This is a genomic window from Gilliamella sp. B2828 (genome assembly GCF_026537125.1).
Lineage (GTDB): Bacteria > Pseudomonadota > Gammaproteobacteria > Enterobacterales > Orbaceae > Gilliamella.
Genome location: NZ_JAFNMU010000005.1, coordinates 57672 through 173014 on the forward strand (window position 1 = coordinate 57672; position 115343 = coordinate 173014).

The window sequence follows — 115343 nt, forward strand, 5'->3', positions numbered from 1 at the left end:
TACCCGTGCTGCATTATATACGCCGATTGATACCTCAACACTACTCAATAGCCAATATCGTGAAATGTTCATAAATGGTAATCGCTTAACGGGTCGCGTTGGTTATTCGGCTAATTATGCAGCATATGTTCATGATCCGAATCGCTCAATGAAATTTAAGCGATCAACTGTTAAAAAAGAATTCTTGTATAAAGGGTTTGAGGATGAAAAGGCAACTATCGACCAAGCTGTCCGCAGGGAGATGAAATTGTGAAAATGTACAAGCGAGTAGCTGAATATCTCAAAAATGCCGGATTATTAGGTGGCTTTGAGGTTCAGTATCTAAAATGGCGTGATACGAAAAATAAAAGCAGCAAGTTCATTGTATTTCGACCCAATGGCGGTTCAATACTTAAAACCGATTTAGGTAATGAGTATTACACGTTAATAGATTTAATCGGCGCAGTAAATGACATTGAAACAATAGATAATGACACATCGATAATAGCTGATTACATCAAAAACAATCCTTACACCAATAGCACAGGGCTTATTCAGATAGTAGGAGCAATCCCCTCACCGGTGGCAACTGAAGAGGACAGGCTTGTTTATCGATTAATGGTTTCATGCAGATTTGGTTAGTAATTTAGAAAACAATTTATATCCCGCCTTGAGCGGGATTTTTTATTTTATAGGAGTTAAAAAATGGCAGAATGTTCAGAACAAAACAGCCAATAAATAACATACTATTAACGAAAAATTAAGGAGATAGTATGAAAAAGTTAGTTATTTTTATTTTATTTATTTTGATATTAATATCAGCATTTTTAATTTATGTGGCTGCCACTATTAGTGATAATGATGTTTTTTTGTATGACCTGAAACAGCGTTGCTCATTTGCAACAAAACAAAGAATGGTATCGCCGTCTTCTTATAAAATTTTAGATTCGTCTTTATCCAGTAGAAATTATTGGAGCAACGACAGGATTGAACAATATTTTTCAGGAAGTGAAGCGATAAGAGCTTTGAAAGATGATTACAATGATCCTCAGAATTTTTATGATATAACAGCTATAGTTAAATTTTCCTCCAAAAATAAAATGGGGGTTGATTTAGTAGGATATTCTTCTTGTGAATATTTTATTGCTAATACCTACAAGCCAATCATTGTTGATGTAGGAGGTATAGATATAGATGGGCACGTTTTTAGTAAAGACAGTTTGGATTATATGTTTGCTGAGTCAACCTTAAAAAAATATACGCCTGAATATTCATTAATGGATAAAATAAAAATGCTAATGAATATGGAATTTAATTATTGACTATCAACGCAATTTAATCAAACCACCTTCGGGTGGTTTTTTTATACTTGGAGAAAATTATGGAGACATTCCATTGGAGACCTCAAAACGGCTCTACTGTGTCGGTAGCACCTAAAGTAAGAGATATTCGGTTCGGTGACAGCTATGCGCAACGTTTTCCGGATGGTATTAACAATGACTTGCGGTCATATAGTGTTTTGTTTGTTGGTTTAACTGAAGATATCGATTTAATCGAAGATTTTTTAACAAGGCATAATGCAGTTAAATCGTTTTTGTGGACAGAGCCTAATACTCACAAAACCATCAAGGTGGTTTGTAGAACTTGGACGCCAACCCCTAATGGTACGGTTAAAACAATTTCTGCAACGTTTGAAGAGGTGGTCGCATGATCCCAAAAAATATGCTATGCGATATTACAAAACTTGAAGCTGGCGCAATTATCGAATTATTCGATATCGACTTAAGTGAAATCGTTGGACATAAAGCAGTTTTGCGAGTTCATAACGGATTAAATGAACTAAGACGGGCTATTATATGGCAGGGCAAAGAGTACGAGCCATACCCAATTAAAGCGCAAGGTTTTGAACGTAGCGGACAAGGAACAAGTAACCGCCCAACGCTTACAGCCAGTAATGCTTATGGCATTTTAAATGGTCTAATTGAGAGTTATGAAGGCATGATTGGTGCCGTGGTAACAAGACATGAGGTATTAGTTTAATATTTAGATGCTATCAATTTTGCAAATGGTAATAAACATGCGGACCCGCATTGTGAAATTGTCTCTAATTATATATTGGAGCAAGTCAAACAACAAACATCACGGGTAGTTGTATTTGAACTAGCGCTGCCTTGTGAATCTGACGGCGCCATGTTGCCTAAACGCATCATTATTGCCAATACATGCGGTTGGATTTATCGCAGTACTGAATGCGGATATACAGGGGGCGCAGTTGCTGATGAGTTTGATCAACCAACGGATGATATCACACGGGACAAATGCAGTAGATGTGTGGCTGGGTGCAAACTAAGGTTTGGCCAAAACGGTATTCTTCCCTTTGGGGGATTTCCAACAGCAGCCAAATTATCCTAATCCCCTCTTTCCAGTTTTACAAACCACTCCAAAATTAGATAAACAATGAAAACAGAAATACTTAATCACGCAAATTCTTGCGGTGAGGCAGAGTGCTGTGGTCTTGTTATTGGTAATAAAACCTACATGCCATGCAATAACATCTCAGCCACACCAACAGAAACATTCGAAATATCACCGGACGACTGGATAAGAGCTGAAGAAAAAGGCGAGATCACAGCGGTTGTACATTCTCACCTTAACGGAGTTCCGATTCTCAGTGAAGCGGACCAAATTTCCCAAATCCGTACGGCTGTTGATTGGTGGCTGGTATGTGATAACCAAATTCATAAGTTTAGGTACATAAAACCGTTATTAGGTCGCGAGTTTCAACATGGTAAAACCATCAATAATTAGAGATGCCTACATGCTGACTGGCATTGATTTACCTAATTATGAACGTAAGGATGATTGGTGGCATACAGGTCAAAATCTCTATTTAGATTTACTACCTAAAAATAATTTTGAGCGCGTTGAGTTAGAAAGGCTTCAGGCGGGAGATGTTATTCTCGTTTGCCTTGGCTCAGAAATTCCCAATCATGCAGCTCTCTACATTGGCGATCAACAAATTTTACATCATTGTCCTAACCGAATGTCCAAACGGGATTTATATGACGGTTTTTGGTTCAGTTATACACACTCAGTATGGAGACACAAAAAATGGCAAAAATATGCCTTTACGGCGATCTTAAACAATATGGCAATAGATTCCATATGAATGTTGACACAGCAGCAGAGGGATTGAATGGACTTTACTCTCAAATTAATGGGTTAAGGAAACGAATTATGGAGGGTTGGTTTCATGTTCGTATCAATGGCGTTAATTTGACGCATGACACTTTACAGATTGGGTTACATAGTCGTTTACCTAAAAAAGCCGTTATTCATATAGTCCCACATGTAGTTGGAGCAAAAACCGGAGGTTTATTTGGATTTATTGCAGGTACAGCGTTAGTTGTTGCAGGTATAGTAGTAGGAATTTCAACGGGAGTGGGTTTCGCGATGGTTGCCGCCGGAGCAGGTTTAGGGATCGGCGGTTTTTCACAAATGTTAACACGACTTCCGAAAACAGAGAAAACTTCAAGTGACAGCAATAAAAATACGTATTTCTCAAACCTTGATAATACGATGGCTCAGGGAACAGCGGTGCCAGTGATATTTGGTAGAGTAAAAACTGGTTCAAAGACCATTTCGCGAGGACTGGAAACTAAGGATGAGGTAAAAGAAAACATTGGCGATAAGCCTATACTTCGCCCAATAAAGGAGCGTTCAAATGGGTAAAAGTTCGGGGAAAAGCAAATCCCCGTATGAAGCTCCGGACAATCTTCAATCAAATCAGGAGCTGCGCATTATTGATATGTTGGGCGAGGGACAGATTCGAGGCATAGTAGGTGGGCTAAAGGGTGTTTTTTTAAACGATACACCAGTTCAAACGCCTGAAGGTAATTTTAATTTTAAGGGTGTTGAAATTGATTGGGTAAACGGAACACAATCACCTTTGAAAGGTTTTTCTTATACCGAAAACGAAATTCCAGTTAATCTCCAGATCAAAACCACCGCCCCAATTACAAGGACAATCACAGATCCGAATATTGATCGGGTTAGGGTTACCGTTGGCGTGTCGGCGCTAAAATCCATCGATAATAAAGGGAATACGAACAGAACAGACGTATCAATGTCGGTGCAAATTGGTAAGGGTGATGCATGGAAAACGATTAAAAATGTTAACTTAATTAATAAAAAAACAAACTCTCAATATTTAACATCCGTCATTTTGGATGAATTACCCTCAACACCGTTTAATATTCGTGTTATACGAAATACACCTGATAGTAAATCTCAAACACTGGTAAATGATACGCTATGGAGTTCATACACTGAAATCTACGATGCTAAATTTTCATACCCTAATACTGCGTTAATCGGTTTAAAATTTAATTCTGAGCAGTTTAGTGGTACACCGAGGCGCAATTATCTCCTTGACGGTCTAATTATCAGGGTGCCAGATAATTACGATCCAGAAACACGAGAGTATAAAGGTTTTTGGTCGGGAGATTTTAAGCTTGCTTGGACAGATAACCCCGCATGGATACTTTATGAATTGTTGACAAATAAGCGTTACGGTATGGGTGATCGATTAAGTTCATTTGGAGTAGATAAATTTACTTTGTACTCTATTGCGCAATATTGTGATCAGTTAGTCGATGATGGCTTTGGTGGTAAAGAGCCGCGTTTCACCTGTAATTGTTATATTACAGAGCAACGACATGCTTTAAATGTTATTAATGAATTATGTTCAGCATTTCGCGGCATGCCTATATGGAACGGTACACAATACTCAGCGGTAATTGACAGACCAAATGATGTTGTTGCGATATATTCCAACGCGAATGTTGTTAACGGACAATTTACATATACTTCAGCAGCATTAAAGGAAAGGCATACGGCCGTACATGTGCGCTACATTGATCCTGATAACAATTGGGAAACAGCAATAGAATACGTTGCAGATGATGACCTAATTAAGCGATTCGGGTTAAATGTGGCGCAGGTTGACGCGTTTGGCTGCACATCCAGAGGTCAGGCTCATCGGGTTGGTAAATGGTTAATCCAGACTGAGAAATTAGAATCTCAAACCGTAACATTTTCTGTTGGTCGTGAGGGTATTCGACATTTGCCAGGTGACATTATTGGCATTGCTGACAATGACTATACTGGTACGACAATTGGCGGGAGAGTCAAGTCGGTAGATGGCGTCACTATTACATTAGATAGAGATATTGATATTAAAAAAATCAATGATGCATATTTCAGTGTTACGGATATCAACAGTGATTTACGCAAAATTAAAATACAAGCACAAACTAAACCTAATCAAATCGTGTTAACAGAATTGGTTGATGTTGACCAGTATTCTGTTTGGAGTTTATACGACGGAAAAATAAAACCACGATTATTCAAAGCTATTACTATTACTGAAAATGATGATGGTACATATTCAATTACAGCTTTACAGCATGATCCTAATAAAGAAGCAATTGTTGACAAAGGCACGGTGTTTGAAAAAGAAAGCAATACAATATTCAACTGGGCAATCCCTCCTGTTGAACAATTACAGGTAGAAGTTACGCCAGAGTCTGATTTATATCAGGCTCGTTTATTGTGGTCAACACCTCGCACAATTCAGAATCTGAAATTTGAGGTAAAAATTTATCGTGATGAAAAATTGGTTAGTCGTGAGGTTGTTGCTGAAAATGAGTATTATATATCCGAGTTGCAGCAGGGTAAATTTAGTGCCATTGTTCGTGGTGTTGGTGAAAATGGGCGATTAGGTGATGAAAGTACGGTAGCATTTTCAATATTACCACCTGCAGCACCGTCGGGATTAGTCCTGACACCTAGTGCATTTAATATTGCAATTCGCCCCGTAATGACTGCCGTGTCCAGTTTAGGTACTCAATTTGAGTTTTACAAAGGCACAACAGAGGCGGAAGTCGAGGCTAAAACCCATTATATGGGACGCGCGATGTCACTTACTGACGTTGATTGTACTCCAGATACAAAATATTGGTACGGTGTCTGCGCAGTTAACGTTGTAGGTCGTTCTGAAATGTACATATCCAGCACCAAGACATTAATTGCTGAAAATGGCGCAGGGGGGTTATTCAGAATCCAAACCGACGACGGTAAATTTCCTGACAATGATACTGCTACATTAATGTTTTATCAACAATTTGGGTTTTATCCTGCCCGTGATACGACGTTGATGTTCTATTCACTAGATTCAAATGGAAAAGTTTATCATACAGAGGCTATGATATACGATGGCGCACACTGGATTATGCCGGCAATGTTTTTGGATGGACATTTAATTGCAACAGGAACTATTCGGGGCGACAGGATCATTGCGGGTACTGAAATGACAGCACCGTTAATTCGGGGCGGGAGCGTAGTAGCTGGCAGTGTTATTAGTGCCGGCACACCTCCGGCATTTGAGTTGCAACCTGATGGCACATTAACCGCAAGAAAAGCTAATATTTCAGGAAGTATCTACGCAAATTATGGGCAGTTAGATAACGTAGTTATCAACGAAAACTGCAAAATACAAGGAAAACTTACTGCGATGCAAATTGTAGGAGACCTTGTAAAAATGCACATCTGTCATAAAGGTAGATCAATCACGATTAATCCAGAGCCATTCGATCGAGATATGGTTATTTTGCCACTAACATTAAATGCGATTGGGAGAAAAGGTTCGGGTGGTGACAAAGGGGAACAATTTTATTGGAGATATGGATGGCTGAGAATTATCATTAAAAATAATGCAAATTCGGAATTTATTGAAAGAAATCTTATGACATCAACAGAAAATCTTACAGTAAGCACAACCCTTTCAGTTACTGTACCGTCTAATGTGACGTTTTTCGTTACCACGGAATTGCCGAGTAAGAGTCGCGTTGATGGTATACCCGATTTTATAACAATCATGACAGTAAAAAAATAATAACCACCTTAATGGTGGTTTTTTATATCTAAAATTGGAGAGAAAATGACAATTATTTCAGGAGTTTTACAAAATGGGCTAGGCGAGCCGATTAATGGTTTGCTGTTGCTGCGAGCAATGCGCACTACCTCTAATGTTATAGAAAATACATATATTCAGACCAATATAACAAACGGACAATATCACCTAAATTTACAACCATGTGAATATGATACATGGTTGGTAATAGAGGGATATAATAAAAATACTTTGGGCACAATTCAGATATTAGCCGATACTCCAGATGGTTCATTAAATGATTTACTGATCAATCCGACTAATGCAGAGATTATAACGCCAGAAATCTTACAACAGGTTATCGAATTGCGAGATCAAACTAAAAAATACGCTGATACAATTGATCTATCCAAATTTATTAATAAATCGGGAGATGCAATGTACGGGCAACTTATTGCCGATACGTCAGGGATAAAATTCCCTATTGATAATAAAGCGTCCGTTGTAATTAGTGCTAATGATGATGGATTTTTGTTTCAGTATCATGATGTCGAAACAGGGCAAAAACATACATTGCTGCAATTCAAATGCAAACAAAACCAGTGGGATTTTGAAAATACTGACAATGTTACCATCAATAATAAGACCGTTCTAAAAATGGGGGATTTTGGTCTTGGGGCATTAATGGGTGCAGTTGCTACTAATTTTAACGACCATTTGGTAGGAGGATTTTATCAGGGGCGTAGTACATCATTTCCAGAATTATCGGGGGAATAACACATTGACGCTGATTGTATATCCTAGTAACAGTTCTGCATATCGCGTAGAGCAAATAGCGGTAGTTAATGGTGAAAAACCAAATATTTATTACCGCTGTAAAACAGCCAAAGGGGCACAGCCATTGTATGAAGTCATTACAACAGCTAACTCAACGGTTGATAGTAACGGAACCTTAAAAAAAGCATCGCCAATAGTGCAGTTGTTTGCCAATGATGATATTGATGCTGTTGATGGTTTTACTCAGTCAGGGTGTGGTTTAGTTAATAGTATGGCTCATGGTGTCAAAGCTATACGCATTGATGTGGGGCATTATGAGATTCATGGTAGTTTAGGATTTGCAAAGAATGGTTGGTACATCACACTACCTGAAGATGCAAACGGTAATAAAAAAATATTTGCCGAATATTCAGTTAACGATAATGTAATTATGGTCAAAACCTATACTAGAAAATTTAGCACTAAATTGTGTAAGATTGTGGCAGGGGAGCCTATTGATATTCCTGATGGGCGTTGGATTGATTTGCGTCTTGACATGCCAGAAAGAACTGAACAGGATGAATTAATCCCGTCTGTGTTAAATCCGATTGTCACTAATGATAATAACGGTTAAATAATTAACCGCTATTATTTAATTCAGATAGTTGAACTATGGCGGTATCTATATCATTAAATTTAACCTCCCTCAATGCTTCAACTGGGAGGTTCCACCATTCCAATTTACTAAGTTTTTCTATTATATCTTGGCTAAATCGGTATCTAATTATTTTAGCAGGATTGCCGGCAACAATAGCATAATCAGGAACATCTTTTGTTACCATGGCACATGATCCTATGATTGCTCCATTCCCTATTGTTATTCCACGCTTAATTACAGCTTTAGCGCCAATCCAAACATCATTTTTTATTATTGTATAGTTGTTGGATGCAATGAAATGTTCCCCAGTTACACCAATCGAATTAGCCCATTGAGGATCGCATTGGAAGGGATGTGTTGATAGCCAGTTTAGAGGGTGAGGATCTGGAGCAATTATCACATCACAAGCTATTGAACAAAATTTACCAATAGTTACATGACTATTAACAAGCGCATTACTATTGAGATATGTGTATTGACCAATAACTGATGATTCATGCACAATAGCACCAAAATTAACATAACTATCAAGATTCAATTGGTTATTTTCTGTAGCTGCTGTTACTTCTGTGATTTCCGAGTTTTCTTCGTTATTTTTATCACTAGGTTGCTCGTTACTTTCTTTATTTTTAGGTGTGCTATCTAAGATAATTTTATTATGGACTTCTTCATTAACGTGTATACCACCATCTAATTTTGCCGATATTTTATTTAAATTTCTTTTTAATTTAATTCCAGTTTTTTGATAAAACCAAGTCCTAAAGCCCATAATAGTTAAAAATTCCTTTTAAAAAATTGCATTATATTATGATCTAAATCTATAAATCAATCTTTAACTTACAATGTTCAACGGCAGATTGATACGATTTAAAAATACCAACTTTATTTAATCCATTGTTTCGATAAAAACACCACCATTCTTTATTGACATCAAGTGACGGAAAAATCAGGTACGAATCATTTTTGCAATTGTAAATTGAATCGTTATCTAGGTCGGTTAGTATGTAAATCGTTTTTGTGTAGTTTATTGTGATCTAGTTATGAAAGGTTAGTTAGTTTTATTCATCATAAACTAATATTTTTTTGGAGTGTGAATTGAAGTGAAAAGTTGGAAAGTGGATCGCAAAAATTTGCTAAAAATGGTACGAGTTTTACCCCAGTTTTACCCCTTTATTAAAATTGTGATGAAGATTAATTCTTTTGAAGCCTTTTCGCATAAGGCTTTAGGATGGTACGCCCGGGTGGACTCGAACCACTGACCCCCACCATGTCAAGGTGATGCTCTAACCAACTGAGCTACGGGCGTATATCGGAAACACGCAAATATTAACGGGCAATTCGATTTGTATCAAGTAAAAAATTTAAAAATAGCTGTTTTTTTAATCTGTCGAAGCGTAAAGATTATAAAGTATCCAATAATTGGTGTTTAATTGTTGAGTTAAAGAGGATGAAAGTGAGATTATTTTACATTATTATCATTCATGAAAAAATTATGCCTTCCGATATAGCAAATAAATATGAGTATGAGGTGGTTTGTTGAAATTATTTTAGCTATACTCCCCCGAATTGTTTAATGAGTTATTTGTTTTGGTTAATATGTCGATAAAAGATCAGATTGAAGATGTTCTACACAATGTGTTTGGATATAAATCATTTAGAAATCAGCAGAAAGAAATTATTGAATCAATTATCGATGGTCGAGATACATTAACAATTATACCAACTGGTGGGGGAAAATCGCTATGTTATCAAATTCCGGCAGTATTACTACCTAGTACTGCATTAATCATTTCCCCATTAATCTCATTAATGAAAGATCAGGTTGATCAACTGCTTGCTAACGGTATTCCAGCTGCTCTTCTCAATGCTACGCAGTCCTTGGCAGAACAGCAAGAGGTAATAGATAAATATTTAAAACACTCGATAAAGTTATTATACATATCGCCTGAGAGACTTGCTGTAGGTTCATTTATTTCAATGATTCAAAGTCATCCTCCATCACTTATTGCTATTGATGAAGCCCACTGTATATCACAATGGGGGCATGATTTCAGGCCTGATTATCGACAACTTGGACAATTGTCCACTCGGTTTCCTAACGTTCCAATTGTAGCGTTAACCGCAACAGCCGATAAGATGACACAAGCGGATATTATTCATCAATTACAGTTAGTCGATCCTTTGGTTGTTGTTCGTAGTTTTGATCGACCTAATATTCGATATACAGTTGTTGAAAAATTTAACTTAACAGAACAGGTAGTTTGTTTTATTGAAACTCAAAAAGGGAATAGCGGTATAATTTATTGTTCGAGCCGTTCTAAAGTCGAAGATATGACGACTCGACTTGCAACTCGGGGATTTTCTGTTATTGCTTACCATGCTGGTCTTTCTTATAGTGAGCGTCAAAATGCTCAGGAAGCTTTTTTGAAAGATAATGTGCAAATCATTGTTGCTACTGTAGCATTTGGAATGGGTATTAATAAACCTAATGTTAGATTTGTTGTTCATGCTGATTGTCCTAGAACTATCGAAGCCTATTATCAAGAAACGGGCAGAGCGGGGCGAGATGGAGTACCAGCAGAAGCTATTTTATTGTATAAAAAAAATGATTTGAATTGGTATTATCAACAAATCTCTGAAAAAACGGATGGGGTACATAAAGAAATTGAACAACATAAAATCGATGCTATGGAATCTTTTGCACAAAGTTTAACTTGTAGACGAATGGTTTTACTAAACTATTTTGGCGAAATAAGAAATGAGCCTTGCAATAATTGTGATATTTGTCTTTATCCTCCAGAACAGTATGATGGTTTAATTGATGCACAAAAAGTTTTATCTTGTATTTACCGAGTAGAACAACGTTATGGTGCACAATACATTGTTAATGTCTTACGAGGTTCTGCTCGATCTCAAATTAAAGAAAATGGTCATGATAAGCTGTCTGTTTATGGTATTGGTAAAAGTCAATCGAGTAATTATTGGTTAAGTGTGATTCGACAATTAATTCACTTAGGTTATTTGGTTCAAAATATTTTAACTTCTTCAACTTTACCAACTTTACAACTGACTCAAGAAGCAAGAAAGTTACTTAGGGGTGAAATTCCATTATCCTTAGCCAAACCTCGTCTTGAAATTGTTAAAAAAAGCCGCTTAAATCGTTATGCTCGATCAATAAATATGACGGCAATGTTATCTTTTGAAGAACGTATTTTATTTAATAATCTTAAAAGATTACGTAAAGATATTGCTGATACTGAAGATGTTCCACCTTATATTATTTTTAGTGATGCAACATTATTAGAAATGGTACAAACAACGCCAGAAAGTAAAAAAGAACTGATTAATGTTACTGGAGTGGGAAAAATCAAATTGGAAAAATATGGAAATTTATTTTTAGAGGAAATTAAAGAATTTATAATAAAAAATATATAACTTGATGAATTCTTGACTATAATAACGATTAACGAAAAAATATAGTATTTCTAAAAAGTAAATCAAAAAATAGTAAAAATGGAGTTTTTATGTCACCTATGAATGACATGCCACAAATGTTGGCATTAGTACTGTTACTGGCTATTCTTTATCTTGGAGATATCGTTTCAATCCGCACCAAAGCATGGGTTCCTTCTGTATTTATTTGTGCAGTACTTTTTTTATTAGGGTACTGGACATTCTTTCCCGCCGATATTGTAGCACGAGCAGGTATACCAACAGTGGTTGCTGTTATGTTTATGTATTTACTCATTGTCAACATGGGTACTCTTTTATCGGTTAGGGAATTATTATTACAATGGAAAACCATCTTAATTACTCTTGCTGGAATTTTTGGCATTATCATTGTGTCTATTATAATTGGTTATCTATTTTTTGATTTTAATACAGTAGTTGTTGCTATTCCTCCTTTAGTGGGTGGTATTGTTTCAGCAATTATTATGGCAAATGGTGCAACCCAAGCTGGATTGCCAGATTTGGCCGTCTTTGCCATTATTATTTATGTGATGCAAGGATTTATCGGTTATCCCCTTACTTCCATTATGCTTAAGCGAGAAGGACGAAAAATTTTAAAACAATATCATGCAGGCACTTGGCAGATAAGTAATGATTCAAAATCATCCATTGATAAACAACAAGCGATATCGTCGGATGAAAATCCAATGCCAAGTTTATTTGCAAAAATTCCTGCTAGCTACAATTCATCGTATTTTATTTTTTTACGTATTGCGGTCATCGGTTTATTGGCTTACTTAGTTTCTGAAGTTTTTAAACCAATTATGAGTGTCAGCCCTTTTGTATTATGTTTGTTATTTGGTGTGATTGCTGCAACTTTTGGTTTTTTAGAACGCCATCCATTAAAAAAAGCAGGTGGGTTTGGAATTACTGTGATGGGGTTGATGTTGTTTATTTTCGATACTTTAAGCCGAGCCACACCTGAAATGCTTGTACGTTTGCTAACTCCCTTAATTATCTTCATTTTATCTGCAGTTGTCGGGATGTTCATTTGTTCGGTTGTTGTGGGTAAGATATTAAAAGTGAGTAAAGAATTAGCTTTTTCAATTGCACTTACAGCATTGTATGGTTTTCCTGCTGATTACATCATTACTAATGAAGTTATTAATAATTTAACTAGAGATCCAAAAGAAAAAGAAGTGCTAACCAGTCATATGTTACCACCAATGTTGATTGGAGGATTTATATCCGTAACCATCGTTTCAGTCGTATTAGCAGGTATTATGGTGAATATGATAGTAGGACCTGCAACGATAATAAATTGAATATAATAGAAAAACAGTATTTGTAATGTAATAAATCATTATAAAATCTAACAAATCTAAATAAATACGTTAATTAAAAATGACTTGTAGCGTAAAAAAGATTAATAATATTTATTTGATGACAGCAAGAAAATATCTAATTTAATCAAAAAGATAATTAATAGAAATATTGAAGGCAGTGAAATGACGAATAAAAACATAAAAAAATTAATACAACAAAATCTTGATGAGATGGTCGCTTTTCGTCGCGATCTTCATCGTCATCCAGAATTACCATGGGAAGAGTTTAGAACCACAGATAGAATAGCTCAAGAATTAGATAAAATAGGAATTGCCTATCGTCGTACTGAGCCTACAGGTATTATTGCTGAAATTGAAGGAGGCAAGCCAGGTAAAAGAATCTTACTCAGAGCAGATATTGATGCTTTACCTGTACAAGAGCTTAGTGAAAACATTGATTATAAATCAATGTTTGATGGTAAAATGCACGCTTGCGGTCACGATACTCATGCATCAATGTTACTGGCAGCTGCAAGAGTGCTTTATAAAATTCGTGAGCAATTAAAAGGTAATGTAAGGCTTGTTTTTCAACCTGCTGAAGAAATAGCTCAAGGTGCCAAAAGCATGGTTAAACAAGGTGTGCTTGATGGTATAGATAGTGCATTTGGTATGCATATTTGGTCACAGATGCCTGTTGGTAAAATATCTTGTGTAGTCGGTTCGAGTTTTGCTTCTGCTGATTTGTTGACTGTGCGTTTTAAAGGAAGAGGGGGGCATGGCTCTATGCCACATGACACTGTTGATGCGGTAATGGTCGCTTCTGCATTTGTTATGAATGTTCAATCTATTGTTTCGCGCGAAATATCACCGCTTGATCCTGCTGTTGTTACAATCGGTCGTATGGATGTAGGTACCCGTTTTAATGTAATTGCTGAAAATGCGGTATTAGAAGGAACGGTACGTTGCTTTAATATTACTGTACGTGACAAAATTGAATCGGCAATTCGACGTTATGCTAATCAAATTGCCGCAATGTACCGAGCAACAGCAGAAGTAGAATATATCTATGGCACCCTACCTGTTATTAATGATAAAGAAAGCGCATTACTAGCACAAAAAGTAATTGTCGAATCATTTGGTGAACAGGCACTTTATTTTGAGGCACCAACTACAGGGGGGGAGGATTTTAGTTACTATACGGAAAATATACCAGGTGCTTTTGCTTTAGTTGGTTCGGGTAATCCTGATAAAGATACACAGTGGCCACATCATCATGGATGTTTTAACGTGGATGAAGATGGTATGGCATTAGGTGCTGAACTCTATGCTCAGTATGCTTGGTCTTATTTAAATCAAAATTAAATTTGTAAAAAAGTTTTAGGCTAGCTATACCTTTAAGTTAAAAATACTACTTTTAGTATAGCTTGCCTTGTGTTAGTCAGAATGATAAAGATTTATTTTTTTGAATTATAACTACATTAGTAATTTTAATATGGCACGAATATATAAACTCAATGAGTTATACTATTTGTGGTACTCATTTTAGAGTATCTTTGCTTCATTGCGAACATTATACTATTGAAAATTCGTTTCCATATTTTATCCAGATCTGAGATCACAAATCATTGTTACTAATTTACTTTCTTCAAAAAATGTTATGAATAATTTATTATGTATTAATTAAATAGAGATTCATCAATACTTGGAAAGAAAGGTTTTATTATGTTATATAAGTGATCGGCTTGTTTGGTATTGCCCGCATATTTGGCTGCGAGTCTTGCGTAACACCCACATGGCCAGTTCTTTCTTTTACTTTTTTCAAAGCAATCATATAATGTCTCATACACTTCAACGAGTGTGATGTCTGTGTTACTAATTTTTATAGTATCAATATTTGGTTGCGTAAAATGCTTAAGTAAAATAGCTCGGGCTAAATAATAAATAATATAATAATCCGATTCTGAGATCTTCTGTCTTTTACTCCAAAGTGATATACCAATGGAAATTACTTCATCATGTTTAAATTGCATAGCAAGTGAACAGAATTTACTGAGGGAAAAATCAGGATGAATCAGGGCTGGAAGCGTTTCGGTAATGTTGCGCGTCCATACTATTCCTGTTTTTATTATTTTGGCCGGAGAGCCAGCAATCATTGAAAAATCAATAAATGATCCATTAACAAGAGTTCCAGCTCCAACAACGCAGCCTTTATTGATTCTTGCACCTTTTAATATAATCGTATCGCGTGCTAACCAAACTTTATCTTCAATGACAACATCTTTAGAACGATTTATTCTTTTGCCAGTTTGCCTATCAAAAATACCATGCATGTCTGAATTGTAGATCCTACAATTAGCAAATAAACAGTCGTCACCGATAGAAATTGCACCATTTTCTGCTACATGTATGAAAATCATATCATTACAAATCAACCCATTACCTATAGTTAATTTGCAGTTTGATTCAATGATAATTCGACCTCTTAATTCACACAGATCGCCAATTTCTAACTCTCCACCGTTCCGAATTGTTATCGATGCTGAATTAAACTTAGTTCCATAACCTATTTTTATTTTTGGTTTGGACTCTGAATATTCAATATAGGATGAATACATCTCAATCCCGTTTGAAATTTCAAACGGAATGTCAGAATTATTTTTTAGTGTTGTTAAAATATTCAAAATTTTTTAATATCAAAGTGAAAATATTCCTAAAATATCATATCATATGTAAACTGTACATATCTCGGTTACGAGATCTTAACTGTTAGTTAATAGTGATTGGCTTATTTTTTATTAAATAAGGATTTTTTAGTGATCAGAATTTATCATTTACAATTTTATTCAGCCTGAGAGTGAAGTAATCAATTAATTTCTATTTTGTAAAAAGTTTCAGAATAAGCTTACATTTATGTAAAAACCAGTTGTCCAATATTAAGTCGGTTATTGGCTTGTTGCAGACTAATTTAGGACTTTATGCTATGATAAAAACCAATTTCATTCATAAAAAGTAATGGTGATTATGAGTTATCAAGTTCTAGCACGTAAATGGCGACCAAAATCATTTTCAGAAGTGGTAGGTCAGCAGCATGTTTTAAAAATTTTATCTAATGCGCTATCTCTAGAACGAGTTCATCATGCTTATCTATTTTCAGGTACTCGAGGCGTTGGAAAAACATCTATTGCTCGTTTATTAGCAAAAGGTTTAAACTGCGAAACGGGCATAACAGCCACACCTTGTAGTGTATGTGATAATTGCCGTGATATTGAGTTAGGACGCTTTGTTGATCTACTTGAAATCGATGCTGCTTCTAGGACTAAAGTAGAAGATACTAGAGAGATCTTGGATAATATTCAATATCTCCCTACTAAAGGTCGATTTAAAATTTATCTCATTGATGAAGTGCATATGTTATCACGCAGTAGCTTTAATGCACTACTTAAAACATTAGAAGAACCACCAGAACATGTCAAATTTTTGTTAGCCACAACTGATCCCCAAAAATTACCAATAACTATATTGTCGCGCTGCTTGCATTTACATTTAAATGTACTTGATACTTCGCTAATTGCTGGGCAACTTTCTCATATTTTAAAATTGGAGCAGATTAAAAGCGATCCTAAAGCTATTTCGTTATTGGCTAAAGCCGCGAATGGCAGTATGCGTGATGCATTAAGCTTAACGGACCAAGCCATTGCACTTGGTAATGGTGAAGTTGATGCTGCATCAGTTAAGATGATGTTAGGTACTCTTGATAAATCTATCCCTTTTTCACTGATTGAAGCACTTTACCATAATGAAGGTAATACCTTAATGCAGCATATTGATATGGCAGCTACGCAAGGTGCAAATTGGGATTGTTTGTTAGCAGAAAGTATTGCACTTTTACATCAAATAGCTCTGTTGCAAGTTGTACCAACGGCATTAGGTGATTACATAGACCAAGAAGAGCGTATTCGTTTTTTAGCAAAGCATATGGCGCCAAACGATGTACAGTTATATTACCAAATCCTATTAATGGGTAGAAAGGATTTGGCATTTGCTCCTGATAAAAAAATTGGCACTGAAATGAGCTTTTTACGTGCTTTAGCTTTCATGCCTAAAAATATTAATAAAACTACAGAACCTAAATCCAATATTAAGCCACAGGTTGAGTTACGAGATGTACCTGAACCAAAGTCTCAGTTACAATCCACTCAATTTTTATCAAAAAAAAAGAGCAATGCAGAGTCTAAATCTCACTTAATTTCAGATCAAAATAACAATATATTGATTGACTCTCAGCCTATGCCTGTTGAACATTCAAGTGTTCAAGATGTATCGATTCCCGATGATGCATCATCTGTTACAAAAAATATATTAGAAATGCGAATGCAATTATTGAAAGGGGAACAAAAAACAAAAAAGTTTAAATCCAAAGTTGAGTCATTAGATCCAAAAACCGAGATAATCCATTCACCAATATCTTATGCTAAAAACATTTCTCAACTTACTGATAATACACAAGTAGAGTTAAAAACTATTGATAAAGATGAAAGTGACAACGAAACCCAAGAAGTCATTACTGCTGAAAATTATCAGTGGCAAGCTTGCGGTTATGTTGAGACTAAAGATGATTTAATTATTGACACTAAAACGTTCCGGGAATCGCTCAATGGAGATAAAACTCCTGCAATAACGAAAAAATTAATTGAGGAAACGGCACAAAAAGATGCATGGTGTGCTGAAATAGAACGGCTAGATTTATCGCCGTTAATCAGACAAATTGTTAGTAATTCATTTATTGAACAAATTGATGAAAATAATATTATTTTACATATGCGCTCAGCGTTAAAACATCTGATTAACTCATCTTGTAATGTGACTAAAATAGAAAAAATTTTAGCTAATCATCGTCAACGAGCATTAAAAGTAAAGATTATTCTAGATGATAATAAGAATAATAAAACGCCTTTAGAAATGCGTGAAGATCTGTATCAACAAAAGCTTACACAAGCTAAAGTGACCATAAATGAAGATCCAAAAGTGTCGATGATCTGTCAATATTTTGAAGCGAAGATTGATGAGGCGAGTATTCGTCCTGTATAATTATGGGCTAAATTTTTTTTAATGAGGAATAAATATGTTTTCAGGCGGAAAAGGTGGTTTAGGTAATTTAATGAAGCAAGCTCAACAAATGCAAGCAAAAATGCAACAAGCACAGGAAGAAATTGCTAAATTAGAGGTGACGGGTGAATCAGGTGCAGGATTGGTTAAAGTTACTATAAATGGTGCACATAACTGTAAACGTGTTGAAATTGATCCTTCTTTAGTTACTGAAGATGACAAAGAAATGCTGGAGGATCTGATTGCCGCAGCATACAATGATGCAACCCGTCGTTTAGATGATGCTCAAAAAGAACGCATGGCTCAAGTGACTGGTGGTATGCAATTACCTCCCGGTTTTAAAATGCCATTTTAAACAATCTTTATTTGCTATAATAAATATTTTGAATTTGAATTGATTTAATTTCAGAATTCAAATAGGCAGAAAGAACAATACTAATTTCTTTCTGCTTAATTTGATAGAATTATTTACCAATAAAAATAAAATCATTAACTAATTTTTCATTATCATAAGTCATATCGCTTAACCTTTTTTTAAAAATTTCACACAAATCGTGTATCGAAATTTCCTTGACTTTGACATTATCATAATCATTTATTTCTTTGCTTTCACCTTTGGTTACAATCCAGACTTGTTTATTTTTACCTGTAAGTACCATTGTTTTTGGTGTAATACCACCATCAATTTTTTTTATGTTGAATGTCAGTTGTGATTTTTGGTTAAGCTTATTAATATAATTTTCTATTTGTTCTTCTTTATAAGATTCAAAATCGCTTTTCAATGTACAGTCATACATTACGGCTAAATTATCAATAATAAAAAAACCATCAGCTTTACCTGCTTGGCAGTCGCGATCGAATTGAAATATTTTATTTAAACCAATTAATTTTAATAAATCAAATACTGAATCTTCAAATGCAATAGGATCTGTTATGGATTTGATTTGTAGCACAGAATCAATTAAACGAGTTTTATAAGATTTAGCATCAATATTATTCTCCAATGAATTATCATCAGACAAATTCTGCTCATTATTTTTTGTTTCTTGATTATTTAAAAGTTTAATGTTCGTGGCGAATCTTATTCCTGAGTCTTTTTCATTAGCTGTAAAAGTAACTCGAGAGCCTATTTTCAATTCATCAATGTTTAAATTACTTAAATCTTTTTTTGTAAAATAATAATCATTTTTTTCATCTAATGCTCTTATAAATCCATAATAGCTGTCTTCATTATTTTTATCCGGATACAGGTTTTTGATTTGACTAATCACGTATAAGGCTCCTTAATAGCTTGAGGTGTTCTAAAAAAATAAATAACTCAACTGCTTAATTGATAGTCAATACTATAAATACATTTGGCGATATTTACCAGTATTATGTATATAAATATCTAATATAAATCATCTATTTCAATGTTAATTAAAGGATTTAAAAACCATTTGCCTGTCTATTTATACAGTTTTTCTTTATTAATTTTTTTCAATCAGGTAAACTAACTGATAAAGAATTCAAATTTTTGCTACCATTGCTTTGCAAATTGAACCTAATTTTCAAACAATAAAAATTATCAAATATTGTGTTTTTTAGCTATAACTTGTGTAACTAACATCGGATTATTAAGGATAAATTGTGATAGGTCGTCTACGTGGAACCATTATTGAAAAGCAACCTCCTAAAGTGTTAATTGAAGTTCGTGGAGTCGGTTACGAGGTTTTTATGCCAATGACCTGTTTTTATGAATTACCGGAAAATGGTCAAGAGGTTATTGTATTAACCCATTTTGCCGTACGTGAAGATGCTCAAGTATTGTATGGTTTTAATCAAGAACAAGAGCGAGAACTATTTCGTGAGTTAATTAAAGTTAATGGTGTTGGTCCAAAATTGGCATTAGCGATTTTATCTGGTATGTCAGCTCAACAATTTATCAATGCGGTGGAGCAGGGAGAAATTAAGACTTTAGTGAAGTTGCCTGGGGTCGGGAACAAAACAGCTGAACGTTTGATTGTCGAAATGAAAGATCGTCTTAAACGTTTTTCTAAAGAACTGTCACCAATGAGCACTATGATTGAAACGAATAGTGTTAATAAATCATCCAATCAAATTGAAAGCGAAGCAGTGTCAGCACTTATTGCATTAGGTTATAAACCACAAGAAGCCAGTCGTATTATCAATAAAGTTATAGAGCCTAATATGGACTGTGAAACACTCATTCGCGAAGCTTTGAAAGCAGCATTATAAATAGGGATTCAGTATGATTGAAGCGGATCGTTTGATTGCCCCACAAGCGCAAAAGGAAGAAGAATCACTTGATCGTGCTATTCGTCCTAAATGTTTGGACGAATACATTGGTCAACCGCAAGTTTGTGAACAGATGAAAATTTTTATTCAAGCTGCTAAGCAGCGTAGTGATGCGCTTGATCATGTATTGATTTTTGGTCCTCCCGGCCTTGGTAAAACTACTTTAGCAAATATTGTTGCTAATGAAATGGACGTTAATTTGCGTACTACTTCTGGTCCTGTTTTAGAAAAAGCAGGTGATTTAGCGGCAATGCTAACCAATTTAGAACCTAACGATGTACTATTTATTGATGAAATCCATCGTCTTTCACCTGTAGTAGAAGAGATTTTATATCCAGCGATGGAAGATTATCAGTTGGATATTATGATTGGCGAGGGACCAGCAGCACGTTCAATTAAGATCGATCTTCCACCTTTTACATTAATTGGGGCTACAACACGAGCTGGGTCACTCACATCGCCGCTACGTGATCGTTTTGGTATTGTACAGCGCCTGGAATTTTATCGGGTTGAAGATTTGGAATATATTGTCGGTCGAAGTGCCAAATTTTTAGGGATGGATTTATCTGACGAAGGGGCACATTTAATTGCTAAACGTTCACGTGGTACACCAAGAATTGCTAATCGCTTATTGCGCCGCGTGCGTGATTATGCTGATGTAAAATCAAAAGGTATTATCGATCAAAAAATTGCTGCTCAGGCACTTGATATGTTGGATGTAGATAATCAAGGTTTTGATTATATGGACCGAAAGTTATTGCTCACTATTATTGAAAAATTTCTGGGTGGGCCGGTAGGTCTTGATAATATTGCTGCAGCTATAGGTGAAGAGCGTGAAACGATTGAAGATGTACTCGAACCGTTTTTGATTCAACAAGGTTATATTCAAAGGACACCAAGAGGGAGAATTGCGACACCACATGCTTATCGGCATTTTGGTATCATTCAAAATGAATAATTATTTTTCCACTTAATAAGAAGGTTTAAAAAAGCACGATTTAAATTAGGTCGTGCTTTTTGTTAGAAGATTTGGCTTAACCGAGTTCTTTTTCAGTAAAAATACCACTAAATAAATCGGTACTCAGGTAGCGTTCACCTGAAGAGGGTAAGATTACTACAATGGTTTTATTCGCATATTCAGGTAATTTTGCTAAACGATCAGCCGCGTAAACAGCAGCACCAGATGATATACCTGCTAATATACCTTCTTTTTCCATTAATTCACGAGCTGTTTCAATGGCTTGTTCGGTAGTGACTTTTTCAACCAAATCAACCAGACTTAAATCTAAGTTTTCTGGAATAAATCCTGCACCGATACCCTGAATGTTGTGTGGTCCTGGTTTAATTGGTTCGCCCGCTAGCGCTTGGCTAATAACTGGAGAGGTAGTTGGTTCAACAGCAACAGCTATTATGTTTTTGCCTTGGTTTTTTTTGATATAACGAACCGTACCAGTAAAAGTACCACCAGTACCGACACCAGCAATAAAAATATCTACTTGACCATCTGTATCATTCCAAATTTCAGGTCCTGTGGTTTTTTCATGAATTTCTGAATTAGCAGGATTGCTAAATTGTTGTAACATAATATTTTTCTTAGGATTGCTTGCTACAATCTCTTCGGCTTTTTCAATCGCACCTTTCATACCTTTTACCGCTTCGGTCAATATTAAATTAGCGCCTAAAGCTTTAAGTAGTTTACGACGTTCTATACTCATGCTTTCTGGCATGGTTAGAGTCAATTTATAGCCTCGTGCAGCAGCAACAGTTGCAAGAGCGATACCTGTATTACCACTAGTTGGCTCGATTAATTCGACGTCCGATGTTAATAATCCGCGTTTTTCTGCATCCCAAATCATATTCGATGCAATACGACATTTAACGCTAAAACTGGGATTGCGCGATTCTACTTTGGCTAAAATATTTCCATTACCAAAATGCTTTAAACGAACTAGAGGCGTGTGACCGATAGTTTGGGAATTATCATCAAATATTTTACTCATTAAATAGTCCTTATACAAAATTTAAAGGGAATAGCGCCTTAATAATCGCTGACGATAATGACATTATAAAGATAACTTAAAAAGATGATAATAAATAATAATTGTAACAATATTCTTTTTTGATATAAGAATCGTATTATGTCATTAAAAATGAAATGCCTTTAAACATATTGATTAACAGACATCATCCAATTAAAGGAGTTTAATAGACATATAATAATATATCTCTATGATTGATATTGAAGAAAGCATAAATAAAGTATCCAGATATTCATCAAAACAAATATTCAATAGTGAGATATAAAAGAAGAATGTAAACAATAATTAGGCAGATTGAGCTACACATTAATATTAGACTGTGAGGAAAACTTTTCCAACTAATGGAGTAAATCCATACGGAAAACCGCACATTAACAATTTAACAAACTCTGAAATATCTGTCTGATTATATATAAAAACTGAACAGCTAGGTGAGAAAATTAATAATAATTAAAACCTTTATTATTAAATCAATATCAAATGGTAAATTGATAATTGGGATTTTGAAATTTATATTGCTATGTTTTTGTATTATGAAAGATAAGGTTATTTAGCATCAATGCGTTTAACATCCATGATTTAAAAATATTCATTCTTAAAATAAATAATATAAGATTTTAATTCTGTTGTAAGCAAATACTATAATTCAATCTAGGCTATCGTTTTCTATTTCTAATTCAATTTTTTTTATTGCTTGTTCACAGCGATAGATTCGATTATCCAATGTTGCAACTTTAATATGATTAATTGATTCTGATGATAGTTCAAATTCATATTTCATATCTTGTAATCGTCTTAGATAATCCAAATGTCTTGAGTGTTTTTCTGCAAGTGTTTCTTGAATAATACAATTTGTTCGCTGTTGACGTAGATATCCTGTAGCAAGTTCACGGGTAAGGGCACTGATTTGATCAATAAGTTTTTCCGACAAAAACTCAATTTGCGAGAATTTCTGGGAGAGTGCCGCATCACAAATAGCTTGATATGTGAGTTTAATTTTATCAAGATAGAATTGGTTATTGGATTCAATTTTGCTTGTATTAAACAAATGCTGATCAAAATAACGTTCTTGAAAAGGCTGTTGATCAGATAAATTTATCTCCTGTTGTAGTGCATTGATTTGACTTTTTAATTTTCCCAAAAATTTTTGCATGAATAAATCTTCTTTAATCGTTAGATGTATCATCATCTTGCCCAAAATAATTACCTAAGTGAATTTTTGATAAGTTGATAAGTTGCATGAATGCCTCAAAAGTTAATTTTTCATTTTTGTTTGTATTTACATCTAATGCTTGTTTCTCGATGAGTTGTAACTTGATTCGATTATAGCAATCAACTAAATTAAGAGGTAAAGGTGATTGTGAACGTCGACCTAACCAAAATATACCTTGTAAAGGTAAGCTCAAGACAAATAAAATTGTTAAAATTGTTACTGCAAGCTGCGCAGGCGTATAATATTGCCAAACAATTAGACCGACAATGATAGGTGGCAGATATTTTGTTAGGGTTTTTATGTGGTTAATGATTTTTAATTCAGGAAATGAATGCATCAATTGTTGATCTGTAGGACAAAGCTTCATATACCTTTGTCCAGCCTTAAATGTATTAACTAAATTCATCTTGTTGGGATTCCTCGACATTCACTTCTTATTGTCTTAAAATAATGCCATTCAAATTGGGGACTCTCTCTATTTTATCTCAAAAAGCAAGATATCAGAAGTCACCTTAACGTAATCACATCGATATTTAAAATCATGTGTTGAGTTACCAATTTTGATTGGTATATATCTTTTTATTCAATTTATAGGAATTACTATGTCATCAAGTAATAACGCTCTTGTTCTTAATTGCGGAAGTTCTTCATTAAAATTTGCCATTATTAACCCTGAAAATGGTGATGAATTTTTATCTGGGTTAGCTGAATGTTTTAATCTTCCTGATGCACGTATTAAGTGGAAACTTGATGGTGTTAAGAACGAAGCTTCTTTAGGTGCTGGAGCCGCTCATAGTGAAGCAATTAGATTTATTGTTAATAGCATCTTCCCTCAAAAACCAGAATTATTAGATAGTATTAAATCTATTGGACACCGTATTGTTCACGGTGGTGAAAAATATACTCAATCTGTCGTAATCGATGATTCAGTATTAAAAGGCATTGAAGAAGCAGCAGCATTTGCACCTTTACATAATCCTGCACATTTAATCGGTATTCGCGAAGCTTTTGCTGAATTTCCTCATTTAAAAAATAAGAATGTGGCTGTTTTTGATACTGCATTCCATACAACTATGCCAAAAGAAGCTTATTTGTATGCTATTCCTAACGAACTTTATACTAAACATGGTATTCGTCGTTATGGTGCACATGGTACGAGCCATTATTACGTTAGCCGTGAAGCTGCAAAATTATTAAATAAACCAGTAGAAGAAACAAATGTAATTACTTGTCATTTAGGTAATGGTGCATCAATTACTGCTGTTAAAAACGGTAAATGTGTTGATACTTCAATGGGCTTAACTCCACTTGAAGGTTTAGTAATGGGTACACGTAGTGGTGATATCGATCCTGCTATCATGTTCTTCTTACACGATAACTTAAATATGTCCGTTGCTGATATAAATAATCTTTTAAATAAAAAATCTGGTTTACTAGGATTAACTGGTGTAAGTAGTGATTGTCGTTATGTAACTGATAACTATGATAGTGATGAAAATGCAAAAAATGCTTTAGATGTCTTTGTTCACCGTTTAGTTAAATACATTGGTGGTTATGCAATGCTTTTAGACGGTCGTTTAGATGCAATCGTATTTACTGGTGGTATTGGTGAAAATTCTGAAGAAGTTCGTCGTATGGCATTACAAAAATTAAGTCTTCTTGGTTTTGAACTGGATCAAGAACGTAATCTTGCTGCACGTTTTGGTCATGGCGGTACAATTACTAAAGACGGCTCTGCCGTTGCAATGGTGATTCCAACCAATGAAGAACTTGTTATTGCTCAGGATGCTGCGCGTCTAACTGCTTAATAAACGTTTAGAACCGCCGAAATGGCGGTTTGTTTTTACATAATAAAGAATTTAAGAGGAAATCAATTATGTCTCGTACTATTATGCTAATCCCAACCGGAACCAATGTAGGGTTAACAGGTGTGAGTCTTGGTGTTATTCGAGCTATGGAGCGTCAAGGTATTAACTTAAACGTTTTTAAACCAGTTGCCCAGCCAAGAGCGGGCGGTGATGCCCCTGATAATACCACCACATTGGTTAGTAATAACACATCAATTCCAGTTTTAAAACCACTTAAAATGAGCCATGTTGAAAACTTATTAGGTTTAAATCAACAAGATGTGCTAATGGAAGAAATCGTTGCCCTATATGCTGAAAATACCAAAGGTGCTGACGTTGTATTAGTTGAAGGTATTGTGCCAACTTCTGATTATCCTTTTGCCAATGAATTAAATAATAACATCGCTAAAACTCTTGGTGCTGAAATTATATTTGTTGTCAATATGGGTAAAGACACACCTGAACAATTAAAAGAACGTATTGAAATTGCACGCTCTAATTTTGGTGGTATTAAAAATGAAAAAATTGTTGGCGTAATTGTCAATAAAGTTAATGCGCCAGTTGAAGAGCAATCGCTCGCTCGCCCAGATGTTGCAGAAATTTATCATACTCCAAAATTTGACGATAAAAAAATCACGATTAAAGATTTAAACGAATTTAGTCCACTTCCTGTACTTGGTTGTATTCCTTGGAATATGGATCTAAGTGCTTGTCGTGCTATTGATATTGCCAAACATTTTGATGCCAAAATTATCAATGAAGGCGGTATTAAAAATCGTCGTATTAAACACATTTCTTTCTGTTCTAGAAGTGTACCTAATATTATTAGTCATCTACAACCTAATGCGTTATTAGTGACTTCTGCTGACCGCTCAGATGTACTTGTAACTATTGGTTTAGCTGCGATGAATGGCGTATCAATCGGTGGGGTGTTATTAACGGGTGGTTATGAAATAGATGAAAAAGTCTATAAATTATGTCAACCAGCATTTGATACTGGTTTACCAGTGTTTACCGTTCAAACTAATACATTCCAAACTTCAATCAACTTGCAACAATTTAATTTAGAAATTCCGGTTGATGATAAGGAACGTATGGAAAACACACAAAACTTTGTGGCTGATCATATTGATTCTAACTGGGTTAAATCATTAAATGAAGTAGTGAATTCAGCTCGTCGACTATCACCACCAGCATTCAGATATCAATTAACAGAACTTGCACGTAATGCAAAAAAAGTGGTGGTTTTACCAGAGGGTGATGAGCCAAGAACAATTAAAGCTGCTGCAATTTGTGCAGAGCGAAATATTGCAAAATGTGTACTTATTGGTAATCCTGATGAAGTTCGTAAAGTGGCAGCATCTCAAGGTGTTACATTAGATGCTGGGGTTGAAATCGTTGATCCAGATACAATTCGTGAAAAATATGTACCACGTTTAGTTGAATTGCGTAAAAATAAAGGTATGACCGAAGTTATTGCGCGTGAACAATTAGCCGACAATGTCGTACTTGGTACAATGATGCTTGAAGCGAACGAAGTAGATGGTCTTGTATCAGGTGCAGTTCATACGACAGCTAATACTATTCGCCCACCATTACAATTAATTAAGACTGCGCCAGGTAGTTCACTTGTATCATCTGTTTTCTTTATGTTAATGCCAGACCAAGTTTATATCTATGGTGACTGTGCAATAAATCCAGATCCTAATGCACAAGAACTTGCTGAAATTGCTATTCAATCAGCAGATACAGCAATTGCTTTTGGTATCGAACCACGTGTAGCGATGATTTCGTATTCAACAGGTAGTTCAGGTCAAGGAGCTGATGTTGAGAAAGTGAAGGAAGCAACTCGTATTGCTCAAGAAAAACGCCCAGATCTTATGATTGACGGTCCATTACAGTATGATGCGGCAGTAATGCCAGATGTGGCTAAATCTAAAGCTCCAAATTCACAAGTAGCGGGTAAAGCAACTGTATTTATCTTCCCTGATTTAAATACGGGGAATACTACATACAAAGCAGTACAGCGTTCTGCTGATCTTGTATCTATTGGTCCAATGTTACAAGGTATGCGCAAACCTGTTAATGACTTGTCTCGTGGTGCGTTAGTTGACGATATCGTGTATACTATTGCATTAACAGCTATTCAATCAGCACAAGAACAGAACGCTGGTAAATAGTTTATATTAATGTTTCAATTTGTGAGAGGTTAGTTAATAACCTCTCATTTCTAATTATTTATAACACCTTTTCATTTATAAGAAACAAAATAATTAAAAGAGTGTTTATTGTATATTATTTGTAGATTTTGTTCACTCCAACTTCTTTAATTATTTAAGAATAATTAATTTAGATTAATTTATTTTTAGTTATCAGCGTATTCTATTTCATTCATTCATTCATTTATTAATTAGTTTCATATTTTGGTTGCTCATTTAATTCATTTCAATGATTCAACAAGCACGGTTTATGTTAGTAATTTTAATTTCCTGCTTGAAAATGATGCTTACTTTTGTTGAATAAATTGATTTTAAATTAATATTATCAGAGTTAAAGATTATGTACACTTCTAATCAAAACTTAATCATAATTATTGATCCAATCTTTTATCTTGAACTTTTATGATATGAAGTAAAAGTATTAAACGCTGTCATAGGATTTGAAAATACAAAGCTTTAATATCGAAATTTTATTGAAAGTGCAGTTTTAGAAACATCAGCTCCTATTATCCTTTTATAAATTTTATACTACTGCTAAAAAATAATAATTCAACGCGATATTTAATTTATTGCTTTATTTCCTAGCCATGTTAAGTATCTTTTTACAAATATTTATTACGTAAAAAAATGCCGACATGCTATTTAAGGTTAATGATTAGATGGTACAATACCAACCAATTTTTATATTGGCTTATATTTTAGGAATTAAAATTGATGAATAAAGACATCCACCAACAGCGTATATTGATTTTAGATTTTGGTTCACAAGTAACGCAATTAATTGCTCGAAGAGTGCGTGAAATTGGTGTGTATTGTGAACTTTGGCCGTGGGATGTTTCGGAAGAAAAAATCAAACAATTTAATCCTAAAGGCATCATTCTATCTGGTGGTCCTGAAAGTACTACCGATCAAAATAGCCCTAGAGCTCCAGAATATGTGTTTAACGCAGGCGTTCCCGTGTTAGGTATCTGCTATGGTATGCAAACTATGGCAATTCAAGTAGGTAAGGGCGGACAAGTTACTGCATCTAATCAACGAGAATTTGGTTATGCTAAAGTTGATATTCTTGCAAAATCAAAATTAACAGAAGGTATTTTAGATAGCACCAATGATGCTGGTATTGAGCAACTGGATGTCTGGATGAGTCATGGTGATAAAGTTACTTCATTACCTGACACATTCACCCTAATTGGGCAAACAGAAACTTGTCCATTCGCTATTATGGCCAACGATGAAAAACAGTTTTATGGTGTACAGTTCCATCCTGAGGTAACGCATACGGTTAAAGGATTAGAGTTATTAACGCGTTTTGTTATTGATATTTGTCAGTGTGAAAGACTATGGACACCATCTTCTATTATTACTGATGCAATTACCCGTATAAAAGAAAAAGTTGGTAAAGATAAAGTATTACTAGGTTTATCTGGTGGTGTTGATTCTTCGGTTACTGCATTATTATTACATCAAGCAATTGGTGACCAGCTAACTTGCGTCTTTGTTGATCATGGGTTATTACGTTTAAATGAAGCAAAGCAAGTCATGGACATGTTTGGTGATAAATTTGGTTTAAATATTATTGCAATTAATGCCGAAGATCGATTTATGGCCGCATTAAAAGGAGAGGTTGATCCTGAAGCTAAACGTAAAATCATTGGTCGTGAATTTGTCGCTGTTTTTGATGAAGAGGCGGCAAAATTAAAAGATGTCAAATGGCTTGCTCAAGGCACCATCTATCCAGATGTCATTGAATCAGCTGCTGCTGATACAGGTAAAGCCCACGTGATTAAATCTCATCATAATGTTGGTGGTTTACCTGAAGATATGAAAATGGGGCTAGTTGAACCATTAAGAGAATTATTCAAAGATGAAGTACGTAAAGTTGGTTTAGAACTCGGTTTGCCTTACGATATGCTTTACCGTCATCCATTCCCTGGACCAGGTTTAGGGGTGCGTGTTCTTGGTGAAGTGAAAAAAGAGTATTGTGATTTACTACGACAAGCCGATGCTATTTTTATCGAAGAACTTTATAAAGCTGACCTATACCACAAAGTTAGTCAAGCATTTACCGTATTTTTACCAGTACGCTCGGTAGGAGTAATGGGAGATGGGCGAAAATATGATTGGGTTGTCTCATTACGTGCAGTTGAAACTATCGACTTCATGACCGCTCACTGGGCTCATCTTCCTTATGACTTTTTAGGTAGAGTATCAAACCGTATTATTAATGAAGTCAATGGAATATCACGAGTTGTATATGATATAAGTGGAAAACCGCCTGCAACCATTGAATGGGAGTAAAAAATACTTCTATTAGGTGTAATATTAAAAAATCCAGTTATCCATAACGATGTAACTGGATTTCTGTTTTTAAATATCTATTCTCTTGTCGTGAATCTTTATATTTTTTTGTAAAAAATGACAGTAAAATTATTAATATATAGTAAATGTAATGTTTCTACCATCTAAAATTTAATTAGTATTTAAAGGTGGGGCTTCATTAAAAGAAATCAAATTAAAGGCATTAAAATCACAGTATAAGGTCTTTAAGATTATCGATTGTGTTGTTTAGTATGTGAGTTTTGCTACAACTGGTTTAGTCAAATTTTGATTCAATTATAAGATTAATGTTCTTCTAGAGACATTGATAATTGGTAAGTGTCCAATTATTTCTTTAACTATACCTGATAAAAAATGCTTATAAACTCAGACTGATTAAGTTGTATTTTGATAACGATTAGGAATCAATTTCCTCTAAAATAATTATTAATACATCGAAAACAGCTTTTCAATCAGTGTTAACAAATATCCAAACTGAAAGGCATTCCTAAACTGACAACATATCATATCGCTGTATGGCAGCGTATATAAACGCTCAGAAAATGATAAATCTTGAAATAATGAAATAATTCTTAATGATTTAAGATTGATAGGATTATATTTAGATAATAAGTTTGGTTGATTATTAGGGAAATTTATATATAGGTAAGATAAAAACCGAAAGATATTAGAGTCGTATTTATACTGATGATGAGTTTTAATAATTTTGAATTTATAGGTATTAGAATATAAATTGTAGTCAAATTAAGAAAAAGATGTGGTATGTATGTCCTGATAACAATTTGATGTAAATAATATTGAAAATAAAGAACATGAAATAATTCACTTATTGAAAAAGACACATAGAAATTTTAACAATAGATTCATGCTAACAGTGTCATTAAACATCAATTGCTGAACACTGTTGTACATATAGGTTATACAATACGGTTATTTAAAGAGATTCATAAAAAATAAAATTATTAGAAAGATGCATGTTTATTAACCTATTTAAAGATTGTGTGATAGTTAAATAACCAAATAGAAGGATAATTCTTTTTAATTTAGAACTTTAAAGTAAATTTAATTAAAATTTATATCCATCTTTGATATCATAAAAAATTAATATTTAATTAATTATAAAGGCAATTTTATGTTTAATTTGAAAAAGTATTTTTTAATTATATTGGCATTGTTTAGTACTTCTTGTTTTTCGCTTGATCGGGTGGTTATGTTTGTTTGTACAGGAAACACTGGTCGTAGCCCAATGGCAGAAGCATTAGCTAAAGATTATGTAAAAAAACATCATTTAAATATCATAGTTGAATCACGTGGTGTAAATGTTGATCCTAATGAGATCACCCCTGAAGAAGGCAGTGTCAAAGTATTAAAAAATAGAAACATTGATATTTCCTCTCATAAAGCGGCTCAACTAGTCAAAGAAGATATTGATTCATCAGATTATTTATTAACAATGACACAAAACCATAAAGATAAAATTTTAGATAAATTTCCAGAATCTGAAGGCAAAGTCTTTACATTATCTGAATTTGCTACAGGTAAAAATGAAGATCTATCTGATCCTTATAAAATGCCAATGGCTGCTTATATTAAAGTTGAAAATCAATTAGATAAATTTTTACCATTAGCACTTGATAAGATTGCGAAAGAGGAATAATCCCTAAATTCAAATTAGATTAGCAAGTTTATAAACGCCTAGATATTTTTTTATTTAATTATTAAGTAATTAAATCTTCTAGGTGTTTTTTTAGCAAATTAATAAAATCAGTTTACATTATTTTTAAGATTAAAAACTGTATAATCTTGACGATAAAAATTTCGTATTGCTATAATTTTACTGAATGTTAAGAAAAATTAACAATTAAATACCAAACATTAATTTATAGGGTAATCCTTAAATTTGATTCCCCCTCTCTATGTAATTTGACCAAAAACTAACCAAAGTCACCGTAATTTAACTACTAAAAAAATTTTGTAAAAAAAATTAAAGTTTTGTTAACGTTTATAATTTTTTTTAACATATTGATTATAAATAAAAAAAAATATTTCTGCTTAAAAACCCTCATTTTTATGACCTGCCGGAAAACTTACTTTGTATACAATTTAACCGTTAAAATGTTAAAAAAAACAAAAAGTTAATGCAGTTTTTATTTAAACAGTTTACATGAACAGATAATCTATATAATATTGTCGTTTGTAAAGAACGAATCAATTAATGACGTTAATTACTAAGTTTTCATAAAGGATTTGAAAGCTTTTTTGTAGTACAAAATGGAGCAGTACAAAAATGATTATAAATTTATAAAATTAATTCTATTTTTTATAGGCAAAAAAGATGAAAAAAATAAAACTTACGCCCTATCAATCAATTTTTTATTACGAATGGCTAGCAAACCCATCAAGGAGCGATTACAACATCGTTTCTGATAATATAATCTCTGGAGAACTTAATCTTAGAAAATTTTCCGAAAGTTTTAAAAAAATTATTAATGAGCATTTTGTTTTTAAGAGTTACGTTGTAAATCAGGACGATGGTATTTTTTGGCAAAAAAGAGAATCAATTACAGAAGAAAATTTAAAGACAGTAATCGTTTATCACGATAAACCTTTAAGTAATGAAGATATCAGTAAAATTGTTGCTGAGCCCTTTGATTTAGAGAAGGATATTCCTGCCAGACTTCATATAATTCAAGTTGGTCATCAACAATATCGAATTATTTTAGTCTTTCATCATATTTTAGTTGATGGTGTAAGTACTCAAGAGTTTTGGGACAAACTTGGTCAATACTATAACGATATACCTTATGAGCTACCGTCATATGAGGTTCAAGCTCAAATGCATCAAAAATTAAACGATTCTTATCATGAAATTTTAAACGCACAAAGACAGCAGATGGAAGATTTCTGGAAAGAAGAGTTACAAGATGTAAAAAATATCGACTTAACTTTCTTAAAGTTATCAACCGAAAAACCAAAGCAATCAAATTCGTTTAAGCCTTATATAAGTGAATTTACTTTTAGCTATGATGAAAATATTTATAATCAAATTAAAGCAATACGACGTAAACATAAAATAACACCATATTTATTCGGTCAATTGGTAATGGCTTTGTTGTTAAATAAAATGACATCTCAAAGTGCAATTCCTCTTGTTTACCCAATAGCGTTTAATGAAGGTAAAGAATTAATATATGGCGCTCACATTAATACATTACCTGTTGTTTACCATTTTGAAGAGGATTCAACTTTAGAATCTGTTATACAAAATATTTTGGTTCATTATAAAAAGGTGAAACAGACAGGCGCAAAATACTTACCTATTTACGATATTATGCAGTTTGCTGAAAATGCTAATGTTCTTGATGTGGCATTTGTGCAAACATTCCTTCGTGACCATAAAATGAATCTTAATGGAATGATTGATGGAGCCGTTAATCATGAATTTCAGATAGATTTATCAAATAAATTAGTATTTGAACAAGAAGAATATAATAACCAGATTAATTATCGCGTTAAATTTAGTGAACAACAATTAGATAAACAACTGGTAGAACAACTTGTGAAATTCTATCAAAGACTGTTTATAAAGTTACTTGACTATTTAAGCAATGATCAAGCCGATATTTCAATAAATGACATTGAGTTTCTTAATGAAGATGACTTAAAAGTTTTAATTCATGATATAAATCAGACTCAACAACCGTATCAAAGTGATAAAATCATTGCTCAATTATTTGAAGAACAATGTCAAAAAACACCAAACAATGCTGCTGTGCTTTTTGAAAACATTGAAATGTCTTACGCTGAATTAAATTCCAAAGCAAATCAATTTGCTCATTATCTTCAAGAGCATTTTTCGATCAAACCGAATGATTTAGTTGGACTTTACTTAGATCGTACAGAACAAATTATTGTTGCTATTTTAGCTGTGCTTAAATCAGGAGCAGCTTATGTTCCAATAGATCCAACAGCACCTTCAGAGCGCAACAAATATATTTTAGAAGATGCAAATATTCGTGCAGTGATAACACATTCTCATTACGTTGATAAATTGAATGTATTAATGCCAACGGTGGAAAGTGTTCCGGTTGATGATTCTTCTTTTATTACAACCTTACAAAATTATTCAACAGATAATACTATTATTGAAACTAAACCAAATGATTTAGCTTATGTCATTTATACCAGTGGAACAACCGGTAATCCGAAAGGAACTTTAATTGAGCAACATAACGTTAATCGCTTAATTATTGGAGCTAATTATGTTGAAGTTGACGAGACAGATCGCATAGTATGTATTGCAGGATATCATTTTGATGCATCAATTTATGAAATATTCAGTGCTTTACTGAATGGCGCTGGAGTAGTTATTACTGCTAAAGAAAATCTCTTAGATTTAGATAAATTTAATCAATTAATTGAGCAACATCACATTACCAATTTCCTTGCTATATCTACATTTTTCAATACGTTAGTTGATGCTCAATTACCTAATTTAGCAAAATTGCGTTATATTCTAGCTGGAGGAGAAGCCTTATCAGCTGTTCACGTCAATAAATTTCTTAAATTGTATCCAAATGTAAAACTCGTGAATGCCTATGGTCCAACAGAAACGACTACGCTTGCTACAACTTATTTAACGAACCAAAGTCAAACATCATTCACTAACAATGTACCTATCGGCGTACCATTACCAAATACATCGGTATATGTTTTAAATCCACAACGTCGCCCAGTTCCTATTGGCTGTATTGGAGAACTTTATATTGGTGGCGCAGGTGTTGGTCGTGGTTATCTGAACAATGTTGAAATGACAAATAAAGTGTTCATTAAGAATCCATTTCAAACCGAAGATGAAAGAAAGCAAAATTACAATGACCGTATCTATAAAACAGGTGATTTAGTCCGTTTCTTACCAGATGGCAACATTGAATATATTGGTCGTAATGACTTTCAAGTAAAAATTCGTGGTTTCCGTATAGAGCTTGGTGAGATCGAAACTCATTTAATGATGCATCCACAGATTAAACAAGCGACAGTGTTAGCTTTAAATAATCAAAGCGGTTATAAATATTTAGCTGCATATTATGTCGCTGATAATGAACTTGACTCAGCAGAATTGGCAGCGTATTTATTGAATGTGATACCTGAATATATGGTACCTTCAACATTTATACATCTACTGGTTATGCCTGTAACTATCAATGGTAAAATTGATCAAAGAGCATTACCAAAACCAGTGTTACTAACCCAAAGTAGCTATGTTGCACCTAGTTCAACCATTGAGCATTCGATTGTAGAGTCTATCGCCAGTTTATTAGGATTTGAAGCGAGTGCTATCAGTGTTACTGATGATTTTTTCCGTTTGGGCGGCAATAGTATTTTGGCTATTAAATTGTCAAGTAAGTTAACTCGAGAATTTGACCGCTCTATTCGTGTTGCTGATATTTTCACTTTCCGTACTGCGCAAAAAATAGCTCAATTTATTGATAAAAATCAAGAAAGAAGACAATCAATAAGTGTGATGCCAGTTGAGCATATTGAGCAACAATTATTATCCTTTGCTCAAGAACGTCTGTGGTTTATTGATTCTTATGAAGGTGGCAGTAATGCTTATAATGTTCCATTGGTATTCAAGCTTAAAAGCAACACAGATATTAATATACTTGAAAAAGCAATACATGCAATTATTGATCGACATGAAGTTTTACGTTCACTAATTAAAACCAATGCTCAGGGAATTGGATATCAACAAGTAATTGATTTACAACAGTTCTCTTGGAAGATCAATAAACAAAATTGTTCAAACAAAGCTGAGCTTGAAGCTGCAATTTATGATGATCTACATAAAACCTTTATTTTATCCGAAGAATTACCAATTTCTGTTTGTTGTTATCAATTTGCCGGTGATAATTATTTAAGTATTGTCATTCATCATATTGCATTTGATGGTTGGTCAACTGATATCTTTTTAGATGAATTAGTCAATCTTTATCATTACGTTACAGCCTTATCTCAAGGAGATAGTCAGTACGCAGAAACATTACGTTTACCAGCCGTTGAAGTGCAATATAAAGACTTTGCTTTATGGCAACGTAATCTATTACAAGGTGATTTTTTAAATAATCAATTGAATTTCTGGAAAGGGCAATTAGAAGATTTTGAACAACTTAATTTGCCTACCGATTATTCGCGTCCAAGGGAGATTGATTACAGTGGTCATGATGTTACTTTTGAACTGAACGAGCAATTAAGTCAACAAATCCGTTCACTTGCCAATGAGCTTAATGTGAGTGTTTATTCGGTATTATTGAGTGGCTTTTATTTATTATTAGGCACCTTTAGTAATCAAAAAGATGTGGTTGTTGGTTCACCGATTGCTGGTAGAAATTATTCAGGCATTGAAAATACCATCGGCTTTTTTGTTAATACTTTAGCATTACGCAAATGTATTGAGCCTAAAGATAGTTTAAAATCATTTATATTACAGACAAGTGAGCTAGTAACCCAAGCTCAACAATATCAAGATTTGCCATTTGAACGATTAGTTGATGCATTAGCGATTGAAAAAGATTCTTCTCGTCATCCAATATTCCAAGTAATGTTTGGCGTACAGTCATTCGGGGCAGCGATACGAAATGGTAAAACAGAAGAATTATTATCTTTATACCAAAGTGAAATTGTTAATTATCAATCAGCTAAGTTTGATATGACAGTAATGCTTGATGACTCTAAATCAGTTATCACAGGCTTATTTAATTATGCTTGCAAACTGTATCGTAAAGAAACAATTGAGCATTACATCACCATTTATCAAACTATTTTAGAGCAGTTTTCTCAAATGTGTGAGTCAGAAAAACCATTGACAGAAATGCGTTTAGTGGATGCGGCTACTTTCAATCAATTGGTTTTTGAAAAAAATAAACCGTTTCAACCTTATGCAAGAAATAAATCTGTTGCGGAATTATTTGAGGAAAAAGTTAATCAAGTACCTAATAATATTGCAGTAATTTTCCAAGATACTGAATTATCTTATCAACAAATAAATGAGCAAGCTAATCAGTTGGCACGTTATCTGCAAGAACACTTTGATATAAAACCTAATGATTTGATTGGTCTTTACCTTGATCGTTCTCAATATATCCTGATCTGCTTCTTAGCCATTTTGAAAGCAGGTGGGGCTTATGTTCCATTGGATCCAAATGCTCCAGATCCACGTAATCAGTTCATTATGCAAGATGCAAAAGTCAAAGCCGTTCTTACGACTAAAAATCATTGTGATAAATTAACTGGTTTAGCGCCTAATTTATCAATATTGGCTGTTGATCAAGCTGATTTTCATGATAATTTACAAAATTATGCAAAAGATAATCTTTTAATTAAAGCGAATCCACATGATTTAGCTTATGTTATCTATACAAGTGGAACAACAGGGAATCCAAAAGGAACGCTTATAGAGCATCAGAATCTTAACAACTTTATTGTTAATGCTAATTATGTCAAAATTAATCCGAACGATCGTTTATTAAGTATCTCAGGTTATCAATTTGACGGTTCTGTTTACGATTTCTATACTCCGATACTTAATGGTATACCACTGGTTATTGCTGAAAAAGAGACATTTTTAGATTTAGATCAGTTTAATGCGTTAATTGCTGATAAAAAAATTACAAATTTCTGTTGTACAACAACTTTTTTCAATGCATTAGTCGATAATGAAGTTGCTAATTTAAATTTATTAAATTACATTTTTGTGGGTGGTGAAGCTTTATCAGCGCATCATATTAATAAGTGTCATCAACTTTATCCACATGTGAATGTTGTTAATGCTTATGGTCCAACTGAAACCACTGTCTTTGCCGTTACAAATTTGACTAATTTAACGCAAGAACCATTCACTTACAGTGTTCCAATCGGTAAAGCATTGACAAATACTTCACTCTATATTCTAGATGAACAACGTCGTCCTGTACCTATGGGGGCAATTGGTGAACTTTATGTTGGTGGTGAAGGTGTTGGTCGAGGTTATTTAAATAAACCTGAACTGACAGATAAAGTGTTTATTCAAAATCCATTCCAGACTGTCGTTGAAAAAGCTCAAAATTATAATGGGAGAATCTATAAAACTGGCGATTTAGTGCGTTATTTAGCGGATGGCAATATTGATTATATTGGTCGTAATGACTTCCAAGTTAAAATTCGTGGATTTAGAATTGAACTTGCAGAAATTGAAACGTGTTTAGTCAGCCACGCTGAGATTCATCAAGCTGCCGTACTAGCTTTAAAAAATAGTGCTGGTGCTAAATATATTGCAGCTTATTATGTTTCTAAACAACCATTGAGCCAAGAACAACTCGTTGTTTATTTACAACAATCACTTCCTGAATATATGATCCCAGCTGCCTTTATTCATCTTGATGCTATGCCAATGAATATGAATGGTAAATTGGATCGTAAAGCGTTACCGACACCACAGCTCATTGATGAGAAAAACTATGTCGGTCCAACAAATGAAACCGAAGCTATTTTCTGTCAAACCTTTGCAAATATTCTTGGTTTACAAGCGAATGAAATCAGTATTCATGATGACTTTTTCAAACTCGGTGGGGATAGTATTAGTAGTATTCAACTTACCAACCGAATTAAACAAGCTCTTAATTATTATCTTTCAATTAAAGATATCTTCAATTTAAGAACAGTACAAGCTTTAAGTCATCATGTGATAAATAATCGACATGATTCAAAAATCAGTGTTGAAACTGAGCAAGGGATCTTATCAGGAAGTCTTGAGCTTTCTCCTATTCAACAGTGGTTCTTTAAAGAAGTTGAAGTCGGAAGATTCCCAGATCATCATCATTGGAACCAAGCATTTTTACTTAAGGTTCCAATGCTTAACATTGAGTTACTCAAACTAAGTGTACAAAAATTGCTTGAATATCATGATATGTTACGGGTTAATTATCGTCATACAGTTGCAACTTATCAATCACTACCTGATATGTTGCCATTTTCTACCCAGAATGTAACAGGTTGGTCACAAAATGACATTCATCAATTATTAACTGATTGGCAAAGTAATTTTACTTTTGATCAAGGAATATTATGTCATATTGGTTATTTAACTGGTTTTGATGATAATTCTGCACGTATTCACATCGCTGCTCATCATTTAAATATTGATGCCGTGAGTTGGCGTATCATTAAAGATGATCTAGAAGCTATTTACCAATATATAAGCCAACAATCATCTGTTGATGCCAATATCAATGTGACAAATATTTTAGGTGATAAAGGGAGTAGTTATCGTCAATGGGTAAATAAACAACAACAATACCCAACACTAATTGCGAGTGAGCAAGAACCGACGTATTGGCAAAGCATATTAGCTGATATTAATCAGTATCATAATCACCTTGATCAACACCGTGTTGATACGCTATATCAAGCTAAAATGCAGCTGTCTAAGACACAAACCTCTCGTTTACTTAGTCAAATTAATAAGGTATATGGTACAGAAATTAACGATATTTTATTAACAGCACTAGCACAAGCGTTAAAACTGGTATTCAGTGGTAATGATCACTATATATTATTAGAAGGTCATGGGCGAGAAGCGCTCTTTGATGAAATTGATATAAATAATACTGTTGGCTGGTTTACCAGTATGTATCCAGTTAAGCTAATTGTGAATAACGATAATGTTGCTAATAATGTTGCCATGATTAAAGATTCATTAAGAGAAATACCTAATCATGGTGTGGGTTATGGTTGTTTAGTTGGTTATATCAAACAAGCTTTACCAGCGATAAGTTTTAACTATTTAGGTCAATTTGATAGTACTGAAAAAGTAAATAAATGGCGATTTAGTGATGAAGATAGTGGTGTATCAATGTCTTCTAATAATCGCATGACAGACTTTTTATCCGTTAATGGTGGTATTTTAGATGATCAATTACAATTTGCTATTACAGGATATGTTAATAACGAACACGGTGAAGCTCTAGTTACTGCCTTTACCCAACAACTTAATGAATTAATTGATCAATTAGCATTAATTGAACGAAGTTATTTAACACAATCTGATATTAATGGTGTCATCTCTTCAACATTGCTTAATTCATTACAAAGTGACAGAGAAATAGAGGCAATTTATCCTGCAAATAGTTTACAGCAAGGCTTTATATATCATGCTGTTTCTCAAGGTGATTCAGATAATGCCTATCGAATTCAAATGATATGGGATTATTACAATTCACTTGATATTAATTTGCTTGAACAAGCATGGCACCTTACACAGCAAAAATTCCCTTCATTGCGTTTACGTTTCTCATGGGTGGAAGAGCTGGTACAGATTATTGATAAACAATCCGATTTTGCTTGGGAATTTATTGATCTTAGTGATCAAACTCAAGAGCAACAACAACTCAGTATGAGTGAATTGATCAAACAAGATGAACAAGTCGGTTATGATTTAACTAAAGGTCAACTGTTTAGGGTTTCCTTAATTAAATGTTCCAATGAATATTATCGATGTTTATTTAATAATCATCATGCTATTTTAGATGGTTGGAGTTTACCAGTCTTACTTAATGATGTGCATCAAAATTATTTAACTTTATTACACCAAAAAGAGGTAATTATCCATGAAGATAGTAGCTATTTAGCTGCCCAATCTTATTTACAAAGTAAAACCGATGAGACAGCATCATTCTGGAAACAATACCTTAATGTTGAGCTTGAACCTGAGAATTTAGAAAGCTTACTTAAAGCGGATCTAAATCACGTTAACCTAGGTGAACATAAATATATTGAAAATCCACAAGAGATTTCAATTGAACTTAATTCACAACAGTGTGAACAATTAAAAACACTGTGTAAAAACAGTGAGTTTACATTAAATGCTTTGGTTCAATATTGTTGGCATCAACAGTTAAGCATTTTTGGTAATACCAAAACAACCGTTGTGGGTATGACAGTATCTGGTCGTAACTTACCTATTGATGGTATAGAAAATTCTATCGGGCTTTATATTAATACATTACCTGTAATTTTAGAGCATACTGATGGTAGCGTTATTGAGACCATCAAAATGTTACAAACACACATTAATAATGTGAATAATAACAGTAATATTAATCTGATTGAATTACAAAAATCAGGTACACGTCTATTTAATTCACTATTTGTATTTGAAAATTACCCATTATCAGAAAGAGAAGAAAATGAATTAAAAATTGTGTTCCAAGGCGGCCATGAAAAACTGGATTATCCTCTCGGAATTGTGGTTTATGAGGCAGCAGGTAAAATATCGATTAAAATCAAATATGCTGGGGAACTATTTGATGAATCAGCTATAAAACGTGTATTGAAAGGAATAGAATTAACCTTAATACAATTAGCTAAAAATCCAGCTATTGAGGTAAATGCGCTCAATTTATTAACTGAGCAAGAGTATGACCAATTAATCGTTAATCAACAAAGAAATATCGTTCCATTTGAACGTCATAAACTCGTGAGCCAATTGTTTGAAGAACAAGTTCAGAAAACACCTGACTCTATTGCAGTTGTTTATGAAGATACGAAATTAACGTATCAGAGTCTGAATGAACAAGCCAATGAACTGGCAAATTATTTACGATCACAGTTATCAGTACAACCTGATGATTTAATTGCGTTATACTTAGATAAATCGCACTATATGATAGTAAGTATTCTAGCTGTATTAAAATCCGGTGCTGCTTATGTGCCTATCAGTCCGAACACGCCAGAAGAACGAGTGGAATTAATTCTTAATGATACTAAAGCAAAAGGTGTGATAACCCACGCTCATTATGCTAAAGAATTGACCCAACTAGAAACTGAACTGCAACCGGAAGTTATATCAGTTGATGATCCATCTTTGAGTAACAAGCTTTCGCAGTTTGATAAACACAATGTGATCACTTCGACGCGAGCCCACCATTTGGCGTATGTGATTTATACAAGTGGTACAACTGGACTACCGAAAGGGGTAATGATTGAACATCATGGAATTGCTAATTTAGCAACGGTTCAGCAAGGTATTTTAGATCTACAGCCATGTCATCATAAGCAAGATCAGAAAAACGTTCTTTGGTATTCAAATTATATTTTTGATGCTCATGCTTTCGAAGTATATAACGCCTTACTTAATGGCCATCAGTTGCATATTCTGTCGGAAGATAAACGTTTAGACTTTATAGCCTTATCTAAATATACTCAAGATCAACATATTGATTTTGCCTTTATTCCACCAGCTTTACTTGATCAAGATGAACTACTTTCAGTACCTGTTTTGACCGTTGGTGGTGAAGCTATTAATGCTAAATTGGTACAACGTTATTGTCAGCAGGGTATTAAGTTAATTAATGTTTATGGACCAAGTGAAACGACTGTCTGGGCGATGGCTCATCGTTATAATAAAGATGATCTAAATACAGACTTGGGACAAGCCATTAATAACGTTACTTTATATGTTCTTGATGAATATTTACGTCCTGTACCTCAGGGTGTTATTGGTGAATTATACATCGGTGGTGCTGGTGTTGGTCGTGGTTACCTAAATAACCCAACGTTGACCAATCAGTCATTTATCGCAAATCCATTCCAAACCAGTGAGGAAAAAGCGCGAAATTATAATACTCGAATTTATAAAACTGGGGACCTAGTTCGTTATTTACCAAATGGTCATATTGAATATATTGGTCGTAATGATTTTCAGGTTAAAGTCCGTGGTTTCAGAATTGAATTAGGTGAGATTGAAACACGATTAATTAGTCATCCTCAAATTAAGCAAGGACTTGTTGTGGCACTGACTAATAATCAAGGTAATAAATATCTTGCTGCTTATTATGTCTCTGATACAGCCATAGATCAGGCCGAGTTAACCAGCTACTTAGAACAAACATTACCTGAGTATATGATTCCATCAGCCTTTATTCATCTAACGGTAATGCCAGTTAACGTTAATGGTAAAATTGATCGTAAAGCATTGCCAATGCCTAACTTTGTTATGCAAGAAAGTTATGTTGCTCCTAGCACAGTGACAGAACAACAGTTAGTAGCCGACATTGCTGAACTATTGGGAATGGATATCGATTCTGTAAGTGTGATTGATGACTTCTTCAGATTAGGTGGCAACAGTATTTTAGCTATTAAACTGTCAAGTAAAATAGCCAAAACTTTTGAGCGTGATGTGCGTGTGGGGGATATTTTTACTTATCGTACCATTCAAGAAATAGCGAAATATATTGATGGTAATCACCAAAAACGTCAATCAATTACCATACATCAGGTAGCTAATGTGCATGAACAAAGATTATCTTTTGCACAGGAGCGTTTGTGGTTTATTGATTGTTATCAAGGAGGTAGCAACGCATACAATATACCATTAGTGTTCAAACTTCTGCCAAAAACCAATATTTTGTTTGTAGAGCAAGCGTTACAAGAAATTGTTCAGCGCCATGAAGTGTTGCGTTCATTAATTAAAAACACAACAGACGGTGTTGCCTACCAACAAGTGATGAGTTTGCAAGAGCAACCATTGACAATCGAAAATCATGATTGTGATAGCCAATCTGAATTAGATAAAGCTATTCATAATCATGTATACAAAGTATTTATGCTATCTCATGAATTACCAATTTCGATTTGTCGATACCAATTTGATCAAGAGACTTATATGAGCATTGTGATCCACCATATTGCATTTGATGGTTGGTCAATTGATCTGTTCATTAATGAGTTCAGACAGTTGTATCAATACTATGAGGCTTTATCTTTAGGTGATCGTAATCAAGAGGTTGTTCTCAATTTACCACCAGTAGAAGTACAATATAAAGACTTTGCTTTATGGCAAAGAGAGTATTTGCAAGGTGATATATTGACTGAGCAGTTACAGTTCTGGCAAGAACAACTGGCCAATTTTGAGCCGCTTAATTTACCGACTGATTATGCTCGTCCACAACAAATTGATTATACGGGTCAAAATGTTCTGTTTGAACTTGATTATGATATCAGTGAACAAATACGTTCATTAGCAAAAGAGCTCAATGTTAGTGTTTATTCTGTGTTACTTAGTGGTTTCTATTTACTACTTAGTTCATTTAGTAATCAAAAAGATATTGTTATTGGTTCGCCAATTGCAGGAAGACATTATCAAGGTACAGAAAATACCATCGGTTTCTTTGTCAATACATTAGCATTAAGAAAGTGTATTGAACCGAGCGACAGCCTAAAAATGTTTATTTTGCAGACCAGTGAATTAATTACGCAAGCTCAACAATATCAAGATTTACCATTTGAGCGCTTAGTTGATGCGTTATCTATTGAAAAAGATATTTCGCGGCATCCTATTTTCCAAGTGATGTTCGGAGTACAATCATTTGGTGAAGAAGGAAAAGAAGATACTCTATTGCAACGTTATTATAATGACAATGCAGGGTATCAAGCTGCTAAGTTTGATATGACAGTGATGCTTGATGATTCTAAACCAGCAATATCAGGCTTGTTCAATTATGCTACTAAACTCTATAAGCAGCAGACCATTGAGCACTATATCACGATTTATCAATCAATCTTGAAGCAGTTTACACAGATGTATCAACAGCAACACGCTTTAACAGAGCTGCATCTGATAGATAACTCGACGTATCAAAAAGTAATCTTTGATTGGAATAAGACGCGTTGCGATTATCCAACAGATGTGACAATGCATCAATTGTTTGAAAGACAAGTATTAAGAACACCAAATAATCTAGCTTTAGTCTATGAACATGACCGCTTGACTTATCAAGAGCTTAATGAGCAAGCGAATCAGCTAGCACATTATTTGCGTGAAAACTTTAATATTCAGCCTGATGATTTGGTGGCAATATGTCTTGAGCGTTGTAAATACATGTTAGTAAGTATCTTGGCTATCTTAAAGGCAGGTGGTGCTTATGTACCAATGGATCCTAATATGCCGGAAGATCGTCTCAGTTATATGATAAAAGATACGAAAGCTAAAGTTGTATTAACAACTAACTTAAGTTATGAAAAGATCAATTCTTTAGTTTCTGAGGATCAAGTTGCATTGAACTTACAGTCTTTACAAACAATTGATTGCTTAAGTAAATATCCAACAACTAATCCAACGCCATTAGCACAGCCTAAAAACTTAGCTTATGTCATTTATACAAGTGGTACAACCGGTATGCCAAAAGGTGTAATGTTAGAACACCAAGGTGCGGTTAACCGTATTATTTGGATGAATAACGAATATCCGATTACTGAAAAGGATCATATTTTACAAAAAACGAATTATACCTTTGATGTCTCGGTGTGGGAGCTATTTTGGGCGAATTGGTATGGCGCCTGCATTGTTTTCGCTCACTCAGAACTTTATAAAGATAATGTTTATCTTGCGGAGTTGATTGAAGCTGAACAAATCACGGTATTACATTTTGTACCATCAATGTTAGTTGCATTTGTGGAAACTTTAGAAGCGCAACCTAATTTGGTTCCAAAAGTTCAGGGATTAAAATATCTGTTCTGTAGTGGTGAGGCACTTAATCTTTATGAAGTAAAAAAATGTCATGTGTTGATGCCAAATTGTAAGGTACATAACCTTTATGGACCAACAGAAGCAACCATTGATGTGCTTTATTATGATTGTAATAATCCAAACATTTCCCAAGTATTAATCGGTAAACCTATCGCTAATACTTCGGCTTATGTTCTCAATGAATTATTACAGCCAGTACCAATTGGCGGAATAGGTGAGTTATATGTTGGTGGTGATAATGTTGCTAGAGGTTATCTAAATAATATTCCATTATCAAATGAGCGCTTTATTGCTAATCCGTTCCAAACGGAAGCAGAAAAAGCACAAGATTATAATGCTAGAATTTATAAAACCGGCGATCTTGTTCGTGCTTTATCTGATGGTAATATTGAATATTTAGGTCGTAATGACTTCCAGGTTAAAATTCGTGGATTCAGAATTGAACTTGGTGAGATTGAAGCTCGATTGACCCAGTATGATGGAATTAAACATAGCGTCGTTATTGCTTATGAGCAGGCTTCAGGCAGTAAATATTTGGTTGCTTACTATCTAGCTAATAAGGAGATTGATAGCCAATTATTACAAGCTCATTTAAATGAAACTTTACCGGGATATATGGTTCCGTCAGCATTCATATATTTAACTGAATTACCAATTACTTCAAATGGTAAGTTAAATCGTCGAGCGCTACCAAAACCAGAGCTTACCGATAAGGTTGAGTATGTCGCGCCAGAAAATGATCTCGAAAGAACATTATGTGAAGTCTTTGCCAATATTCTTAAAATTCCTGCCGAAGAAATTAGTATGCAAGATAGTTTCTTCCGATTAGGTGGTAATAGTATCTTGGCTATGATGCTTAATAACCGAATTAATGATGCCTTTAAAATCAAAATGCGTTTAGTTGATATTTTAAGCGTCAATACGATTCGGGAATTAGCAAGAAAAATCTCAACAGCTCAAGAACAGTTTAATCCTATTGTGGAATTAAGGGTTGATCATGAAAAAACACAAATTTTTATGATTCATCCTGGATTGGGCGGTTGTGATGTTTATCAATCATTAGCGAATAAGTTATCCTCAAAATACAGCTGTTTTGGTGTAGATTCTTACAATTTATATCATGATAAACCTATTGAGGATCTCAATGTTTTAGCGCAATATTATCTGGATCATATCAGTAAAGTTGCAACAAAAGATCAGCCAATCAAATTGCTTGGTTGGTCATTAGGTGGCAACATTGCGTTAGAAATCGCAGTACTTCTTGAGCAACAAGGAATCGAAAATATTGAAGTTTATCTATTAGATTCTTGGTTATTAAAAGAGCAGGATTTAGTTCAGAATCATCATCCAGTAAACATTGCTCATGCTATGGATCGATTAAATCTACCTGCACATGTGCGCGATCAGATTGAGACTTTTGCAAAAATTGATAACAAGCTAGTTATCCAGCAGTTATCAGCTAAATTAAAACATACTCAAGTTGTGTTGTTTAAAGCTACACAAATTGATCAAGGTAAAGACATAGCTGAAAAATATGCATTGAATAACATTGATACTTATTTGCAAGATAACTCTCAATTAAAATTGGTTGAGATAAATTGTGATCACTACACGATTTTATCTCATGAGCAAGACATTTTAGCTCAGATGTTATAACCTTAATATTAACCATCCCCTTAAAGGAACCTTATTTTAAGGGGATGTTTTTTTAGGTAAAGATAATGAATTTCATTTATTTAGCTAATATCAACAAGCTACCTTGGTTTGTATTACAAGATCAAAAAAAAAAATTCTTAGCTACTCTGCTCAGTTAGAGATCGATAAATTTAAATTTGATCAAGATAAATGCCGAAGTTTAGTTGGCAAAATGCTATTGCTTTATGCATTACAGCGTCATGAACAATTTCAACAATCCCGTTTACCTGTCATTGATTATGGTCTTTATCGAAAACCCTATATTCGTACAATAAAAGGACATTTCAATATTTCACATGCCCATGATTGGGTTGCGTGTGTATACAGTTGTAATGGTGAAGTTGGCATTGATATTGAGCATATTACACCCATTAATATTCTTGATTATCATGATGTTATGACTGAAAATGAGTACCAAAGAGCACTCAATGATCCACAATTTGATTTTTTTCAATTATGGACATTAAAAGAAGCGATTATGAAAGCGCAAGGACAGGGATTCTATTTACCACCATCTTCATTTGAGTTACCTTCACCCTTTCATAATGATGATATTATTGAAATTAATCATACGCATTGGTTTCTTTATAGTCAAAGTTTTACTAATGAATATAAATTGTCATTGGCTTCTTTGTATCCAACAGATGGGCAAGTGCAAGTAATTCCACTGCAACCTGATCAATTTTGGCAGTAATTGATTGTTGGAGTTTGACTAATATTTAAAAATTTTATTTGACGATTATTTATTTTATATCAGTAAAGTGCTCAGCTGATTAATTTCTATAATTATTATAGTTAAAAAACCATATTAAATTACTAATTTATGATTAATTAATTTTTATTGAGGAATAAAGATAATAATCTCCTTTCTGTTAATTGATTTTTGAAGATTTAATATTATTAATAGTCTCGTGTTGAATTTTAGTAAATAAAAGGGGTTGTTTGAAAATATTGTCATCAAGTAGTTCAATAATGCTTGAACAGACCTCTTTAATCTTAATTTATTGATGGTCAATTAACTGTATTGGTATTGAGGAGTAATTTAAAACTGTATACAACAACATTCATAATGTTGTAATTCTAGCCGCTCTTTGATGAAAGCCATTGACTGGCGTATTACATTGAAAAATATTTCAATTAAATCAAATTGTTATTTTAATCATAGCGTATTACTCTTTGCTATCCTATTCAATATTTCAAGTGTGGGTAATTCTGCTGCTCCATCATCAACAGTTTAGTCTTCAACAATTAAATCTAAATCATTTTTTTCATTTGAAACACTAGTAATAAGTGCTTAATTCTGAGGTGCTTTGTTCAAATGCAAGAACAAACTGCACATTACTTGTATCATTCCAAAATGGATAAGGAGCTTTCTATAGTTATGAGTAATAACGAACGCTTATTACTCATAACTGTTTAGTTTAGTAAATTTATATTGTCGGCAAATGATGGATCAGACATTTTTAGAAGCATGTAAATTATTTTATTAAATAATGTTGTACGTTAAATCCGATCGCATTGCAATTAATGTAGAATATAAAAAATGATGTGCTATTGCTTCAACTTAATTATAAAACTAAATCCTTTTTTTATGACGCCATAGCCAATTGCCACTGATTAATCGTTGATAGAAGAAAATACTTCTGATGATCCAATCTAAAAACATACCACACCAAACACCAATCACACCAAATCCGAAGTATACACCAAAAATGTAACCCACTATAATTCGGCACATCCACATGCTACCAATGGCCACCCACATGGTATAACTGGCATCTTTAGCACCTTTAAACCCATAAGGCAGAACAAAGGAAGATGCCCAAAATGGAGTAAATAAGGCGTTTAACCAAAGTAAATGTTTTGATATTTCAATAACATCTTGATCATCGGTATACAATGAACTTAATAGGCCAGCAAATGGTACCGATAAAAAGGCTAAAAAGCACAGTAATAAATTAGTCAGATGGAAGATGAATTTCAGTTGCCTAGTTGGTTGATATATTTGTCCCATACCGAGCCGTTTACCGACAATGATAGTTGATGTAGAACCCAGTGTTCCTCCAGGCAAGTTCAGTAATCCTGCAATCGAAAAAGCAATGAAATTGGCTGCAATAGTTGATGTACCCATGCCTGCTACAAAAGTTTGAGTCAGTAACTTACCAATATTAAACATTACTGATTCAACACTAGCAGGGATACCAATACTGAGAATATCGAAAAGAATTTTGGTATTAAAAGAATGAAAATAGCTTCTTAATGGTATAAATAGTGCTCGACTAGGTTTAATTGTTAATACTATTAGAATAAACATCATACCACAATAACGCGATGCCGTTAAACCAATACCGGCACCAATAAATCCTAATCCTTCCCAATTGAACATGCCATATATCAATAGATAACTTATCGATAGATTTAATATATTCATGATGATGTTCAAATACATCGGTAGTCTAGTGTTACCTGCACCTCTTAATGCACCGCAACCAACTAAAATAAAAGCTAGGGCAGGGTAGCCTAAAACAGTTAATTTGATAAAGGTTAATGTAAGTTCTTTGACGTTTGCTTCAGCTTTCCCAGCTATGATTTCAACAATCCAATAACCTGAAAATTCTACAAAAACAAAAAGTAATATAGAGATTATGATTAATAACGTGATGGATTGTCTAGCTGCTGAAACGGCTTTTTTTCGATTGTGACGTGCCAAACTGAAGGCAACAACAACGGAAGTTCCCAGTGCAACCGCCATAAAAAATGACATAACAATCATATTAAAGCTTTCAGCCAAGCCAACGGCAGCCATTTCCGCTTTACCTAGCCAACTAACGAGAAAAGTACTAAAAATTCCCATCAATATGATGGATAGATTTTCAATAAAAATTGGCATGGCTAAAGGTAAAATTTCACGCCAAAGCAAAACATTGTTTGAATGTCTTTTTTGGTATAACTGTGTTTTCCTTAAGCGATCAACTAATTGAACATTCAATTTAAAGCCTAAATTTGTCCATAAAAATTTTGTTTATATTATAACTCTTTTATTTGATAAAAATGAACTTATGTTTCAAAAATAAACTTTACTAATAATGAGGTTAAATAAAAATACATTATTTAACCTCATTGCCTAATAAAATGTATTGTCATAATAGACAGTAAACTGGTGTGAGCAAAATAAATGTATTTCACTCTTAAAAAATTGTTAGTATGAGCGCGTAGTGGTTAATTTTCAGTATTAATTAACAGATATCCTATCCCTATTTGTCAAAAAGTTTGAGGAGATATATATGTTTCAGTATAAAATTCAGATACTTTTCTTGAATGATGAATTATATAACTATATTATAGCGAACTTTAAAGACTTGGATCACCAAAATAATAAATGAGTCCTTATGTTAATCAATGCTAAAAACATTCTCAAACGATTAAACCCACATAATAAAATTAATTATGACTCGGTATTAAAAGAAGTCATTGCCAATTGGCAATCTGAGGAGATTCGTCCTAAATTATTAATACATAGTTGCTGTGCTCCTTGCAGCACCTATGTTTTGGAGTATCTGGCACAGTATACCGATATCACCATTTATTTTGCTAATTCAAACATTCATCCTCGAGTTGAGTATGAATATCGCAGTGTTGTGCAGCAAAAATTCATTACGGATTTTAATGAGAAAACAGGTAATAATGTTCAGTTCTTAGAAGCGCCTTATCAACCAGCAGAATTTATCAAACAAGTTGAACATCTGCGTGATGCTCCAGAAGGTGGGGAACGTTGTCATATCTGTTATAAAATGCGTCTAGATTTAGCAGCCATCAAAGCACAAGAATTAGGATTTGACTATTTTGCCAGTGCATTGACGTTAAGCCCTAAAAAGAACAGTCAAAAAATTAATCAACTCGGTTTTGAAATTCAAGAAATTTTTTCAGTTAATTATCTGCCTTCCGATTTTAAAAAAAATAATGGTTATAAGCGCTCGATAGAACTTTGCAAAGAATATGATGTATACAGGCAATGCTATTGCGGTTGTATTTTTGCAGCTAAAGCCCAAGGCATCGATTTAAAAAATGTGATAACCATTGCTAAACAAGGATTAGAAAAACAAGCTTGATTTTTCATTTATTGATATAAATATACTAAAACGTAGTCTTAACCTGAAACTTTTTGACAAAACTGACATTTTTATAAAATAAAAATCTTAAACAAGCATAGTAAATAGTTAAAACATTTCGCTATAATATTGTTGATAAAATAAAATTAGCAGAAAAAAACGATTGTATGTTTTTAACGTTAATTGTGATTTTACAAAATGTGAGTTTATTATGACAAAAATCTATAAACTAGGATTGGATGTTGGCTCAACTACGGCAAAATGTGTTGTGCTTGATGAACATGATAATTTTGTTCATACCAATTATGTTCGTCATAATACCCATATTGTAGCAACCGTGCTTGCATTACTTAATGAAATTAAAACAAAGTTGGGTAAGGATATTCTTTTATCAGTAAAAGTAACCGGTTCTGCTGGGATGGGTATTTCAGAGAAAGCCGATATTGCTTTTATACAAGAAGTTGTCGCCGCTTCTGAAGTAGTGCAACGCAAATATCCTCAAGTGCGAACTTTGATAGATATAGGCGGCGAAGATAGTAAAATGATTTTTTTCTTCCCTGATCGTCCTCCTGACATTCGGATGAATGGCAGTTGTGCAGGAGGAACAGGGGCATTTATTGATCAGATGGCTACTTTGCTTAATATTCCGATTCAACAATTTGATCAATTTGCCCAAGACCATAACCAAACTTTTCCTATTGCCTCACGCTGTGGTGTATTTGCCAAAACTGATGTTCAAAATCTAATTAGTCGTAATGTCTCCAAAGAAAACATTGCCTATTCTGTCTTACATGCTGTTTGTATTCAACTGATTAATACTTTAGCGCGAGGCTATGAAATCATGTCGAAAGTCATGTTAATCGGTGGGCCTTTTTCTTTTATTCCAACATTAGGTAAAGCGGCTTTGCAGATATTAAAATTAGCTGATGAAGACATGATTAAAACTGACCATCCAACATTATTATCCGCTTGGGGAGCTGCGATACACCTTATTGAGCGAACAGAGCTTTCTCTTGATGATTTTATTAATCGATTAAATGCTTCAAATAAAATCCTATCCAATCAATCTTTTCGATTAAAACCACTATTTAATGAATCATTATCTTTCACTGATTGGAAAAAACAGCGTAAATACATTCAAATTCCACGTTTAGATTTAGCTGATTATCAGAAACAATACACTTTTTTAGGCATTGATAGCGGATCAACAACAACCAAAATTACACTCATTAGTGAAGATAATGAACTCCTTTTTACTCATTATGCATCGAATGAGGGTCACTCTATTAGTGCCTTAATTAAAGGGTTGACACTATTAAAAGATGAAATTGCCGCATCAGGTAAACAAATTATCATTGCTCGTACTGGAGTGACCGGATATGGTGAAGAGCTATTAAAAGCTGCTTTTGCATTTGATGATGGGCTCGTTGAAACCATGGCGCACTTTATCGCTGCTAAACATATTGATCCTGAAGTGAGTTTTGTAATGGATATTGGCGGGCAGGATATGAAGGCCATTTTTATTGCTAATGGAGTGGTTAACCATATTGAGCTTAATGAAGCATGTTCATCTGGTTGTGGATCCTTTATTGAAACTTTTGCTAAATCACTTAATTCCAATATTATCGATTTTGCTGATGCGGCTTGTAATTCCGCTAATCCTTGTGATTTAGGAACACGTTGTACCGTTTTTATGAACTCAAAAGTAAAACAAGCTTTGCGTGAAAATGCGACTATGGGAGATATCTCCGCTGGATTAGCCTTTTCGGTAATTAAAAATGCCATTTATAAGGTGCTTAAACTTCATGACATGCGTAAAATGGGCAATCATATTGTAGTACAAGGTGGAACTTTTAAAAACCCAGCGGTATTTAGAGCGTTAGAACAATTAACAGGAGCACAAATTACCAGCTCTAACATCCCTGAATTAATGGGCGCTTATGGTAGTGCTCTGGTTGCAAAAAATCATTATCAACAAAATCCTACATTATCGCAGTTTATCGGATTAAACCAGCTTCACAAAGCTGAAGATATTAAAGCCAAACCTTCTCGTTGTAAAGGCTGTGAAAATAAGTGCGACATTATGATTTATCGCTATGCGAATGGACGACGTTATTATTCAGGAAATAAATGTGAAAAATTCTTAAGTAATAATCAAGATAAAGACAACAATTCTTTTAATATGCTTGATTACAAAAACAATCTGTTATTTGAACGCGCTAGCATCTCTAACCCTAAGGCTAAACTCCATATTGGCATTCCACGTGCATTAGGTCAGTATGAAAATTTTCCTTTTTGGCACACATTGTTAACGCAAAGTGGCATTGATGTCATACTTTCACCTTATTCAACACAGGCTATTTATGAAAAAGGTGCAGGTACGGTCATGTCGGATAGTATATGCTTTCCCGCCAAGTTAGTACATGGGCATATTATGGAGCTCATTGAGCTAAAAGTAGATCGTATCTTTATGCCAATGGTTGTGTTTGAGTCAGCGCAATTTAATAACGCGGTTAACAATTACAATTGTCCAATTGTAAGCAGTTATGCTGAAGTTGTGCACAGTTCAATTAATCCGGAAAGCAAATATCATTTGCCGATTGATTATCCGGTAATTAACTTCACTGATATTCAATTGCTGAAAAAAGGCTGTATTAATTATTTAACATCGTTAGGTATCACTAGAGCTGTGGCGGAAAATGCCTTTTGTGATGCCTTAATCGCTCAATCAGAGTATAAACAATCGTTGTACAATAAAGCGGCTGAAATTGTGAACAATGCTAGGCAAACTGGTCGTTATGTCTTTGTTTTGGGTGGACGCCCCTATCATAGTGACAGTTTAATTAATCATAAAACCCCTGAAATTTTGAACGCTCTAGGTTGTGATGTAATTACTGAAGATTCCGTATTAGGCGCCATTAGTCAATTATCCCCAGAATTGCAAATCTGTTCACAATGGAGTTATCCAAATCGCTTATATGCTGCGGCTACTTTTGTTGCTGAACAACCTTATAATGTGCAATTTGTTCAAATTAACTCATTCGGTTGTGGTCCTGATGCAATCGTTACCGACGAATGTAAAGCGATATTGGAATCAAAAGGTAAAACGAGTACGGTGATTCGTGTTGATGAAATTACGGCAACAGGATCTGTTCGATTACGATTGCGTTCTATTATTGAATCGATGAGAATGAATCAACAGCAGCCTTTAAAAAGAGTAGCACGTAAAAAAATAGCTCTTTTTAGTAAACAAGATAAACAACGTCGCACTATTTTAGCGCCATTTATTTCTGATTTTTATTCACCTTTATTACCTCCTATTTTTGCTTTATCAGGTTATAAACTCGAAACCTTACCTAAACCGGATAAAAGTTCAGTGGAATGGGGATTAAAATATTGTAATAACGAAATTTGTTATCCAGCGACCATTATTGTTGGTGATATTGTTAAGGCGCTACGTTCTGGGAAATACAATCGTGATGAGATCGCAGTGGGTATTACGCAAACCGGTGGACAGTGCCGAGCCAGTAGTTATTTGTCGTTAATTAAAAAAGCGATGATCAGTAATGGCTTTGAAGATATCCCCATTATTTCACTTAGTACAGGTAATATGAATCAAGCTCAACAACCGGGATTTAAAATCAATTGGCTCAAAACATTACCGATTAGCTTTTTTTCCATGCTGTTTGCTGATTCATTATCAAAAATGTACTATTCCATAGCACCAAGGGCTAAAGTAAAACAACAAGTTAATCAACTCAAAGAACTCTATACACGAAAATTACAACAACTGATTCACCAAAAAAAAGGACAACGTTCCATATTTGCATTATTAGCCGATGCGATTCAACATTTTAATCAGATTGAAGTGATAAATAAAACATGTCCACAAATCGGTATTGTTGGAGAAATTTACGTAAAGTATAACAACTTTGGTAATCAACATAGTGTTGAGTGGTTAATTGAACAAGGTATAGAACCCGTAATCCCTCCTATGATTGAATTTTTTGCACAATGCTTTGTTAATTATGATAATAACGTGGATAATTATCTTGTATCAAAAAGTTATCATTCTTATTTAATGCACTTTTTTGAAAATATAGCGCAGCGTTACGTTGATAAAACAAATAAGATTTTATCGTCCTTCAAATATTATCAACCTTTCCATAATATTCGTGATATTTCAAAAAAAGCTAAAAAAGTTCTTAATTTATCGAACCAATTTGGAGAGGGTTGGTTAATAGCAGCAGGCATTATGACATTTGCTGAATATGGAATTAATAATGTTATCAGTTTGCAACCATTTGGCTGTATTGCCAATCATGTGGTATCGAAAGGTATTGAAAAACGGATGCGCGATTTTAATCCTAAACTTAATTTGTTGTATTTAGACTTTGATGATGGTGCAGGTGAAGTGAATGTACTTAATCGTTTGCATTTTATGGTCAGTTCACTGAAGTATACACAGCTACAACGGATTGTATAAAAAAATTAAATACTCAATTCTATATTCATTGAATCTACTTAGTTGCATATTAATATTTTAGGCCTTTTTATGATATCAATTCACCAATTAAAATCTAAATTTGAATCATTTTTTCTCCCGATGATAATAGGCTCTACAATGGCAATATAACGGGTAAGCAAGTGACATTATCAGCGTGTTTGAGATAAGTTTTGTATGTATTTATAGTGTTGGTTTGTTTTCATATTATTGATGTTTTTTGTGTCATTGCTATTTGGATATTGATTATAATTGATTCAATGCTATTGATGGCAGGTTAGCACACAAGTATCAATAATAAATTTATTTTAGGTGCTTAATTAAATGAAATTAATAATGTTTCATAGTATGAAAGATTTACTATCTTAACTCCTGTCTACGATGTCTCGTTTCAGTTTCAGTGAGTTTAGCTGTAATTACTGAATTGACCGATAACTTTCAGGCAAGAACTACAGAACAGTAATGGGGATAAAAGATTGAAATAACCTTGGTGGGTACGGTGTTAAAAATATTCATTGAGAATCTGTTCATTGAGATTATTTTTTCAAACAGTACATTATAATTGGGTATGATTTTAAATCAGGTTATGAAAACAAGAAGTATAGTATAAATTGCAAAAAAATTTGCATATAAAAAAGAGCAAAAGAATTCAATTTATGATATAAATACAGAAATGTTTTAACTTAAGTTATAAAGAAGGACACGAATATGTTAAAAGAGCAAATGGTAGTAAAAAATTCAACTGGATTGCACGCACGCCCAGTAACAACACTTGTAAAACTAGCCGGTCGTTATAAATCAAATATCGAACTAGTTTATAATGACAAAGCGATTAAAATGAAAAGTATGATGGGTTTATTAGGTGCAGGTGTCAAAGGTGGCTCAACTGTTGAAATCATTTGTGATGGTGAAGACGAACAAGCTGCAATGGATGAAATCCGTGAATTATTTGCTACTGGTTTTGGTGAGTAATTAACTGAAAATTAATTAAATTAACATCAAAGCATTGATTATTCCGTCGACTTAAGTCGACGGAATTGTTTTAAAAGGGCATTAACTAAATACTTTCAAGTAGACCTATTTCAAAAGATTAATTTAATCTTTAATGATTGAATTTAATTCATGATGATCAATCGATGGTAATACCTTAGTAAAACCTTTGGTCAAATAAACTAAATAACAAAATCCAACCGCTAACCAAACTAAGCCAACAATCATCGCAGTCTCATCAAGGCTGGTCCATAGCCATAACGAAAGTAAAACACCAATTGCTGGTAACATACCATATTTAAATAAAAATTTTATTGTCTTTGTTTTAATATCACAAAGATAACTTTTAATTACACACAAGTTAACAAATGTGAAAGCAACTAAAGCACCAAAGCTGATCATTGAAACAACTAAACTAAGATCTAATACCAATGATAACAATGAAAAACAAGCCACAAACAATATTGATAAATAAGGTGTTCTAAAACGAGGATGAATCTTAAAGAAAATCTGTTTTGGTAACACTCCTTCACGACCCATCGCATAAAATATTCTTGATACACTGGTTTGTGCTGTCATTGCTGATGCAAAAACACCCGTTAGATAGGCAGATTGGAAAAAATTATACATAAAATCATTTCCGTATTTTCCAAGTATATTATTTAAATTACTTATAGAATCTACTTTGCGCATTACATCTAAGCTAGCTGTATCTTTATTAGAAGCAAAATCTGTCCAATCAGGATAGGCTAAATGAGCACAATACGATACAACTAAGAAGATACTTCCTGCAATAAGCACTGTCCATATAATCGCTCTAGGTAATGACTTTTGTGCATCATTTGATTCTTCTGCCAATGTTGCGATAGCATCAAAACCCAAAAAGGCAAGACATAGTATTGCTGCACCAGACATTAACCCGCTAAAATCACCTGCATTCACTGACAAAGGCTTCATCATTGCTTCTGGTGTTAAACTTACATTGGTTAAAGTTAAGAAAATAAATAATCCAATAAAAAACATTTGAACAATAATTAATGTAAAATCTACTGAATTAATTAACTTAATCCCTAAATAATTTAAGAAGCTGACACTACAAAGTGACCCAAGCACAAATACATAAGCAGGAATGCTTGGGAAGGCTTCATTAAGATATATCCCCAATACCAAATAATTTAATATTGGTAAAAATAGGTAATCAAGAATTTGTGCCCATCCCACTAAAAAACCAATTTTTCCACCAAATGTATGTTGTACATACGAATAGGCAGAACCAGCAATAGGCAGTTTATTTGCCATACGACAATAACTTAATGCTGTAAAAAAGATCATTGCTAAAGTGATAACATAGGCTATGGGTAAGTGTCCATTACTGTCAACAGTAACTTCCCCATAAGTGGTAAAGATCCCTAAAGGAACCATATAAGCTAAACCAAATGCAATTAATGCAGGTGTGGTTAAAACTCGTTTCATTTTTATTGCGGACATGACTAATTTTGCTCCTCTGTCCCAAAAAACAATAAAAAACTACTAAGTATAGTTTTGCCTTTTTTTACCCGCTAAAAGCGGCAGGGAATTCTCCCACATTATTATAATTATGCAAGCTAATTTTTAGCTTATTAACATATGACTGTGTGGTTTTTGAGCTTACTATTTTCTAGGGAATTATTTTTAATCAAATCAATAAAAATCTCACATTGCTTAAATCAATTCAAGAGATATACATTTTGTGATCTATGTCTAATTATTTCTTTGATTAGGGAGATGTCAGTATAACTAAAACACGTTATATTTATCGGAAATTATTTTAGAGTGGCTATAAGTTAATCCGTAAATATCCATCAATAAAAAGGGTGTATTTATGACCTTAATTCCTGTTATACCTGTTGAATTCACAAATGATGTAGTAAAACAAAAATCATCAATTATTCAATTCATGGCTCAAATCAGTCAAAATCATTTATCAGATGTTGGAAAATTTGTTAATGATGTTATGGCACATGAACAAGAAATGGAAACCGATGTTTTACCCGATATTGCATTACCCCACGCTAAAAGTGATGGCGTCCGTACCTCATTTATTGCAGTGGGTAAATATCGTGAAGGTCTTATTTGGAATAATGATAATAATGTGAAAGTAATTATATTAATTGGTGCTCAAGAACAAGCTATCAAAGAACATTTAACCATTATTGCTAAATTAGTCACTAATCTTGCAGAAGATGATTTTCTTGCTGAATTGTTAAATAGTGACATTCAAACCATTGCTCAATAGATTAGAGGTATTTATGAATAATAAGAAAATTGTGGCAATTTGTGCCTGTACAGCAGGGATGGCGCATACCTATATAGCAAAACAAAAAATTGAAAATGAGGCTAAAAAACGCGGTTGGGAATGCAAAGTCGAAACACAAGGTGCTGCTGGTATCGAAAATGCATTAACACAAAGCGATCTTATCAGTGCCGATGTCATTATATTGGCAACGGATATATCGATTGAAAATGCAGAGCGAATTGAATCTTATAAAAATGTTATCGAAGTCAGTACGGGTGAAGCCGTTAAAAATACGGCTAATATTTTCAATCATGCTAAGCAAATGTCGACAAAAGTAATAAAAGATAATGTTGGTACAGAAATCTTTAAAGCTTTAAATACGGGTATTAGCAAATTTTTACCTGTTATAATTGCATCAGGGATACTCTTTTCAATTGTGTTAATCACTGGTGATGTTACTCAAAATACCATTTCACCCAGTAATCAATTTTTTGCGGACCTTCAACAAGTCGCTTTCTACGGATTTGCAATGATGGTACCGGTTTTAGCAGCTTATATGGCTTATTCAATCGGTGGCAATGCTGCTCTTGCTCCTGCATTCATTATGGGGTATGTCGTTAATAATCCAATTGGGGTCAATCACGTTAGTACTGGATTTATTGGCGCAATGATTTTCGGGATTTTAATAGGTTACTTTGTTAGGTGGTTTAAAACCATTAAAGTACATCCTGTTATCGCTTCGGTTATGCCCGTAATGATCATTCCAACAGTAACATTATTAGTGATGGCACCAATCTATATTTATGGTTTATCTTATCCATTGGATTGGTTTGTAAAAGCTATGGTGGCAACTTTAAAAGGTATGTCTCAAGTCAATGCAGCATTTTTAGGTATCGGTATTGGGATATTGGCAGCTTTAGATATGGGTGGACCATGTAGTAAAGCTGCAACAGCGTTTACTTTAGCTGCAATGGCTGAAGGCATTTATGGTCCTAATGGTGTTTTCCGTATGTGTTGTGCGATCCCGCCATTAGGATTAGCTCTTTCTTCCTTGATTGTTTCCCGATCAAAATACAGTAAAGAAGAAAAAGAGTTTGGTATTACAGCATTTTTTCTATCATTAGCCGGTATTACTGAAGGAGCCATTCCATTTGCGGCTAAAGATCCGAAACGCATAATTATTGCCATTATTGTTGGTACCGCTGTTGCAGGTATGCTAGGTATGATATGTGGAATAGACTCATTGGTTGCTTTTGGAGGACTTGTTGCTTTAGGTGGAGTAACTAAAGGCGCAATGTGGTATGTTATCGATATGTTTATTGGCGCATTTATTATAGCTGCAATTTTACACTTCACTAAAAAAGTTTCCGTTGAAACGGAGCAGGTAATTGAAAAACAATGATAAAATGGGGTGCACCATCCAGTGAGACGGTGTACCCATTTCTTATTCATCTATAAAGATTCATCTTGTTGATAGACAATTTTACCACCGACTATTGTTGTCAAAACATTCACATTTTGCATATCTGTCGCTGCAATGGTAAACGGATTACGATCTAAGATGATAAGATCAGCAAATTTACCTTTTTCAATGGAACCAATATATTCATCTTGTTTTAATAGGTAAGCCGCACCAATAGTAGCACAACGTAATACCTCTTTGGCGGTTAAATTACGGTCGCTATTTAACCGTGGGTGATCCGCGTCGATTTGTCTGGTCATGGCAATTTGAAAATCATACCATTCATTTAATGGATCAATCGGCCAATCACTACCAAAAGCGCAATGGACACCAGCATCAATATACTGTCCATGAGCTTCTAAACCATGATAGCGCTCTTCACCAAAAAGAGTTTGATATTGTTCAACCATGGACGAGCTGCATCCTGCCCATTGAAATGAAAATACCACACCAGCATTTAACTGTTTGTATCTAGCAAATTGATGTGAAGCACTTAGCTCATTGTGTGCCGTGCTCGGACGAATATCAGCATCTGGTAACGCTTTACGCATTTTCTCAATTGCATTGAGAACCACTTCAATAGCACCTTCACCAACGGTATGCATATGTGGATGAAAACCAGCTTTTGATGATTCTAAAATTAAGGCGTCTAACATTTCAATGGAATAATAGAGATCACCATAACGATCTTTTTCATCGGCTAAGTTATAAGGTTTTAGTAACCTTGCCGTCATTAAAGGTTGTTGCATCACCCCATCAACAAATAACTTAACATGTGACACTTTAATACCGGGTTTGGGTTGCCAATTTTTATCATCATAACGCGCAGCAAACTGTTTCACTTTATTGATAACATTAGGAATATCTTCAATTGACGAGACATCATCAGGAGGAAGTTCGTGGGCGCCAAATAAGCGGATGGTCAATTGGTCTTGTTTTTGTAATTGTAAAAATGCATCAGCTTGTATTTCAGTGATTCGGGCATCCATAACCGAAGTAACGCCTTGTTTGTTGAGTTCGGTTTGTGATAATTTAGCGACATTGAGTGCTTGTTCATTTGTTAATTTAGAGATACTATCAAAAGCACGCATGGCAGGGGCATCTTCTAAGATACCATTTAACTCACCATCAGCGTTACGACCAATTTTGCCATCCGTAGGCTCTGGCGTATTTCTATCTAAGCCAAATTTATCTAATGCAATGCTATTGGCAACCAATGTATGGCAGTCATTTGAAAAAAGGATGACTGGACGTAAAGTGTTAAGACGATCAAGATCGAATCGAGTAATATCCGTACCTACTGGTAAAACCTCTTGTCTTAGCCAACCGCGTACTTGCAGCCAATGGTTATTATGATTTGTGGAATCTTTATCTAAATATGCTTGAATAATTGCTAAAGTATCATCTATGGTTAAACTTTGATAATGTAAATTACATGAGGATAATTGCATTCCTCCCCAAAAAGTATGTAAATGTGAATCGATGATTCCAGGCATCATGGTTTTGCCTTTTAAATCATAAATGGTTGTTTGGTTATCAACATAATTCTGGTTATTTATTTCTTGTGTACTACCAGTTGCAATAATATAGCCATTTTTAATGGCGATAGCTTCACAAACAGTATCTTCTTGGTTCGCGGTATAAATATAGCCATTAACATAAATAACATCAGCTTTAGCCATTATAGGTGATTCCTCAAAATAAAGATCAAAATGAAAGCTGAACGATAGCAGATTTATAAAAAATTTGTCAAATGCAATAATTTTCTTTATTGTGTGAGAAGATTATGCTAAAACTAACCCATTTAGTTACAGCGTCACAAGGTGAGCCGATGAAATATCAACAATTAGAAAACCTTGAATGCGGTTGGAAATGGCACTATCTTGTAAAAAGGCATTTAGAGGGTGAGTTAATTACTCGTCATATCGAAAAAAGTGCTGCACAACATGCCGTAAATGAATTATTACTATTAGAACATAATCCAAAAGAAGTAATTAATTGGATTAATGAGCATTTAAATCCCGATTTAGATAATCGCATGAAGCAAACTATTCGGGCTAGACGAAAACGTCATTTTAATGCTGAACAACAAAATACACGAAAGAAATCCATTGATTTGGAATTTTTAGTGTGGCAACGGCTCGCTAATTTAGCAAAACGCCGAGGTTGTACTTTGTCGCAAACCATTACGCAACTTATTGAAGACGCCGAGCAGAAAGAGCAATATGCAACAAAAGTATCGACAATTAAGGATGATTTACAGTCGCTTCTTGATGCGAAGCTTGACGATAATTAACTCAAACTACAGGATAAATAGGTTTAATTATGGGAAAATCCCTTGTTATTGTGGAATCACCAGCCAAAGCAAAAACAATTAATAAATATCTTGGCAAAGATTTCGTGGTTAAATCAAGTGTAGGACATATTCGTGACCTTCCAGTAAGTGGTAGTAGTCAACGTGCTGAAAAAACCACAAAAGATAAAGCTGAGAAAAAAGTTAAACGTTCAGAAAAACAGGTTTTGGTCGACCGAATGAGTGTCGATCCTTATAATGGCTGGAAAGCACATTACGAAATTTTACCCGGTAAAGAACGGGTGGTTGCTGAACTAAAAAAACTCGCTAAAGATGCTGATATGATCTATCTCGCAACCGACTTGGATAGAGAAGGAGAAGCGATTGCATGGCATCTAAAAGAGGTTATAGGTGGTGAACACAGTAAATATCGTCGTGTGGTATTCAACGAAATTACTAAGACTGCAATAAAAAATGCTTTCAACGAACCCTCTATGTTAGATATGGATCGCGTCAATGCTCAGCAAGCTCGTCGCTTTATGGATCGAGTTGTAGGCTTTATGCTATCACCATTACTTTGGAAAAAAGTGGCAAGAGGGCTATCCGCGGGGCGTGTACAGTCTGTTGCTGTTCGATTAGTAGTTGAACGTGAACGTGAAATTCATGCTTTTATTCCAGAAGAATACTGGGATCTGTTTGTTGATCTTAATACAGCCAATAATGAGCTGTTAACTATGCAAGTTGTGCATTATAAAAATGAAGCATTTGAACCCAAAGATAAAGTTGCTATTGATATTGCTTTAAGTGAATTAAATAAAAATCAATATCAAGTTACCAATATTGAAGAAAAGCCAACTAAAAGTAATCCAACTGCTCCATTTATTACTTCAACCTTGCAACAAGCTGCAAGCACACGTTTGGGCTTTGGAGTTAAAAAAACCATGATGTTAGCTCAGCGTTTGTATGAAGCGGGTTACATTACCTATATGCGTACGGACTCAACTAATTTAAGTCAAGATGCGTTAACTATGGTACGAGATTATATTGGTCAAAATTTTGGTGAAAAATATCTACCTAAGTCAGCGAATGTTTACAGCAGTAAAAAGAATTCACAAGAGGCACATGAGGCCATACGCCCCTCTGATGTGAACGTTGTTGCCGATGATATTAGTGATGTTGAAGCCGATGCTTGCAAATTGTATCAATTAATTTGGCGACAATTTGTTGCCTGCCAAATGACATCGGCAGAATACAACTCAACGACGCTTACCGTAAAATCAGGTGATTTTGCATTAAAGGCTAAAGGACGCACGTTACGTTTTGATGGTTGGACTAAAGTGCAACCTCAACTGTCTAAAAATAGTGAAGACAAAATATTACCTAAAGTTGCCGTTAACGACGAATTATCATTAATCAGCTTAAATCCGAATCAACACTTTACCAAACCACCTGCGCGCTATAATGAGGCATCATTGGTTAAAGAACTTGAGAAACGAGAAATTGGTCGTCCATCAACTTATGCAACTATCATTTCCACCATTCAAGATCGCGGCTATGTGCGTTTGGATAATCGCCGTTTTTATGCGGAAAAAATTGGTGAAATTGTAACGGATAGATTAAATGAAAATTTTAATGATTTAATGAGTTACGATTTTACGGCACGTATGGAGCATGCTTTAGATGAAATTGCCCACAAAAAACAAGAATGGCGAGAAGTTCTTGATCAATTCTTTAGCGATTTTAGTGATCATCTTGAAGTGGCAGAACAAGCACCGGATAAAGGTGGAATGCAACTCAATCCACTTGTATTAACACCTGAAATTAAATGCCCTAATTGTGGTCGTGAAATGGGGATCAAAACAGCTGGTACAGGAGTGTTTTTAGCTTGTTCGGGTTACGCATTACCACCTAAAGAGCGTTGCAAACAAACCATTAATCTTATTCCAGAACATGAAACATTAAATATTTTGGAAGAGGCCGAAACAGCCGAAACTGATGCTTTAAGGGCGCGTAAACGTTGTCCAAAATGTCATACAGCAATGGACAGTTATTTACTCGATAATGAACGAAAATTACATATTTGCGGTAACAACCCAATTTGTGATGGTTCTATTGTTGAAAAAGGAAACTTTAAAGTGAAAAGTTACGAGGGTCCAATCATTGAATGCGAAAAATGTGGATCAGAAATGCACTTAAAATCAGGGCGTTTTGGTTTATATATGGGATGTACCAATCAAGACTGTAAAAATACACGTAAAATTTTAAAAAATGGTGATGTTGCACCACCAAAAGAAGATCCAGTTGATTTACCAGAACTACCGTGCAGCAAATCTGATGCTCATTTTGTTTTACGTGATGGTGCAGCAGGTATCTTCTTGGCAGCACATAATTTTCCAAAATCAAGAGAAACACGTGCACCATTGATTGAAGAGCTACAACGGTTTAAAGATCGTTTGCCAGAAAAATTTATTTATTTAACTCAAGCACCGAATAAAGATCCAGATGGAAATCCATCCATTGTACGTTTTAGTCGTAAAAGCAAACAACAGTATGTCACTTCCGAAGTGAATGGAAAATCGACAGGCTGGGTAATGCAATACCTAGACGGAAAATGGGTAAATAGTAAAAAGTAGGTAAGAACACCTGAAACGTCGTCAAAAAGTTTCAGGTTATGTATACGTTTTAGTATAAAATTTGTTTTTGTTTGTGCTAGGGTATAAAAGGAATTACCTTACGATTCCTCGCGTTAGACTAAAGTCGAAAGCGAGGAAAGTATATAGTTAAAGGAGCCTTTGTCATGAAATTGCAACAATTACGCTACATTGTTGAAGTAGTCAATAACGACCTCAATGTTTCGCTAACCTCCGAAAAACTTTATACTTCGCAACCTGGTATCAGTAAACAAATAAAATTGTTAGAAGATGAACTTGGCATTCAAATATTTACAAGAGTGGGGAAACATCTTTCCGAAGTCACTCCTGTTGGCGAAAAAGTGATTTCTCTGGCGCGTGACATCCTCAACAAATCAAAAGATATAAAAATTATAGCTAAAGAGTTTAGTCAGCCTAATCAGGGTTCATTAACGATTACGACAACTTATACTCAAGCACACTATAGTTTGCCAATAGTCATCCAGCAATTTATGAAGCAATACCCGAATATTATTTTACATATGGAGCAGGGCTCATCTCCCCAATGTATTTTACAGGCACAAACAGGGCAAGCTGATTTTGCCATTGTCACTGACCTTTCTCAACTTAATGATGAAATGATTGCATTGCCATGTTATCACTGGAACCAAGCAGTAATCGTTAAAAAAGATCATCCATTGGCTAAAAGTAGCTTAATTTCTATTGTAGAATTATCTCAATATCCGCTGGTTAGTTATGATTTTACTAATGATGGTTCTGACCTCAATCAAGCTTTTATTCGCGCAGGACAATTGCCAAATATTGTGTTTAGCACGACCGATGCTGAGTTAATTAAAACTTATGTGAAATTAGGCGTTGGCGTTGGAATTGTTGCTAAAATGGCAGTGAGTGATGCTATCGCTGATGAAGATTTTGTCGTGCTTAATGCTGGACATCTTTTCCCTTATAGTACCACTTATATCACTTTTGCACGCTCTTTATTTTTACGCAGTTATATGTATGATTTTATCAGTCAATTTTCACCACATTTAAATCGTCAAATAATCGATAAACTGATGTTATGTGAAAATAATAGCGAGGTATTAGCCATGTTCAATGGAGTAAAATTACCAGTTCGCTAACTTAAACATTCTTTTTAAGAATTCTATAAAAAAAGTGCGAGACTATCGCACTTATATTTCTGAATTATTTGTGTCTTGCTTTCAAAGTACCAATTACATCTTGCAGTGATAGATTTTGATCATGCAGTAAAACGATAAGATGATAGACCAAATCAGCCGATTCATTTTTCAGCTCTTCAATATCACGAACCGTCGCTGCTAAGGCTGTTTCAACACCTTCTTCTCCAACTTTTTGAGCAATACGTTTAGTGCCATCATGATAAAGTTTAGCGGTATAAGACGATTGTGGATCGGCATTTTTACGACCAGCAATTAATTGCTCTAACTCAAATAAAAACCCCCACTGAGTTTTCGCCGAAGCAAAACAGCTGTTATGGCCTGTGTGACACGTTGGTCCAATGGGGTCAACTAAAATCAATAAGGTATCATTATCACAATCAGGAGTGATACTTACGGCATTTAAAAAATTGCCAGAACTTTCGCCTTTAGTCCAAAGACGTTGTTTGGTGCGTGAATAAAAAGTAACTTTGCCACTGCTTAAAGTTCGGGCTAGCGCTTCTTGATTCATATAACCAAGCATGAGTACATCACCTGAAACGTAATGTTGTATAATGACTGGCATCAAATTATCGACTTTTTGCCAATCAAGTTGTGTTGGATCAAATTGCGGATTAAATGTTGTATTGGAATTTTCTGTTAGCATAATCGAATATTTACTCCATGTTGCACTAAGTATTGTTTAAGTTCACCAATGTTAATTATTTGTTTATGAAATACTGATGCGGCCAAGGCTCCGTCGACATCCGGTTCATTAAAGGCTTGTAAAAAATGCTCTTTCGTACCAGCACCACCAGAAGCAATCAATGGTACATGGCAAACTTCACGCACGGCTTTTAATTGAGCTAAATCGTAACCATTACGTACCCCGTCTTGATTCATCATATTCAAAACAATTTCACCAGCACCACGTTTTTGTACTTCTCTCACCCAATCAAGTGTATTCCATTTAGTTGCCACTGTACGTTTTTCATCTCCTGTAAACTGATAAACATGATAGTCATTGGATTGATGGTCATACCAAGTATCAATCCCTACCACAACACACTGGACACCATAACGATCTGCCAACTCAGTAATCAAATTAGGATTAGCCAACGCTGGGGAGTTAATTGAGATTTTATCAGCACCAAAAGTTAAAATCTGTCCTGCATCTTTTACTGTTTTAATACCGCCAGCCACACAAAAGGGGATATCAATCACTTCGGCAACTTTTGCAACCCAACTTTTATCAACAACACGACCATCGGAAGATGCAGTAATATCATAAAAAACGAGTTCATCAGCCCCTTCCTGAGCATAACGCTTAGCTAATGGTACGATATCGCCCATAATTTCGTGATTACGAAACTGCACACCTTTCACTACTTGTCCATCGCGTACATCCAAACAAGGAATTATTCTTTTTGCCAACATGATATTGCCTCCTCAACGGTAAATTTTCCTTCAAGCAGTGCTCGTCCTACGATCACACCTGCTACGCCACTATCCATAAGCGCTTTAACATCATTGAGTTGACCAATTCCACCCGATGCCTGAAAGGCTATTTGAGGATATTTTTGGCTAATATCTCGATACAGACTCACATTTGAACCGCTCAGGGTACCGTCTTTAGAAATGTCGGTGCACAGTACGTGTTTTAAGCCATGTGGTAAGTAATCATCGATGACTTGTTCAAGTGTTTGGTTGGAATCTTCTTGCCAACCATGAATCGCAACATATTTATTACCATCAGCAGCGATGCGTACATCCAGCGCTAGAACTAACGCTTCGGCCCCATATTTGTTAAACCACTGCTTAACGAATTCAGGTTGTTTAATGGCTGTTGATCCTATCACAACTCGTGCTGCACCAGCTGCAAGAAGCGCCTGTACATCATCTTCAGTGCGGATGCCGCCACCAATTTGCACAGGTACTTGAACGCCTTTAATTAACGTTTGAATTAATGTCATTTGTCGAGCTTTAGGGTCTTTTGCACCAGCCAAATCTACAAGATGCAGAAGTTGTGCTCCTTGTTGTTGGTAATTTAGTAAACGGGTTAATGGGTCACTTCCATAATCACGTTTTAGTCCATAATCACCTTGATGTAATCGAACCACACTACCGTCAATTAAATCAAGTGCTGGAATAATAGTAGGATAAACAGCCATTGTTACATCTCCAAAAAGTTTTTTAGTAATTGTGCACCGGCTGATCCAGAACGTTCGGGATGAAACTGTACACCGTAAAAGTTGTCTTTTTGTACGGCAGCGGTAAAGCTTTCTCCGTAATTGGTTTCTGCAATAGTTGCTGAGCATAGTGGCATCGCGTATCCATGAACAAAGTAAAAATAAGCATCATCTGCAATATCTCTAAATAGATGATGACCAGCTTTTGGGTAAACTTGATTCCAACCCATATGAGGTAAAGGTAAACCAACATTCGAAATTTCATCTACTTTTTCGTCAATTATTCCTAATGTTTGTACGTGCCCCTCGCTGCTGTATTTGGCTAGCAGTTGCATACCAAGACAAATACCTAAGACGGGTTGAGTACAAGCTTTAATAAGATCAACTAAATTGCGTTCTTTTAACTTCTTCATTGCTGCTGAAGCGGATCCTACACCGGGTAGAAACAGCTTATCACAGTCAAGTACTACTTCGGGTTCAAGACTAATTATGGGGTTATACCCCAATCGTTCTATGGCATATTTAACCGAAGAGAGGTTAGCGCAACCCGTATCGAGAATGACAACTTTCATCTACAGTACTCCTTTTGAGCTCGGTAATCTATTACCATCTATCTTGATAGCTTGCTTTAACGTTCGTGCAAAGGCTTTAAATAAACTTTCAACTTTATGGTGATCATTATTGCCTTGCGTTTCAATATGTAAGGTAATTGCCATAGCGTAACTGATAGAATAAAAGAAATGTTCGACCATTTGGGTGCTCATATCGCCCACTTTGGGATAAGTAAATTGCGCATTAAATTTCAGAAAAGGACGCCCTGAAATATCCATTGCGCATTCAGCTAAACATTCATCCATAGGAATGACTGAAGCATAGCGAGTAATCCCTCGTTTATCACCTAAAGCGATTTTTAACGCTTCACCTAATGCTAATCCAGTATCTTCAATGGTATGATGGTCATCAATCTGCAAATCTCCATTCACTTTGATGTTAAGTTTGATCCCTCCATGGGTGGCGATTTGATCCAACATATGATCAAAAAAACCAATACCAGTAGTGATTTGACTATCACCTTGGCGATCAAGCCAAACTTCAACTAAAATCTTTGTCTCTTTAGTGTTACGTTCGACTTTTGCATAGCGGTCATCAGTGGTTAAACGTTGAGCTATTTCGAGCCAATTTAATGTGTTAGAATTGTAATGTAATCCTTTAATCTGCATATTTTCAGCAAGTTGAATATCAGTGATCCTGTCACCAATAACATAACTATTATTTTTATCTATGTTACCATTGCTAAGATAAGGTAGAACTAATTGGATTTTCGGCTTACGACATTGACAATTATCTTCTGAAAAGTGAGGACAAATCAGTACTTCTTCAAAATTAACCCCTTGTGATTGAAAAATTTGCATCATTAAATTGTGAGGTCCATCAAAATCAGATTGTGGATAATTACTGGTACCGAGGCCATCTTGATTTGTTATCATCACCAGTTTAAAACCAGCGGATTGCAACTTAAGCAGAGCAGGGATGACATTAGGTTCTAACGCCAACTTCTCAAAGCTATCGACCTGAAAATCGATTGGCGGTTCTGTGATTAATGTTCCATCACGGTCAATAAATAAATATTTTTGTAACATCATTGCTCCTATATTATCGCTTTGAGTGCCAAAATTACCGCATCACATTCGGCTGCTGTGCCAACACTAATGCGAATGATACTATCTTGCCCGATAGATTTGCTTTGATCGCGCAAAATAATGCCCTGATTCCATAATGACTGAAACACATCTTTACCTGTTTGAAATTTAACACATAAATAGTTAGAGGAACTAGGATAAACTTTTTCGACGATTGGTAAAGCCGACAAATCCTGTGCAAACTTCTGCTTTTGAGCATTGATAAGTTGTACTTGTTGTCGCATTTTTTCAATACCAATTTTACTAAGTGCTTGCGTCGCGATATCCGCTACGGGTGTTGCCAATGGATAAGGAGCAATGACTTTTTGTAATGCAGCTATCACAGGTTTATTAGCAATAGTAAAACCACATCGTAAACCAGCCAATGCGAAAGCTTTTGATAAAGTTCTTAAAATAACTAAATGCGGATATTTTGCTAACCAACTAACCACGGAAGAATCTGGCGAAAACTCAATATAAGCCTCATCTATCACCACAAGAGCACGATTTTTAGCAATATCTAATAGTGTTTTAATATCATCAGGATTAATTAAATTACCCGTTGGATTATTTGGCGAGCAAATATAAATTAATTTTACATTATCAATATGTTGATTAATTCCCAGTAAATCCAGCTGCCAATCTGATGTTGTTGGTACGGTTTTGATATTAATACCTAATGTTTCTGCGCTAACCTGATACATACCATAAGTAGGAGGACAATATAAAATGCTATCTTGCTGTGGCTCACAAAATGCCCGCATTAACAGTTCAATTGCTTCATCAGCTCCACGACTTACAATGAGTTGTTCCGGTTTAACACCTACATAATGAGCATAACTATTAATCACCTGTTTAGGTTGTGGTTCAGGATAACGGTTTAATGTCTGTTGAGTTAAATGAAATTGCGGAGCAATAGGGTATTCATTGGCATTTAACCATATATCACCTTTTCCACCTATCCGTCGAGCAGATTGGTAAGGTGTTAATTTCTGAACATTCTTTCTGACTAATCGATTAATATCCATATTATTCACCTATTTTTAGTATTTAATGCAGCTAAACGAAGCGTTACAGCTTGTTTATGAGCAGTAAGCTGCTCCGCTTGCGCCATTAATTCAACCGAATGACCAATGGCTTGTAAGCCTTCAGGCGATAATTTTTGTATGGTCATACGTTTTTGAAAATCGGCCAATCCAAGACTTGAGTAAGTCGCTGTATAACCATAAGTTGGTAAAACGTGATTAGTTCCTGAAGCATAATCACCCGCTGATTCAGGTGACCAATTACCTAAAAATATTGAGCCCGCACTAGTAATTTGTTCTACCAGATCATCGGCATTTTGCGTTTGAATAATTAAATGCTCAGGACCATAACAATTACTGATAGCAATGCATTGAGCTAAATCTTTAGTCACAATAAGACGACTTTCTTGTAACGCCTTTTCGGCAATGTCTTTTCGAGATAATTGGGTTAATTGTTTATCAACTTCAATTGAAACCGCTTTAGCAATATTTTCATCTGGAGTGACTAGTACCACTTGTGAATCAGGACCATGCTCCGCTTGTGATAATAAATCGGCAGCAATAAAAGCAGGATTAGCTGAATTGTCGGCGATAACCAACACTTCTGAAGGACCAGCAGGCATATCAATTGCTGCTCCATCAAGACGTTGGCTAACTTGGCGTTTAGCTTCAGTAACAAAAGCATTACCTGGACCAAAAATTTTATCAACTTTAGGTACTGATTCACTTCCAAAAGCCAATGCAGCGATGGCTTGAGCACCGCCTAATTGGTATATTTCGGTCACACCGCAAAGTTCAGCCGCATATAAGATTTCATCTGCGATCGGTGGTGGAGAGCATAAAATTACGTTACGGCAACCCGCAATTTTAGCCGGAATAGCTAGCATTAACACTGTAGATAATAACGGCGCAGAACCACCTGGAATATAAAGACCTACTGAATCAATCGGACGGGTAACGAGCTGACATTTTATTCCCGGTATTGTTTCAACAGTAATTGCTGATTTAACTTGAGCTTGGTGAAATTTTTCAATATTACTGACGGCTAATTGCATTGCCTGTTTTAATTCAGGTTTAACTCGTGTCGTTGCTGTTTTGATCGCATCTTGTGTCAATTTTATTTGTTGGATTTGTATTTTATCAAACTTATTACTGAGTGCGATTAAAGCTTGATCACCATTTTGTTGCACCTGATTTAAAATATCTGTTACCGCTTGGCTAATTGAATCTGAAGCGGTGATAGCCGGGCGAGTTAATAATGCTGTCCGCTCTGTATCTGAACATTGTTGCCAATATGAAAGTTTCATTTTTTACTCCATCATTTTTTCGATTGGTAAGACAAGAATTGAGCTAGCCCCCAATGCTTTGAGTTTTTCCATGGTTTCCCAAAATAGTGATTCAGAGCTCACCATATGTAATGCCACACGATTTTGCTCACCTGTAAGTGGTAATATCGTAGGATTTTCAGCACCAGGTAATAAAGCCACAATTTGATCTAAAACTTTGGTTGGCGCATGTAACATAATGTATTTGGATTCACGAGCTTGGATAACCCCTTGAATTCGAGTCATTAACTTATCAATCAACGCTTGCTTGTCAGGTGGCATTTCGCCTTGGCGTTGAATTAAGCAAGCTTTAGATTTGTAAATCACTTCAATCTCTTTGAGTCCATTTGCTTCAAGTGTTGCACCGCTTGAAACTAAGTCACAAATAACATCAGCCAGACCTGCTCGTGGTGCTACTTCTACTGAACCATTGAGCAAGCAGGTTTTAAAAGTTACGTGGTATTGAGAAAGATAACGGCGGAGTAAGTGAGGATAGGTGGTAGCGATACGTAAATCATTTAAACATTCAGGAGCGGTATAATCAAAATCACGAGGAGCAGCAATCGATAACCGACAACCGCCAAAATCCAAACGGCGTAATGTTTTATATTGAGGATTGAACCCTTCGGCTTGTCGGTCTAACACCTCTTCTTCTAAAACATTTTCGCCAACAATCCCTAGATCGACAACCCCATCAATTACTAATCCAGGAATATCGTCATCACGAACGCGTAAAATATCAATTGGCATATTTTCAGCGAACGCAATCAAACGTTGTTCTTGAAGGTTAATTTTAATACCACATTGTGCGAGCAGTTTTTTTGATTCATCACTTAAACGACCCGATTTCTGCATTGCTATACGTAAACGCGAATTATCCAACATATTATTCTCCAATTTATTCTAAAAAATTTTTAAACTACAAACAAAAAAACCCTCGAAAGTTTGATCTTCCGAGGGTTTTCTGCTTGCTTTCGCGATATCACCGGAAGACCAATTGTCTTCCAGCACCAATCGCCCGAAGACTAATCAGGTATGATGGTGATGATGTTTAATAACAAAAACGCAAAAACAATTCATAAAATAAAACCAATAAGTTAATTAATTATTAAAATTACTATACAAAATATAACAGAAATGAATAACTATCAACTCATTTTTTTATAATTTAAAGATAAATTTGTAAATGCCGAGTTTCTCTATATTTCACCGATTACGGTTATTAATTGATAATAAATCAATGAAATAAGACAAACTTGATTATAAAATTTGTTTTAATTGACGACAAACTTTATAACGACCAAAATCCGTAATTTTAGTTAAGAAAGAGGTCAACGCATTATTGTCGAACTGACTGATAATCCTATAGCACCCATTGCCAGTAATCTTTTAAAATTTAATGAGTTCATTAAAATACTTTACTAAATTTTCAAAAGAAGCAAATTGATTAGTGTCCATATAAATAGTAATAAATTGTAAGTGTCGTTTTTGCTCTTTAATGGTGAATTTTTCAATAATATGCTTGTTGAGCCTATCTTGAACTCGTTGACCTACAGCTTGGCTAGATAAAAACACTTTTTCGCCAATTTCCCGCCATGATTGACGGCTATTATTTCTTAATACCTTTAAAATTTTTTGATCTTTCTTATCCATTGTTTCAATTTGAAAGTTCATCGATATTTATCATTTCAATTTGCTATGCTTTTTGAACGTTAAATATTACAAAATAATATTACGAAACTTGATATAAGGAGAGAAAAATGACTCAACCATTATTACTCATTGCTGTGCAAAATGATTATCTTACCTGACGGTAACTATCCATTAAATAATACCGAAGAAGTTCTGCAACATACTCTAAAACTTCAAAACTTTTTCGACAAAAACAATTACTTATTATTTATATACAACATATTAACCGGGATCTTAATGCTGTTTTTTTTGTAAATCATAGTTATGGTAGTCAATTGCATGTCAAATTACTTCCTATTAATAAACCTAATGAATTGATCATTCAAAAAGCGCATCCAAATAGCTTTTACCATACACAGTTGCAACAGAAGTTAGAGCAATTAGGGAATAACACAATTAGTAATTTGTAGGATGATGAGTCATATGTGCGTTGATTCTACTGACCGCTGTGCATTCGAGCTTAATTATCAACCGATTTTAGTTCATGATGCTTGCACTATTTGTGATCTTGACTTCAATGGCAATATTATCCATTCACAAGATGTACATAATAGTTTTATGTCCGCATTAATGCAATCCACTACGATAATAAGCTGTGAATCATTTATACGAGTATCGTGATATCAAGACAACGAAAGGAATTCACTTATTGATAATTAGAATTTGATTGATATGCATTTGGATGGCACAAAAAAGACCATCTAAATGTCGAAAGTGAATCGAATAATTTACTATTAAATGAGTTATAATGAGGACATTTTATTCTGATTAAAGATAACTTTTAGGAATCATATTTGAACTCTGCGTTATGTTATAAGCAATATGGTATCCCTGAACATGTATTGAAGCTTGAATGTTTAAATAAGCCCTTAGTAAAAAAAGATTGCATTAGAGTCGAAATGTTATATGCGCCAATTAACGCTTCAGATCTTATTCCAATTACAGGGGCGTATCAACATCGTATTATATTGCCACAGATAGCTGGCTATGAAGGTGTCGGAGTGGTTATTGAAGCACCTTCAACACATCAATACCTGATTGGAAAGCGTGTATTACCATTAAGAGGGGAAGGAACTTGGCAAAATTTTGTTGATTCACCCGCACACTATGCTATCCTCATCCCCGATTATATAGAAAATGATTTAGCCGCCCGAGCTTATATTAATCCCGTTGCCGCCTGGTTGATGCTTAAACGTTTTCCTCCTCAAAAAAAACATATTTTAGTCACGGCAGGTGGGGCCGATTGTGCAAAGTTACTGTGCAAATGGGCAAGAAATTCACAAGCGTTATCGATAACTGCCATTTGTCGCTCAGATAATCATATTCAATTTTATAATAAATATGGCATTAAAACTTTAAACCAAAATGATACTAATGCTATAAGATATTTTGCTGCACAGGCAGATCTTGTTTATGATGCAGTTGGTGGCGTTCTTGCTAAAACAATTTTAAATAATATGCAGGAATTAAGTGAATTTATTTCTTATGGATTACTTTCAGGTGTTAACTTAATAAATAATAGAAGGTTACCTAAGGTACATTGGTTTCATGTTCGTCACTGTATAAGCAATATGAGTCAAGTTCAGTGGCAAAATATGTTTGATGACATTTGGCCAAAGTTGGACAAAAATGATTTAAATCAACCTTACTTGTTTGACTTTAACAATTGGAAAAGCGCCATTAAAGCTTATCGGCAAGTCGGCATCAATAGTAAACCATTATTAGCTATAAAATGAAGAATTTGAAGGTTTGATTCATTAGCGGTAATTAATGAAGTTATAATCCTTTATGGATGATAAATCTGATTAAGCAAATCGCTCTATTACCTAAAAGTTTAGGAAAGGTAATCGTAGACGGATCTAACCTTTCCTAAAACTCAGCCTATAATGATTAAACGGTTTGTGTATATTTTTTCCCTGATAAAACACTAAATCGACCAGTACCTAATAATGCAAGACTGAAAGCAGCTAAAGACATAAATGCAGGATACTCCCAACCTCCTCCCGGATTGGTAAATGACCAACCATTAGTCCAATGTACAATGGTGATTATTGCAAGTTGGAAGAAGGCAATTAACGCAATTGCACGAGTTAAAATACCTAATAATAACAATGCACCGCCGCCAATTTCAAAAACAATAACAAGATAAGAAAAAAATCCTGGAAATCCAAGGGTATGAAAATATTCAGCCGTACCTTCTGGGGTGAGAACAAGTAATTTGGTAAAACCGTGAGCTAAAAACATCATACCTAAAGCAATTCGTAATACAAATGCTGCTACATCAGTTTGATATTCTTTCATTTTGTGTTTCCTATAGTCAGTTAACAAAATAATAATTAAAATCAGAAGTAAGAGGCATTCATTTCTAAAGCGATTACTTATTTACAACATAGGATACTGCACTTGAGATTGTCTCACAGATAACAATGATTAGTAAAGTTACTTACGAAAATTGACAATCTTATAGCGATTATATTGACATTGATTGGTAGTTCAATGATGGATTTGTAGATAAAAATAACGGTGTAACAATAATGTTACACCGTTATGTCTTACTTATTGTTGGTGTCAAATTAATTTAAATAGGTCTTTTGTTTATTTTAACGCAATTCTGTTGGTTCCCCTTGCATTGAATTTACACTCTAAAATCCATTGAAATCCGGACAATTGTGTAAAATATATTTATCATCCTCTGTTGTTATAATTTAAGCTGCTCCATTGCTTTATCAAAATATCCACCTAAATTTAAAATTGCGTCTTCACCGTTTGAACCAACATAAATAACTTCGCCTTAACAAACTTAGATGTTTTTCTATTAGAACAATAAATAGCTTCTTTTGTATTTATATGGTAATTTGCTGTTAGCTCGGCAGTAAAATCGACCAAATGATTCCGTTGGTGAGGTTGAGTTGAATTATCAACAACTTTAACAGTCAGTTTTTTGAGATTAAGTAGCTTTTTTAAAGAGCTTACTCTCTCTTCTAACTTAGTGTTTTGTGTTGTGACTAAGTAAATCGTATTTGGTAATGCCATTAAAACTCCTTAAAGGATAAAATAGAACTCCATACTTTTACTAAATAACTCATATAATGGAATAGTATATAACAGAAATGAGACTAATGTCTCATAGAATTTAATATATCAATTTTTATCATAATAAGCAATAATTTATAAAAAAATAATATGGATAAACAAAATATCGTAATACCACAAAAATATACAGGTGTTAAAAAACGTACATTTGAGCATTTAATACATACGGCATTAACTATTTTAGATGAAGGTAACGAATTAACCATTAGTGAGTTAGCAGATAAATCAAAAATTTCAAGGGCAACTGCCTATCGCTATTTTCCTACACAAAGTGATTTAATTTCGGCTGTTGTTGATTATTCACTCGAACCAATTTTACGTTGGCAATCCGACGAACAGGATTTGGGAAAAAAAATAAATGATTTTTTATCATTTGCTTTTACCCACATGATAAAACACGAAGGGGCTATAAGGGCAGCAATGCGATTGTCTTTACAACAATGGGCAACTGAACGTTCAACAACATCATCGAAGTCTGAAAAATTTGTCCGTGGAAATCATAAAGAAGTGCTCTCTAATTTACTGCAACCATTACAATCCCAATTAAATGATGAACTGAATAATAAATTAATTTATACCTTGTCGATAATTTTTGGTTCTCAAATTACAGTATTAAAAGATGTATGGAATTTAGAAGATTCCTATATTGTATCACTGTCGCAATGGATCATTAAAGCTGTTATTAATCAAGCTAAACAAGATGCATCCAAGCTTTGAGTTTTAATTATTACTATATTAATCATAATTTTATATTGTTTGATGCAAGCGAAAGATCATTTTTTTAGAATCGACTATAAGAATGAAATGCATTGATTTAATTTAAATCGTTGCTTTTTTCCAAACTTTATCATCTATTTCAATAGTTATGATGTTTCTTGAATAAACATGCAATTAATATTTTAGTTAATACCGTAATGAACATAATGTAAATCGATTATTTGTGCCAGAAATTGTCTGTTTTTGAAATATTTTTATTAACATTAAATATTTTAAGAAAAAAGCTTCAAGTTATCCAAAGTTAATCAAAAAAATATCGGTAACATTTTCATTAGGATTTAGACTATCATCAAGAATTTTTCTTCTATAAATGGTAAATTTCATACTCACAATAAGACATTATCCGATCAGTATTTGTAATCTAAACGCATCACTATTTGTAATATTTAATCGCAACATAAGAAAAAATTATCAAACTTATAATATTGATCAGGATGTGCTTTAATTGTTAATGTTTCCGTTCTTTATTTATGTTGTCAGAAAGTCACTTACTTATTGCTAATGTCTATTGATAATGAAAGATACAATATCTCACTTATTTTTTAAAAGCGTTAATAGCATTTCATTGAAAATAAGACGGTCTTTACCCAGAACCGAAAAAAACTGATGATCAATTTCTTCAACTAAAGGAACAGTTTTATTGATTTTTTCAAAACCACTTTCGGTTAGAATGATGGATTTTGCTCGACTATCTTTAGCTGAAGTCATCCTTATGATGAATGATTTCTTTTCTAAATTTTCTAAAATTTGTGAAATTGTCATGACATCAATATTCGTTTTTTTCGCTAAAAGGATTTGTGTTATTTCATTTTCATATTCAGATAAATAGGCTAGGGTAGCAAGTACAATAAATTGAGGATGAGTAATCGACTCTTTCTTTAGGCAATTTTTTATTTTAGTCTGCCAACAAGAATAAGCCCTCATAAAAAGAAAACCAACTGAATCAGAGTCCTTTTGGAATCGTGTTAAGAGCTTATTAACTTTTGTCATAATTTACCTTTCAACAAGATTTTTTAATGAAAATGTTTTATCAATGATATCATCTGATATTTGCTTTAGAAAGTCATAAGCTAGTTTGTCATCTAATTCATCGACAGGTTTTAATGAAATTTCAGATTTGAGATTATATTGATTAGGTTCAACTTCAATTATTTGATGAGAAAAAGATAAAAGCCCAATATCTGGCATATTAAATTCTTCGGTAAATTCCTTATTCTCTAAAACCTTTGATAAAGTGAACTCCATCTCTGGCATATTTTCCAATTTAAAGATGCCTTTAGCTCCTGAAATTAATCCATCATTTACATAAAAATCTTCTAAATCGGTCTCCCATAATTTTCTCAAATTGAGATCAACATAATATTGCCAAATCACTGATGGCTTAGCGGTTGTTGGTAATGAAAATGTGATTGATAGTTTATTCATGATTTGATTCTCCATTTAATAAGTAATCTTATTATATGTATACTTATAATTTAAAGCAATAAAAATTTAACTTATTTATTTATTTATTTATTTATTTATTTATCTTTAATAGTTGGATACGGTCATATAAAAAGACACTGTTAGGTTAGAAAGTGAAATAGAACATGATAAATAATAACAGAATGATGAGATAAATGGGATATAACAAAATAAACAGGGAAATAATGAAATTGTTTTTTGAAAAAGTGTTACAAGATATGAAATAAAAAATTGCCTAAAAAATTTTGCTCTAAAATTAATTAGGCGTCATTAAAATCAAACAATGTTGGTTGTTTTTCTTTTATCATTCGTTTATGAACTCGGTCGATTACTTTTCTGATACCTCGTTCTGTCATTTTATATTTTTGACTTAGTTCTGCGTAGTTATTGCCTTTAAATGCGTCATAGATTTGCAAGTCTCGTTGGTTTAGTTTAAATCTGTAGTCGCGTGGAAACGTAATGTTCTGACCGCCGAACAGTTCTGAAATTGTATTTGCAATACTATCGCCAAGATGAACCGCAATATCTTCAGGTAGACCATAATCCATGGCTTCATTAGCCACAGATAATGATATATGCGTTAGCAGTTCATGACGTTTAATAGATATTGCAGACTTGGTCATAATTTACGCTCCTGTTTTCTTCTTATACCAATCTAGTGCGCCTGGTATATTTTTTTCTAATTTACTAAAGTCAACACCAGCCCTATACATCTGTTCAAAATACTCTTCATTACTGCTACGAGCGGGTTTGTCTTCTTCTTCTTTATGTTCAACGTACGCAAATAAATGTTTAGTAGAATCATAAACTGACTTTAGATAATTATGATTTTTAAACGGTTTGTACTCACTAGTTAAACGCTTAGCGTGAATATTATTAACCGTTTCCCGTAGCGCGTGTGCTAGATGCCTACTTGGTTGAAAAAGTTGTAGTACCTCATTTATTAAATTTACCGCTCGTGAGTTACTCAAATTTGATTTTTGAGTACGAAACAAACCAATATAGGCAATCATCGGCTTAGCACAGCCATAGTTTAAATTACTTACTAATATAAGTAGTTCTCTGCCTGAATCATCCTCTACCAATGCTTCTAAATTAATTTCATTATGACAAATTGGGCAACGTGTTAATTTCATTTTTATTCCTTGTTACGCGACGCGTTCTAGCCAACTTTTTAGGCTTTCAATTACAACCATTGCTTGTTTTTGAGTAATCCAATCCATCACTTCAACACCAGTAATACGTTTTACATAAGAATTGATAGCTTTTTCAGAACGATTTTTGATTTCACCTGCATCAGCTAGCTCTAGCCATAATGAGCGTATTTTTTTATGAACTGGTTCTGTAGCAGTTATCTTCCCTGTTTTTTTTGATGATTTAACTTTAAAACCTTTTGATTTAAGGTGATTTAGAATTTTTTCCAGTTCCCAAACTGTCATATCCTTGGTACTAGTTTTTTTAGTTATATTCAGTAATAGATGACGATAGGTATCGTCATCAAGATTAAGTTGAGATTTTGCAATATGAATCAGCTTGATATATTTAGATTTCATCTATTTACCCCCTATTAATGATGGAGAATAACCTGAATTTGATACACCATGATTCAATTGAGCGGTTTTACCTTGTAAGTAACCAATAAATTGTGAAGAATCTGAACCATTACACTTTTTAGCATCTCTAACCTTAGCTGGCGATAACTCTTTTGTCTTTCTATATTCAGCTAATAGATTTAGTTCCTCATCAGTCATTGCAAAATCTTCAATTAATTGATAAAAACCATTAACCCAGCCAACACAGAACGCATCAGCTCGGTTAATTTTAGTGATTTTTTTACAATTACCATTTTGTTGCGATAAGAATTCTTTCCGAGCTTTAACTAATTGAACACTTAAAACGTCAAAGGTATAAGCGGCTAATTGTGGTCGTTCCCTTAGTCCATAAAATGAAACCTTTCGTTTATTGTTTTCCCGAGTAAAATAAGCTCGCACGCCAAATGCGCTTGAAATGATACTTACTAATATTGAAAAATATCTTGGTGGTTTCTCTGCATTTGAAGGGGCATGTTTTGACACATGTTCCTCAATTTCAGATAATTCCACATCTTTATTACTGATATTATGTTTTACCATCAATTTGATGGCTTGATTCATAGCAATAGCAGCTTCGTTGGGATTTGTTGATTTTGCTAACGCTAAAAGTTTTTTGATTTTTTCAATATACTTTTCATTATTATTTGTCATAAAAACACCTTAAAAAACTAACAAAACGCTGTTTTAATGTTTTAGCTGATTTTAATTTTACATATTCAGCATAAAGTTCATCGTACAGCTTTCCATCAACATAACCCTGACCAGTTACTTCACGCATAAATGAATGTTCATGGCTGATTGAAATATAATGGTCGGGCATATAACGTTTAGGGCTAGAAAATTTACCCATTAGCTAATTCCTCTAGCTCGTCAATGATGCGATCCGCTTCAAATTCAGATAAACCATACTCTTTACAGTGAACTATAAAATTAGCTGTCTGGCTTAATATAAATTGATGCAAAATATAAAAATCTTGTGTTTGCATGATTAGATAACCTCCTGTTCAAAAGGCACTATCGCAAAATCTTCTACATCTTTTTTAATGGTAATACCTGGCACATGAGCGACAACGTTTGGTTCATTCAAAATAGCTTCTTTATTAATTTCTTCTTTTGTACGAATAAATCGTTCCAGTTTTAGCTTTTTTAGTGTTTCTATAACCGTTTCTAAACCACGAATAACACACGACGGTGGGCGGTTACGCCATTGCACTTCACCAGTAACTAAATTGGCTGATTTAACTTTACCATTGTTTGTTAAAACATCACGGTTTGCTTCGCACCAAATTTGGATACCTTTTTGTATTTCTGTCGCCTTCTTTTTTAACACTTCAATACTTGATGAATAACTTTCTGTAATATCTGCGATTTTGTCGTTCATTTCGGTTTCTAATCGGATTAATTCACGCTGTATATCGCCCAAATATTTAATAGCTTCTGATGCTTGTTCTTTAGATTGCACAACATAGATTGATGCGGTAGCTTTAATACGTTTTTTAGTCTTTATCATTTCTATAGCTCCTATTCGATTAATGCAAGCGACTAATATCACGTTCTTTCCATATAACTCGACAGCCATTTAATTCAAACTGCCCAAATCGATAGTGCCCTTCGTGTCGATAATACGTTGCTTGACCAGCATCTATATATTTATTGCACTTAGGGTGATGCTCAATTTCAATAGTTGGCTTTGAAAGTGAATCATGATAAAAACCAATGACAGTTAATTCTTCATTAGATAATATATTTACAGCCTTATTAACCGCATTGATGTTATTACTGATTAGTTGGTTCTTTTTCATCAGATATCTCCTCGATCTTTGATACACTCAACAATTATTTCACCTGTAACTTTTGGCGCACCAATGCGTGCAGCTAGATTTAATGCGTTAGAAACAAGGTTATTTACTGCTAATGGATAGCATAATGATCGCACTTGTTTTTCACCTCGACGTGTTGTTGCAACACGTAACCGATTGATGATTTCAGTAAATGCAGATGAATCAAATAATGTTGTATAGTCCATATCAACACGTGAAAATTTATGCTTGATATATTCTTCAACTTTAAAATCAAGTGGTTTTAAGTTCACAACTTCGCAGCGTTGCACAACTTCACGAACCTCTGGGTTATACTCTGATAGTTTTGTTTGTAGCTCTGTTTGTCCAATTAGAATTATTGATAGTAATTTTTTAAAACCTTCTTGCAGTTCATAAAATCGCTTTAGATGCTTTAGCGTTGGAATTGGTAATCCGTGTGCTTCTTCAATAATTAACAGATGTTTACGACCTGATAGCGCACTATTTTTCAGTAATTCGTGCATTTGCCTTGCACGGGCTTCTGCACTACGTTTTGGTTTAGCTTGGGGGTTGATAGCGCTTATAATTGCACTACTTATATCCATACTTTTGAGCGATTTTCCTTTAACCTCATTGTCTTCTAAACCTAGTACATACGGCTCGATAACAGTTATTGGTTCATGATTAATATTGATCCAATCAATTAAATCATGTCGCAATGTCGATTTACCGCTTCCCGATTCACCTATCACTGACAGCATTCCACCATGCTTGGCTGTTTGACGCATTGCTGCACGAACGTAACGGATATCATCAGATAGATAAACATCAGCGTCTTCGGTCATTTCGTCAGTGAACGGGTCACGAGGAATGCGAAAATGTGCACGCGCATCTCGATTTATAGTTTGTTTTCGTAGTAACATATAGGCTGACTCCTTTGTTAAATGTTCATTTTCATTTGAGTCAACTGGCACAGCGTCGTCCGCCAAGATTTCGGCTGTGTCAGTTTCTTCTTCAAAAATATTTAGTAAATAATCATTGCTTAAACCTAATTTTATTAATGCCTTTTCAATCTTCTGCTTTAGTTCTTCATGTTTAATAGAGCGTGGCCAAATATTGTGATTAACGAGCTGGCTAATTACTGCTTGGCTGATTGAATTGCCTTTATAATCAATATGTTTAGCGAGTTGCGCCTGTTTGATATTGAATTGCTTCATTACGCTTTTTAATTTCAACATTATTTAACACTCCTAAAACCTGTTGTACCGTCTGCGATTGCTGTAACGGGCGTTGTAAATGTACGAATCAGTGATTCTAACGAATCTTCGGGAACACCATCTTGATAACGAGCGGATAGCCACTTATTTTCATCAGTTGTTAATCTGCGACCGATTGAACTGGTAATACGCATTAAAGCCGCGGTTAGCGTTAATGTTGTGGTAGCTGGCTTTAAATGTTCCGGTGTTTCAATTTCATTGCCTTTTTGTTCAAAGTAAGCAGGATGATTAATATCTTCTAGATAACTGAGTGTATTGAGCTGACCGCCGAACGGTGCTACTTGTTTTTGCTTCGCTTTTTTGATTTCATCTTCGGTCATGTTTGGGTATGCCACTTGATCCATCGCTTTTGTTGCTTGTTCAATTTCAGTATCACCTTTAGATTTATATTCCTCGCCAATCACTGGTGCATCTAAACGTTGTCCAAACTTATCAAAATTGCGATCTGGATCAACACGATAAATCAGTGCTTCACCGTCATAACGGGGGACTTCAATTTGAATAGCACAATCACCGTAAACTAATGAACGCACACTGACTTTATCTTTAACAGTAATACCATCTAAGCCTTTTAAACTATAAATCAGTGAACTGTCAGCTTGAGGATGTTTGAAACTAATGGTTAAATCCGCTTTAACTTGGCGCTCTTGTTCTCGACTTGCCATTAATGCTTGGCAAATTTCTACTGACGGCAATATTCGTAATTGTTCTGCTGTAATATGCTGCCAAAGCGATTGACGTGATACAGGTTCAGCAAGTCCAATACGACGTAAACGTGTATCTTGTCCTGGCAGTCTGTTGGCGTTATAGGCTTCTGCCCAGTTCATTGCTGCATGATTTAATTCATCAATACTGTTAACTGGTTGAAATTTTAAACGACTTTCGAACTGTGTTTCGATGATATTATTGGCATTTTCCACACCACCTTTGGCACGCGCATTACCTGCCTCGTGTTCAAGGTATTTCACTTCCAAATGGTCCAATAAGTTTTTGATAGCTGATGAAGTATTGGATGAACCTTTATCCCAGTAAAGCAGCTGTGGTACACCATGAAATAAACGTCCATCTTGCTTACCCCACGCAAACATTAAAAATTGGAATAATGAATGTTGGTTTTCGCCAGCAGCTTCAACATACCACGGTATAATCATTCCTGATGCCTTGTCGTATAAAGTGTAACGCCAAACCTTATATTTAACTTTTGCGTAATTTTCTAACTTGTTTTTATAAAAATCCCGATCCCGCATAATATGTTGTTTATTTTTCATGTAATAAATCAAACATAGTGACGGATCGATTTCGTGAACGTGGTTCGGATGTAATGCACGTAATGATTGCACAGGGTTAGCAGCTTGTTGTGCTTTTACATTTAGCTTCCTTTGTCTCATCAAACGGTTTAGAGTTGCATTACTCACATTAATCTCATGCCCGTTTTGCTCAAGTATGCCACGAGCGGTGGTGGTGAACATGGTTTGTTTGCCATTATCACGTGCTGATTCACGGCTCATTGTTGCCAGTGCTAACAATGAATCAGTTGAAACAAATATTTTTCCTTTATCCGTTCTAGCCTTACGCTCACTTGACCAACCGCAAACTTTTTTTAACTGTCTGTAGATTGTTTGTCTTGAATAACCTAAAAATGTTTGTGCTTCATCCAATATCTGACCACGTTGACCGTGACCAGCATTATCAAGTTTGATGGCAACATTATTTAGATATTCACGAATATTCGGCGCGATCATCATAATCACCTGTGTTTAATTGTTTAATGCTTCATTAATAATGTTGTCACCATCGCTCAATGCAGGTTCAATATCATCGGCAAAGTTCATCCATAATTCACGGTAAGTGGTTTTGGACTGTGCAACAGTTAGTTTTAACGATTCGTGTAGTGTCATCAATGTGATCACCAGTGATGGTGGTAATGAGTATGGTTGTTCAGGGTCATAATTAGGATCACTTTTTATGCTCTCTTTTTGGAAGTTATCCATTAATTGCACATATTGGCGTTGTTGTTCTAGTAGTTCATCAATGCGTGATTGTGTTTCTGCTATCTGTTTTTTAAACGGCTCTAAACGCTCATCAAGTGGCACGGTTTTCATTTCAAATTGAGCTAGTTTTATTGCTAATTCTTCCTTTTCTTTCGCTACATCAGCATTACGTTTGCTTAATGCTTTGTAGTCAGCTTGCAAATTACTATTTTCTTTTTTGAGCTGCTCTTTTTCTTTAGAATTTTTAGCAATAAACTCTTCTGCTAACTCAACTAAGGCTTCTTTATCGCCTGCTTTAGCAACTTCAATTAATGCCGTTTTTTGGTCTTCGGGCAGTTTGCGGTATTGGCGTAATTCACGGTAGCCAATGCCCATTTGAGACATACTTTCAAGAGCCTCTTCTCCGAATTCTTTTAAATTTTGAATATCTAAATCAGCCTTCTGTACAGATATACCTAATAAATTACAAAATTCTTCCCAAGTTCCTGTTAAAAAGTCATAACCGTTAGGACTTTTTTTACCTTTCAAATTACGATATAGTTTGTTTTCTTTAACAAAATTTAATTTAGAAGTCCTAACTGTTAGGGAAAATTTAGCAAAAGCATCAGCCATTTGAGCCTGACCTAAAAGTTGGTTAACTAGGTCACGTTCTTCGTTATATTCACTTTGAATACTAGTCATGGTATTCATTGCGTCATTAATCCCTTGCTCATCAATTGCAGGTAGTTCAATTTCTTCTTTTGCTTTGTTTGCGGTTCTTGCCATTTTGGTTATCCTTATCTTGCGCCAGCCGTAATACGCTGATTGATTTCTGTTATTTGGTCTTGCATTTTAGTGATGTGAATTGCATGTGCTTGGGCTATTTGCAACATTTGCACACTATGAGCAAACAAACCATTATCTAACTTAATTACTAGTCCTTCCTCGATTAGTGTTTGAAGTGAACGCGTTACATTAACAGGTGATTCATTGATCATCTTTGCGATATCGCCATTAGATAAACCCGTTAATGTATAACCTTTAAGCGCTTTTAGTACCTTAAGTATCCGAGTACCAGATGTTGAAATTTGTGATTTGTTCATGTTTTTCGCCCTTTTTCTGTATATGAAAAACTGTTACAATCAGCATTAGTAAGCTTGTTTTAAGCCAAGTTTTACTGCTATATCGTGTGTTTTACCGCGATGAGCACGACTTAAACCGTTTAAAACGTTATAAACAACAACGGGGTGGTAACCATTTTCAATCGCCCAGGATTTGATAGTTTTACCTTTTTGTTGAAATTGTTGTTTAACTTGTTCGGGAGTGAGAACTTTAGACATTTTTAGCTCCTTGGATATAAGTTATTAATAAGTGATTTATAAATTATGTGTTAAATTATGGTATAAATATTTATACCTGTCAAGATAAAAAGTATGCAAAAAAATATCGGATTAAGACTAAAAGAAGAACGTGAACGTATGGGCCTTAGCCAAGTTGCTATGGGAGAAATTGCTAATGTAAAGAAATTAACTCAACTTAATTATGAAAAAGGTGAGAGATTTCCCGATGCGTTATATTTATCTACATTAGCCAATTTTGGGTTAGATGTTCAATATGTTGTAACTGGTATTAGAACAACAAATAATTTATCTATTGATGAGCAAGATTTAATTGACAAATTTAGAACAGCACCATTGGCAATTAAAGCGGCAGCCTTAGGTGCACTAACGGCAGGAACGGCTCAGCAGACAGGGGTTAATATTTCGAATAATACAATTCGAGGTGAAGGTCAAATTGCTGGTGGAAATATTTATACAACTAGGAGGCGGAAAACAAAGTGACGGTTGGACTTCAAGATAATACGGCAGAACAAATAGCTGGTAGAGATATTTATAATATTACGTCAAGTAATGATGATGAATTAGATACTCGCCCGTTGGTTCCCGCTCAACGAAAATCCCTTAATAGTTTAATTTCTGATATTGAAAACTACGGGGAGTTAACGGCACCAGAACTATGGCTTAAACTACACGCTACTCTTGGTGTTTGTAGTATTAATGAAATAACTGTTTCACAATTTCCTATTGCTGATAAATTTTTAACTGATGAATTTGAAGCAGCTAAAGAAAAAGCATCTTGCAAAATGCTTATCCATTTGATTCTTTGTGAAATTAATGGCAAAGATGAATTAAAAGATAAGATGAATCATTACAGTAAACGGCAATTTTGTACTTCAGATTTAAAACGGCTTAATAAAATGCAGCTACAAAATGTATTAAATTATGTTGAAGAACTTTCTAATTTAGAGAAATTAAATAATCAAAATTTATATAACCAAACAATAACTTTGTTCAGAACTCAAATAAAACCCACGTTAGCAATATTTGCCGTGGGTTTTATTTTGGGGGCGATTATTTTTTAAGGATTAAAGATGAAAAAATTATGGTTATTTTGTATTTCGATTTTATTAATGGGCTGTGATTATCCAAATGATAAGTTGGCTGTTGATTTAGGAAAAGAGAGAGCTGAAAAACACTTGAAAGATCCAAAATTTAGCCGAGTATACTTTGTAGAAGAAAATAATAGTTCCGATGATGCATTTCGTAGTTATGTCTGTGGCTACGCTGATTTTAAAGACATGTATGGTAATTATTATGGTTTCCCTCTTCGTTTTTTTGTTAAAGTTGATATTACAAAAAATGGTTCACTAATCGATACAGAAACATCGAAATTTACTATTGAACCATTGATTAATAAAGAATGGTTTGAGGAAAAATGGAAAGTTAATTGTAATAAAAATGATTAAATTTGGGATTGGCTGAAGCTCTCAAAGATGCGAATAGGCGGTTGGAGCAATTAAAAGAAGTTGAAAAGAAGAAAGATTGTGGGGAAGAGTAAGTTTGACAGTAATAGAATAATTAACATTAATGGCTAAATATAATAAACACCTATAACTATTGTCAATTTTGAATATGAGGGATAGATATGGATAACTTAAAGATACAAAAATTCGCAGAAGTTAATTTTTTAGATCCTTTTTTTGATTCGTTAAAACGCGATTATGCTCATGGCTTTGTTGATTGGTGGAATAAGAAAGTAAAAACAAAAGATACTGCATTTGTTTTATATAATTATTCATCTATCGATGGTTTTATGTATTTAAAGTTAGAAAATAATGTTGATGATATTACTCCTCCATTAACTAATGGACGTTATCTAAAGATTGGTACATTTAAATTCAACCCGGCAGGAGTATTACGTGGTGAGCGTTTTATAAAAAAACATTTGATAACGCCGTAGCAAATAATGTTTCAGGGATATACGTTACAGTTTTTGATAAACATAATTATTTAATTAATCTTTTTAAACGATATGGTTTTTGTATACATGGTACAAAACAAAGTAATAATGGTACAGAAAATGTATTACTAAAAAAAGAACTTTTTTGGGGGATTTGGAAAAAGATTACCCATATATTAATACTAAAACAAATAAATATTTATTGGCTGTATACCCAAAATACCATACTCAACTTTTCCCTGATTCAATTTTAAAAACAGAATCAAGCTCAATAATTGATGATGTTTCTCATACAAATAGTATTCATAAAGTTTATATTTCTAATATCCCAATGACTGGTAATTTTAATAAAGGCGATATTGTAGTAATTTATAGAACAAGGGAAGAAGGTAAAAGCGCCTATTATTCTGCCGTTACGACATCAATCTGTGTTATTGAAGAAGTAAGGACTATTTCTTCTTTTTCTAGCAATAAAAAGTTTGTTGATTATTGTAGTAAATATAGTGTATTCACATTAGATGAATTGAATCAATTATATTCTAAAAATTATTACAAAAACTTATTCTCCTTGTTATGTAATAAAGTTTACATATAATATCGCATTATCTCGTCACCCCAATAGAGCAATACTAATCAATGAGGTTGGTTTGAACGAAAAAGAAAGATGGTCTTGTTTAAAACTAAGCGATAATCAATTTGAAAAAATATTAAAACTAGGTGAAATTAATGAAAGTCTTATTATCAATTAAACCAGAATTTGTTACAAAAATATTATCTGGTGAAAAACGATTTGAATTTAGAAAAAATATTTCTAAAAATAAATCGGTTAAGACTATAGTGATTTATGCGACAATGACTGTTGGAAAAGTCGTTGGAGAATTTGATATAGATTACGTAATATCGGATAATCCTGATTTAGTGTGGGAAAAAACAAAAAAATATGCGGGTATAAGTAAGCGGTTTTATGACGCATATTTTGAACAAAAACAACAAGCCTTTGCTATCGCTGTTGGTAGAGTGACTCAATATGAGGAACCTAAACCTTTGAACTATTTGGGTAATAATATTGTGGCACCTCAATCATACCGTTATTTATAATTGAAAATATCAATTACATTAAGATTGTTAATGAATAATCTGCCCCCGTTCAAATTACATTTCAAGTAAGTAAGATCATAATAACCTCATACATTACTAATTAATTATGAGGTTTTTTATGGAACACCCTATCAAAAAATTATCCCAAATTCGTCTGCTTAAATGGTATTTAGTCGCTATTACTTTATTTGCAATTATTACGCTACTATCACCTCAACAGTTGCCTGTTGTAGTTTATAAACTATCTCTTGTTTTACTTTCTGCTGTTGTTGGTTATCACCTTGACCGTGCGCTTTTCCCTTATGCATCTCCTGGAGGTTATTTATATAACGATTGGAAAGAGTTTGGTCCTGATTTTTATACCAAGCAATATATTGAGTCTTTAGAAAACAATGAACAACCAGAGGCAATGGATTCCAAAATGTGTGCGGAATACCCTGTTCTTGATGAGTATCGAACTCTGTTTGCGGTTGTTCTGATTCGTCGGGCGTTGATTGTTTCCGCTGTGATTCTTGGCGTAACACTTGGATTATAGCCATGCGTTGCTTAACCTTACTTATTGTATTTATGCTATTTAGTTGTCATTTAACGCCTGCTATAGCAGGTGTACCAAATGATGCTAAGCAACATCAACGGGAACTGACACGTAATGCACGTGCAATTTTTGGTCTTGATGCGCCAATTGCATTGTTTGCAGCGCAAATTCATCAGGAATCAAGATGGAAAGTAAACGCAAAATCACATGTGGGTGCTCAAGGTTTGGCTCAGTTTATGCCAACTACGGCTGATTGGATTGCAGGGGCTTACCCTAAATCATTGGGTAGTAATGAGCCGTACAACCCATCTTGGGCACTGCGTGCCTTAGTTCAATATGATTATTGGTTATATCAACGTGTAAATAAAGTGGCTAGTGATTGTGACCACTGGGGATTTGTTTTATCAGCTTATAACGGTGGTTTGGGTTGGGTTAATCGTGATCGTCAGCGAGCAAAACGAGAATACCAAGATGCCACACACTACTGGGGTGTAGTTGAAAATATTAATGGCGGACGTAAGAGCATTAATTTTAAAGAAAACCGTGATTATCCGATTCGCATTATCTACCGTTGGCAGCCTGTTTATATTTCTGAGAATTGGGGTTTAGGAGTTTGTAATGATTAAAAATATATACAAATTAATCAAAAGCTTTTTTGTGAGCAATAAAAGTTATTTTTTGTTGGGAATAATTTTGATTGTTGGTTTTGGTTCACTTTACCAATTAGGTATCAGTCATGGCAAATCAATGGCTAAACAAGAATATATTGCTTTAGAAGCACAACAAGCAATGGATACTTTAAGTCAATTGATTGAGAGCACAAAGCAACTAACTAAAAACGCTAATGATGCAAGTTATTCATTGTCACAGCAGATAGCAGAAAGGAAATTATATGATGAACAATCAACTCAAGCATTACAGGATGCACTTAACAAAACGGCTAATGATCGCAGTCATTGCGTGTTTGATGATAGTGTCTTGCAGTTCATCGACTCAGCCCATGCAAATGCCGCTCAAGCAACAACCCATGGTTTTACCAGCACAACTGACGGTACCATGCGAATTACCCGTAAAACGGCGAAATAATACGGCGGATGGTTTAGCTGAAGCCTTAAAACAGCTTTATGATCAATACGGGCAGTGCTCAGGTCGACTTATTGAACTAATAAAATATATCAACGAGGTAAACAATGGATAACGCTGATTTAGCATCAACTGTTGAAATGGAAGCACGAGAACGAATATTAGCAAAACATCAAGCAAAAACGGGAGTATCAAGCCTGTATTGTCGAATCTGTGAAGAGCTTATAGCTGAAGCACGTCGAAAGTTAGTCGTTACTGATTTATGTATTGAATGTGCAGTATTGGAAGAAAAAAGGAATAAACAACGATGAATTTTAATGAACTTACCTTTAACTGGCAGTTTCTGCAATGGGCTGTAATGGCGGTGGTTGGCGTTTACTCATGGTTAATTGGTCGCCAATCGGCTAGCCAAAAAGAGCTACTAGACTTACGTATTCGAGTAACACAAGTTGAAGAGACGGTTAAGTCATTACCAACTCAGCATCAGGTAACAAAATTGATTGAAAAATTAAGTAGTAATGAAGCTACTTTAAATCAGTTATCTGATCGGCTTTCAGGATTATCTCGTCAATTAGATAACATTAACCAATTTTTATTAAAGAACAAGTGAGGAATTATGAGCTACGCTGAATTTTTAAAAGAAGATCAACGTTTGGTTATTTTGCGTATCTTATATGAAATGCCAAGTTATAGCAGTAATTCTAGTATTATCTATAGTGCGTTAGATCACTATGGCCACGCTATTAGTCGTGATCAAGTTAAAACCCATTTAAGTTGGCTTGGACAACAAGACTTAATTAAAACCGAAACAATCGGTAGTGTTGTTGTTGCTCGTTTAACCGATTTTGGTGCTGATGTGGCCACTGGTAAAGTTGTTGTGCCTGGTGTAAAACGTCCAAGCGCAGGAGCGTAATTATGGGACGTAAATCAACGATCCACAAACTAGAGCCTGAGGTACGTAGTTATATTGAGAAACTACTACGAGCAGATCAACTTACTCTTGATGAAATGATTGCAGAGCTGCAACAAAAATTCCCAAGTACTGATACGCCAAGCCGTTCTAGTCTTCACCGCTATCAAAAAGGTTTTAATGAAATGACTAATAGCTTACGTGAAATTGAAACAGCATCACGTATTTTGGTTGATGAACTTGGTGATAGTGTTGATGATAAATCAGGGGCACTACTTGCTCAGGCTGTTACAACGCTGGCAACGCGTGCTGCATTTAAGGCGCATGAATCAGAAGATATCACTATCAAGGATATTAGTTTTTTAGCGAAAGCCGCTAAAGAAGCCATGCAAGCCCGTCAATTAAGTTTTAAAGAGCGGCAGGAAATCGAAAAAGCAGCACGTGACAAGTTATTGCGCGAGCAAGAGTCAAATCTTAATAGTGTAGCCAAAGCACAAGGTCTTGATGAAAATTCAATCCAATTCTGGAAAGAAAAAGTATTAGGGATCAAATAATGAAGCAACTTGCATCCACCGTTAGAGTGATTGAATGGGAAGAATTACCCGCCCGTGCCCGTGATATTCCTGATAATTTTAATCCGTTATTTGATGGCGTGTTGATGAAACACCAAATTGAAGCGTTAAAAATTCAAGCTGCTATTTTAGCTATTCCGAAAGGTCGTCGTACAGGTATTACTTTTGCATTCAGTTTTGAAGCGGTACTTGTCGCTGGTGCTCGTAAATCTGCTGGTGGTATGAATGTTTTCTATATTGGTGACACAAAAGAAAAAGGCCTTGAATTTATCGGCTATTGTGCCAAGTTTTCTAAAGTTATTGCCGAGCAACAATCATCATCAGTATCAAGTATTGAAGAGTTTCTATTTGAAGATGTTGATGAAAATAAAAATTCACGTTATATCACGGCGTACCGAATTCGTTTTTCATCAGGCTATCAAATTACGGCGTTATCTTCTCGTCCCGCTAATATCCGTGGTTTACAAGGTTTAGTCATTATTGATGAGGCTGCGTTTCACCAAGACGTACAATGTGTACTTGATGCCGCAACAGCTTTATTAATCTGGGGAGGTCGCATCATCGTTATTTCATCACATAATGGTAAATTCAATCCATTTAATCAATTTGTTATCGATATCGAAAACGGTATATATGGTGACACAGCACAAGTTTACCGAGTGACATTTGATGATGCTGTTGCTAACGGTCTATATGAACGTGTTTGTTATATGAAAGGAGAAGAGCCAACCATTGAGTCAAAAAAGAAATGGTATACAACAATTCGTAATTCATACGGACCAAATAAAGCCGCTATGCGTGAAGAGCTTGATGCTATTCCTCGTGATGGTCAAGGTGTCTGTATTCCGGGTGTTTGGATTGAACGTGCTATGCGTGAGGAACGTCCAGTATTGCGCTTGATCTGCGGTGATGATTTTGCTGAAAAAGATGAATTAGATCGCATTTCGTGGTGTGATAACTGGATTCAGCAAGATATAGAGCCATTGATAGCAGTCTTAAATCACCAACATGAGCATGTTTTTGGAATGGACTTTGCTAGACATCGCCATTTTTCAGTTATTTGGCCAATGGCTATTGAACAAAATTTAATGCGTAAAGTGCCATTTTCGGTTGAGTTAAATAATGTACCATCCGCTCAACAACAGCAGATTTTATTTTTTATTATTAGCAAATTACCGCGCTTAATGGGTGGTGCAATGGATGCTACGGGCCCTGGCATGGTTTTAGCTGAATATACAGCAGATAAATTTGGTCGACCATTTATTGCAGAAATTAATTTAAACCGCCAATGGTATGGACTGTGGATGCAAAAATTTATCAGCGCATTTGAAGATGGCACAATTGATATTCCACGTGATTCAAATATTGAGCAAGATTTACGTGCCGTACGCTCTGTTGACGGAATTCCAATGGTACCGAAACTGGAGAGGAAGGACTTAAAAGATCCTGATTTAGTTCGCCACGGTGACTCTGCAATTGCTGGCTGCTTAGCTTGGTATGCAACGTTAAATAAAACGGCACAAATTGAAGGACAATCAACAGGCGAGCGTGATATTTATCATCAGTTATATGGTTATGTGAATGATTCATCATTTGGACAATTTGCCGATACTGGTTTTGGAACAGTTCGTGGCGGTAACGATTTTGGAGGATTTATTTGATGTTATGGTCTAAAGGCAAAAAGCCAAGCGTTGAAACTGGCCGTGAAGTAGCCGGAACAGGTGATGGTAATGATATTACTCGTCCCTATGTGGGTGCACTAGCGCTACCCGATGATAGTGTGCTTCGTAATCGGGGTGGTGGCCGTTTAGATATTTATAAAGAAGTTTTAAACGACGATGAAGTTAAATCAGCATTTACTCAGCGCCAAGATGCAGTAATCTCTCGCGAATGGAAAGTCGAACCAGGTGGAGATAAACCAATTGATACCGAAGCGGCTGAAGCTATGAGTGAGTTACTGAAGTCGGTGGGATTTGATCGTGTAACTAAGTTAATGCACTACGGTGTTTTTTACGGTTATGCTGTGGCGGAGTTAATTTATGGCATCAAAGATAATCTATATTGGATTAATGATATCAAAGTTCGTGATCGGCGTCGTTTTCGGTTTACTCCAATGGGTGAACTGCGCTTATTAACGCCCAATAATATGCATGAAGGTGTTGCTTGTGATGCACCGTACTTTTGGCATTATGCCACAGGTGCCGATCATGATGATGAACCGTATGGACTTGGACTTGCTCACTGGCTTTACTGGCCAAGCTTTTTTAAACGCAATGATATTAAGTTCTGGCTAATTTTTCTGGAAAAATTCGGCATGCCAACGGCTGTGGGAAAATATAGTACAGGTGCAACACCTGAACAAAAACGGGACTTACTGTCACTCACTCGTGCAATTCAGACCGATTCAGGCATCATCATGCCAGATGGCATGACGCTTGAATTGCTACAAATAGCACGCTCAGGCGCAGGCGATTATAAGGCATTCTATGACTCAATGAACGAAGCAATTAGGCGTGTAACCGTTGGGCAAATCACTTCTTCAGGTGGTGCATCTAGTTCAATCGGTGGTGATGAGTCATTACAAGCTGCGGTACTAACATCAATTGCTAAATCAGATTCTGATGTAATGTGTGAAAGCTGGAATCGTGGACCTGGTACATGGTTTACACAGATGAATTTTCCCGGTGCTGCTGTTCCTCAGGTTTCACGTATTTTTGATGAACCAGAAGATTTAAAATCAATGTCAGAACGTGATAAAAATATTATTGAATCCACTGGCTACCGCCCAACGTTAGCTCATGTGCAAGATACGTACGGCGGGGAATGGGAAGAAAAACCGCAACCAGCACCAGCAGAACCGATTGATGTGCAATCTTTAAAAAACGTTGATTTTGCCGAACAGCAACCGAATAACTTTGCACCTGTGTTGCAATCAAATCGTTTAAATACCGAGATGCAACCTATTACCGACCAATGGATTAATCAAATTAAAGAACTGGTTGATAGCGTACAATCATTAGAAGAATTACGTGATAAGTTATTTAAGCTAATTCCCGATATGCAATTAGATGAATATGCAAAGGTCATGGCTGAAGCATTAACAGCAGCTAATTTAGCAGGTCGCACAGAACTACTTGAGGATAGCAAAAATGGTTAATGTCGCATATGGCTCGTTGCCATTTAAAGAGCAAATTGAATTCTTCAGACGTAAAGCAAATGTGCCCACAAACAGCTATGTAGATATCTACAATAATGAGCATGATTATGCCTTTGTTGTGGCGGGTGCTAATCGTAATGCATTACTAAATGATTTTCGTGCAGCTATTGATAAAGCAATTAGCCAAGGTACTACACTGGATGAGTTCCGTAAAGACTTTGCTGAGATAGTAGAACGTTATGGTTGGAGTTATAACGGCGGTTTTAACTGGCGTACTCGTATCATCTATGAAACGAATTTAAATTCATCTTATCAAGCTGGACGTTATCAACAATTACGTGATGCTAAATTTCCATATATGGAATATTTGCATAGTGATTATGTTGAACACCCTCGTGAACTTCATCAAAGTTGGGATCATCTGGTATTAGATTTTAATGATCCTTGGTGGAATACTCACTTTCCACCCAATGGCTATGGTTGTCAATGTCGTGTTCGTGGGCGAACTAAAGGTGATTTAAAAAGAATGGGAAAACACCAACCTGACAAAGCACCAACAATAAATTGGGTTGATAGAGTGATTGGTGAAAATAGTGGTAATCCGCGTATTGTAAGAGTGCCAGAAGGGATTGACCCAAGTTTTGAACATATCCCCGGACAATCAAGACTTGATAATTTTGTACCAAATCCATTAGATACAGATCCAACTTTAAAACGAGGTTTACCATCAAGCAAAGCAACTGATGAATGGCCAGCTATCCGTGAAGTAAGTAAAAATAGACTGTTAGAAAAAGGCCTAACTGAAGCAGATTATGCCAATATTTTCTTAAATAAATTTGGCGCAACGTTAACTAAACCAGCTATTTTTAAAGATGTAGCCGGTGATGCATTAGTAATCGGTAAACAGCTTTTCACTGTTAGCAAAACTGGTGAATTGAAAGTTACAAAACGTGGTCGTGAGCAATTTTTATTGTTACTTGCGGATTCGTTAAAACTGCCCGATGAAATTTGGACAAGAATGGAATACTTTGATCATCTACAAAAATCGGTAGTTCGTCGGCGTTATATCTCGCGTTTTATGATTGATGGTGAAGTTAAGCCAATGCTTGCGGTATTTGAAGTGGGTGATGATGGTTGGCTCGGTGTGACGACATTTGCGCCTGATAACCCCGACTATCTAGAGCAACTGAGGGTTGGTGTTCGAGTGTTTAAACGAACATAAAATAAAACCCAATCACCGCCACGATTGGGTCGCTGTACGTGGGATTCGAGGCTTTGGCGGAAGCTGCCCGTACATACAAACTAGTATAGGTGAAAAAATGACTGGCGTAAATATTGAGTTTAATATACAAGATGCACTTGATGCTATGCTTTATATTGAAGCAGCCATAGATGATACTCAACGTTTATTTAGTCATATGGGCGAAGTATTACTTGATATTCATGAAGCACGCTTTAATGCACAAGAATCTCCAGACGGTATACCATGGCAAGCATTATCACCGTGGTATCAACAATCTAAACCCAAACAAAAAGATAAAATTTTAACGCTAGATGGTAATCTAAGAAGTACGTTGCATTGGCAGATTGAAGGTAATACATTATTGTTTGGTACCAATCTAGTGTACGGTGCTATCCATCAATTTGGCGGAATTATTAAACCCGTCAGCGCTAATGCATTAAATGTTGGTGGTCGTCCAGTAAAACAATTGGTAATTCCAGCAAGACCATGGCTAGGTATTAGTGCCCAAGATAAATTGCTATTGGTCGATGTTGTGCGTGAGAACTTGGGTTTTGCTTAAAACGCAATATAACGCGTTTTAAGCCACTTTACTAAAAAAGGCTAATTAGTTTGTTTACGAATCACTTTAATCGTGTTGTAAATGCTTTATAATAAGTTTTTAGTGTATATTTCTTCTATTATTTTGCCGTTCCCCTTTCCAAATCATTAAAAAATTATCTGCCCGCGTTCAGATTACCCTTTTCTCAAAATAAGTCATGATGCTCTATATCAATTTGTTGGAGCATTTTTTATGGCACTTATCCCCGTTTTTAAACCTGGTACGCATACTGCGGTAGATGGTCGAAAAATCACTTTTACTTTAGAAAACTGTATTGATTTAGCTGAAAGCTATGATCCAACGCTATCTGAAGCACCTGCTGTAATTGGTCACCCCAAATTAACTGCTCCTGCGTATGCGTGGGCAAAATCATTTGAAGTAAAAGATGGTTTGGTTTATGCCAAGTTAGATCAGATTAATCCAGAATTTGCTGAAGCCTATAATGCGGGCAGTTATAAAAAACGTTCACTTTCAATTTATTTACCAGATTCTCCAGGCAATCCTAAACCCGGTCATTACTATGCTCGGCATATCGGCTTTTTAGGTGCTGCAGCGCCGGCCATTAAAGGCTTGCCTGACGCCAGTTTTGCCGAATCTGACGGCAAGCAAGGTGCTGCTGAGTTCTCGATGGCTGATGAAGAATTTGATGAGAATTTGATTTCAATTTTAGCTAATTTGCGTGACCTACTGATTGAAAAAGCTGGCATTGCCAGTGCTGACTTATTTTTACCGCAATGGCGCCTTGAATCATTGCGTGCAATATCCGACAGAAAACAAAAGGAGAAAGAAAAAATGCCACAACCTTTAGACGCTAGCTTTGCCGAACAACAAGCTGCAATTGACGCTAAAAATGCTGAACTAGCCAAACGTGAACAAGCATTGCTAGAAAAAGAACAAACTAACAAGCGAGCGGAATTTGCTGCTTTTGCTGATGAGTTAGTTAAAGATGGGAAATTATTACCTGCTCATAAAACTACAGTCGTTGAAGTGTTTATGTCACTAGGCAATGAACCAATTTCATTTGCTGAAGGTGATGCAACTGTTAACAGTTCCCCAGTTGATTTAATCAAAAAAGTACTTTCAGAGCGTCCCGCTTTTATGAACTTTGCTGAAAAATCGGCTGCTAGTGATAGTGAAGATAACGTTGATAAACAAGATCCAAAAGTTATTGCTGATGCAGCCAAGGCATATCAAAAAGAACAGGCAGACAAAGGCAATACAATTTCAATTAGCCAAGCAGTTACGCATGTAACCAAAGCTAAAAAGTAAGAGCATTAATTACAGGCTGATTATTAATATCAGCATCATTTTAATTTTAACCAAAAGGTTTTTATATGAATATTCCAGGATTAACAGTAGCAAAAATCGCTGAAGGCGAAATCAAACCCCGTTTAATTGTGTGCCATGGTAGTGAAGATGGGCTAGCAAAAACAGCGATTGACGGTAACGCATTATTAATCGGTGTATCAACAATTGTTGGTGGTGGTGACGGTGAAGTGTTTGATGTTGTGCGCAGTGGGTTGGCACAAGTTTTTTATAGCGAAACAATTGCGATTGGTGATCCAATCACAGCAAATGCCGATGGTCGAGCTAAAAAAGCAATGTCAGGTGATTTTATTATTGGCTATGCCGAAGTTGCGGGTGATGCCGATGAGTTAGGCACTATTTGGATTGCACCAAGCAAACAAGCTTAACCTTTTATTTAACTAATGGTCCATGGTCTTTGATAAACAATTTTATAAATAGGAGTTTTATATGCAACGTCCTTTTCCCGTTGAACCGCAGTTGACTGCAATTGCTATCGGTTACCGTAATAATAAGTTAATTGCCGATGAGGTTTTGCCCCGTGTGCCTGTTTCTAGCACATCATTTAAATGGCTTGAATTTGATTTTTCAGAGCGATTTACTTTGCCTAATACCAAAGTTGGTAGGACGTCACAACCGAATCAAGTTGAGTTTAGTGCCAAAGAAAAAGAAAGCTCAGTTGAAGATTGGGGACTCGATAGCCCTGTCCCTCAAGATGATATTGATACAGCCATTACAGGCTATAACCCACTTGGTCATGCCGTTGAGGCCACGACTGATTTAATTTTGTTAGATCGTGAGGTTCGAGCTGCAAATTTGCTATTTAATGGTGCAAATTACAGCAATAAACAAACATTAACTTCTGCACAGCAATGGAATAATCCTGATAGTGACCCAGTAGCATTAATAACGGATGCATTCGATGCAATGGTTCAGCGTCCAAATATCGGCACACTAGGACGTCGAGTTGCCACAATATTACGTCGTCATCCAAAGATTGTTTCAGCATATCATGGAAATGCCGGTGAAAGTGGTTTAGTTCCTCTCGGATTTTTAGCTGACTTATTAGAGTTAGAAGCTATTTATGTCGGTGATGCATTTTTAAATAGTGCAAAACCAGGTAAATCGCCAGCATTACTTCGTGCTTGGGGCAATAAAGCATCATTCACGGTACGCAATAAATTAGCAAATACTAAAGGTGGTGTGACGTTCGGTTATACAGCTCAATTTAAAGATCGTGTTTCGGGTTCGATTGTTGATCCTGATATCGGTTTACGTGGTGGTCAACGTGTTCGAGTCGGTGAATCGGTCAAAGAGCTAGTTGTGGCTAAAGATGCGGGCTATTTGTTTGAAAATGTTATTCCAGCAAATGGATAATAATGTGAACTAAAACCAACAATAAATTATTGTTGGTTTGAGGGAGATAAGATGAATGTTCCATATATTACATTGCTTAACCTCGCTGAGCGCCCGGGTCTTATTGAACTGTCGCAAATAGTTGCTCAAGATGGTGAGATCCCTGTTTCGAGTGATTTACTTAGTGCAATTATTCATAAACAAGATACGTCTTCCTGGTCGACGGATGATGTGGCTGCGGCTCATGCAACGATTTCGCGCATTACTGAGTCAATCAACGATTCGGAAGCTGAAATCAATGGTTTTTTGCGTCAGCGTGGGCATAAGCTGCCATTAACTGTTGTGCCTCGATTATTGACAGATTGGGCACGCATTATTGTTCGTTACAAATTACATCGCAATCGTGTTTCTGATGAAAAAAGCGATCCTATCGTGCGTGATTACAAACAAGTTCTGGGCTTTCTAAAAATGGTCGCTGAAGGGAAATATTCACTAGGCATTGATGATGCATTGCCTGTTGCAGGTGGTGTACCAAAACAGACTGGACCGGTAAGAGTATTTGATATGAACACATTACGGGATTTTGGACGATGAGTAGCGCACCATTTGATGTTTCAGTGATTGCTGAAAAGCTAAGAAGCCTATTAGCGGATAAAACCTTAGTTTTTGTTGGTACTAGTGCTGAATACAGTAAGTTAACCGATTTAACTTCAGCGCCGACACCAGCGGCTTACGTTTTGCTTGGTAAAGAAACACCCAACGATAAGCCCGCAGGTACACGGCAGTCAGTCAGTGTTAATTTTGGTGTTGTGGTTGTTGCTCGTGATATTTCTAGCCAAGCAACCAATATTCAAAATGTTAAACAGCTAGCTAACCCAGTGATTGGAGCTGTGCGCGATTTGTTGATTGGTAAAACAGTTCAGTTTATTGACGGCGTTCGCCCAGTTAGTTGGACTGGTGGGCAAACGTTAGGTTTTCAAAATGGCGTGCTGGTTTGGATTGATTCATTTCAAACCCAACACTTCATCGGTAGCCGATAAATAATTTTAGGAGAAAGATATGTCAGATTTATTAATGAGTTTACAAGGTACCATAAATCTTGCCACCCGTAATACCGCCAGTTCACCCGTTCGACCTAATGCCTTTCGGCATGTGGGTACCGCTGACTCTTGCGAGATGGAGTTAAGTGTTGAAACCGTGACACAAAATGAATCATACACAGGACAACGCTTACAAGTTGGTGAATTAACACTAGGTAAAAGTGGCACGTTAAACTTAACGCTAAAAGATTGGTCAATCGAAAACATTGCGTTAGCGCTTTATGGTGAAAAAATTACTGTTGAGGCAGGTATTGTCACTGATGAAAAATTACCAGCCGACTTAGTCATTGGTGACCGCATAAAGTTAGCTAACCCCTTTGTTGCTGATGTTGAGTTAAAAATTGCTGATGGAACTACATTAGTATTAGGCACAGATTATGAAATCGAATCAGCCTATGCAGGATTAATCAAATTATTAACTACAACGGCATTAACCGCAACGATAGATTATTCATACGCTAAGACTGAAAGCTTGGGCATTTTTACCCGTCAACCGCCTGAGCGTTGGTTTATGCTTGATGGTATCAATACTGACCGTGAAAATGAACATGTAATTGTGGAGCTATTCCGCGTTAAATTCAATCCAATTTCTAACTTTTCGTTACTACACAATGAGGGATACGGTGAATTACCGCTTACTGCCACGGTCTTGGCTGATATGAGTCAAAACAAGGATAGTTCACTTGGTTATTTTGGCTCATACGTTCAAAAGGCGAAATAAATTTATTTTATTATGCGGTGATGTGTCACCGCTAATTATTCAACTCTCTAATTTTATTAGTAGGTAAATAACATGGCAGAAAAAGTGACAGCAACAAAAGAAGAATCAAATGATTTAGCAACATTAATGCCGAATCGTGAGATCGTGCTAGCTGGTGAAACAATTACAGTACGTGAATATTCATTTAAAGATGCACTAACAATCAGTAATGAGATTGACCAGTTTGTTGCATTAATTGTGAATGAAATGAACGGTACAAACAAAATCACTATTGAGCAAGCCGACACAATTATTATGGGTAATTTAGAATTGGTTTATTCATTAATCAGTACCTCTATTCAAAAACCGATTTCGTTTATTGAAGCGTTGTTATATGAAGATGGTTTGCAATTACTTGATTGGTGGTGGGTTGTTAACTCTCGTTTTTTTATGAACGCGGTAACTCGCAAAATCATTCGGCAAAACGCTGCAAAACAGGCAAATCAGTAAGCTGGAGTGAAGTTTTTACATTATTAATTAAAAATGGACATGATCCACAGCAGTTACCGCATTATACGCAACGCCAATTACTGCTGTATTACGATGAATTAATTAAGTTACAAAATCGAGAACGAGCCAACAGAGTTGAAGATATTTGTGTTGGCTTTAATGGTGGTAAACAAGTTACAAAGTTTGTAAAACAGTTACGCGGAGAGCAATAATAATGGCTAATAACGATATGAATATTGCAATGAAATTCACGGCTGATGTGAATAGAGCAAAAGATAATATCAGTCAATTAAATGCTGAACTGAAAGAGTCAGCAAATGTTGCTCAAGATGCTAACAAAAAAAGTGCTCAAAGCATCAAAGATGTTTATACGGCACAAACTGAGGCAATGAACCGTGGTGCGCAAGCTGCCGCTGCTGCTGAAAAACAAGCTAAAGCACAAAGTATTGCCGCTAAAGCAGCTGAAGCGCATAAAAAAGAAGTTGAAAAACTGCGCCAAGGTTTAGACAAATTACTTGCTAGTATTGATCCTGCTACAAAAGGTCTAAGTCGTTTAGATGAGCTAGAAAGCAAATTAAGGAAATCCAAAAAAGCAGGCGTGATTGATACTGATACGTTTGATGATTATCTTGGGAAAATCAATAATCAACGTGCTGCATTATCAACGGTTGAAACGCTCAATGAAAGTACTAAAAAATTAGATTTAAATACCAAAGGCGCCCGTCGTAGCATCATCAGTATGTTTAAACAATTATCGAGTGGTAATTTTGCATCAGCGGGAAATTCATTGCTGACAATTGGCAACATGACTGGACGATTACCGCCATTATTTAGTGCAGCCACATTATCCGTTGGTATTTTTGTTGCTGCAGCTTACAAAATGTCACAAGTGATAAGTACGATAATTTCAGACCAAGACCGGTTTAATCGTGCCTTAATTTCAACGGGTAATTATGCCGGTGCTACCGCAGGCGGGCTTGAGGCTATGTCTCAGCGTATCGGTAAAATTAATCATAACTACAGTGAAACACGTGGTGTTATTGCAGAACTGACATCAGCGGGGCGATTATCAGCAAAAACGATTGAAAATATTACTACTGCATCAGCCTATATGGCAACTGTGACAGAAAAAAGTGCCCAAGACGCCGTTCAATCATTTAAAGGTATTGAAAATTCGGTCACAAGCTGGGCTGTTGAAAGTAATAAACAATATCACTTTTTAGATCTGGCTACTTATCAGCGTATAAGCGCATTAGAAGAACAAGGTAGAACCGAAGAGGCTATTGCAATCGCTACAGATAAATATGCTTCAGAGATGGAAGTCAGCGCTAATAAGATGAAAGAACAGCTAAATTGGTTAGAAAATGCGTGGCGACGCTTCAAAAATGGGGTTAGTGTTCTAGGTAATGAGTTAAAGAAAGAGCTTAAGTTTGATTTAGGATTATCAAGCCTAGAAGAAGATATTGAAAGAATGGAGAAAGCTAAAAAAAGAGGTTTTTTTATTGTTCCTGGGTCAGTATCTATTCCATATACTAAAAATGATGATAAAGCATTACAAGAAAAACAGACTCAACGAGATAAACTTCAAAAAGAAGCACAAGAAAAGCATGACACAGATGTAATTAATGAAAAAGCAATCAATGCCCAAAAGGAGCTTGATGAGCTACATAAACAAAATGCCAGTGATGCTGAAAAACAAGCCAAAGCGGTTGATGAATTACGTAAAAAATATGAAGTACTGTGGGCTGATGAAAAGGGTCGTAAAGATTTACAAGCACAAGGAGTTAAATCAAAAGACGGTAAATCATTTTCAGGCGGTCAATATGATAAAGATGTAAAAGAAATCACGGATAAACAGCTAAGACAATATAACGAACAATTAAAAAATAAAGTTGCGTTACAAGAAAAAAGCACAGCAGTTGCTAAAGCACTTTACGAAATTGAAAAAGGTCAGTATAAAAACGCTAGCCCAGAGCTCAAAAAAGAGATTATCGCTAATGCTCAATTGATAGATGAGCAAGAAGCAAAGAAAAAAGCAATACAAGAATCAGCTCGAGCGGCAAAATCTGCAGCACGTGAAACAGAGCAATTTATAAAATCGCTGGAATCACAAGCTGATAAGCAGACACAAAAAACATATGCAACTCGGCAAACGTTGATTGATTCTCAAAAATTAACATTAGAGCAACGTAATCGAGCTAATGCGGCAAATAATGCAATTACAGCACACGAAAATAAAAAACTTAATGACGAATTACAAAATCAACTCAATTCGTTATTGTTTGACCCAACCAGAATTAAAACAGCAGAAATTGATAGATGGTATCAAGCCGTTATAGCGCAACTTAAAGCCAATAAAAATATTGAAGGTATTGATTTAATTGACCAGTTATTGCCACTAAAAAAAGCTGAAGCAAATCTTGCCGAAATTTTAGCAAAAGTTCAGCAAGCACAATCACAACAGTCAATAAAAGAACAAAGTATACAAGCACAAGTAACTGCTGGTTTAATTACACAAATTGAAGGACAAAGCCAATTAGTTGATTTGCACAAGCAAACAGCGCAAGAACTTGCCAAATATTTACCTACTTTGCAAGCTATGACAACGCTTCCGGGTCAAGTTGGGGAAAATGCACAAAAAGCACTTGCTACACTTCAGCTGCAAATTGCAGAACTAAATAAAACTACCGATGCATTAACCAATGCATTTAAAAACGGGTTGCAAAGCGGTATCCAAGGTAGTCTTGATTCTTTAGCAAAAGGTACGTTTGAATTAAAAGACGCATTATTAAACCTTGCACAAAGTATCGTATCAGCAATGGCTCAGGTAGCAAGTAAAGGTCTTGCTGATATTGCCATGAATCAACTCAGTAATTTGGGTAAATCACTTTTTAGCTCAATAACCGATACAGCAGAAAATGCCAGTGCTATCGCTTCAGCAGAATTGATGAGCACAGCAATAACCTCTGCGACAAGTGTTGGTTCGGTTGAACTGGGCACTTCATTAACTACCGCAATGACAACGGGCACCGCAGGATTAACAGGTGCAATGGCAGGCGCATTTTCAAGTGGTGCAGCGACCTTATACACAGCAATTACATCGGCTAGTGCGGGTAGTTCTGCTATGTCTGGGTTAGCCGGTGCAGCATCTGTTGTGGCAGCGACTGGTGGTTATATCAGTGGACCCGGTACAAGCACATCAGATTCAATCCCTGCTCGCTTATCAAACGGTGAATTTGTTGTGAAAGCTGAATCTGTGAAAAAATACGGTCTCGACTATCTTCACGCTATCAATACGGGACGATTACATTATTATGCAACAGGTGGACCTGTTAGCAATGTCAATATTCCAAAAGCGCCATTACTTGATGATAACCAACAACGCAAAAGCTCACCAACTGTATTAAGTCCCGTTATTCAGCAAGAACTATTCATTGATGCGGGTGATATGGTCAGTCGTGGCATTAATAGTGTGACGGGTGGTAGAGCATTTAAAACATTTATTCGAGCAAATAGACAAACAATTAAACAAGATTTGGAGATTTAATCTATGGCGTATCAAAGTGGAATTGCAGATAACGAAATCGATTTACTGGATAAATTAAATCTATTTTTAACAACTGATAGTGAATTAGTTAAAACAGGTGATAACTGGACAGAAATTTACAGCGGCGAAACTGCAGCTACAGCAACTATAGCAAAACGAAAATCATATGCATGGAGTGCACCGGGAGCGACTGTTGGCAATAATATTTATGTTGCGTGTAAAACAGATAATAGCATTTTAAATGATACTTATAATCTTTATTTCTGCGGTGGAACCTACTTTAATGTTGAATTAATCAATCAACCCAATGACATATTTAGCGGTATGTTAAATTGCACACAAGTTGGACTATTTGCTGATAATAATCCACTACATTACTGGTTTTTTGCTAATAATCGTCGTTTTGTTGTGGTAACAAAAATGACAACTGTTTATTCAAGTTGTTATTGCGGATTTATGCTACCAAACGCATTGCCAAATGAGTACCCTTATCCACTTGTCATTGCAGGTAGTTGTAATAATGAATTACTGCGATATTCAATCACAACAGATTATTTTTCCTCAATTATCGACCCGCGTAACAATCATTTTTATGTATTTACCCCAGCGCAATCATGGCAACAGTTTTATGGTTCAAAAGGTAGCCAAACAAAGTTAGTTTATCCAAGAGGTATTGAACAATTTTATTATTATGGCAATAAAAAAATCAATGCATTAACTGCATCACCTGATAGCTACTCACCACTTTATCCTGTTTCCATTGTTGACGTGACAAAAGGTGCAACTCAATTTTGGGGAGCGTTAGATGGTGTTTACTGGGTACCAGGATTAAGTCGAGCGGCAGAAGATACGATTAAAACCGATGATGGTCGCGAATTTATTATTTTTCAAAACGGTTTTCGTGTAACAAATATTGATTTTTTTGCAATTGAAAAAATATAGGATAGGAGCTAAACATGGCATATCAAACGGGTAACGCCTCGTCGGTTATGGATTTATTATCAAAATTGGCGACATTTGCACAATCAGTTAATGGGTGGGTTGTTGATAAAATTAATACTAAAGAAAAAGAACTCTATTTACATAATGAAAAATGTTTTTGGAGCCTAAAAGTTGGCACATCAAATTCACTCCCCACGTTGTACATTGCCATCAATAATCAGTTTAAAGCAAATTTACCCTGGGACAATCAAACAGGCTCAAGCTCGTTTAACGGTAAAGCAAATTTCTATCGTTATTATTGGGGTGCTGGTACTAATTTTCATAATGAACCATTTGCATCATATACATTTTTAACAACAGCACAATATATTCATGTTGTTGTACGTGTCGATTCTCGTCGTTTTCGTCATTTTGGTATTGGAACAATAAAAAAAGATGGAATTTACAATGGTGGTCATTATGCGTACGGAACACATTCAACAAACACTAATGATACAAGTTACGCATCATATCCCTTCACCAGTGATATGTACTTGTATATCGGATCGCTCCCTTGGCGTACATTCGCTAACGTTATTAGAGTTGAGGACAAAGATTATTTTTTTGGCGCAAATGAGTCAGGTTATGAAGGAATAGGCGCAATGGGTATTGGTGATGCAACAATTCGGCGTGACTATAAACCCCACCCTGATATGTTGCTTGTTGAGGCAAGTTTATCTCAATTTAATAATTTGATAACGTTGGTGCCACAATCCATTTATCTGCATTTGGCTAGCAAACAATATCAACGCATCGGTGTAGTTCCTGATTTTTATGTTGCCAGAATTGATGGTGTTGTTCCTGGTACTATTCGTGAAATTAATGGTGAAAAATATTATTGCTGTGCGGCAACAATGTTTCAAACTGTCACAGATAAAGTTCAAGATGAAGATAACAGTTATGACCTTGGCTACTTTTATAGAGTAATTGAGTGATGAGTACCAAACATACAGGATACGTTATTAATGGTTTGAAAAAGCTACGTGGTCAGCGCAGCTTTGATTTGCAACAATACCAAGGTATGGCTCGTCTCTCCTTTGTCGTTGAAGACAAAACAGGGCCAGTTACACGCGGAATACCGTTGCAGTTATTCAATGTGCGAAAAGGTTACATTACACAATCATTTTTAAATATTATTTATAACAAGCTCTATATTAATCCATCCACTATTGATGTTGGTTATGTTAGTAATCAACGCACTATAGAAGTATCAATTTTCAATGGTTATTTCAGCAGTAAAATTTTGACTGATATTACCTATAGTGACAAACAAGGGGTCACTGTCAGTAATGTGGCGTTACCACTTTTATTTAGTCGATTAAGCTTAAAAGTGTTATCGATTGATATTGATAGTCATGGCACGGATAGCATTGACTGCACAATTTCGTTTCATTTTTTAAACGCTGAAACCGTTACATTAGTTGTTAGCGGTAATCGTTCGCTACCGCTTTCCCTCTCACCGAATTGGTCGCAAGGTATTACTGAAACATTAGAATGGAAAACCAATATACATCAATCACAAACAGGGGCAGAACAGCGAGTAGCAATGCGATTAACACCACGTCGCACATTTGAATTTCAAATACTTATCCATCAACATGAACGTCGACAAATTGAAAATATACTATTTCATAACTATTTAAGCTCATTTTCATTGCCGATTTATAGTGATAGTGCATTACTGGATAAAGAAATCAAACCAGGTGATAAGACAATCTATTTATCAACTATCGGGCGAGACTATCGTGTTGGCGGTAATCTAACAGTTATGAATGATAGTAATACGATTGTGTCCAATATTGAGTCAATTACAAATTCAAGTATTACTCTATCCGAACCAATATATACAGCTGTTTTAAAAGGTGCCAAAGTATTTCCTATTAAATCAGCAAAATTGACTGAACCACCTAAAATTATCAGGCGAACAGATGAATTAGCAACCGCAGAGTTACGATTTTTAATTGTTGAAAAAAATGACATTAACGTTAATGTTGAACTACCTATGTACAATAATTTTTATGTACTGGAGCAAGAACCAGATTGGTCAGATGATGTACATGTTTCATATGAATCAATGCGACGTGAAATCGACAATCAAACTGGTATCGTGTACTACTCAGATAGCGCAAATCGTGTTTTTATTACTCAATCCCATGAATTTTTAATTAATGGTCGTAATAAACAACTTGAACTGCGTGCCTTGTTTTATGCCCTCCGTGGTCGCCAAAAACCAATTTTTGTACCCTCGTTTAGCAATGATTGCAAACTAGTTGATGATGCAACCAGTGAAATTTTAGATATTGAACAAAATAACATGACTGAAACTTATCTCGGTAGACAGTTCTTAAGAATTTTACTGAGAGGTAACCGCATTTTATATCGTGAAATTGTCAACGTAAAAAGCAATAACAAAGGTGGACTTCGGTTGTTGCTCAATAAAAAAGTTGCATTTATGTGCCAAGAAGTAATCAAAATATCCATAATGCGTCTATGCCGTTTAAATGATGACAAAGTTGTATGGGAGCATTTAACTGATGCTGACGGCACGGCAAAAATAAACGTTACATTTAGGGAGGTACGGTATGAGTTGGAATGAGTTTGAGTATTCTGTTGCAAATGGTCAACCATTAACACTGTATGAGTTTAAAAGGCAGAATTTGTATTACCACTATACAAATGCCGATCGCTCAATAATGGTTAATAATGCGCTATGGGAAGCGATTGCAATTAGTGATAATGGATTATCAGCAAGCAGTAATAATAATGTCGAAATTATCTTACCGGTTACGAATAAAGTGGTTTCTTTTTACCGAGGTGTGCCACCGAGTACATCGGTAAAAATTAGAATTTATCGCATGCATTATCATGATAATCAACAAGAGTTACGGGTGGTATGGGTAGGTAATATCACTGAAGTCAAACGTGAAAAAATTGGTGAAGCCAAAATTATCACCACTAATATTGTTAATACATTTGGTCGTCAGGGATTAAGGTTGACCTGGGGCAGAAAGTGCCCTCATGCACTTTATGATAGTAGATGTAAGGTTAAAGCCCGTCATTATGTCATTTCAGGATTAGAGATCACCGCATTAGATGGTAAATCAATTACATTTAATGTACCACAAGATATTAATAATGGTTACTTTAGTGGTGGCTATATTGAATATGAGTTTGAAGGTCTAACAGAAAGGCGAGGTATTCGCATGCATAACAACAATAATTTAAGCCTATATGGTGGAACTTACGGCTTAAGTGTTGGTTTGATAATTAATGTATACCCTGGTTGTGATAATACAATTAATACCTGTGAAAATAAATTTAATAACCATTTGAATTATGGTGGTTGTCCACATATGCCCGGCAAATCACCGTATAGCATTACTAAATTATTCTAGGAGGTTCATTATGTGGTGGGCGATTGCGCGTTTTGTTGTTGTACTGGTTGCATCCTATTTTCTAAATCAAGCATTAGCCAAAAAACATAATAATAAGGTTAATGCAGCAACGTTTGATGACTTTGATTATCCTCAGCCAACAGAAGGAACACCACAGTGTGTGTTTTTTGGTGACTGTTGGACTGCGGATTGGTTTGTGCTGGCTTATGGAAATTATCGTTATGAAGCAATTAGAAAATAGTATATGGATAACTATGGCCGATATTCGCCGAGGAGGTGGTTGTGCGTGGGGTCTAAAAGCTTGGTTTAAACACTATAAACTGAGTTTTAATGATTTTGTTCAAAATGGTGGGATTGATAGCGAAACAATTTTAAGTACAGGTGATGCGTTAGCTATTCGTATTGTTGAACTGGCAAAACAAAGAGTACAGAAGAGGTAAGTATGGGCAGTAAAAAAAAGAAAACAACTATTGGCTATAAATACTACTTCAGTATTCAGTCAGGCCTTGGGCGTGGACCGATTAATGAGTTAGTTGCCATTACTGCTGATGATAAAACAGTTTTTGCAGGTAAAGCAAATGAAGTCACTGTTAGCAAATCAATTTATATTGATAAGCCGAATTTGTTTGGTGGTACTAATGTTGGTGGTGAAGGTGGAATTAAAGGCATATTTGAAATTGCAATGGGTAATGCAGATCAGGAGCCAACTAGTCGTGTAAAAAATTTACTGGGCGGCGTTGTGCCTGGTTTTCGGGGCATGGTTACGACGTTCTTTGACGGTTTAATTAGTGCTTATTCAGCAAGTCCAAAACCGTGGAAATATAGAGTCAGACGTACAACACAAGGTTGGTCAAATAGCGAAGTATGGTACCCAGAAAAATGTATCATCATGTTATATGATGATACATCAACAATTCATGAAAAAGATAATGGAATAAATAGCAATTTAAGAACTATTCATGCAATGAATCCTGCGCATATTTTGATAGAGTGCGGAACTAACAATGATTGGGGACGAGGATTGCAACTATATGAGGATTTTGATTTAGATTCATTTAAAACTGCTGCTGATATTCTATATAATGAAAAATTCGGTTTATGCTTTCGTTACAATCGACAAGATGGATTAGATACATTTATACAGCAGGTGTTAGATCATATAGGCGCAGTACAATATGCCGATTTAACAACAGGAAAAATTAAACTAAAACTGATTCGTGATAATTACAAAAAAGAAGATTTACCATTGTTTAATTATGATAATGGTATTTTAGTGGTACAGGACGACGATAGTAGCGCTTCCGATAATGTACCAAATGAAATTGCCGTAAAATGGCATAATCCAGTAACGAACGAGGATAGTGAAGTTCGGGCACAAAATTTAGGTGCAATTCAAGCTGTTGGTTTAATCAGTAGCTCTATTGAATATAAAGCACTACCCACATTTGAGCTGGCTGCACGTGTTGCACAGCGAGAACTGGAATCTGGAATTGCGGGTTTAAGGCGTTTAACAATTCAGTTTGATCGCCGCGGTGAAATATTAACTCCTGCTGATTGTTTTCGGGTATCACTGCCAGACAGGGATATCAAAGATATGGTCATGCGGGTTGGCTCTATTAACGAGCACGAAGATGGAATGATTGAAATCACCGCAATTCAGGATGTTTTTGGATTGGCAGATACAGTTTATAACAGTGGTAATCAATCTGGAACAGGGCTAGTTCAAGATACAACACCAAGGCCAGTTGAAAATTATATGTTATTCGAATCTCCCTATTTTGCAATGAGCCAGTTATCAAATCATGATGTTAATAACGAGTCAGGCTATATGCTCCTAGTTTCTGCTCAGCCAAATTCACAGTCAATTAACTATTTATTACAAACGGCAACTGAAGGGGCTGATTTTACAATAAAAGGAACATGTGACTTTACACCAAGTGCGGTATTAATAAGTAAACGTCAGTTAAGTAAAGTAGATACACAATTAAGCGTGATTTTTAACAAAAATATGACAGATGTTTCAATTGGCAGCGCAGCTATTATTGGTAATGAAATCATTCGAATTGATGCATTTGATGAGTTAAATGGCACCGTAACAATAGCAAGGGGATGTGCAGACACATTACCACAAACACATAGTAAAGATTCGTTTATCTGGTTTTTTGATAGCCTATTTGAAACGGACGGCATTGAATATTTAAAAGGTGAAGTTGCTTATGTTCAACAGTTAACACAAACTAATACTGGAACACTCAGTGCAAATAAAGCTCCTATTCGAGCACTAAAATTTAACGCAAGAGCCGCACGACCATACCCTCCAGCTAATTTACAGGTTAATGGTGTTATTACAGAGACAATAACACTAAAAGAACAAGAAACAATAGTATTAACATGGTTACATAGAAACAAAGAAATACAACAAGATAATCTCATTGCATATAATGAGGGCAATATTGATAAACCAGAAACTGTTGAATATCATATTGAATATTATTTAGCTGGTGTACTAAAGAAAACAGTAGTAACAAATGAAAATTCTCACGAATTGGAAATTAATGACACTGAACGTTTTGATGAAATTCGGATTTACACATACGACACAAAATCCGAGTTAGAAAGTTTACAAAAATACATTTTACAAATTAAAGCTTAATATTTGTAATTTGTTTTCATATGATGAAAAATACAAAATAGTTAATTATCACTTAATTTGAGCGTGATTTATCACGCTCGGCATCAAGAAAGCATCTTTTTATACACTGAGGATTAAAATTAATTAGGCTGTTCAGTTTTAAAAAAATTAATGATATTGAACTGTTTGTTGTGTCTGTTCATCGTGAACTAATAATAAACACGTATCACTGTTTGAGACGGCTTGTTCAATACGTAGTTTATCTTGCTCATTAAGATCATTAATACAAGCAACAATATAGCTACAGGTTTTGCTTTTTAATGCTTTTTCAATAGTAGATATTAAATTTTCATTTTTAAGATTACTTAATTGCACCACTTTTTGTTTATCAAGTCCTGCAATATTTACCCATGAACGCTTTAACATTGGTCGATCGGATAGCCATAATTGCCATTTTTTAGCTTTATTAAGTGATTTCAACAAAGGGCGCTGTTGTTGTAAAATCTGCTGAAAAGGGGATTCAAAATTAATCGCCATAAGTTGTGATGAAGAGTGTTCAATA

The 115343-nt window shown here is 35.0% G+C and carries 99 protein-coding genes, 1 tRNA gene, 3 pseudogenes and 1 other annotated feature (2 of these 104 cut by a window edge); of the genes and pseudogenes, 66 read left to right on the forward strand and 37 right to left on the reverse strand.

All coding sequences use genetic code 11. The features are described from left to right. From J3U19_RS05875 to J3U19_RS05920, 10 genes and pseudogenes are all read left to right on the forward strand, one after another. Nucleotides 1–253, forward strand: partial view of an HK97 gp10 family phage protein gene (locus J3U19_RS05875; protein ID WP_267345702.1) — the 3' portion only. Its footprint begins 116 nt before the window's first position; the window shows 253 of its 369 coding nt (coding positions 117–369); the start codon falls outside the window, past its left edge; it ends in the stop codon at nt 251–253. Further along, nucleotides 250–621 (forward strand): hypothetical protein, encoded by a 372-nt coding sequence (locus tag J3U19_RS05880; RefSeq protein WP_267345704.1) that lies wholly within the window; start codon nt 250–252, stop codon nt 619–621. Before J3U19_RS05875 ends, J3U19_RS05880 begins: the two co-directional genes overlap by 4 nt. Nucleotides 622–752: 131 nt before the next feature. After that, a complete protein-coding gene (locus J3U19_RS05885) occupies nt 753–1301 on the forward strand; it encodes a hypothetical protein (protein WP_267340742.1) in 549 nt (182 codons plus the stop codon). Nucleotides 1302–1399: 98 nt separating this feature from the next. Further along, complete coding sequence (locus J3U19_RS05890; RefSeq protein ID WP_416380230.1) at nt 1400–1690, forward strand: phage tail protein; 291 nt, start codon at nt 1400–1402, stop codon at nt 1688–1690. 11 nt (nt 1691–1701) lie between these two features. Beyond that, nucleotides 1702–2391, forward strand: a pseudogene (locus tag J3U19_RS05895) (phage minor tail protein L). 45 nt (nt 2392–2436) lie between these two features. Beyond that, a pseudogene (locus J3U19_RS05900) lies at nt 2437–3148 on the forward strand (C40 family peptidase). Further along, complete coding sequence (locus tag J3U19_RS05905; protein WP_267345797.1) at nt 3145–3711, forward strand: hypothetical protein; 567 nt, start codon at nt 3145–3147, stop codon at nt 3709–3711. The pseudogene J3U19_RS05900 and the gene J3U19_RS05905 overlap by 4 nt, the downstream one beginning before the upstream one ends. A gap of 985 nt (nt 3712–4696) precedes the next feature. Then, nucleotides 4697–6934, forward strand: a pseudogene (locus J3U19_RS05910) (phage tail tip protein); the annotation flags it as partial. A 45-nt stretch (nt 6935–6979) separates the two neighbouring features. Further along, complete coding sequence (locus J3U19_RS05915; protein ID WP_267345710.1) at nt 6980–7708, forward strand: prophage tail fiber N-terminal domain-containing protein; 729 nt, start codon at nt 6980–6982, stop codon at nt 7706–7708. 4 nt (nt 7709–7712) lie between these two features. Beyond that, nucleotides 7713–8321, forward strand: coding sequence for a hypothetical protein (locus tag J3U19_RS05920; RefSeq protein WP_267345711.1), 609 nt, complete (start codon nt 7713–7715; stop codon nt 8319–8321). Between the two features lie 4 nt (nt 8322–8325). On the opposite strand, the gene J3U19_RS05925 is transcribed toward J3U19_RS05920, so the two are convergent. Both J3U19_RS05925 and J3U19_RS05930 read right to left on the reverse strand, forming a co-directional pair. Next, entirely contained in the window at nt 8326–9114 is a 789-nt protein-coding gene (locus J3U19_RS05925; RefSeq protein ID WP_267345713.1) for a CatB-related O-acetyltransferase, read from the reverse strand. 460 nt (nt 9115–9574) lie between these two features. Further along, nucleotides 9575–9651, reverse strand: a tRNA-Val gene (locus J3U19_RS05930). 290 nt (nt 9652–9941) lie between these two features. Between J3U19_RS05930 and recQ the strand changes: the two genes are divergently transcribed. The 3 genes from recQ (at nt 9942) to J3U19_RS05945 (ending at nt 14482) form a co-directional block, all read left to right on the forward strand. Then, a complete protein-coding gene (recQ, locus tag J3U19_RS05935) occupies nt 9942–11780 on the forward strand; it encodes a DNA helicase RecQ (RefSeq protein ID WP_267345714.1) in 1839 nt (612 codons plus the stop codon). Between the two features lie 107 nt (nt 11781–11887). Then, nucleotides 11888–13120, forward strand: a complete 1233-nt coding sequence (locus tag J3U19_RS05940) for a hypothetical protein (RefSeq protein WP_416380224.1) — start codon at nt 11888–11890, stop codon at nt 13118–13120. Between the two features lie 183 nt (nt 13121–13303). Next, entirely contained in the window at nt 13304–14482 is a 1179-nt protein-coding gene (locus J3U19_RS05945) for a M20 family metallopeptidase (protein WP_267345717.1), read from the forward strand. 314 nt (nt 14483–14796) lie between these two features. Here J3U19_RS05945 and J3U19_RS05950 read toward each other — a convergent pair whose 3' ends face one another. Further along, nucleotides 14797–15735: an acyltransferase gene (locus J3U19_RS05950; RefSeq protein WP_267340757.1), complete on the reverse strand. Its 939-nt coding sequence runs from the start codon at nt 15733–15735 to the stop codon at nt 14797–14799. A 406-nt stretch (nt 15736–16141) separates the two neighbouring features. Here J3U19_RS05950 and dnaX point away from each other — a divergent pair, with 406 nt between their 5' ends. Together dnaX and J3U19_RS05960 are read left to right on the forward strand one after the other, a co-directional pair. Further along, nucleotides 16142–18208, forward strand: coding sequence for a DNA polymerase III subunit gamma/tau (gene dnaX, locus J3U19_RS05955; RefSeq protein ID WP_267345718.1), 2067 nt, complete (start codon nt 16142–16144; stop codon nt 18206–18208). Between the two features lie 34 nt (nt 18209–18242). After that, the gene (locus J3U19_RS05960) at nt 18243–18581 is read left to right on the forward strand and encodes a YbaB/EbfC family nucleoid-associated protein (RefSeq protein WP_086271892.1); all 339 of its coding nucleotides are present in this window, start codon (nt 18243–18245) and stop codon (nt 18579–18581) included. 109 nt (nt 18582–18690) lie between these two features. Here J3U19_RS05960 and J3U19_RS05965 read toward each other — a convergent pair whose 3' ends face one another. Next, nucleotides 18691–19497, reverse strand: a complete 807-nt coding sequence (locus tag J3U19_RS05965; protein WP_267340761.1) for a cold-shock protein — start codon at nt 19495–19497, stop codon at nt 18691–18693. Nucleotides 19498–19855: 358 nt separating this feature from the next. Between J3U19_RS05965 and ruvA the strand changes: the two genes are divergently transcribed. Together ruvA and ruvB are read left to right on the forward strand one after the other, a co-directional pair. Then, nucleotides 19856–20464: a Holliday junction branch migration protein RuvA gene (ruvA, locus tag J3U19_RS05970; RefSeq protein ID WP_267345720.1), complete on the forward strand. Its 609-nt coding sequence runs from the start codon at nt 19856–19858 to the stop codon at nt 20462–20464. Between the two features lie 13 nt (nt 20465–20477). Beyond that, nucleotides 20478–21482 (forward strand): Holliday junction branch migration DNA helicase RuvB, encoded by a 1005-nt coding sequence (gene ruvB / locus J3U19_RS05975; RefSeq protein WP_267340764.1) that lies wholly within the window; start codon nt 20478–20480, stop codon nt 21480–21482. 76 nt (nt 21483–21558) lie between these two features. Here the strand turns inward: ruvB and cysK are convergent, their stop codons facing one another. The 3 genes from cysK to yfbV form a co-directional block, all read right to left on the reverse strand. Then, on the reverse strand, nt 21559–22524 hold the full coding sequence (cysK, locus tag J3U19_RS05980; RefSeq protein WP_267340765.1) for a cysteine synthase A: 966 nt from the start codon (nt 22522–22524) through the stop codon (nt 21559–21561). 685 nt (nt 22525–23209) lie between these two features. Beyond that, nucleotides 23210–23716, reverse strand: coding sequence for a primosomal replication protein PriC (gene priC, locus J3U19_RS05985; RefSeq protein ID WP_267340766.1), 507 nt, complete (start codon nt 23714–23716; stop codon nt 23210–23212). Nucleotides 23717–23729: 13 nt separating this feature from the next. Next, nucleotides 23730–24182 carry a terminus macrodomain insulation protein YfbV gene (gene yfbV, locus J3U19_RS05990; protein ID WP_267340767.1) on the reverse strand — a complete coding sequence of 151 codons (453 nt, stop codon included), beginning with the start codon at nt 24180–24182 and terminating at the stop codon, nt 23730–23732. A 196-nt stretch (nt 24183–24378) separates the two neighbouring features. On the opposite strand from yfbV, the gene J3U19_RS05995 reads away from it, so the two are divergent. The 6 genes from J3U19_RS05995 (at nt 24379) to J3U19_RS06020 (ending at nt 48130) form a co-directional block, all read left to right on the forward strand. Then, complete coding sequence (locus J3U19_RS05995) at nt 24379–25584, forward strand: acetate kinase (protein WP_267340768.1); 1206 nt, start codon at nt 24379–24381, stop codon at nt 25582–25584. Nucleotides 25585–25652: 68 nt separating this feature from the next. After that, nucleotides 25653–27803, forward strand: a complete 2151-nt coding sequence (gene pta, locus J3U19_RS06000) for a phosphate acetyltransferase (RefSeq protein WP_267345722.1) — start codon at nt 25653–25655, stop codon at nt 27801–27803. A gap of 753 nt (nt 27804–28556) precedes the next feature. After that, nucleotides 28557–30140 (forward strand): glutamine-hydrolyzing GMP synthase, encoded by a 1584-nt coding sequence (gene guaA, locus J3U19_RS06005; protein ID WP_267340771.1) that lies wholly within the window; start codon nt 28557–28559, stop codon nt 30138–30140. A gap of 1171 nt (nt 30141–31311) precedes the next feature. Beyond that, entirely contained in the window at nt 31312–31836 is a 525-nt protein-coding gene (locus J3U19_RS06010) for a low molecular weight protein arginine phosphatase (RefSeq protein WP_267345724.1), read from the forward strand. A 678-nt stretch (nt 31837–32514) separates the two neighbouring features. Next, entirely contained in the window at nt 32515–47397 is a 14883-nt protein-coding gene (locus J3U19_RS06015; protein WP_267345725.1) for a non-ribosomal peptide synthetase, read from the forward strand. A 103-nt stretch (nt 47398–47500) separates the two neighbouring features. Then, on the forward strand, nt 47501–48130 hold the full coding sequence (locus J3U19_RS06020) for a 4'-phosphopantetheinyl transferase family protein (protein WP_416380217.1): 630 nt from the start codon (nt 47501–47503) through the stop codon (nt 48128–48130). 882 nt (nt 48131–49012) lie between these two features. Here the strand turns inward: J3U19_RS06020 and J3U19_RS06025 are convergent. Continuing rightward, nucleotides 49013–50425: an EmmdR/YeeO family multidrug/toxin efflux MATE transporter gene (locus J3U19_RS06025; protein ID WP_267345727.1), complete on the reverse strand. Its 1413-nt coding sequence runs from the start codon at nt 50423–50425 to the stop codon at nt 49013–49015. 400 nt (nt 50426–50825) lie between these two features. Here J3U19_RS06025 and J3U19_RS06030 point away from each other — a divergent pair, with 400 nt between their 5' ends. The 3 genes from J3U19_RS06030 to J3U19_RS06040 all read left to right on the forward strand — a co-directional run bounded on the left by J3U19_RS06030 (nt 50826) and on the right by J3U19_RS06040 (nt 57021). Then, on the forward strand, nt 50826–51545 hold the full coding sequence (locus J3U19_RS06030) for an epoxyqueuosine reductase QueH (protein WP_267345729.1): 720 nt from the start codon (nt 50826–50828) through the stop codon (nt 51543–51545). Nucleotides 51546–51756: 211 nt separating this feature from the next. After that, nucleotides 51757–56031, forward strand: coding sequence for an acyl-CoA dehydratase activase-related protein (locus J3U19_RS06035; protein WP_267345730.1), 4275 nt, complete (start codon nt 51757–51759; stop codon nt 56029–56031). A gap of 726 nt (nt 56032–56757) precedes the next feature. Next, nucleotides 56758–57021: an HPr family phosphocarrier protein gene (locus J3U19_RS06040; protein ID WP_267340782.1), complete on the forward strand. Its 264-nt coding sequence runs from the start codon at nt 56758–56760 to the stop codon at nt 57019–57021. A 123-nt stretch (nt 57022–57144) separates the two neighbouring features. Here J3U19_RS06040 and J3U19_RS06045 read toward each other — a convergent pair whose 3' ends face one another. Further along, nucleotides 57145–58527 carry an APC family permease gene (locus J3U19_RS06045; protein WP_267345731.1) on the reverse strand — a complete coding sequence of 461 codons (1383 nt, stop codon included), beginning with the start codon at nt 58525–58527 and terminating at the stop codon, nt 57145–57147. 373 nt (nt 58528–58900) lie between these two features. Between J3U19_RS06045 and J3U19_RS06050 the strand changes: the two genes are divergently transcribed. Both J3U19_RS06050 and J3U19_RS06055 read left to right on the forward strand, forming a co-directional pair. Then, nucleotides 58901–59314, forward strand: a complete 414-nt coding sequence (locus J3U19_RS06050) for a PTS sugar transporter subunit IIA (RefSeq protein WP_267340785.1) — start codon at nt 58901–58903, stop codon at nt 59312–59314. Nucleotides 59315–59327: 13 nt separating this feature from the next. Then, complete coding sequence (locus J3U19_RS06055; RefSeq protein ID WP_267340786.1) at nt 59328–60716, forward strand: PTS fructose transporter subunit IIC; 1389 nt, start codon at nt 59328–59330, stop codon at nt 60714–60716. 50 nt (nt 60717–60766) lie between these two features. On the opposite strand, the gene J3U19_RS06060 is transcribed toward J3U19_RS06055, so the two are convergent. Continuing rightward, nucleotides 60767–62458, reverse strand: coding sequence for an amidohydrolase (locus tag J3U19_RS06060; protein WP_267340787.1), 1692 nt, complete (start codon nt 62456–62458; stop codon nt 60767–60769). Between the two features lie 149 nt (nt 62459–62607). On the opposite strand from J3U19_RS06060, the gene matP reads away from it, so the two are divergent. The 3 genes from matP (at nt 62608) to cysB (ending at nt 66841) form a co-directional block, all read left to right on the forward strand. Then, the gene (matP, locus tag J3U19_RS06065; RefSeq protein ID WP_416380223.1) at nt 62608–63072 is read left to right on the forward strand and encodes a macrodomain Ter protein MatP; all 465 of its coding nucleotides are present in this window, start codon (nt 62608–62610) and stop codon (nt 63070–63072) included. A gap of 29 nt (nt 63073–63101) precedes the next feature. Then, on the forward strand, nt 63102–65702 hold the full coding sequence (topA, locus tag J3U19_RS06070; RefSeq protein ID WP_267345732.1) for a type I DNA topoisomerase: 2601 nt from the start codon (nt 63102–63104) through the stop codon (nt 65700–65702). 164 nt (nt 65703–65866) lie between these two features. Beyond that, nucleotides 65867–66841: an HTH-type transcriptional regulator CysB gene (gene cysB / locus J3U19_RS06075; protein ID WP_267340791.1), complete on the forward strand. Its 975-nt coding sequence runs from the start codon at nt 65867–65869 to the stop codon at nt 66839–66841. Between the two features lie 64 nt (nt 66842–66905). Here cysB and hisIE read toward each other — a convergent pair whose 3' ends face one another. From hisIE to J3U19_RS06120, 9 genes are all read right to left on the reverse strand, one after another. After that, nucleotides 66906–67544, reverse strand: a complete 639-nt coding sequence (gene hisIE, locus J3U19_RS06080) for a bifunctional phosphoribosyl-AMP cyclohydrolase/phosphoribosyl-ATP diphosphatase HisIE (protein ID WP_267340792.1) — start codon at nt 67542–67544, stop codon at nt 66906–66908. Beyond that, nucleotides 67538–68314, reverse strand: coding sequence for an imidazole glycerol phosphate synthase subunit HisF (hisF, locus tag J3U19_RS06085; protein WP_267345733.1), 777 nt, complete (start codon nt 68312–68314; stop codon nt 67538–67540). The genes hisIE and hisF overlap by 7 nt, the downstream gene beginning before the upstream one ends. After that, nucleotides 68296–69048, reverse strand: a complete 753-nt coding sequence (hisA, locus tag J3U19_RS06090) for a 1-(5-phosphoribosyl)-5-[(5-phosphoribosylamino)methylideneamino]imidazole-4-carboxamide isomerase (RefSeq protein WP_267345735.1) — start codon at nt 69046–69048, stop codon at nt 68296–68298. Before hisA ends, hisF begins: the two co-directional genes overlap by 19 nt. A 2-nt stretch (nt 69049–69050) precedes the next feature. Continuing rightward, nucleotides 69051–69638 (reverse strand): imidazole glycerol phosphate synthase subunit HisH, encoded by a 588-nt coding sequence (gene hisH / locus J3U19_RS06095; protein WP_267340797.1) that lies wholly within the window; start codon nt 69636–69638, stop codon nt 69051–69053. Further along, nucleotides 69639–70706 (reverse strand): bifunctional histidinol-phosphatase/imidazoleglycerol-phosphate dehydratase HisB, encoded by a 1068-nt coding sequence (gene hisB, locus J3U19_RS06100; RefSeq protein ID WP_267340799.1) that lies wholly within the window; start codon nt 70704–70706, stop codon nt 69639–69641. It lies immediately after the preceding gene. An 8-nt stretch (nt 70707–70714) separates the two neighbouring features. Then, entirely contained in the window at nt 70715–71773 is a 1059-nt protein-coding gene (gene hisC, locus J3U19_RS06105; protein ID WP_267340801.1) for a histidinol-phosphate transaminase, read from the reverse strand. Between the two features lie 5 nt (nt 71774–71778). Further along, nucleotides 71779–73077, reverse strand: coding sequence for a histidinol dehydrogenase (hisD, locus tag J3U19_RS06110; RefSeq protein ID WP_267340803.1), 1299 nt, complete (start codon nt 73075–73077; stop codon nt 71779–71781). A 3-nt stretch (nt 73078–73080) separates the two neighbouring features. After that, nucleotides 73081–73980, reverse strand: coding sequence for an ATP phosphoribosyltransferase (gene hisG / locus J3U19_RS06115; RefSeq protein WP_267345736.1), 900 nt, complete (start codon nt 73978–73980; stop codon nt 73081–73083). Nucleotides 73981–74020: 40 nt separating this feature from the next. After that, nucleotides 74021–74146, reverse strand: a sequence feature (His leader region). Nucleotides 74147–74484: 338 nt separating this feature from the next. Further along, a complete protein-coding gene (locus J3U19_RS06120) occupies nt 74485–74769 on the reverse strand; it encodes an Lrp/AsnC family transcriptional regulator (protein ID WP_267340806.1) in 285 nt (94 codons plus the stop codon). Nucleotides 74770–75174: 405 nt separating this feature from the next. On the opposite strand from J3U19_RS06120, the gene J3U19_RS06125 reads away from it, so the two are divergent. Together J3U19_RS06125 and J3U19_RS06130 are read left to right on the forward strand one after the other, a co-directional pair. Further along, nucleotides 75175–75408: an isochorismatase family protein gene (locus J3U19_RS06125; protein WP_267345798.1), complete on the forward strand. Its 234-nt coding sequence runs from the start codon at nt 75175–75177 to the stop codon at nt 75406–75408. Nucleotides 75409–75581: 173 nt separating this feature from the next. Further along, nucleotides 75582–76523, forward strand: coding sequence for a zinc-dependent alcohol dehydrogenase family protein (locus J3U19_RS06130; RefSeq protein ID WP_267345738.1), 942 nt, complete (start codon nt 75582–75584; stop codon nt 76521–76523). 154 nt (nt 76524–76677) lie between these two features. Here the strand turns inward: J3U19_RS06130 and J3U19_RS06135 are convergent, their stop codons facing one another. Both J3U19_RS06135 and J3U19_RS06140 read right to left on the reverse strand, forming a co-directional pair. Further along, nucleotides 76678–77088 carry a DoxX family protein gene (locus J3U19_RS06135; protein ID WP_267340808.1) on the reverse strand — a complete coding sequence of 137 codons (411 nt, stop codon included), beginning with the start codon at nt 77086–77088 and terminating at the stop codon, nt 76678–76680. A gap of 444 nt (nt 77089–77532) precedes the next feature. Then, nucleotides 77533–77820 carry a hypothetical protein gene (locus J3U19_RS06140; RefSeq protein WP_267340809.1) on the reverse strand — a complete coding sequence of 96 codons (288 nt, stop codon included), beginning with the start codon at nt 77818–77820 and terminating at the stop codon, nt 77533–77535. A gap of 150 nt (nt 77821–77970) precedes the next feature. Between J3U19_RS06140 and J3U19_RS06145 the strand changes: the two genes are divergently transcribed. After that, nucleotides 77971–78597 carry a TetR/AcrR family transcriptional regulator gene (locus J3U19_RS06145; RefSeq protein WP_267340811.1) on the forward strand — a complete coding sequence of 209 codons (627 nt, stop codon included), beginning with the start codon at nt 77971–77973 and terminating at the stop codon, nt 78595–78597. Nucleotides 78598–79188: 591 nt separating this feature from the next. On the opposite strand, the gene J3U19_RS06150 is transcribed toward J3U19_RS06145, so the two are convergent. The 15 genes from J3U19_RS06150 to J3U19_RS06220 all read right to left on the reverse strand — a co-directional run bounded on the left by J3U19_RS06150 (nt 79189) and on the right by J3U19_RS06220 (nt 88099). Next, nucleotides 79189–79647: a MarR family winged helix-turn-helix transcriptional regulator gene (locus tag J3U19_RS06150; protein ID WP_267340812.1), complete on the reverse strand. Its 459-nt coding sequence runs from the start codon at nt 79645–79647 to the stop codon at nt 79189–79191. Nucleotides 79648–79650: 3 nt separating this feature from the next. After that, on the reverse strand, nt 79651–80082 hold the full coding sequence (locus tag J3U19_RS06155) for a hypothetical protein (protein ID WP_267340813.1): 432 nt from the start codon (nt 80080–80082) through the stop codon (nt 79651–79653). Between the two features lie 299 nt (nt 80083–80381). Further along, a complete protein-coding gene (locus J3U19_RS06160) occupies nt 80382–80744 on the reverse strand; it encodes a Mor transcription activator family protein (protein ID WP_202114999.1) in 363 nt (120 codons plus the stop codon). A gap of 3 nt (nt 80745–80747) precedes the next feature. Continuing rightward, complete coding sequence (locus J3U19_RS06165; RefSeq protein ID WP_267345740.1) at nt 80748–81257, reverse strand: hypothetical protein; 510 nt, start codon at nt 81255–81257, stop codon at nt 80748–80750. 12 nt (nt 81258–81269) lie between these two features. Further along, nucleotides 81270–81674, reverse strand: coding sequence for a gp16 family protein (locus J3U19_RS06170; RefSeq protein ID WP_267345742.1), 405 nt, complete (start codon nt 81672–81674; stop codon nt 81270–81272). Continuing rightward, the gene (locus tag J3U19_RS06175) at nt 81675–82364 is read right to left on the reverse strand and encodes a DUF2786 domain-containing protein (RefSeq protein ID WP_267345744.1); all 690 of its coding nucleotides are present in this window, start codon (nt 82362–82364) and stop codon (nt 81675–81677) included. It lies immediately after the preceding gene. Then, nucleotides 82354–82563, reverse strand: coding sequence for a hypothetical protein (locus J3U19_RS06180; RefSeq protein WP_267341768.1), 210 nt, complete (start codon nt 82561–82563; stop codon nt 82354–82356). The genes J3U19_RS06175 and J3U19_RS06180 overlap by 11 nt, the downstream gene beginning before the upstream one ends. Beyond that, nucleotides 82556–82699 (reverse strand): hypothetical protein, encoded by a 144-nt coding sequence (locus J3U19_RS06185; RefSeq protein WP_160424299.1) that lies wholly within the window; start codon nt 82697–82699, stop codon nt 82556–82558. Before J3U19_RS06185 ends, J3U19_RS06180 begins: the two co-directional genes overlap by 8 nt. Nucleotides 82700–82701: 2 nt before the next feature. Next, complete coding sequence (locus tag J3U19_RS06190) at nt 82702–83223, reverse strand: host-nuclease inhibitor Gam family protein (protein WP_267345746.1); 522 nt, start codon at nt 83221–83223, stop codon at nt 82702–82704. A gap of 19 nt (nt 83224–83242) precedes the next feature. Beyond that, nucleotides 83243–83515 (reverse strand): hypothetical protein, encoded by a 273-nt coding sequence (locus J3U19_RS06195; RefSeq protein WP_267341765.1) that lies wholly within the window; start codon nt 83513–83515, stop codon nt 83243–83245. After that, nucleotides 83515–84750, reverse strand: coding sequence for an AAA family ATPase (locus J3U19_RS06200; protein ID WP_267341764.1), 1236 nt, complete (start codon nt 84748–84750; stop codon nt 83515–83517). The genes J3U19_RS06195 and J3U19_RS06200 overlap by 1 nt, the downstream gene beginning before the upstream one ends. Then, entirely contained in the window at nt 84750–86531 is a 1782-nt protein-coding gene (locus tag J3U19_RS06205; RefSeq protein WP_267345747.1) for a hypothetical protein, read from the reverse strand. The genes J3U19_RS06200 and J3U19_RS06205 overlap by 1 nt, the downstream gene beginning before the upstream one ends. 15 nt (nt 86532–86546) lie before the next feature. Next, complete coding sequence (locus J3U19_RS06210) at nt 86547–87545, reverse strand: hypothetical protein (protein ID WP_267345748.1); 999 nt, start codon at nt 87543–87545, stop codon at nt 86547–86549. 11 nt (nt 87546–87556) lie between these two features. Next, complete coding sequence (locus J3U19_RS06215) at nt 87557–87862, reverse strand: helix-turn-helix domain-containing protein (protein WP_160424309.1); 306 nt, start codon at nt 87860–87862, stop codon at nt 87557–87559. 45 nt (nt 87863–87907) lie between these two features. Beyond that, nucleotides 87908–88099, reverse strand: coding sequence for a DNA-binding protein (locus J3U19_RS06220; RefSeq protein WP_065567015.1), 192 nt, complete (start codon nt 88097–88099; stop codon nt 87908–87910). Nucleotides 88100–88192: 93 nt separating this feature from the next. Here J3U19_RS06220 and J3U19_RS06225 point away from each other — a divergent pair, with 93 nt between their 5' ends. The 32 genes from J3U19_RS06225 to J3U19_RS06380 all read left to right on the forward strand — a co-directional run bounded on the left by J3U19_RS06225 (nt 88193) and on the right by J3U19_RS06380 (nt 114802). Continuing rightward, a complete protein-coding gene (locus J3U19_RS06225; RefSeq protein WP_267345749.1) occupies nt 88193–88600 on the forward strand; it encodes a helix-turn-helix domain-containing protein in 408 nt (135 codons plus the stop codon). Continuing rightward, a complete protein-coding gene (locus J3U19_RS06230; protein WP_267345751.1) occupies nt 88597–89181 on the forward strand; it encodes a hypothetical protein in 585 nt (194 codons plus the stop codon). Before J3U19_RS06225 ends, J3U19_RS06230 begins: the two co-directional genes overlap by 4 nt. A 9-nt stretch (nt 89182–89190) precedes the next feature. Beyond that, a complete protein-coding gene (locus J3U19_RS06235; RefSeq protein ID WP_267345753.1) occupies nt 89191–89565 on the forward strand; it encodes a hypothetical protein in 375 nt (124 codons plus the stop codon). Nucleotides 89566–89744: 179 nt separating this feature from the next. After that, complete coding sequence (locus J3U19_RS06240) at nt 89745–90059, forward strand: hypothetical protein (protein ID WP_267345755.1); 315 nt, start codon at nt 89745–89747, stop codon at nt 90057–90059. 145 nt (nt 90060–90204) lie between these two features. Continuing rightward, nucleotides 90205–90654, forward strand: coding sequence for a hypothetical protein (locus J3U19_RS06245; protein ID WP_267345756.1), 450 nt, complete (start codon nt 90205–90207; stop codon nt 90652–90654). 131 nt (nt 90655–90785) lie between these two features. Beyond that, on the forward strand, nt 90786–91157 hold the full coding sequence (locus J3U19_RS06250; protein WP_267345757.1) for an ASCH domain-containing protein: 372 nt from the start codon (nt 90786–90788) through the stop codon (nt 91155–91157). Between the two features lie 118 nt (nt 91158–91275). Beyond that, complete coding sequence (locus J3U19_RS06255; protein ID WP_267341754.1) at nt 91276–91692, forward strand: putative holin; 417 nt, start codon at nt 91276–91278, stop codon at nt 91690–91692. Between the two features lie 2 nt (nt 91693–91694). Further along, entirely contained in the window at nt 91695–92318 is a 624-nt protein-coding gene (locus J3U19_RS06260; RefSeq protein ID WP_267341753.1) for a transglycosylase SLT domain-containing protein, read from the forward strand. Further along, nucleotides 92311–92778 carry a hypothetical protein gene (locus J3U19_RS06265; protein ID WP_267345759.1) on the forward strand — a complete coding sequence of 156 codons (468 nt, stop codon included), beginning with the start codon at nt 92311–92313 and terminating at the stop codon, nt 92776–92778. Before J3U19_RS06260 ends, J3U19_RS06265 begins: the two co-directional genes overlap by 8 nt. A 104-nt stretch (nt 92779–92882) precedes the next feature. Then, complete coding sequence (locus J3U19_RS06270) at nt 92883–93086, forward strand: hypothetical protein (RefSeq protein ID WP_267341751.1); 204 nt, start codon at nt 92883–92885, stop codon at nt 93084–93086. Next, nucleotides 93083–93385 (forward strand): DUF2730 family protein, encoded by a 303-nt coding sequence (locus tag J3U19_RS06275; RefSeq protein ID WP_065574282.1) that lies wholly within the window; start codon nt 93083–93085, stop codon nt 93383–93385. Before J3U19_RS06270 ends, J3U19_RS06275 begins: the two co-directional genes overlap by 4 nt. Nucleotides 93386–93391: 6 nt before the next feature. Continuing rightward, nucleotides 93392–93688 (forward strand): ArsR family transcriptional regulator, encoded by a 297-nt coding sequence (locus J3U19_RS06280; RefSeq protein WP_267341748.1) that lies wholly within the window; start codon nt 93392–93394, stop codon nt 93686–93688. 2 nt (nt 93689–93690) lie between these two features. Then, entirely contained in the window at nt 93691–94239 is a 549-nt protein-coding gene (locus tag J3U19_RS06285; RefSeq protein WP_267341747.1) for a phage protein Gp27 family protein, read from the forward strand. Beyond that, on the forward strand, nt 94239–95918 hold the full coding sequence (locus J3U19_RS06290) for a hypothetical protein (protein WP_267341746.1): 1680 nt from the start codon (nt 94239–94241) through the stop codon (nt 95916–95918). Before J3U19_RS06285 ends, J3U19_RS06290 begins: the two co-directional genes overlap by 1 nt. Beyond that, nucleotides 95918–97414 carry a DUF935 domain-containing protein gene (locus J3U19_RS06295; RefSeq protein ID WP_267345760.1) on the forward strand — a complete coding sequence of 499 codons (1497 nt, stop codon included), beginning with the start codon at nt 95918–95920 and terminating at the stop codon, nt 97412–97414. The genes J3U19_RS06290 and J3U19_RS06295 overlap by 1 nt, the downstream gene beginning before the upstream one ends. Beyond that, on the forward strand, nt 97407–98636 hold the full coding sequence (locus J3U19_RS06300; RefSeq protein WP_267345761.1) for a PBECR2 nuclease fold domain-containing protein: 1230 nt from the start codon (nt 97407–97409) through the stop codon (nt 98634–98636). The genes J3U19_RS06295 and J3U19_RS06300 overlap by 8 nt, the downstream gene beginning before the upstream one ends. Next, complete coding sequence (locus J3U19_RS06305) at nt 98611–99216, forward strand: phage virion morphogenesis protein (RefSeq protein ID WP_267345762.1); 606 nt, start codon at nt 98611–98613, stop codon at nt 99214–99216. Before J3U19_RS06300 ends, J3U19_RS06305 begins: the two co-directional genes overlap by 26 nt. 231 nt (nt 99217–99447) lie before the next feature. Continuing rightward, nucleotides 99448–100524 carry a hypothetical protein gene (locus J3U19_RS06310; protein ID WP_267345764.1) on the forward strand — a complete coding sequence of 359 codons (1077 nt, stop codon included), beginning with the start codon at nt 99448–99450 and terminating at the stop codon, nt 100522–100524. A 65-nt stretch (nt 100525–100589) separates the two neighbouring features. Then, entirely contained in the window at nt 100590–100949 is a 360-nt protein-coding gene (locus J3U19_RS06315) for a hypothetical protein (protein WP_267345765.1), read from the forward strand. Nucleotides 100950–101010: 61 nt separating this feature from the next. Next, nucleotides 101011–101937, forward strand: coding sequence for a hypothetical protein (locus J3U19_RS06320; protein WP_267345766.1), 927 nt, complete (start codon nt 101011–101013; stop codon nt 101935–101937). 51 nt (nt 101938–101988) lie between these two features. Beyond that, nucleotides 101989–102510 carry a gp436 family protein gene (locus J3U19_RS06325; protein ID WP_267345767.1) on the forward strand — a complete coding sequence of 174 codons (522 nt, stop codon included), beginning with the start codon at nt 101989–101991 and terminating at the stop codon, nt 102508–102510. Then, entirely contained in the window at nt 102507–102956 is a 450-nt protein-coding gene (locus tag J3U19_RS06330; protein WP_065569086.1) for a hypothetical protein, read from the forward strand. The genes J3U19_RS06325 and J3U19_RS06330 overlap by 4 nt, the downstream gene beginning before the upstream one ends. Nucleotides 102957–102975: 19 nt before the next feature. Then, entirely contained in the window at nt 102976–103737 is a 762-nt protein-coding gene (locus J3U19_RS06335) for a hypothetical protein (protein WP_267345769.1), read from the forward strand. A gap of 72 nt (nt 103738–103809) precedes the next feature. Beyond that, nucleotides 103810–104226 (forward strand): DUF6631 family protein, encoded by a 417-nt coding sequence (locus J3U19_RS06340; RefSeq protein ID WP_267345770.1) that lies wholly within the window; start codon nt 103810–103812, stop codon nt 104224–104226. A 214-nt stretch (nt 104227–104440) separates the two neighbouring features. Next, entirely contained in the window at nt 104441–107773 is a 3333-nt protein-coding gene (locus J3U19_RS06345; RefSeq protein WP_267345772.1) for a phage tail length tape measure family protein, read from the forward strand. Nucleotides 107774–107776: 3 nt separating this feature from the next. Then, a complete protein-coding gene (locus J3U19_RS06350) occupies nt 107777–108715 on the forward strand; it encodes a hypothetical protein (protein WP_267345773.1) in 939 nt (312 codons plus the stop codon). 14 nt (nt 108716–108729) lie between these two features. Beyond that, nucleotides 108730–109689 carry a hypothetical protein gene (locus J3U19_RS06355; RefSeq protein ID WP_267345775.1) on the forward strand — a complete coding sequence of 320 codons (960 nt, stop codon included), beginning with the start codon at nt 108730–108732 and terminating at the stop codon, nt 109687–109689. Next, nucleotides 109689–111350 carry a hypothetical protein gene (locus J3U19_RS06360; protein WP_267341723.1) on the forward strand — a complete coding sequence of 554 codons (1662 nt, stop codon included), beginning with the start codon at nt 109689–109691 and terminating at the stop codon, nt 111348–111350. The genes J3U19_RS06355 and J3U19_RS06360 overlap by 1 nt, the downstream gene beginning before the upstream one ends. Next, nucleotides 111337–112149, forward strand: a complete 813-nt coding sequence (locus J3U19_RS06365; protein WP_267341722.1) for a phage BR0599 family protein — start codon at nt 111337–111339, stop codon at nt 112147–112149. The genes J3U19_RS06360 and J3U19_RS06365 overlap by 14 nt, the downstream gene beginning before the upstream one ends. Nucleotides 112150–112159: 10 nt before the next feature. Further along, nucleotides 112160–112390: a hypothetical protein gene (locus tag J3U19_RS06370; protein ID WP_075508847.1), complete on the forward strand. Its 231-nt coding sequence runs from the start codon at nt 112160–112162 to the stop codon at nt 112388–112390. Continuing rightward, nucleotides 112371–112589: a hypothetical protein gene (locus tag J3U19_RS06375; protein ID WP_267341719.1), complete on the forward strand. Its 219-nt coding sequence runs from the start codon at nt 112371–112373 to the stop codon at nt 112587–112589. The genes J3U19_RS06370 and J3U19_RS06375 overlap by 20 nt, the downstream gene beginning before the upstream one ends. Before the next feature lie 2 nt (nt 112590–112591). Next, nucleotides 112592–114802: a phage tail protein gene (locus J3U19_RS06380; protein WP_267345777.1), complete on the forward strand. Its 2211-nt coding sequence runs from the start codon at nt 112592–112594 to the stop codon at nt 114800–114802. A gap of 147 nt (nt 114803–114949) precedes the next feature. On the opposite strand, the gene J3U19_RS06385 is transcribed toward J3U19_RS06380, so the two are convergent. Continuing rightward, nucleotides 114950–115343 carry the 3' portion of a cell division inhibitor SulA gene (locus J3U19_RS06385; RefSeq protein ID WP_267340814.1) on the reverse strand. Its footprint extends 5 nt past the window's final position, so 394 of the gene's 399 nt are visible here — the last part of the coding sequence; the start codon falls outside the window, past its right edge; its stop codon occupies nt 114950–114952.

Coding starts and splice junctions, on each gene's coding strand:
- J3U19_RS05960 (WP_086271892.1), top strand. CDS start 18,243: ATGTTTTCAGGCGGAAAAGGTGGTTTAGGTAATTTAATGAAGCAAGCT.
- hisIE (WP_267340792.1), bottom strand. CDS start 67,544: ATGCTAACAGAAAATTCCAATACAACATTTAATCCGCAATTTGATCCA.
- J3U19_RS06355 (WP_267345775.1), top strand. CDS start 108,730: ATGGCATATCAAACGGGTAACGCCTCGTCGGTTATGGATTTATTATCA.
- J3U19_RS06260 (WP_267341753.1), top strand. CDS start 91,695: ATGCGTTGCTTAACCTTACTTATTGTATTTATGCTATTTAGTTGTCAT.
- J3U19_RS06155 (WP_267340813.1), bottom strand. CDS start 80,082: ATGAATAAACTATCAATCACATTTTCATTACCAACAACCGCTAAGCCA.
- J3U19_RS06380 (WP_267345777.1), top strand. CDS start 112,592: ATGGGCAGTAAAAAAAAGAAAACAACTATTGGCTATAAATACTACTTC.
- J3U19_RS06225 (WP_267345749.1), top strand. CDS start 88,193: ATGCAAAAAAATATCGGATTAAGACTAAAAGAAGAACGTGAACGTATG.
- J3U19_RS06120 (WP_267340806.1), bottom strand. CDS start 74,769: ATGAACTTTCAAATTGAAACAATGGATAAGAAAGATCAAAAAATTTTA.
- J3U19_RS06205 (WP_267345747.1), bottom strand. CDS start 86,531: ATGATCGCGCCGAATATTCGTGAATATCTAAATAATGTTGCCATCAAA.
- J3U19_RS06160 (WP_202114999.1), bottom strand. CDS start 80,744: ATGACCAAGTCTGCAATATCTATTAAACGTCATGAACTGCTAACGCAT.
- J3U19_RS06040 (WP_267340782.1), top strand. CDS start 56,758: ATGTTAAAAGAGCAAATGGTAGTAAAAAATTCAACTGGATTGCACGCA.
- ruvB (WP_267340764.1), top strand. CDS start 20,478: ATGATTGAAGCGGATCGTTTGATTGCCCCACAAGCGCAAAAGGAAGAA.
- J3U19_RS06250 (WP_267345757.1), top strand. CDS start 90,786: ATGAAAGTCTTATTATCAATTAAACCAGAATTTGTTACAAAAATATTA.
- J3U19_RS06330 (WP_065569086.1), top strand. CDS start 102,507: ATGAGTAGCGCACCATTTGATGTTTCAGTGATTGCTGAAAAGCTAAGA.
- J3U19_RS06195 (WP_267341765.1), bottom strand. CDS start 83,515: ATGAAAAAGAACCAACTAATCAGTAATAACATCAATGCGGTTAATAAG.
- pta (WP_267345722.1), top strand. CDS start 25,653: ATGTCTCGTACTATTATGCTAATCCCAACCGGAACCAATGTAGGGTTA.
- hisF (WP_267345733.1), bottom strand. CDS start 68,314: ATGTTGGCAAAAAGAATAATTCCTTGTTTGGATGTACGCGATGGACAA.
- J3U19_RS06060 (WP_267340787.1), bottom strand. CDS start 62,458: ATGGCTAAAGCTGATGTTATTTATGTTAATGGCTATATTTATACCGCG.
- J3U19_RS05940 (WP_416380224.1), top strand. CDS start 11,888: ATGCCACAAATGTTGGCATTAGTACTGTTACTGGCTATTCTTTATCTT.
- hisD (WP_267340803.1), bottom strand. CDS start 73,077: ATGAAACTTTCATATTGGCAACAATGTTCAGATACAGAGCGGACAGCA.
- guaA (WP_267340771.1), top strand. CDS start 28,557: ATGAATAAAGACATCCACCAACAGCGTATATTGATTTTAGATTTTGGT.
- J3U19_RS06280 (WP_267341748.1), top strand. CDS start 93,392: ATGAGCTACGCTGAATTTTTAAAAGAAGATCAACGTTTGGTTATTTTG.
- J3U19_RS06215 (WP_160424309.1), bottom strand. CDS start 87,862: ATGAACAAATCACAAATTTCAACATCTGGTACTCGGATACTTAAGGTA.
- J3U19_RS06375 (WP_267341719.1), top strand. CDS start 112,371: ATGAAGCAATTAGAAAATAGTATATGGATAACTATGGCCGATATTCGC.
- J3U19_RS06325 (WP_267345767.1), top strand. CDS start 101,989: ATGAATGTTCCATATATTACATTGCTTAACCTCGCTGAGCGCCCGGGT.
- J3U19_RS06320 (WP_267345766.1), top strand. CDS start 101,011: ATGCAACGTCCTTTTCCCGTTGAACCGCAGTTGACTGCAATTGCTATC.
- J3U19_RS06055 (WP_267340786.1), top strand. CDS start 59,328: ATGAATAATAAGAAAATTGTGGCAATTTGTGCCTGTACAGCAGGGATG.
- J3U19_RS05995 (WP_267340768.1), top strand. CDS start 24,379: ATGTCATCAAGTAATAACGCTCTTGTTCTTAATTGCGGAAGTTCTTCA.
- J3U19_RS06235 (WP_267345753.1), top strand. CDS start 89,191: ATGAAAAAATTATGGTTATTTTGTATTTCGATTTTATTAATGGGCTGT.
- J3U19_RS06200 (WP_267341764.1), bottom strand. CDS start 84,750: ATGTTGAAATTAAAAAGCGTAATGAAGCAATTCAATATCAAACAGGCG.
- J3U19_RS06170 (WP_267345742.1), bottom strand. CDS start 81,674: ATGAAATCTAAATATATCAAGCTGATTCATATTGCAAAATCTCAACTT.
- J3U19_RS06350 (WP_267345773.1), top strand. CDS start 107,777: ATGGCGTATCAAAGTGGAATTGCAGATAACGAAATCGATTTACTGGAT.
- J3U19_RS06015 (WP_267345725.1), top strand. CDS start 32,515: ATGAAAAAAATAAAACTTACGCCCTATCAATCAATTTTTTATTACGAA.
- J3U19_RS06315 (WP_267345765.1), top strand. CDS start 100,590: ATGAATATTCCAGGATTAACAGTAGCAAAAATCGCTGAAGGCGAAATC.
- J3U19_RS05915 (WP_267345710.1), top strand. CDS start 6,980: ATGACAATTATTTCAGGAGTTTTACAAAATGGGCTAGGCGAGCCGATT.
- hisC (WP_267340801.1), bottom strand. CDS start 71,773: ATGGATATTAATCGATTAGTCAGAAAGAATGTTCAGAAATTAACACCT.
- J3U19_RS05950 (WP_267340757.1), bottom strand. CDS start 15,735: ATGTATTCATCCTATATTGAATATTCAGAGTCCAAACCAAAAATAAAA.
- hisH (WP_267340797.1), bottom strand. CDS start 69,638: ATGAAAGTTGTCATTCTCGATACGGGTTGCGCTAACCTCTCTTCGGTT.
- J3U19_RS06010 (WP_267345724.1), top strand. CDS start 31,312: ATGTTTAATTTGAAAAAGTATTTTTTAATTATATTGGCATTGTTTAGT.
- J3U19_RS06150 (WP_267340812.1), bottom strand. CDS start 79,647: ATGACAAAAGTTAATAAGCTCTTAACACGATTCCAAAAGGACTCTGAT.
- J3U19_RS06210 (WP_267345748.1), bottom strand. CDS start 87,545: ATGGCAAGAACCGCAAACAAAGCAAAAGAAGAAATTGAACTACCTGCA.
- J3U19_RS06285 (WP_267341747.1), top strand. CDS start 93,691: ATGGGACGTAAATCAACGATCCACAAACTAGAGCCTGAGGTACGTAGT.
- hisG (WP_267345736.1), bottom strand. CDS start 73,980: ATGTTGGATAATTCGCGTTTACGTATAGCAATGCAGAAATCGGGTCGT.
- matP (WP_416380223.1), top strand. CDS start 62,608: ATGAAATATCAACAATTAGAAAACCTTGAATGCGGTTGGAAATGGCAC.
- J3U19_RS06290 (WP_267341746.1), top strand. CDS start 94,239: ATGAAGCAACTTGCATCCACCGTTAGAGTGATTGAATGGGAAGAATTA.
- J3U19_RS06180 (WP_267341768.1), bottom strand. CDS start 82,563: ATGGGTAAATTTTCTAGCCCTAAACGTTATATGCCCGACCATTATATT.
- J3U19_RS06265 (WP_267345759.1), top strand. CDS start 92,311: ATGATTAAAAATATATACAAATTAATCAAAAGCTTTTTTGTGAGCAAT.
- J3U19_RS06360 (WP_267341723.1), top strand. CDS start 109,689: ATGAGTACCAAACATACAGGATACGTTATTAATGGTTTGAAAAAGCTA.
- cysB (WP_267340791.1), top strand. CDS start 65,867: ATGAAATTGCAACAATTACGCTACATTGTTGAAGTAGTCAATAACGAC.
- J3U19_RS06030 (WP_267345729.1), top strand. CDS start 50,826: ATGTTAATCAATGCTAAAAACATTCTCAAACGATTAAACCCACATAAT.
- J3U19_RS06135 (WP_267340808.1), bottom strand. CDS start 77,088: ATGAAAGAATATCAAACTGATGTAGCAGCATTTGTATTACGAATTGCT.
- J3U19_RS06220 (WP_065567015.1), bottom strand. CDS start 88,099: ATGTCTAAAGTTCTCACTCCCGAACAAGTTAAACAACAATTTCAACAA.
- J3U19_RS06295 (WP_267345760.1), top strand. CDS start 95,918: ATGTTATGGTCTAAAGGCAAAAAGCCAAGCGTTGAAACTGGCCGTGAA.
- J3U19_RS05905 (WP_267345797.1), top strand. CDS start 3,145: ATGAATGTTGACACAGCAGCAGAGGGATTGAATGGACTTTACTCTCAA.
- J3U19_RS06190 (WP_267345746.1), bottom strand. CDS start 83,223: ATGATAAAGACTAAAAAACGTATTAAAGCTACCGCATCAATCTATGTT.
- J3U19_RS06175 (WP_267345744.1), bottom strand. CDS start 82,364: ATGACAAATAATAATGAAAAGTATATTGAAAAAATCAAAAAACTTTTA.
- dnaX (WP_267345718.1), top strand. CDS start 16,142: ATGAGTTATCAAGTTCTAGCACGTAAATGGCGACCAAAATCATTTTCA.
- J3U19_RS06370 (WP_075508847.1), top strand. CDS start 112,160: ATGTGGTGGGCGATTGCGCGTTTTGTTGTTGTACTGGTTGCATCCTAT.
- J3U19_RS06340 (WP_267345770.1), top strand. CDS start 103,810: ATGGCAGAAAAAGTGACAGCAACAAAAGAAGAATCAAATGATTTAGCA.
- J3U19_RS05925 (WP_267345713.1), bottom strand. CDS start 9,114: ATGGGCTTTAGGACTTGGTTTTATCAAAAAACTGGAATTAAATTAAAA.
- yfbV (WP_267340767.1), bottom strand. CDS start 24,182: ATGAATTTAGTTAATACATTTAAGGCTGGACAAAGGTATATGAAGCTT.
- hisB (WP_267340799.1), bottom strand. CDS start 70,706: ATGTTACAAAAATATTTATTTATTGACCGTGATGGAACATTAATCACA.
- J3U19_RS06140 (WP_267340809.1), bottom strand. CDS start 77,820: ATGGCATTACCAAATACGATTTACTTAGTCACAACACAAAACACTAAG.
- J3U19_RS06035 (WP_267345730.1), top strand. CDS start 51,757: ATGACAAAAATCTATAAACTAGGATTGGATGTTGGCTCAACTACGGCA.
- priC (WP_267340766.1), bottom strand. CDS start 23,716: ATGCAAAAATTTTTGGGAAAATTAAAAAGTCAAATCAATGCACTACAA.
- J3U19_RS06145 (WP_267340811.1), top strand. CDS start 77,971: ATGGATAAACAAAATATCGTAATACCACAAAAATATACAGGTGTTAAA.
- topA (WP_267345732.1), top strand. CDS start 63,102: ATGGGAAAATCCCTTGTTATTGTGGAATCACCAGCCAAAGCAAAAACA.
- J3U19_RS06185 (WP_160424299.1), bottom strand. CDS start 82,699: ATGCAAACACAAGATTTTTATATTTTGCATCAATTTATATTAAGCCAG.
- J3U19_RS05885 (WP_267340742.1), top strand. CDS start 753: ATGAAAAAGTTAGTTATTTTTATTTTATTTATTTTGATATTAATATCA.
- J3U19_RS06255 (WP_267341754.1), top strand. CDS start 91,276: ATGGAACACCCTATCAAAAAATTATCCCAAATTCGTCTGCTTAAATGG.
- J3U19_RS05945 (WP_267345717.1), top strand. CDS start 13,304: ATGACGAATAAAAACATAAAAAAATTAATACAACAAAATCTTGATGAG.
- J3U19_RS06045 (WP_267345731.1), bottom strand. CDS start 58,527: ATGTCCGCAATAAAAATGAAACGAGTTTTAACCACACCTGCATTAATT.
- J3U19_RS06300 (WP_267345761.1), top strand. CDS start 97,407: ATGGTTAATGTCGCATATGGCTCGTTGCCATTTAAAGAGCAAATTGAA.
- J3U19_RS06310 (WP_267345764.1), top strand. CDS start 99,448: ATGGCACTTATCCCCGTTTTTAAACCTGGTACGCATACTGCGGTAGAT.
- J3U19_RS06345 (WP_267345772.1), top strand. CDS start 104,441: ATGGCTAATAACGATATGAATATTGCAATGAAATTCACGGCTGATGTG.
- cysK (WP_267340765.1), bottom strand. CDS start 22,524: ATGAGTAAAATATTTGATGATAATTCCCAAACTATCGGTCACACGCCT.
- J3U19_RS06270 (WP_267341751.1), top strand. CDS start 92,883: ATGGATAACGCTGATTTAGCATCAACTGTTGAAATGGAAGCACGAGAA.
- J3U19_RS06365 (WP_267341722.1), top strand. CDS start 111,337: ATGAGTTGGAATGAGTTTGAGTATTCTGTTGCAAATGGTCAACCATTA.
- J3U19_RS06165 (WP_267345740.1), bottom strand. CDS start 81,257: ATGAAATTAACACGTTGCCCAATTTGTCATAATGAAATTAATTTAGAA.
- recQ (WP_267345714.1), top strand. CDS start 9,942: ATGTCGATAAAAGATCAGATTGAAGATGTTCTACACAATGTGTTTGGA.
- J3U19_RS06335 (WP_267345769.1), top strand. CDS start 102,976: ATGTCAGATTTATTAATGAGTTTACAAGGTACCATAAATCTTGCCACC.
- hisA (WP_267345735.1), bottom strand. CDS start 69,048: ATGGCTGTTTATCCTACTATTATTCCAGCACTTGATTTAATTGACGGT.
- J3U19_RS06240 (WP_267345755.1), top strand. CDS start 89,745: ATGGATAACTTAAAGATACAAAAATTCGCAGAAGTTAATTTTTTAGAT.
- J3U19_RS06275 (WP_065574282.1), top strand. CDS start 93,083: ATGAATTTTAATGAACTTACCTTTAACTGGCAGTTTCTGCAATGGGCT.
- J3U19_RS06050 (WP_267340785.1), top strand. CDS start 58,901: ATGACCTTAATTCCTGTTATACCTGTTGAATTCACAAATGATGTAGTA.